General features: G+C 72.8%; 104 protein-coding genes (2 of these 104 only partly in view). 53 read left to right on the top strand and 51 right to left on the bottom strand.

From position 1 onward, the window contains the following. The 6 genes in view from HTZ77_RS39040 to HTZ77_RS39065 are tightly spaced (at most 5 nt apart) and all read right to left on the bottom strand, a layout consistent with a single transcriptional unit that may run on beyond the window. A protein-coding gene (locus HTZ77_RS39040; RefSeq protein ID WP_175594803.1) for a sulfatase family protein crosses the window boundary here: on the bottom strand, window positions 1–565 show its 5' end (the start). The gene continues 851 nt to the left of window position 1, outside the view; only the first 565 of its 1,416 coding nucleotides appear in the window; the start codon lies at window positions 563–565; its stop codon lies off the left edge, out of view. A 5-nt stretch (window positions 566–570) separates the two neighbouring features. Beyond that, entirely contained in the window at window positions 571–2,040 is a 1,470-nt protein-coding gene (locus HTZ77_RS39045) for a sulfatase-like hydrolase/transferase (protein ID WP_328809032.1), read from the bottom strand. Further along, on the bottom strand, window positions 2,037–3,026 hold the full coding sequence (locus HTZ77_RS39050; RefSeq protein WP_175594805.1) for an aliphatic sulfonate ABC transporter substrate-binding protein: 990 nt from the start codon (window positions 3,024–3,026) through the stop codon (window positions 2,037–2,039). Before HTZ77_RS39050 ends, HTZ77_RS39045 begins: the two co-directional genes overlap by 4 nt. Next, window positions 3,023–3,808 carry an ABC transporter ATP-binding protein gene (locus HTZ77_RS39055; protein WP_175594806.1) on the bottom strand — a complete coding sequence of 262 codons (786 nt, stop codon included), beginning with the start codon at window positions 3,806–3,808 and terminating at the stop codon, window positions 3,023–3,025. Before HTZ77_RS39055 ends, HTZ77_RS39050 begins: the two co-directional genes overlap by 4 nt. Beyond that, entirely contained in the window at window positions 3,805–4,599 is a 795-nt protein-coding gene (locus tag HTZ77_RS39060; RefSeq protein WP_175594807.1) for an ABC transporter permease, read from the bottom strand. The genes HTZ77_RS39055 and HTZ77_RS39060 overlap by 4 nt, the downstream gene beginning before the upstream one ends. Continuing rightward, window positions 4,590–5,774 carry an ROK family transcriptional regulator gene (locus HTZ77_RS39065; RefSeq protein WP_205304518.1) on the bottom strand — a complete coding sequence of 395 codons (1,185 nt, stop codon included), beginning with the start codon at window positions 5,772–5,774 and terminating at the stop codon, window positions 4,590–4,592. Before HTZ77_RS39065 ends, HTZ77_RS39060 begins: the two co-directional genes overlap by 10 nt. A gap of 133 nt (window positions 5,775–5,907) precedes the next feature. Here HTZ77_RS39065 and HTZ77_RS39070 point away from each other — a divergent pair, with 133 nt between their 5' ends. Beyond that, the gene (locus tag HTZ77_RS39070) at window positions 5,908–6,564 is read left to right on the top strand and encodes an HAD family hydrolase (RefSeq protein WP_175594808.1); all 657 of its coding nucleotides are present in this window, start codon (window positions 5,908–5,910) and stop codon (window positions 6,562–6,564) included. A gap of 68 nt (window positions 6,565–6,632) precedes the next feature. After that, window positions 6,633–7,286 carry a YoaK family protein gene (locus HTZ77_RS39075; protein WP_205304519.1) on the top strand — a complete coding sequence of 218 codons (654 nt, stop codon included), beginning with the start codon at window positions 6,633–6,635 and terminating at the stop codon, window positions 7,284–7,286. 37 nt (window positions 7,287–7,323) lie between these two features. Here HTZ77_RS39075 and HTZ77_RS39080 read toward each other — a convergent pair whose 3' ends face one another. The 3 genes from HTZ77_RS39080 to HTZ77_RS39090 all read right to left on the bottom strand — a co-directional run bounded on the left by HTZ77_RS39080 (window position 7,324) and on the right by HTZ77_RS39090 (window position 10,784). Beyond that, on the bottom strand, window positions 7,324–7,977 hold the full coding sequence (locus HTZ77_RS39080) for a dienelactone hydrolase family protein (protein ID WP_175594809.1): 654 nt from the start codon (window positions 7,975–7,977) through the stop codon (window positions 7,324–7,326). Then, complete coding sequence (gene ppk2, locus HTZ77_RS39085) at window positions 7,974–8,789, bottom strand: polyphosphate kinase 2 (RefSeq protein WP_175594810.1); 816 nt, start codon at window positions 8,787–8,789, stop codon at window positions 7,974–7,976. Before ppk2 ends, HTZ77_RS39080 begins: the two co-directional genes overlap by 4 nt. A gap of 72 nt (window positions 8,790–8,861) precedes the next feature. After that, the gene (locus HTZ77_RS39090; protein ID WP_328809033.1) at window positions 8,862–10,784 is read right to left on the bottom strand and encodes an ABC transporter ATP-binding protein; all 1,923 of its coding nucleotides are present in this window, start codon (window positions 10,782–10,784) and stop codon (window positions 8,862–8,864) included. A gap of 714 nt (window positions 10,785–11,498) precedes the next feature. Here HTZ77_RS39090 and HTZ77_RS39095 point away from each other — a divergent pair. The 5 genes from HTZ77_RS39095 (at window position 11,499) to HTZ77_RS39115 (ending at window position 15,702) form a co-directional block, all read left to right on the top strand. Then, entirely contained in the window at window positions 11,499–12,308 is an 810-nt protein-coding gene (locus HTZ77_RS39095) for an alpha/beta fold hydrolase (protein WP_175594811.1), read from the top strand. A gap of 67 nt (window positions 12,309–12,375) precedes the next feature. Next, window positions 12,376–12,921 carry a ferritin-like domain-containing protein gene (locus tag HTZ77_RS39100; protein ID WP_175594812.1) on the top strand — a complete coding sequence of 182 codons (546 nt, stop codon included), beginning with the start codon at window positions 12,376–12,378 and terminating at the stop codon, window positions 12,919–12,921. Window positions 12,922–13,107: 186 nt separating this feature from the next. Next, the gene (locus HTZ77_RS39105; protein ID WP_175594813.1) at window positions 13,108–13,692 is read left to right on the top strand and encodes a hypothetical protein; all 585 of its coding nucleotides are present in this window, start codon (window positions 13,108–13,110) and stop codon (window positions 13,690–13,692) included. Window positions 13,693–13,795: 103 nt separating this feature from the next. Next, window positions 13,796–14,968: a sensor histidine kinase gene (locus HTZ77_RS39110; RefSeq protein ID WP_328809034.1), complete on the top strand. Its 1,173-nt coding sequence runs from the start codon at window positions 13,796–13,798 to the stop codon at window positions 14,966–14,968. A 77-nt stretch (window positions 14,969–15,045) separates the two neighbouring features. Next, window positions 15,046–15,702 (top strand): response regulator transcription factor, encoded by a 657-nt coding sequence (locus HTZ77_RS39115; protein ID WP_328809043.1) that lies wholly within the window; start codon window positions 15,046–15,048, stop codon window positions 15,700–15,702. 141 nt (window positions 15,703–15,843) lie between these two features. Here the strand turns inward: HTZ77_RS39115 and HTZ77_RS39120 are convergent, their stop codons facing one another. Further along, window positions 15,844–17,106, bottom strand: a complete 1,263-nt coding sequence (locus HTZ77_RS39120; protein WP_407940640.1) for an RNA-guided endonuclease InsQ/TnpB family protein — start codon at window positions 17,104–17,106, stop codon at window positions 15,844–15,846. Window positions 17,107–17,291: 185 nt separating this feature from the next. On the opposite strand from HTZ77_RS39120, the gene HTZ77_RS39125 reads away from it, so the two are divergent. Continuing rightward, a complete protein-coding gene (locus tag HTZ77_RS39125; protein WP_175594816.1) occupies window positions 17,292–17,504 on the top strand; it encodes a hypothetical protein in 213 nt (70 codons plus the stop codon). A gap of 93 nt (window positions 17,505–17,597) precedes the next feature. Here the strand turns inward: HTZ77_RS39125 and HTZ77_RS39130 are convergent, their stop codons facing one another. Then, window positions 17,598–18,107 carry a GNAT family N-acetyltransferase gene (locus tag HTZ77_RS39130; RefSeq protein WP_175594817.1) on the bottom strand — a complete coding sequence of 170 codons (510 nt, stop codon included), beginning with the start codon at window positions 18,105–18,107 and terminating at the stop codon, window positions 17,598–17,600. A gap of 114 nt (window positions 18,108–18,221) precedes the next feature. Here HTZ77_RS39130 and HTZ77_RS39135 point away from each other — a divergent pair, with 114 nt between their 5' ends. From HTZ77_RS39135 to HTZ77_RS39145, 3 genes are all read left to right on the top strand, one after another. Then, a complete protein-coding gene (locus tag HTZ77_RS39135; RefSeq protein WP_175594818.1) occupies window positions 18,222–18,776 on the top strand; it encodes an RNA polymerase sigma factor in 555 nt (184 codons plus the stop codon). Further along, the gene (locus tag HTZ77_RS39140; protein WP_175594819.1) at window positions 18,776–19,612 is read left to right on the top strand and encodes a hypothetical protein; all 837 of its coding nucleotides are present in this window, start codon (window positions 18,776–18,778) and stop codon (window positions 19,610–19,612) included. Before HTZ77_RS39135 ends, HTZ77_RS39140 begins: the two co-directional genes overlap by 1 nt. A 213-nt stretch (window positions 19,613–19,825) precedes the next feature. Next, window positions 19,826–21,217: a hypothetical protein gene (locus HTZ77_RS39145; RefSeq protein ID WP_175594820.1), complete on the top strand. Its 1,392-nt coding sequence runs from the start codon at window positions 19,826–19,828 to the stop codon at window positions 21,215–21,217. Here HTZ77_RS39145 and HTZ77_RS39150 read toward each other — a convergent pair. Then, window positions 21,178–21,795 carry a TetR/AcrR family transcriptional regulator gene (locus tag HTZ77_RS39150; protein ID WP_175594821.1) on the bottom strand — a complete coding sequence of 206 codons (618 nt, stop codon included), beginning with the start codon at window positions 21,793–21,795 and terminating at the stop codon, window positions 21,178–21,180. The genes HTZ77_RS39145 and HTZ77_RS39150 overlap by 40 nt on opposite strands. Window positions 21,796–21,883: 88 nt before the next feature. On the opposite strand from HTZ77_RS39150, the gene HTZ77_RS39155 reads away from it, so the two are divergent. Beyond that, window positions 21,884–22,822 carry a beta-ketoacyl-ACP synthase III gene (locus HTZ77_RS39155; RefSeq protein ID WP_175594822.1) on the top strand — a complete coding sequence of 313 codons (939 nt, stop codon included), beginning with the start codon at window positions 21,884–21,886 and terminating at the stop codon, window positions 22,820–22,822. A 4-nt stretch (window positions 22,823–22,826) separates the two neighbouring features. Here the strand turns inward: HTZ77_RS39155 and HTZ77_RS39160 are convergent, their stop codons facing one another. Beyond that, a complete protein-coding gene (locus HTZ77_RS39160; RefSeq protein ID WP_175594823.1) occupies window positions 22,827–23,447 on the bottom strand; it encodes a TetR/AcrR family transcriptional regulator in 621 nt (206 codons plus the stop codon). Between the two features lie 64 nt (window positions 23,448–23,511). Here HTZ77_RS39160 and HTZ77_RS39165 point away from each other — a divergent pair, with 64 nt between their 5' ends. After that, window positions 23,512–24,762, top strand: coding sequence for an FAD-dependent oxidoreductase (locus HTZ77_RS39165; RefSeq protein ID WP_205304521.1), 1,251 nt, complete (start codon window positions 23,512–23,514; stop codon window positions 24,760–24,762). A gap of 71 nt (window positions 24,763–24,833) precedes the next feature. Then, a complete protein-coding gene (locus tag HTZ77_RS39170; RefSeq protein WP_175594825.1) occupies window positions 24,834–27,884 on the top strand; it encodes an AfsR/SARP family transcriptional regulator in 3,051 nt (1,016 codons plus the stop codon). Here HTZ77_RS39170 and HTZ77_RS39175 read toward each other — a convergent pair. Further along, window positions 27,809–29,128: an FAD-dependent monooxygenase gene (locus tag HTZ77_RS39175; RefSeq protein ID WP_175594826.1), complete on the bottom strand. Its 1,320-nt coding sequence runs from the start codon at window positions 29,126–29,128 to the stop codon at window positions 27,809–27,811. The genes HTZ77_RS39170 and HTZ77_RS39175 overlap by 76 nt on opposite strands. A gap of 166 nt (window positions 29,129–29,294) precedes the next feature. Here HTZ77_RS39175 and HTZ77_RS39180 point away from each other — a divergent pair, with 166 nt between their 5' ends. Beyond that, on the top strand, window positions 29,295–30,326 hold the full coding sequence (locus HTZ77_RS39180) for a fatty acid desaturase family protein (RefSeq protein WP_175594827.1): 1,032 nt from the start codon (window positions 29,295–29,297) through the stop codon (window positions 30,324–30,326). Between the two features lie 69 nt (window positions 30,327–30,395). Here HTZ77_RS39180 and HTZ77_RS39185 read toward each other — a convergent pair whose 3' ends face one another. Continuing rightward, the gene (locus tag HTZ77_RS39185; RefSeq protein WP_175594828.1) at window positions 30,396–30,608 is read right to left on the bottom strand and encodes a hypothetical protein; all 213 of its coding nucleotides are present in this window, start codon (window positions 30,606–30,608) and stop codon (window positions 30,396–30,398) included. A gap of 96 nt (window positions 30,609–30,704) precedes the next feature. On the opposite strand from HTZ77_RS39185, the gene HTZ77_RS39190 reads away from it, so the two are divergent. From HTZ77_RS39190 to HTZ77_RS39205, 4 genes are all read left to right on the top strand, one after another. Continuing rightward, window positions 30,705–31,823 carry a sensor histidine kinase gene (locus tag HTZ77_RS39190; protein WP_175594829.1) on the top strand — a complete coding sequence of 373 codons (1,119 nt, stop codon included), beginning with the start codon at window positions 30,705–30,707 and terminating at the stop codon, window positions 31,821–31,823. 50 nt (window positions 31,824–31,873) lie between these two features. After that, the gene (locus HTZ77_RS39195; protein WP_175594830.1) at window positions 31,874–32,542 is read left to right on the top strand and encodes a response regulator; all 669 of its coding nucleotides are present in this window, start codon (window positions 31,874–31,876) and stop codon (window positions 32,540–32,542) included. A gap of 120 nt (window positions 32,543–32,662) precedes the next feature. After that, on the top strand, window positions 32,663–33,919 hold the full coding sequence (locus HTZ77_RS39200) for a cytochrome ubiquinol oxidase subunit I (RefSeq protein ID WP_175594831.1): 1,257 nt from the start codon (window positions 32,663–32,665) through the stop codon (window positions 33,917–33,919). Window positions 33,920–33,939: 20 nt separating this feature from the next. After that, the gene (locus HTZ77_RS39205; RefSeq protein WP_175594832.1) at window positions 33,940–34,680 is read left to right on the top strand and encodes a cytochrome d ubiquinol oxidase subunit II; all 741 of its coding nucleotides are present in this window, start codon (window positions 33,940–33,942) and stop codon (window positions 34,678–34,680) included. Window positions 34,681–34,747: 67 nt separating this feature from the next. Here HTZ77_RS39205 and HTZ77_RS39210 read toward each other — a convergent pair whose 3' ends face one another. Continuing rightward, a complete protein-coding gene (locus HTZ77_RS39210) occupies window positions 34,748–36,436 on the bottom strand; it encodes an alpha-amylase family protein (RefSeq protein WP_175594833.1) in 1,689 nt (562 codons plus the stop codon). 103 nt (window positions 36,437–36,539) lie between these two features. Between HTZ77_RS39210 and HTZ77_RS39215 the strand changes: the two genes are divergently transcribed. Next, window positions 36,540–36,740 (top strand): EF-hand domain-containing protein, encoded by a 201-nt coding sequence (locus HTZ77_RS39215; RefSeq protein ID WP_175594834.1) that lies wholly within the window; start codon window positions 36,540–36,542, stop codon window positions 36,738–36,740. A gap of 15 nt (window positions 36,741–36,755) precedes the next feature. Here HTZ77_RS39215 and HTZ77_RS39220 read toward each other — a convergent pair whose 3' ends face one another. After that, window positions 36,756–37,178 (bottom strand): hypothetical protein, encoded by a 423-nt coding sequence (locus tag HTZ77_RS39220; RefSeq protein WP_175594835.1) that lies wholly within the window; start codon window positions 37,176–37,178, stop codon window positions 36,756–36,758. A gap of 105 nt (window positions 37,179–37,283) precedes the next feature. Continuing rightward, window positions 37,284–38,585 (bottom strand): hypothetical protein, encoded by a 1,302-nt coding sequence (locus HTZ77_RS39225; RefSeq protein WP_175594836.1) that lies wholly within the window; start codon window positions 38,583–38,585, stop codon window positions 37,284–37,286. A gap of 203 nt (window positions 38,586–38,788) precedes the next feature. Here HTZ77_RS39225 and HTZ77_RS39230 point away from each other — a divergent pair, with 203 nt between their 5' ends. Further along, window positions 38,789–40,045, top strand: coding sequence for an MFS transporter (locus HTZ77_RS39230; protein ID WP_328809035.1), 1,257 nt, complete (start codon window positions 38,789–38,791; stop codon window positions 40,043–40,045). A 50-nt stretch (window positions 40,046–40,095) separates the two neighbouring features. Here HTZ77_RS39230 and HTZ77_RS39235 read toward each other — a convergent pair whose 3' ends face one another. Next, window positions 40,096–40,590, bottom strand: coding sequence for a hypothetical protein (locus HTZ77_RS39235; protein ID WP_175594838.1), 495 nt, complete (start codon window positions 40,588–40,590; stop codon window positions 40,096–40,098). 149 nt (window positions 40,591–40,739) lie between these two features. Here HTZ77_RS39235 and HTZ77_RS39240 point away from each other — a divergent pair, with 149 nt between their 5' ends. The 7 genes from HTZ77_RS39240 to HTZ77_RS39270 all read left to right on the top strand — a co-directional run bounded on the left by HTZ77_RS39240 (window position 40,740) and on the right by HTZ77_RS39270 (window position 47,441). After that, window positions 40,740–41,369, top strand: a complete 630-nt coding sequence (locus HTZ77_RS39240; RefSeq protein WP_175594839.1) for a helix-turn-helix domain-containing protein — start codon at window positions 40,740–40,742, stop codon at window positions 41,367–41,369. Between the two features lie 83 nt (window positions 41,370–41,452). Then, on the top strand, window positions 41,453–42,652 hold the full coding sequence (locus HTZ77_RS39245; RefSeq protein WP_175594840.1) for a homogentisate 1,2-dioxygenase: 1,200 nt from the start codon (window positions 41,453–41,455) through the stop codon (window positions 42,650–42,652). Then, window positions 42,649–43,425, top strand: coding sequence for a hypothetical protein (locus HTZ77_RS39250; protein WP_205304522.1), 777 nt, complete (start codon window positions 42,649–42,651; stop codon window positions 43,423–43,425). Before HTZ77_RS39245 ends, HTZ77_RS39250 begins: the two co-directional genes overlap by 4 nt. Window positions 43,426–43,459: 34 nt before the next feature. After that, the gene (gene fahA / locus HTZ77_RS39255) at window positions 43,460–44,587 is read left to right on the top strand and encodes a fumarylacetoacetase (protein ID WP_175594842.1); all 1,128 of its coding nucleotides are present in this window, start codon (window positions 43,460–43,462) and stop codon (window positions 44,585–44,587) included. A gap of 70 nt (window positions 44,588–44,657) precedes the next feature. After that, the gene (locus tag HTZ77_RS39260; protein ID WP_175594843.1) at window positions 44,658–45,839 is read left to right on the top strand and encodes a L,D-transpeptidase; all 1,182 of its coding nucleotides are present in this window, start codon (window positions 44,658–44,660) and stop codon (window positions 45,837–45,839) included. 73 nt (window positions 45,840–45,912) lie between these two features. Next, entirely contained in the window at window positions 45,913–46,344 is a 432-nt protein-coding gene (locus tag HTZ77_RS39265) for an NfeD family protein (RefSeq protein WP_175594844.1), read from the top strand. 2 nt (window positions 46,345–46,346) lie between these two features. Continuing rightward, the gene (locus HTZ77_RS39270) at window positions 46,347–47,441 is read left to right on the top strand and encodes an SPFH domain-containing protein (protein WP_175594845.1); all 1,095 of its coding nucleotides are present in this window, start codon (window positions 46,347–46,349) and stop codon (window positions 47,439–47,441) included. Between the two features lie 74 nt (window positions 47,442–47,515). Here the strand turns inward: HTZ77_RS39270 and HTZ77_RS39275 are convergent, their stop codons facing one another. The 7 genes from HTZ77_RS39275 to HTZ77_RS39305 form a co-directional block, all read right to left on the bottom strand. Further along, window positions 47,516–48,118 carry a hypothetical protein gene (locus HTZ77_RS39275; RefSeq protein WP_175594846.1) on the bottom strand — a complete coding sequence of 201 codons (603 nt, stop codon included), beginning with the start codon at window positions 48,116–48,118 and terminating at the stop codon, window positions 47,516–47,518. Continuing rightward, window positions 48,115–48,702, bottom strand: a complete 588-nt coding sequence (locus tag HTZ77_RS39280; protein ID WP_175594847.1) for an RNA polymerase sigma factor — start codon at window positions 48,700–48,702, stop codon at window positions 48,115–48,117. The genes HTZ77_RS39275 and HTZ77_RS39280 overlap by 4 nt, the downstream gene beginning before the upstream one ends. A 42-nt stretch (window positions 48,703–48,744) precedes the next feature. Then, window positions 48,745–49,923, bottom strand: a complete 1,179-nt coding sequence (locus HTZ77_RS39285; protein ID WP_175594848.1) for a Gfo/Idh/MocA family protein — start codon at window positions 49,921–49,923, stop codon at window positions 48,745–48,747. Between the two features lie 28 nt (window positions 49,924–49,951). After that, window positions 49,952–50,767: a carbohydrate ABC transporter permease gene (locus tag HTZ77_RS39290; RefSeq protein WP_175594849.1), complete on the bottom strand. Its 816-nt coding sequence runs from the start codon at window positions 50,765–50,767 to the stop codon at window positions 49,952–49,954. Further along, on the bottom strand, window positions 50,760–51,698 hold the full coding sequence (locus HTZ77_RS39295; RefSeq protein ID WP_328809037.1) for a carbohydrate ABC transporter permease: 939 nt from the start codon (window positions 51,696–51,698) through the stop codon (window positions 50,760–50,762). The genes HTZ77_RS39290 and HTZ77_RS39295 overlap by 8 nt, the downstream gene beginning before the upstream one ends. Further along, window positions 51,695–52,954 carry an ABC transporter substrate-binding protein gene (locus tag HTZ77_RS39300; protein WP_175594850.1) on the bottom strand — a complete coding sequence of 420 codons (1,260 nt, stop codon included), beginning with the start codon at window positions 52,952–52,954 and terminating at the stop codon, window positions 51,695–51,697. The genes HTZ77_RS39295 and HTZ77_RS39300 overlap by 4 nt, the downstream gene beginning before the upstream one ends. Before the next feature lie 215 nt (window positions 52,955–53,169). Then, entirely contained in the window at window positions 53,170–54,303 is a 1,134-nt protein-coding gene (locus tag HTZ77_RS39305; RefSeq protein WP_175594851.1) for an ROK family transcriptional regulator, read from the bottom strand. Between the two features lie 199 nt (window positions 54,304–54,502). Here HTZ77_RS39305 and tdh point away from each other — a divergent pair, with 199 nt between their 5' ends. From tdh to HTZ77_RS39330, 5 genes are all read left to right on the top strand, one after another. Next, window positions 54,503–55,606 carry an L-threonine 3-dehydrogenase gene (gene tdh / locus HTZ77_RS39310; RefSeq protein ID WP_175594852.1) on the top strand — a complete coding sequence of 368 codons (1,104 nt, stop codon included), beginning with the start codon at window positions 54,503–54,505 and terminating at the stop codon, window positions 55,604–55,606. Then, window positions 55,606–56,775, top strand: a complete 1,170-nt coding sequence (locus HTZ77_RS39315) for a glycine C-acetyltransferase (protein ID WP_175594911.1) — start codon at window positions 55,606–55,608, stop codon at window positions 56,773–56,775. The genes tdh and HTZ77_RS39315 overlap by 1 nt, the downstream gene beginning before the upstream one ends. Window positions 56,776–56,882: 107 nt before the next feature. Then, on the top strand, window positions 56,883–57,833 hold the full coding sequence (locus tag HTZ77_RS39320; RefSeq protein ID WP_175594853.1) for a LysR family transcriptional regulator: 951 nt from the start codon (window positions 56,883–56,885) through the stop codon (window positions 57,831–57,833). Between the two features lie 64 nt (window positions 57,834–57,897). Further along, window positions 57,898–58,479 (top strand): RNA polymerase sigma factor, encoded by a 582-nt coding sequence (locus HTZ77_RS39325; protein ID WP_328809038.1) that lies wholly within the window; start codon window positions 57,898–57,900, stop codon window positions 58,477–58,479. Beyond that, complete coding sequence (locus tag HTZ77_RS39330; protein ID WP_175594854.1) at window positions 58,476–59,345, top strand: hypothetical protein; 870 nt, start codon at window positions 58,476–58,478, stop codon at window positions 59,343–59,345. The genes HTZ77_RS39325 and HTZ77_RS39330 overlap by 4 nt, the downstream gene beginning before the upstream one ends. Window positions 59,346–59,476: 131 nt before the next feature. On the opposite strand, the gene HTZ77_RS39335 is transcribed toward HTZ77_RS39330, so the two are convergent. Next, window positions 59,477–62,728 carry a S8 family serine peptidase gene (locus tag HTZ77_RS39335; RefSeq protein ID WP_175594855.1) on the bottom strand — a complete coding sequence of 1,084 codons (3,252 nt, stop codon included), beginning with the start codon at window positions 62,726–62,728 and terminating at the stop codon, window positions 59,477–59,479. A 176-nt stretch (window positions 62,729–62,904) separates the two neighbouring features. On the opposite strand from HTZ77_RS39335, the gene HTZ77_RS39340 reads away from it, so the two are divergent. Both HTZ77_RS39340 and HTZ77_RS39345 read left to right on the top strand, forming a co-directional pair. Beyond that, complete coding sequence (locus tag HTZ77_RS39340; RefSeq protein WP_328809039.1) at window positions 62,905–63,483, top strand: RNA polymerase sigma factor; 579 nt, start codon at window positions 62,905–62,907, stop codon at window positions 63,481–63,483. Further along, window positions 63,480–64,352, top strand: coding sequence for a hypothetical protein (locus HTZ77_RS39345; RefSeq protein WP_175594856.1), 873 nt, complete (start codon window positions 63,480–63,482; stop codon window positions 64,350–64,352). Before HTZ77_RS39340 ends, HTZ77_RS39345 begins: the two co-directional genes overlap by 4 nt. A 195-nt stretch (window positions 64,353–64,547) precedes the next feature. Here the strand turns inward: HTZ77_RS39345 and HTZ77_RS39350 are convergent, their stop codons facing one another. From HTZ77_RS39350 to HTZ77_RS39360, 3 genes are read right to left on the bottom strand one after another with little or no spacing between them, the layout of a single operon-like run. Continuing rightward, window positions 64,548–65,246: an alpha/beta fold hydrolase gene (locus tag HTZ77_RS39350; protein ID WP_175594857.1), complete on the bottom strand. Its 699-nt coding sequence runs from the start codon at window positions 65,244–65,246 to the stop codon at window positions 64,548–64,550. A 56-nt stretch (window positions 65,247–65,302) separates the two neighbouring features. Continuing rightward, the gene (locus tag HTZ77_RS39355) at window positions 65,303–66,529 is read right to left on the bottom strand and encodes a sensor histidine kinase (RefSeq protein WP_205304523.1); all 1,227 of its coding nucleotides are present in this window, start codon (window positions 66,527–66,529) and stop codon (window positions 65,303–65,305) included. Next, complete coding sequence (locus HTZ77_RS39360) at window positions 66,526–67,191, bottom strand: response regulator transcription factor (protein ID WP_175594858.1); 666 nt, start codon at window positions 67,189–67,191, stop codon at window positions 66,526–66,528. The genes HTZ77_RS39355 and HTZ77_RS39360 overlap by 4 nt, the downstream gene beginning before the upstream one ends. Before the next feature lie 114 nt (window positions 67,192–67,305). Here HTZ77_RS39360 and HTZ77_RS39365 point away from each other — a divergent pair, with 114 nt between their 5' ends. From HTZ77_RS39365 to HTZ77_RS39375, 3 genes are all read left to right on the top strand, one after another. Beyond that, on the top strand, window positions 67,306–67,482 hold the full coding sequence (locus HTZ77_RS39365) for a hypothetical protein (RefSeq protein ID WP_175594859.1): 177 nt from the start codon (window positions 67,306–67,308) through the stop codon (window positions 67,480–67,482). A gap of 93 nt (window positions 67,483–67,575) precedes the next feature. After that, window positions 67,576–68,127: an RNA polymerase sigma factor gene (locus tag HTZ77_RS39370; RefSeq protein WP_175594860.1), complete on the top strand. Its 552-nt coding sequence runs from the start codon at window positions 67,576–67,578 to the stop codon at window positions 68,125–68,127. Then, window positions 68,124–69,002 carry a hypothetical protein gene (locus HTZ77_RS39375; RefSeq protein WP_175594861.1) on the top strand — a complete coding sequence of 293 codons (879 nt, stop codon included), beginning with the start codon at window positions 68,124–68,126 and terminating at the stop codon, window positions 69,000–69,002. Before HTZ77_RS39370 ends, HTZ77_RS39375 begins: the two co-directional genes overlap by 4 nt. A gap of 64 nt (window positions 69,003–69,066) precedes the next feature. Here the strand turns inward: HTZ77_RS39375 and HTZ77_RS47015 are convergent, their stop codons facing one another. From HTZ77_RS47015 to HTZ77_RS39415, 8 genes are all read right to left on the bottom strand, one after another. Next, window positions 69,067–71,256 carry a YfjP family GTPase gene (locus HTZ77_RS47015; protein ID WP_235995807.1) on the bottom strand — a complete coding sequence of 730 codons (2,190 nt, stop codon included), beginning with the start codon at window positions 71,254–71,256 and terminating at the stop codon, window positions 69,067–69,069. Next, on the bottom strand, window positions 71,253–73,097 hold the full coding sequence (locus HTZ77_RS39385; RefSeq protein WP_235995808.1) for an ABC transporter: 1,845 nt from the start codon (window positions 73,095–73,097) through the stop codon (window positions 71,253–71,255). Before HTZ77_RS39385 ends, HTZ77_RS47015 begins: the two co-directional genes overlap by 4 nt. 9 nt (window positions 73,098–73,106) lie before the next feature. After that, window positions 73,107–73,793, bottom strand: coding sequence for a response regulator transcription factor (locus tag HTZ77_RS39390; RefSeq protein WP_175594862.1), 687 nt, complete (start codon window positions 73,791–73,793; stop codon window positions 73,107–73,109). 35 nt (window positions 73,794–73,828) lie between these two features. Beyond that, complete coding sequence (locus HTZ77_RS39395) at window positions 73,829–75,250, bottom strand: sensor histidine kinase (RefSeq protein ID WP_175594863.1); 1,422 nt, start codon at window positions 75,248–75,250, stop codon at window positions 73,829–73,831. Then, a complete protein-coding gene (locus HTZ77_RS39400; RefSeq protein WP_235995810.1) occupies window positions 75,250–75,942 on the bottom strand; it encodes a response regulator transcription factor in 693 nt (230 codons plus the stop codon). The genes HTZ77_RS39395 and HTZ77_RS39400 overlap by 1 nt, the downstream gene beginning before the upstream one ends. A 17-nt stretch (window positions 75,943–75,959) precedes the next feature. Next, window positions 75,960–77,150: an L-2-hydroxyglutarate oxidase gene (gene lhgO, locus HTZ77_RS39405; RefSeq protein ID WP_328809040.1), complete on the bottom strand. Its 1,191-nt coding sequence runs from the start codon at window positions 77,148–77,150 to the stop codon at window positions 75,960–75,962. Next, entirely contained in the window at window positions 77,147–78,154 is a 1,008-nt protein-coding gene (locus HTZ77_RS39410) for an NAD-dependent epimerase/dehydratase family protein (protein WP_175594866.1), read from the bottom strand. The genes lhgO and HTZ77_RS39410 overlap by 4 nt, the downstream gene beginning before the upstream one ends. A 67-nt stretch (window positions 78,155–78,221) precedes the next feature. Continuing rightward, a complete protein-coding gene (locus HTZ77_RS39415) occupies window positions 78,222–80,687 on the bottom strand; it encodes an XRE family transcriptional regulator (RefSeq protein WP_175594867.1) in 2,466 nt (821 codons plus the stop codon). A 175-nt stretch (window positions 80,688–80,862) separates the two neighbouring features. Between HTZ77_RS39415 and HTZ77_RS39420 the strand changes: the two genes are divergently transcribed. The 4 genes from HTZ77_RS39420 (at window position 80,863) to HTZ77_RS39435 (ending at window position 83,282) form a co-directional block, all read left to right on the top strand. After that, window positions 80,863–81,318 (top strand): carboxymuconolactone decarboxylase family protein, encoded by a 456-nt coding sequence (locus HTZ77_RS39420; protein ID WP_175594868.1) that lies wholly within the window; start codon window positions 80,863–80,865, stop codon window positions 81,316–81,318. 85 nt (window positions 81,319–81,403) lie between these two features. Then, a complete protein-coding gene (locus HTZ77_RS39425) occupies window positions 81,404–81,880 on the top strand; it encodes an iron chaperone (protein ID WP_175594869.1) in 477 nt (158 codons plus the stop codon). A 65-nt stretch (window positions 81,881–81,945) separates the two neighbouring features. Next, complete coding sequence (locus HTZ77_RS39430) at window positions 81,946–82,848, top strand: phosphotransferase (RefSeq protein ID WP_175594870.1); 903 nt, start codon at window positions 81,946–81,948, stop codon at window positions 82,846–82,848. Between the two features lie 59 nt (window positions 82,849–82,907). Beyond that, the gene (locus tag HTZ77_RS39435; RefSeq protein ID WP_175594871.1) at window positions 82,908–83,282 is read left to right on the top strand and encodes a hypothetical protein; all 375 of its coding nucleotides are present in this window, start codon (window positions 82,908–82,910) and stop codon (window positions 83,280–83,282) included. Between the two features lie 15 nt (window positions 83,283–83,297). Here HTZ77_RS39435 and HTZ77_RS39440 read toward each other — a convergent pair whose 3' ends face one another. Both HTZ77_RS39440 and HTZ77_RS48545 read right to left on the bottom strand, forming a co-directional pair. Next, window positions 83,298–84,368 carry a hypothetical protein gene (locus HTZ77_RS39440; RefSeq protein ID WP_175594872.1) on the bottom strand — a complete coding sequence of 357 codons (1,071 nt, stop codon included), beginning with the start codon at window positions 84,366–84,368 and terminating at the stop codon, window positions 83,298–83,300. A gap of 7 nt (window positions 84,369–84,375) precedes the next feature. Further along, window positions 84,376–85,650: an MATE family efflux transporter gene (locus HTZ77_RS48545; protein ID WP_175594873.1), complete on the bottom strand. Its 1,275-nt coding sequence runs from the start codon at window positions 85,648–85,650 to the stop codon at window positions 84,376–84,378. 180 nt (window positions 85,651–85,830) lie between these two features. On the opposite strand from HTZ77_RS48545, the gene HTZ77_RS39450 reads away from it, so the two are divergent. Together HTZ77_RS39450 and HTZ77_RS39455 are read left to right on the top strand one after the other, a co-directional pair. Further along, window positions 85,831–86,250 (top strand): spore-associated protein A, encoded by a 420-nt coding sequence (locus HTZ77_RS39450; RefSeq protein ID WP_175594874.1) that lies wholly within the window; start codon window positions 85,831–85,833, stop codon window positions 86,248–86,250. A 54-nt stretch (window positions 86,251–86,304) separates the two neighbouring features. Then, the gene (locus tag HTZ77_RS39455; protein ID WP_175594875.1) at window positions 86,305–87,273 is read left to right on the top strand and encodes an aldo/keto reductase; all 969 of its coding nucleotides are present in this window, start codon (window positions 86,305–86,307) and stop codon (window positions 87,271–87,273) included. Between the two features lie 217 nt (window positions 87,274–87,490). Here the strand turns inward: HTZ77_RS39455 and thpR are convergent, their stop codons facing one another. From thpR to HTZ77_RS39475, 4 genes are all read right to left on the bottom strand, one after another. Beyond that, window positions 87,491–88,048 carry an RNA 2',3'-cyclic phosphodiesterase gene (thpR, locus tag HTZ77_RS39460; protein WP_175594876.1) on the bottom strand — a complete coding sequence of 186 codons (558 nt, stop codon included), beginning with the start codon at window positions 88,046–88,048 and terminating at the stop codon, window positions 87,491–87,493. A 90-nt stretch (window positions 88,049–88,138) separates the two neighbouring features. Then, a complete protein-coding gene (locus HTZ77_RS39465; RefSeq protein WP_175594877.1) occupies window positions 88,139–89,362 on the bottom strand; it encodes an MFS transporter in 1,224 nt (407 codons plus the stop codon). Between the two features lie 23 nt (window positions 89,363–89,385). Then, window positions 89,386–89,778 (bottom strand): MarR family transcriptional regulator, encoded by a 393-nt coding sequence (locus HTZ77_RS39470; RefSeq protein WP_205304542.1) that lies wholly within the window; start codon window positions 89,776–89,778, stop codon window positions 89,386–89,388. A 199-nt stretch (window positions 89,779–89,977) separates the two neighbouring features. Further along, window positions 89,978–91,420: an NCS2 family permease gene (locus HTZ77_RS39475; protein ID WP_328809041.1), complete on the bottom strand. Its 1,443-nt coding sequence runs from the start codon at window positions 91,418–91,420 to the stop codon at window positions 89,978–89,980. Between the two features lie 81 nt (window positions 91,421–91,501). On the opposite strand from HTZ77_RS39475, the gene HTZ77_RS39480 reads away from it, so the two are divergent. Together HTZ77_RS39480 and HTZ77_RS39485 are read left to right on the top strand one after the other, a co-directional pair. Beyond that, the gene (locus tag HTZ77_RS39480) at window positions 91,502–91,717 is read left to right on the top strand and encodes a DUF2530 domain-containing protein (RefSeq protein WP_175594880.1); all 216 of its coding nucleotides are present in this window, start codon (window positions 91,502–91,504) and stop codon (window positions 91,715–91,717) included. A 114-nt stretch (window positions 91,718–91,831) separates the two neighbouring features. Then, entirely contained in the window at window positions 91,832–93,370 is a 1,539-nt protein-coding gene (locus HTZ77_RS39485) for an alpha/beta hydrolase (protein WP_235995812.1), read from the top strand. A 96-nt stretch (window positions 93,371–93,466) separates the two neighbouring features. Here the strand turns inward: HTZ77_RS39485 and HTZ77_RS39490 are convergent, their stop codons facing one another. Together HTZ77_RS39490 and HTZ77_RS39495 are read right to left on the bottom strand one after the other, a co-directional pair. Further along, on the bottom strand, window positions 93,467–96,589 hold the full coding sequence (locus HTZ77_RS39490) for a sacsin N-terminal ATP-binding-like domain-containing protein (protein WP_175594881.1): 3,123 nt from the start codon (window positions 96,587–96,589) through the stop codon (window positions 93,467–93,469). A 104-nt stretch (window positions 96,590–96,693) separates the two neighbouring features. Next, window positions 96,694–97,509, bottom strand: a complete 816-nt coding sequence (locus tag HTZ77_RS39495; RefSeq protein ID WP_175594882.1) for a DUF3027 domain-containing protein — start codon at window positions 97,507–97,509, stop codon at window positions 96,694–96,696. A 235-nt stretch (window positions 97,510–97,744) separates the two neighbouring features. Between HTZ77_RS39495 and HTZ77_RS39500 the strand changes: the two genes are divergently transcribed. Then, window positions 97,745–99,445, top strand: coding sequence for an MFS transporter (locus HTZ77_RS39500; protein WP_328809042.1), 1,701 nt, complete (start codon window positions 97,745–97,747; stop codon window positions 99,443–99,445). 40 nt (window positions 99,446–99,485) lie between these two features. On the opposite strand, the gene HTZ77_RS39505 is transcribed toward HTZ77_RS39500, so the two are convergent. Both HTZ77_RS39505 and HTZ77_RS39510 read right to left on the bottom strand, forming a co-directional pair. Next, window positions 99,486–99,881, bottom strand: a complete 396-nt coding sequence (locus HTZ77_RS39505; protein WP_175594883.1) for a cold-shock protein — start codon at window positions 99,879–99,881, stop codon at window positions 99,486–99,488. Between the two features lie 91 nt (window positions 99,882–99,972). Continuing rightward, window positions 99,973–100,629: an HAD family hydrolase gene (locus tag HTZ77_RS39510; protein WP_268960236.1), complete on the bottom strand. Its 657-nt coding sequence runs from the start codon at window positions 100,627–100,629 to the stop codon at window positions 99,973–99,975. 169 nt (window positions 100,630–100,798) lie between these two features. Here HTZ77_RS39510 and HTZ77_RS39515 point away from each other — a divergent pair, with 169 nt between their 5' ends. From HTZ77_RS39515 to HTZ77_RS39535, 5 genes are all read left to right on the top strand, one after another. After that, window positions 100,799–101,476 (top strand): TetR/AcrR family transcriptional regulator, encoded by a 678-nt coding sequence (locus HTZ77_RS39515; protein WP_175594884.1) that lies wholly within the window; start codon window positions 100,799–100,801, stop codon window positions 101,474–101,476. Between the two features lie 146 nt (window positions 101,477–101,622). Beyond that, window positions 101,623–104,070, top strand: a complete 2,448-nt coding sequence (locus HTZ77_RS39520) for a helicase C-terminal domain-containing protein (protein WP_175594885.1) — start codon at window positions 101,623–101,625, stop codon at window positions 104,068–104,070. Between the two features lie 83 nt (window positions 104,071–104,153). Then, complete coding sequence (locus HTZ77_RS39525) at window positions 104,154–105,632, top strand: AMP-binding protein (protein WP_175594886.1); 1,479 nt, start codon at window positions 104,154–104,156, stop codon at window positions 105,630–105,632. Between the two features lie 60 nt (window positions 105,633–105,692). Next, entirely contained in the window at window positions 105,693–106,058 is a 366-nt protein-coding gene (locus HTZ77_RS39530; protein WP_175594887.1) for a hypothetical protein, read from the top strand. Between the two features lie 72 nt (window positions 106,059–106,130). Continuing rightward, window positions 106,131–107,783 carry a DNA repair helicase XPB gene (locus HTZ77_RS39535; protein ID WP_175594888.1) on the top strand — a complete coding sequence of 551 codons (1,653 nt, stop codon included), beginning with the start codon at window positions 106,131–106,133 and terminating at the stop codon, window positions 107,781–107,783. A 225-nt stretch (window positions 107,784–108,008) separates the two neighbouring features. On the opposite strand, the gene HTZ77_RS39540 is transcribed toward HTZ77_RS39535, so the two are convergent. Then, on the bottom strand, window positions 108,009–108,341 hold the full coding sequence (locus HTZ77_RS39540; protein ID WP_175594889.1) for a hypothetical protein: 333 nt from the start codon (window positions 108,339–108,341) through the stop codon (window positions 108,009–108,011). A gap of 143 nt (window positions 108,342–108,484) precedes the next feature. On the opposite strand from HTZ77_RS39540, the gene HTZ77_RS39545 reads away from it, so the two are divergent. Then, a complete protein-coding gene (locus HTZ77_RS39545; protein WP_175594890.1) occupies window positions 108,485–110,497 on the top strand; it encodes a HelD family protein in 2,013 nt (670 codons plus the stop codon). 78 nt (window positions 110,498–110,575) lie between these two features. On the opposite strand, the gene HTZ77_RS39550 is transcribed toward HTZ77_RS39545, so the two are convergent. Beyond that, window positions 110,576–111,262, bottom strand: coding sequence for a nucleoside/nucleotide kinase family protein (locus HTZ77_RS39550; protein ID WP_175594891.1), 687 nt, complete (start codon window positions 111,260–111,262; stop codon window positions 110,576–110,578). Continuing rightward, window positions 111,259–112,060, bottom strand: the 3' portion of a protein-coding gene (locus HTZ77_RS39555; RefSeq protein ID WP_175594892.1) for a sugar phosphate isomerase/epimerase family protein. 80 nt of this gene lie beyond the right edge of the window; 802 of the gene's 882 nt are visible here — the last part of the coding sequence; the start codon falls outside the window, past its right edge; it ends in the stop codon at window positions 111,259–111,261. Before HTZ77_RS39555 ends, HTZ77_RS39550 begins: the two co-directional genes overlap by 4 nt.

Genomic DNA, 112,060 nt, shown 5'->3' on the forward strand with positions numbered 1-112,060 from the left:
AGTACGTCCCGGCGTGCTTCTCATCGGGCTCCCACGGGCGGTGCGGCGCCTTGTGGTAGATCAGCAGGCACCACGGGTCGTCGCCGTCGAGCCCGTCCGCCCAGGCCAGCGCCATGTCCGTGATGAGGTCGGTGGCGTAGCCGGGGACGGTGCGCAGCCCGTCCTCGGACAGGAACGAGGGGTCGACGTACTCGCCCTGCTCGATCAGCACGTCCCAGTAGTCGAACCCCTGCGGGTCATGACCTGGGCCGTCGCCCATGTGCCACTTGCCGACGACCGCGGTGCGGTAGCCGGCGGCCTTGAGCCGGCTCACGAACGTCGGCTGCGCGGCGTCGATCGGCGTGACCAGCGTCGTGACCCCGTTGACGTGCGAGTACGTGCCGGTCAGGATGCTGGCCCGGCTCGGCGAGCACAGCGCGTTGGTCGCGAAGCAGTTGTCGAACCGGGCGCCGAGCGCCGCGATCTCGTCGATCCGCGGCGTCCGGTTCACCACCGACCCGTACGCGCCGACGGCGTGCGCGGCGTGGTCGTCGGTGAGGATCATGACGATGTTGGGACGTCTCATCGGTGTCACCGATAGGTGGCCTCGTCGAGCCCGCTCATCGTCGGGTCGTAGGAGACGTCTCCGACGTCGTACATCGACGTCATCCAGTGGTAGAAGTTGTCGCCCCGGTCGCGCAGCACCTGGTACAGCCGCCGCATCAGCCGCCCGCGCACCGCCTCCATCTCCGGATGGCCGTAGACGTTGAGCAGCTCGTCGGGGTCGGTGAACAGGTCGTACAGCTCGTTCGTGGAGTCCGGGTTGACGACCAGCTTGTAGCGGTCGGTCCGGATCATGCGCTGCGGGTACGGGAAGTGGTGGCCGTGGAACTCGCAGACGATGTCCTGCTCCCACGCCACCTCGCCGGCGGACGCGAGCGGCACGAGGCTGCGCGAGTCGACGGCGGGAGCGGGGTCGATCCCGGCCAGTTCGAGGATGGTGGCCGTGCAGTCGAGCAGGCTGACGAACTCCGTGCGGACGAGGCCGGGCTGCTGGCCCGGAACGCGCAGGATGCCGGGCGTGCGGTAGATGTCCTCGTACATCGCCGGGCCCTTGTCGTGCAGGCGGTGGGCGCCGGTGAACTCGCCGTGGTCGCAGGTGAAGAACACGGCCGTGTCGTCGGCCAGGCCGAGGCGCCGCATGGCGTCCATGACCCGCCCGATCTGGGCGTCGATGAGTGCGACGTATCCCCAGTAGACGGCGATGAGCTTGCGCGTCATCTCCAGCGGCATGGTGTCGAAGGTCCAGTGCGCGCTGTAGTTGGCCTGCACCGGCGGCTTGCCGGCGAAGGTCTCCGCGATCGACTTGGGCAGCTCGACCAGCTCGGGGTCGAACATGTCGAAGTACTCGTCCGGCACGATGTACGGCAGGTGCGGGCCGAAGAAGTTGAGCTGCAGGAAGAACGGCTCGGGCGCGGCCGCGTACCGTTCGAGCATCTCGATCGCCCGCGTCGCCAGGTAGTGCTCGAACGTCGCCTCGACCGGCTGGCGCAGCCGCGCGGCGAGGAGGTTGCCCGGTCCGCCGTTGGGCAGCGTCCCGCGGATGTGGTCGTGGATCTCGTACGGCGGCAGGCCGTTGGCCGCCAGGTAGTCGAGGTAGTCGGGATGGTCGACGGGGTTGTGCCAGCCCGGCAGGTCGGGCCCGTCGAACCCGAAGTCGGCCGCCCGCCGGTGGTGACCGACGTGCCACTTGCCGATGAGCCCGCAGTTGTAGCCGGCCTCGCGCAGCGCCCCGGAGAAGCTCCACTGGTCGTCGGGCAGGTCCTCCAGGTAGCCGACGTTGCGCTCGTGGTTGGCGAGCAGCTTGTGCCGGAACGGCGCCTGCCCGGTGAGCAGGCTCGCCCGCGCCGGCGTGCAGATCGCCGTGGGGGTGTACCAGCGGTCGAAGCGGGTCCCGGTCCGGGCCAGCTCGTCGAGGACCGGGGTGGCGGCCAGCCGGTTCCCGTAGGCGCCCAGGGTGTCGGCCCGGTGCTGGTCGGTCATCAGGAAGAGGATGTTCACTTGGCGGCGCCCGTGAACAGGTCGCCGGTGTAGTAGGTCTTCGGGTCGACGGCCCCCGTGAGCTTGCCGGCGCCGGTGAAGTAGTCGTTCATGCCCTTCAGCCACTTGTCGATGGTTCCGTCCTTGGTGTAGCCGTCCAGCTCGGACAGCGACAGCACCTTGGAGTTGGCCGCGTCGGCCTTCACCTGCTCGGGCGGCTGCTTGAGCATCTTGGCGGTGGCGGCGATCGTCTCGTCGAGGTGGTCGCTGCGGTACTGGATGGCGTCGCGGAGCACGGCGACGACCTTCTCGGCCTTGGCGCGGTCCTTCGTGACGACGTCGTTGCCGGCGACGAACGCGGTCGGGAACGACACCGTGTCGGCGAAGTCCTCGTTCTTGGCCAGCTCGACCAGGTCGGGGACGGTCTTCTTGATGGTGCCGACAGCCGGGTACCAGAAGCCCGCCGCGTCGATCTGCTTGGACGTGAACGCCGACACGATCGTGGACGCGTCCATGGGGACGATCTTGACGTCGTCCTTGGTCATCCCGGCCTTGCGCAGCGCGAGCGTGAGGATCATGTCGCCGGAGGTGCCCTCGGGCACACCGATGGTCTTGCCCTTCAGGGCGGCCATGCTCGTGGTGCCGGCCTGCGCGATGACGCGGTCGGCGTTGCCGAGCGTGTTCATCGCGACGACCTTGGCCTTGCCGGTGGCGGGCAGCCACATGGCGCCCGGGCCGATGTAGCCGAAGTCGAGATCGCCGGTGCCCAGCGCCTGGATCTGCAGCGGGCCGTTGGTGAAGACGCTGGTCTTGACGTCGATCCCGTGCTTCTTCCACAGGCCCTGGGCGTCGGCGACGGCGAGCAGGCTGGCGCCGTTGAAGTCGGCGATGTAGCCGAAGTCCACGTGGGCGGCGCCGTCCGCGCCGCCGGAGCCGTCCGACGAGCAGGCGGTCGCCGACAGCGCCACGACGGCGGCCGCCGCGGCGGCGGCGAAGGTCTTTCTCATTGCGCGGGCTCCTTGATCTGCCGCTGGTGGTACACGGAATGCCAGACGCGGTTGCGCAGCTCCCCGAACTCGGGGCTCAGCCTCATGTCCTCGTCACGTGGGTAGGGGAGGTCGACGTCGATGACCTCGACGATCCGGCCGGGGCGCGCGCCCATGACGACCACCCGGTTGGCGAGGAACACCGCCTCGTCGACGTCGTGGGTGATGAACATGACCGTGCGCCGGTCCTTGCTCCAGGTCTCCAGGAGCTGCTCCTGCAGCCGCACCCGGGTCAGCGCGTCCAGCGCGCCGAAGGGCTCGTCCATGAGCAGGATCGACGGGTTCACCGCGTACGCGCGGGCGATCGCGCAGCGCTGCTTCATGCCTCCCGAGAGCGTCTTGGGCAGCGCGTCGGCGAACTGCTCCAGGCCGACCAGGCGGATGAAGTGCTCGGCCCGCCGCCGCCGCTCGTCGCCGGGGACCTTCGCGGTACGCATGCCGAACTCGACGTTCTCGCGGACGGTCAGCCACGGGAACAGGGCGTACTGCTGGAAGATGACGCCGCGCTCAGGGCCCGGGCCGGAGACCGGCTTCCCGTCCACCAGCGCGGTGCCGCCGGTGGGCTTCTCCAGCCCGGCCAGGATGTTGAGCAGCGTGCTCTTGCCGCAGCCGGAGGGGCCGACGACGGTCACGAACTCGTTGTCGGCGATGTCGAGCGAGACGCCGCCGAGGGCGACGAAGTTCTCGTTCCCGACGGGGAAGATCTTCTCGACGTCGCGTACGGAGATCTTGGGAGTGCTCATCGGTTCTCCTGCCAGGCCGTCAGCTTGTTGCCGGCCAGCATGAGCAGCCGGTCCATGATCAGGCCGAGGACCCCGATCGTGATGATGCCGACGAAGATGGTCGGCAGGTCGTAGTAGAGCTGCGCGCTCTGCATCCGGTGCCCGAGCCCCGCCTGGGCGGCCAGCAGCTCGGCGGCCACCAGCGTCCCCCACGCCGAGCCGAGCCCGACCCGCATGCCGACGAGGATGAACGGTGTCGAGGCCGGCACCACGACGCGGGCGAAGATCGTCCCGTCGCCGGCGCCGAGCACCCGGCCGGCGTTGATGAGCGTCCGGTCGACGCTCACCACGCCCTGGTACGTCGAGATGACGCAGGCCAGGAACGCCGCCAGGAAGATGACGAAGATCTTCGGGCTCTCCCCGATGCCCATCAGGACCAGCACCAGGGGCAGCATCGCCAGCGGCGGGATGGTGCGGAAGAACTGGATCCACGGCTCGAACAGGCCGCGGGCGACCGTGTACCACCCCATGACGAAGCCGACCAGGACGGCGGCCACCGAGCCGAGGGCGAACCCGGCCAGCACCCGCCCGAGGGAGGCGCCGACGTCGGTGACCAGCGAGCCGTCCTGGATCATCGTCCAGCCGGCCGCGACGACCTCGGCCGGGGACGGGAACTGCAGCCCCGCCAGGGACAGCCCCCACCAGATCGCCACCCCCGCCACCACCGAGACGATGTTGAGCACCAGGAAGGTCCGGCTCTTGCGCGTCCGGGGCGTCGCGGCCCTGGTGGCGTCCGCATTGATCACGGCCACTGTCGGCCTCCGTCCGTCGTGACGTTCGCCTCGTATCCGGCGAGCAGGGGGGATTCATGGAAGAGGGCCGCGATGGCCCCGAGTGCCCCGCTCTCGTCCGAGAGCAGGGCCGGTCGGATCACCGGCGCCGCGTCGGTCAGCCACGACAGCTCGTAGGTGACCGTGGACGTGACCTGCCGGATCAGGGCGGGGGCGATCTCGACGATGTCGCCGCCGAGCACGATCTCGCTCGGGTTGAGCGTCATGGCGGCGGTGCCGAGCATCCGGCCGACCGCCGTGCCCGCCTCGCGGAGCACCTCGTCGACGACCGGGTGCGCGATGTCCACGGCGGCCTTGAGGTCGTCGAGGGACTCCATGGGCACGCCGAGCCGCCGGCACCGCCCGAGGATGGCCGGGACCGACGCCACGGTCTCGACGCAGCCGCGCTTGCCGCACCGGCACTGGTCGCCGCCCGGGACGGCGGTCACGTGGCCGAGCTCGCCCGCGTACCCGTTGGAGCCGCGCGCGAGCTGGCCGCCGACCACCAGCCCGCCGCCCACGCCGTCGGACAGGCGCAGGTAGATGAGGTCGCGCACGGAGTCGGTCTGGGCGTGCAACGCCTCGGCCAGCCCGGCGAAGCGGACGTTGTTGTCCACGATCACCGCGGCGTGGAAGCGCTCGGCGAACACCTCCGCCACGCCGTCGGCGCGCGAGCGGTCGCCCCAGCCCGGCACGCCGACCCCGATGGCCTGGAGCGCGCCGTAGTGGACGCCGGTGTCGTTGCTGAGCCGCTCGATCAGGGCCAGCCCGGCGTCGAGGCGCTCGGGCCACTGCGCCGACTCCTCGTAGCGCGACGTCCCGGACGCGATGATGTCGTGCGCCGCGTCGGCCACCAGGACGTTCACGCGGCGGTGACCGAAGTCGACGCCCATGTACTGCCCGGAGGCCGGGTCCAGCGCGAGCCGCTCGGCCGGCCGGCCGCTGCCCACGCGTTCGACGGCGTCGGTGTCGACGACCCGGATCACGCCGCGGCCGAGCAGGTCACCGGTGATCTCGGAGACCGTGGTCCGGGACAGGCCTACCCGCGCCGCGATCTCGTTGCGGCTCTGCGCGCCGTGCTGGCGCAGGACGCGCAGCACGCGCTCCTCGTGGGAGCGGCGGACGAGCGCGTGCACTCCGTTGGGCGTCGTTGACACGCAGGAAACGTAAGCTTCGTCCCTTTTTTACGTCAACCTTCCGGCAGAAAGAATCGAGGAATCCGCCAGATCCTTGACGGAAGTGTCTGATCAGCGGGAACGCTCCGCCATGAATCCCTCTAAGGTGATGATCATGCAGCGACTGGTGCTTTTCGACTTGGACAACACGCTCGTCGATCGGCTGGACGCCTTCCGGCGCTGGGTCACGGAGTTCACGGATCGCCGGGGGCTGGGCGACGGGGCCGCCGAGTGGATGGTGCGGCTGGACGATGACGGCAGCCTGCCGATGGACGTCTTCTTCGGCCGGGTACGGGAGCGGTTCTCGCTGCCGGAGCCCGTCGAGGAGCTGTGGGCGGAGTACCGGTCCGAGCTGCCGCGGCTCGTGGTGTGCCGGGAGCCGGTGCTGCGGGCGCTGGAGGGGCTGCGGGACGCCGGGTGGCGGATCGGCGTCGTGACCAACGGGATGGAGGACAACCAGCTCGGGAAGATCCGGCGGTCCGGGCTGGCCGAGCGGGTGGACGGGTGGGCGATCTCCGGGGCCGAGGGGGTGCGCAAGCCGGACGCGCGGCTGTTCGAGATCGCGGCCGAGCGGTGCGGCTTCGGTCTCGGCGGCGGGGGCTGGGTCGTGGGGGACGATCCGGTCAACGACGTCGTGGGCGGGCGGGCGGCGGGGATGCGGACCGTGTGGGTGGATCGCGGGGTCGCGGCGTGGCCCGCCGACGTGGAGGCGCCCGGTCATGTGGTCGCCGACGTCGAGGCGGCCGTGGAGGTCATCACCGCCTCGGGGTGACGAGGTTCGTGGCGTTCGCCGTGCCCGGGGGTTCCCGTCCGTACCGTGAGGGGCGGGAGGTGAGGCGGGTGGGGGGTGCGCAGCCGCGGGCCGGGCGGGCGGTGCTGCCGCTGTCGTTGACGCTGGTGAGCGGCATGCTGGACGCCGTCTCCTATCTGGGCCTCGGGCACGTCTTCGTGGCCAACATGACGGGGAACGTCGTCGTCCTCGGCATGGCCCTCGGCGGTTCGCCGGACTTCTCCACCCCGGGCTGCCTGGTGGCGCTGGCGGGGTTCGTCGGCGGGACGGTGGTGTCCGGCCGGCTGGCCAGGGCCGTGCCGCGCTGGCCGCTGCTGGCGCTGGTCGTCGAGTCCGTGCTGCTGGTGGCGGCCACCGTCGTGGCGTTCGCCGGGCTCACGTCCGGGCGCCGGTTAGCGGTGATCTGCCTGCTGGGGCTGGCGATGGGGCTGCGTACGGCGAGCATCCGGCTCGCGGGGGTGTCGGACATCACCACCACCGTGATCACCAGCACGCTGGCCGCGCTCGGCGCGCACTCGGCGCTGGCCGGGGGCGACGGCGCCGGCTGGGGGCGGCGGCTCGGGGCCGTCCTCCTGCTGCTGGCGGGCGCGGGCGGCGGCGCGTGGCTGATCCTGCGCTGGGGGCCGGGCGTCGCGCTGGCGGTGGCCGTCGGGCTCCAGGGCGTCGCGGGCGGCGCGTACGCCTACCTGTCGCGACATCGGTGACGAGGCGGGGGTGCGGTGCCCGGCGGTACGTGCGCACCTACAGGTACGTGCTGAACCACGCCGTCGCGAGGCGGGCCACCTCGTCCAGGGCGCCGGGCTCCTCGAACAGGTGCGTCGCCCCCGGCACGATCTCCAGCCGCTTCTCCCCCGCCAGCCGTTCCATCGCCTGACGGTTGAGGTCGAGGACCAGCGGGTCGGCGCCGCCGACGATCAGCAGCGTGGACTGGCGTACCCGCCCGAGGCGGTCCCCCGCGAGGTCGGGCCGGCCGCCGCGCGAGACCACCGCGTGCACCCGGTCCGGCAGGGACGCGGCGGTCACGAGGGCCGCCGCCGCGCCCGTGCTGGCCCCGAAGAGCCCGGTCGGCAGTCCCTCGGTACGGGCGTCCGTCTGCGCCCAGTCACTCAGCGCCTCCAACCGGCGCGCCAGCAGGCCGATGTCGAACCGGAGCTCGCCCGTCACCGCGTCCTCCCGCTCCTCCTCCAGTGTGAGGAGGTCGGCGAGCAGGGTGGCCAGCCCGGCCGCCTGGAGCCGCTCCGCGACGTGCCGGTTGCGCGGGCTGTGGCGGCTGCTGCCGCTGCCGTGGGCGAACAGCACCAGCCCCTTGGGGCGACCCGCCGGGCCCGACGGGAGGGCGAGGTCCGCGTCCAGCCTGACTCCTCCGCCCACGGGCACCCTGAGCGCCTCGTTCACGGCGCGCCCTGGACGGGCAGGCCGGACGCCGCGTCCGGCACGGCGATGTCCATGCGGGCCATCCGCCGGTAGCCCGTCTCCGGCGGCCGGGACGGAATGGCCAGCGACGGCCTGTCCACCTCCCGGTACGGGATCGACGACAGCAGGTGGGAGATCATGTTGATCCGGGCCCGCCGCTTGTCCTCGCTCTCCACCTCGTGCCAGGGGGCCTCCGGGATGTGGGTGTGGACGAGCATCTCGTCCTTGGCCCGGGAGTACTCCTCCCAGCGGATGAACGACTGGAGGTCCATCTCGGACAGCTTCCAGCGCCGCATCGGGTCATCCAGCCGGCTGCGGAAGCGGCGCTCCTGCTCGGCGTCGCTGACCGAGAACCAGTACTTGCGCAGCAGGATCCCGTCCTCCACCAGCAGCCGCTCGAAGATGGGGCACTGGTGGAGGAAGCGGGTGTACTCCTCCTGCGTGCAGAAGCCCATGACCCGCTCGACGCCGGCCCGGTTGTACCAACTCCGGTCGAACAGCGCAATCTGCCCGGCGGCGGGCAGGTGCTCGACGTAGCGCTGGAAGTACCACTGCGTCCGCTCGCGCTCGGTGGGCGCGGGCAGGGCGACGATGCGGGCGACGCGGGGATTGAGGTACTCGGCGACGCGCTTGATCGTGCCGCCCTTGCCGGCGGCGTCGCGCCCCTCGAAGATCACGACGACCCGCCGGCCGCCGTCGCGCACCCATTCCTGGAGCTTGACGAGCTCCCCCTGCAACCGCAGGAGCTCCTCCTCGTACGGCTTCCTTCTCAGCTTCCCGGAGGTCTTCGTCATCCGTACCACCTGCCCGCCTCATGGCTCACCTGCCCCGCCGCACCCGCGTTGATGCGGCGGGACCATGGTGGGCTAGACGCCGGCGCCGGCCGCGAGCCGGGCCCCGAGCCGCTTGAGACGGATCCGGGCCTGGGAGCGCAGCGGTTCGAGCACGATCGTGCGCGCTCCCTCCGGCACGTGCCGCAGGTCGTGCGTGATGAGGATCGTGGTGCGCCCCGTCATGAGCCGTCGCAGCGGCTCCATGACGCGGGCGGCTGTGACCTCGTCGAGCCCGGTCATCGGCTCGTCGAGCACGAGCACGGGCGCGTCGCGCACGAGGGCGCGGGCGATGGCGATGCGCTGCCGCTGGCCGCCGGAAAGCTGCCGGCCGCGCTGGCCGACCGGCGTGTCGTACCCGCGGGGCAGCGCGGTGATGAAGTCGTGCGCCCCGGCGAGGACGGCGGCCTTGACCACCTCGTCGAACGTGGCGCCGGGACGGCCGTAGGCGATGTTCTCCCGCACGCTGCCGGAGAACAGCATGCTCTCCTGGTGCAGGATCGTGATGGCCTCGCGCAGGGAGGACCGGGTCAGGTCGCGGATGTCGACGCCGTCGAGGAGGATCCGGCCCTGGTCGGGGTCGTAGAACCTCAGCAGCAGCTTGGCCAGCGTGGACTTGCCCGCCCCGCTGGGCCCGGTGCAGACGATCAGTTCGCCCGGCTGGGCGGTGAGCGACAGGTGCCGCAGCGTCGGCCGGTGGCGGCCCGGGTAGGTGAAGCCGACGTCCTCGAACTCGATCCGTCCGTGGCTGCGCGACACCAGGGTCAGGGCGGTGGCGCGGTCGTTCACGCTGGGCCGGGCGTCGAGGATCTCCATGACGCGGTCGGATCCGGCCGCCGCCTCGGACACGGTCAGGGCGATCTCCCCCAGGCTCTGCACGGCCGGGTAGAGCAGCCCCAGGTACGCGGCGAAGGCGAGCAGCCCGCCGATCGTCAGCCGGCCCTCGGCGATCTCCCAGGCGCCGACGCCGAGGATGACGACCATGCAGATGGTCTGCAGGACCTGCACCATCGGCCCGTACAGGCCGGACAGCCGGGCCTGCCACATGTTGGCGCGCAGCCAGCCGCGACCCTCGCGGTGCAGCCGGCGCGACTCGGTGGTCTGCCGGTTGTAGGCCTGGACGAGCGACTGGTTGGCCAGGCTCTCCTCGATGACGCTGTTCATGGCGCCGTTGCTGAGCCGCTCGTTGGCGGCGGCCACGCGGAACCGCGCGGCGAACAGCTTCGACACCAGCAGGAACGCGGGGACCAGCGCCAGGGTGACGAGCGCGAGGTCCCATCGGATGAAGAACGCCGCACCGGCGAAGAAGACCACGCTGACGACCGTGGTGAGCACCTTGACCATGCCCGAGCCGACGAGCTGCTCGATGGCCTCGATGTCGTCGGTGAGCCGGGCCATCAGGTCGCCGAGGCGCCGGTTCTCGAAGAAGTCCGGTGACAGGGTCTGCACGTGGGCGAACACCCGGTCGCGCAGGCTCAGCAGGAAGCGTTCGGCGCCGAGCGCGGTGACGTACGCCCCTCCGAACGACATGACTCCGGCCACCACCGCAAGGGCCAGCCAAGCGAGCGCCGGCGCCCAGAAGGCGGACAGCACGCGGGTGGTGAGCACCTTGTCGGTGATGTGGCCGAACAGCGCGATCGCGGCGACCTCGCAGACCGCCGCCAGGATGGCGAGGACCGTGCCGGCGACGAAGAGCCGGCGCAGTCCCCGCGTACCCGGCCAGAACTCGCGGAACGTCCGGCGGATGGTCACCGCCGGCGCGAGCGTGGGACGGTCCGCCCGGTCCCCGGGCGTGAAGGAGAGCCGGCGGGAGACCCGCCGGCTCTGAGGTGGATTTACCACCACCATCCTCCGCCGCCGCCCCAGCCGCCGCCGCCGCAGCCTCCCCAGCCGCAGCCGCCCCAGCGCCGGCGCCATCCACAGCCGCCGCCCCAACCGCAGCGGCGACGCCTCCAGCACGGTCCCCAGCCCTGCCGGAATCCATTTGTGGTGCCCATAGTCCCCTCCCCCGAGTCGGACTTTCACTGTCAAACCGGACCGTACCACCCATAAGCCGATAAATCACCACTTATCATGGAGAGCAAATCAGACTTGACCGGGAGGCCCGGTGAAAAAGCCGGTTGCTTGGCGGCGGTAAATCGCCAGCAAAGATCAGGGCGCCATTCCATACGTCGACCCCGGTTTAGCCGCGAGACCCGTCGCCACCTGGGGTTTCACGGCTCCGCCGGCCCTCCGGGGAGGCGATTAGGCGCGACTTGAAGAATGTTTTTGCGCACCAATGGTGTTCGTTATACGCGGCCGCGCGGCTATCGCCCCCGAGCGCCCCTCGGGGAACGGCCGGACATGCGCGAGAGAGGGCGTCCCGCGACGCCTCCCCCGGCCGCACAGGACTTGCCGGATACGCCCGCGTCCCCCCGCCGCTCCACCCCCTCGCCGCCCGACCGCCCGGCGCCCGCCCCCCTCGACCACCTCGCGCCCGCACCGCTCGACCACCCCCACTCCCCCTCGGCCCCCCGACCACCTGGCGTCCGCCCCCTCGACGACCTCGCGCCCGACCTCCTCGACCGCCCGGCCCCACCCACTCCGCCCGCCGGCCGCGACCGACGCCTCCCAGCTCAAGCCTTGACAAATCTTTTTGTCGGTGAAACGCTCGACTCACCTGAGGAGGTAGACATGAACAAGGTCGTTTCCAGTGACGGCACCACCATCGCCTACAGCCGCGTCGGCCAGGGCCCGTCCGTCGTGCTCGTGGACGGTGCGATGTGCCACCGCGCCTTCGGCCCCAACCCCGCGCTGGCCGAGGCGCTCGCCCGCGACTTCACCGTCTACACCTACGACCGCCGGGGCCGCGGCGACAGCGGCGACGCTCCCCCGGCCGCCGGGGCGGCGATCGACCCGCGACGCGAGATCGACGACCTGGCCGCGCTGGTGGAGGAGGCGGGCGGCGACGTGCGCCTGTACGGCGTCTCGTCCGGAGCGGCCCTGGCCCTGGCCGCGGCCGACGCGGGCGTGCCGGTGGCGAAGCTCGCGGTGTACGAGCCGCCGTTCATCGTGGACCGCTCGCGGCCGCCGATCCCGGCCGACTACCAGGAGCGCCTGCGGGAGCTCGTCGCCGCCGGCCGCCGCTCCGAGGCCGTCCGTTACTTCATGCGCTCCGGCGTCGGCATGCCGGCCGTCATGGTGGCGATGATGCGGCTCATGCCGGCCTGGTCGGGGCTGAAGGCCGTGGCCCACACGCTGGCCTACGACGCCGCGTTCGTGACCGCCTACGAGCGGGGCGAGCCGCTCCCGGCGGGATCCTGGGCGGGCGTCACCGTGCCGACCCTGGTGATCGACGGCGGCAAGAGCCCCGCGTGGATGCGCAACGGCGTCCGGTCGCTGGCCGAGACGCTGCCCGCGGCCCGCCACCGCACCCTTGAGGGGCAGACCCACATGGTCAAGCCGGCGGCCCTCGCCCCCGTCCTCACCGAGTTCTTCCGCTGATCGGCCGCACCCCCGCCCGACCTGCGGCCGGGCGAGTCTTCATCCGTCCTGTGGGCATAGGGAGCCCATGGCTGAGTTCCTGACCGACATCACCACCATCCGCGAACGGGCCCGCGCCGAGATCGGCAAGGGTCCCATCACCGACGCGTACGGCGCCGACCTGGAGCGCGTGATCCAGGTGTGCAACGAGGCCCTGGCCACCGAGCTGGTGTGCGTGCTGCGCTACAAGCGCCACTACTACACCGCCTCCGGGATCCAGTCGGAGTCCGTCGCGCAGGAGTTCCTGGAGCACGCGGGCGAGGAGCAGGAGCACGCGGACAAGCTCGCGGCCCGGATCGTCCAGCTCGGCGGCGAGCCCGACTTCAACCCCGACACGCTCACCAAGCGCTCCCACTCCCAGTACGACGCCAGCCGCGGGCTCATCGACATGATCAAGGAAGACCTCGTGGCCGAGCGGGTCGCCGTCGCCACGTACACGGAGATCATCCAGTGGCTGGGCGAGCGCGACATCACGACGCGGCGGGTGTTCGAGGAGCTGCTCGCCAAGGAGGAGGAGCACGCCGACGACATGCAGAGCCTGCTCGAACGCATCCCCCAGAACCCGCCCGCCTGAAGGACCGCGAAGGACCGCCCTCGCCCGCCGGCCGCGCCCACGCGGACCGGCGGGGGCGGACCCGTCGTACGGGCGATCGACTCCCTCCCAGGAGTGAGACCGAGGATCGCTCCTCGCGGCGATCCGCCCTGACCAGCGAAATCGGAGGATTACCGGGGTAAGCACAACGCCCCCTGGAGGTCCTCCGTGAACGTCCGCACCGCTTTCGTCGCCGCCCCCCTGCTGATCATGGCGTACGGGGTGATCCGCATCGTCGACGGGTTCGACGGCGAGAGGGGGCCCGGTCTGGCCTGGACGACCGGGCATCTGGCCTTCATGGCGGCCCTCGTGTTGTTCCTCCCGATCTTCTGGGAGCTGAGGCGCCGGCTGGACCGGAACGCGCTCGCCACGGCCGCCGTGGCGATGGGCGTGGCCGGCGTCGCCTGCGCGTTCACCCAGTTCGCCATCGACATCGTCGTGGGCTTCACGGCCGCTGACCACGCGGCGATGGGGCCGCTGTTCGACCAGGTCAAGGCCGTGCCGGGAGTGTCGCTGGCCGTCTACGACGCCGGACCGTTCCTGTTCTACGTCGCGCAGTTCGTGCTCGTCACCCAGCTCGCCGTTCGGCGGCAGGCGCGCATGTGGACGCCCGTCCTCGTGTTCCTCGACTTCACCCTGCCGACCATCGACCGCGACCTGATCCCGGTCGGCGCCCTCCTGCTGCTGGTCTCGTTCGTGCAGCTCTCCCGTCGCGGCGCGGCGACCCCGCGTCACGCCCTCGCCCATGCCTGACGCCGTACGCGAGAAGGAGCGGGTCGTCCGCGCGAGGGAACGGGGCGTCCGCGACGTAGGGCGGCCGAGGCGACCTGCCGGACATGCGGCAGACTGGGACGCCGTGTCCTCCCCACCGTCCTATCCGCCCTTCGTCGAGGCCGCGCGCCGGCGGTTGGACGAGCTGCCCCACCTCTGGGTCGACGCGGCGCTGGCCGCGGTGATCCTCCTGGCGCAGCTCTGGCCGCTCCTGACCGGTCACAACTCGACCGGGCAGCCGTGGGACTGGTGGGGGTACGCGGTCGCGACCGGCGCCTCGCTGCCCCTGGTGTGGCGGCGGCGGGCGCCCGTTGCGGTCCTGATCACGAGCCTGTGCGTCGGCGCCCTGTACGACCTGGCCGACGAGGTCGCCCGGCAGCCCATCTGGTACGGCGCGACCGTCGCCTTCTACACCGTCGCCGCCTTGTCGCCCCGCTGGAAGCGGCTGGTCATGCTGGTCGTGACGCTCACCGGCGGCCTGCTGGTGGTCGGCTCGTCGGAGACGGCGCTGCGCGGGGTCGTCGTGTTCGTCGCCGCGTACGCGGTCGGCCGGGCGAGCGCCACGTCCCGCGCGCACGCCGCGGCCCTGGAGGAACGGGCCGCCCGACTGGAGAGGGAGCGTCAGGTGGAGGCCGAAAGAGCCGCCGAGCGCGAGCGGGCCCGGATCGCCCGCGACATGCACGACATCCTCGCCCACGCGGTCAGCATCATGGTGGTGCAGGCCGAGGCGGGCCCCGTGGTGGTGCGGACGAACCCGGCGCGTGCCGAGGCCGCGTTCGACGCGATCGCCGCGGCCGGGCGTGACGCGATGACGCAGCTCAGGCGGATGCTCGGCGTCCTGAAGGAGGGCGAGGCGCCCAGGGTGCCGCAGCCGACCGTCGAGGACCTGCCCGCGCTGGCCGGCCAGGTCACCGGCGCCGGCCTGGACGTGAGGTTCTCCGCGACCGGAGAGCCGCGGCCGCTCGCGCCCGACTGCGCGGTGGCCGCCTACCGGATCACGCAGGAGGCCCTGACCAACACCGTCAAGCACGCCGGGGCGCGTCACGCCGACATCCGGCTCACCTGGGAGGACGACAGCCTCATGATCGACGTCACGGACGACGGGCGGGGTGCCGGCCGCGGGCTGCCCTCGGGCGGCAACGGCCTGATCGGGATGCGCGAACGCGCCGCCGCGTGCGGCGGGGTCGCCACGGCCGGCCCTCGCCAGGACGGGCCGGGCTACCGGGTGTCGGTACGGCTTCCGGTGGCGGGCTCGTGAGCGACCGGAGCAGCCGGGACGCGAGCGACGGCAAGGGCCGGACCGTGAGCGACCGGAGCGACGAGAAGGGCGGGACCGTGAGCGAGCGCATCAGGATCGTGGTGGCCGACGACCAGGAGCTGGTCCGGGGCGGCTTCGCGATGATCCTCGACGCCCAGCCGGACATCGACGTGGTCGCCGAGGCTGGCGACGGCGCCGAGGCCGTCGCGGCGGTGCGCGAGCACGACCCCGACGTGCTCCTGCTCGACATCCGCATGCCCCGCATGGACGGCATCGAGGCGGCCCGCGTCATCTGCGCGGAGACTCGCTGCCGGGTGCTCATGCTGACGACGTTCGACCACGACGACTACGTCTACGACGCGCTGCGGGCCGGGGCCAGCGGGTTCCTGCTCAAGGACGTCCGCCGCGACGACCTGGTCAAGGCCGTGCGGGTGGTCGCCGGGGGCGAGTCGCTGCTGGCGCCCCAGGTCACCACGCGGCTGATCTCGGCGTTCACGTCTCGCCCGGCCGCCCGGCCCGCCGAGGCGCTGGGCGTCCTGACCGCGAGGGAGCGCGAGACGCTGCAGCTCATCGCCCGCGGGTTGTCCAACGCGGAGATCGCGGAGGCGATGGTGGTGAGCGAGCACACCGTGAAGACGCACGTCAGCAACGTGCTGTCCAAGCTCGGCCTGCGCGACCGGGTCCAGGCCGTCATCGCCGCCTACGAGTCGGGGCTCGCCGTGCCGGGCGCGTAATGACGGGCCGGGGTCGGGGAGTGGATGGGCCAGCGAGCAGGCAGACGCGTATGTGGTGTCCCCGAGAGATACGACGCCGACCGACCTGGAGTTCCACGGAGTGTTGACTGCTCCCCTGCTTGTTGGCGGGGGATTCCTGGCTCACGCTGCCTGACTGTCCGGCGGACGGTCGGGTCTTAGGCGATCAGCACCAGCCGGGGCCAGACCAGCCCGGACGAGCATCACATGGGCGGAGTTCTTGTCCCTGGGGGACACGGCTCCGCACGTGGTGCAGGTGTAGGTGCGTTCGGACAGCGACAGTGCGTGCTTGGTTCTCGCTCCGCACCGCGCGCAGTCCATCGTGGTGTGCGCGGGATGCACCAGGCGCAGGCCGCGGCCGTGCTTGCGCGCCATGGCGATCAGTTCGCCCTTGGTCGCGCCGATGGCGGCGTCTGCGGCCTTGCGCGCCATGGTGGTCTTGGCCAGGAACTTCGGCCGGAAGTCCTCCACCGCCAGCACGTCATGGTCGCGCACGACCTTCTTGGCCCACTTGCGTGCCGCGTCCTGCCGCTGCCGGGCCACCTTCCGGTGCGCCTTGGCGGCCTGCCGTCTGGCCTCGCGGTAGCCCTTGGACGCCGACTGACCGGGCTGAGGTTTGCGGCGGGCCATCATCCGCTGGTATCGCGCGAGCCGATCGGCCGCCTTGCGGCCGTGCCCGGCGTGCGCGAGATCATGCTCGTCGCTGGTGGTGGTCGCGATCTGGGCCACGCCCCAGTCGATCCCGATCACCCGGCCGGTCGCGGGTAACGGCTCGACCGGCGCCGGCACGACGAAGGAGGCGTACCAGTGCCCGAGAGCGTCGCGGTAGACGCGCACCGACGAGGGGTCGGCGGGCAGCTCACGCGACCACACCACCGTGAACACTATGCCGCCCGCCAGATGCAGGCGGCCGTCCTTGAGCCGGAAGCCGCGCCGGGTGTAGTTCAAGCTCGGGCCGGCCAGGTCCTTCTTCTTGAACCGCGGCATCCCCGCCCGCCGCTTGACCGGCAGCCGGGCCTTGATGTCGGCGATCGCTTTGGCGCGGGAGCGGGCGAAGTCACGGATGATCTGCTGCTCCGGCACCGACGCCCCACCGGCCAGCCACCCGTACTCGGCCCGCCAGCCGGTCAGCAGCTTGTCCAGCCTCGCCGGACCACACTCCAGCTTTGCTTTGTGCGCGGCGCGGGAGGTGGCCACGCACTGGTTCCACACCCAGCGACACCGATCCCACTCCGCCAGCAACCCGGCACACGCCGCGGACGACACGCGCAACCGGTAGGCGTACCGGCCACGCCCGCCATCTCCGCCCGCAGTCGCTGCCACCGCCACGGCGCCAACATACACAGCAGACCCGACAAAATTCTCCGCGTTCCAGCACGCGGTCATCGCGAACCAGGACGCCGAACCGCCCGGCGACGATCCGGCGCGGCGGGCGGGCATTGAGTCACGCTGCCTGACGCGGACCCCGGCCGTCGGCGCCATCGACGGCGAGGAGCTGCGAGCTCGGTCGTTTACGGCCGAGAAGCTGACATGGTGCAATGGGCCGTGTTGTATGCAACCGAGGAGGCCCGTTGACAGACAACCTCGACCTCGCCGCGAGCGCCCAGGAACTGGCCGACGCCGCGCCCGCAGGGTCGCTGGACCGTACCGCCGCGACGTCCGTGGCCATCACGCTGGCCACGACGCGCGACGCGGACCACGCCCGGCAGACACTGGACGGGCTGTCGCCCGACGACGTGCGGCAGGCGGCGCTCCAGCTCTTCGACCGGCTCCGAGCCGGCTGACGGCCTCAGGAGCCGGGGGCCGGTCTCGATGCTCGTCCGGTTCCGGTTCCGGTTCCGGTTCCGGTCCCGCTCCCGGGCTCGGGCTCGGGCCGGTCAGAGCGTGATCTCGTACTCGACCTGGTCGATCGGGTTGCCGTCGCCGAAGTCGTGGCCTCGCGTGGCGCCCGACTCGGTGAAGCCGCTCTTGGCGTAGAAGCGGCGTGACTGCGCGGTGTCGCGCAGCGTCCACAGGTGCGCGCGGCCGACATCCCGCGCGCGCAGGGCGTCGAGCGTGGCCGCCATCAGCGTGCCGGCCACGCCGCTGCCCCATGCCTCCGGGTGGTTGTAGAAGCCGAAGATCTCCACGTCGCCGGGCCGCTCCGGCGAGGCGCCGAAGTACGAGTACGCCAGGGGCCGCTCACCGGGACGGGCGGCGAGCAGCATCGTGTCCTTCGTCTCGGCGAGCACCGCGCCCCACTTGCCGCGCCGGTGCGCGACCGCCTGCTCGAAGAACTCGGGGGCGAAGAACGGCCGGTACGCGACGGCCCAGGCTTCCGCGTGGATCTCCCCCACCGCGGCGCCGTGCTCGGGAGTCGCGGGGAAGACGATGAAATCAGAGGACATGTTCGAATCCTAGGCCGTGTCTGACAATGAAGATTCGCCAGAAATCGGGGTGAAACTATCCGGCGGGTCCGGACAGGTACGGGATGTCGGACCCACCGGATGAGAGAAGGCAGCGTGACCCACCATGACCGCAAGGAGCGCTTCGAGGTGATCTACGTTGCCAACTACGCCGACATCCTCGCCTACATCCGGCGGCGTACCGACTCCCACGAGGACGCCGCCGACGCCCTCGCGGAGACGTTCACCACGGCCTGGCGCCGCCTGGACGACGTCCCCGAGGGGCGGGACGCGCGCCTGTGGCTGTTCGGCGTGGCCCGCCGCGTGCTGGCCAACGGCCGCCGCGCCGACTCGCGCCGCGGCGAGCTGGTGGAGCGGCTCGGTCAGCAGCTCGCCGTGTGGGCGGAGCACGCGGAGGCCGGCGGCGGCCTGGCGGGCGTCCAGGAGGCGTTCGCGCGGCTGAGCCCCGACGACCGGGAGATCCTCGCGCTGGCCGGCTGGGAGGGGCTGGGCTCCGACGAGATCGCCACCGTCCTCGGCTGCTCGCGCGCCAACACCCGGCTGCGGCTGCACCGGGCCCGCAAACGCCTGGCCAAGCACCTGGACACGGCCGGCGTCGACATGGCCCGCATCGGCCTGCGCGCCGTCGCTATGACGAAGGGGGCCATGTGATGCACGACATCGACCGCCTGGTGGCCGGCATCGCGCCCGATCCCGGCCCCGGCAGGACGCCGATCGCCCGGGAACTGCTGGAGGAGATCACCTCCGTCCCCGTCCCCGAGCGCCGCCGCCGCAGTTGGCTCGCCGTTCCCCGCCCGCGCAGGTGGGCGGCCGTGCCGGTCCTGGCCACGCTGGCGGCCCTGCTGTCCTTCGGCATCGCCCAGGCGCCCGCCTCCGCCGCGCTCGACATCGAACTGGTCGACGACCACTACGTGATCACGGTGAAGGACCTGCTGGCCGAGCCCGAGGTGTACCAGCGCGAGCTCAGGGCCAGGGGCCTGGACATCACGCTCGACGTGGTGCCGACCTCCGCGAGCCTGACGGGCCAGCTCATCGTGATCAACGACATGGACCGGTTGAGAGCCGGCAAGCTGGTGCCCCGGGAAGGTCCGATCACCACGATCGACGCCCCGGGGCCGTGCGAGCGGTTCGCCGGCTGCCCCATCGGCGTGAAGGTGCCGGTCGACTTCGCCAAGAAGGCCGAGATCACGCTCGGCAGGCGCGCCCTGCCGGGCGAGAGGTACAAGATGCCGCCCGGCATCGCCATACCCGGCGAGCCTCTGCACTGCGTGGATCACGTCAACAAGAGCGTCGCCGAGGTCTCGGCCCTGCTGCGCGCGCGGGGCGTCACACCGTCGTACATCCAGGCCGGCAAGGCCGCGGCCCCCTCGGCGCCCGGCGGCTGGTACGTGCACGACGGCGTCATGACCGCCGACGGCCAGGCCCTCCTGCTGGTCGGCGCCGAGCCCACCGCCCAGCCCGGCCCGGCGCCGGACGCCCGCTGCTGATCCCGGCCCGGCACTGAGAGTTCCCTCCCGGGGCGCGCGCCGCTGAGCGCGCGCCCCCTGTCACCGCGCGGCTGAGCGCGGCGCCCCCGTCTCCGCGCGCGGCCGAGCGCGCGCCCCCACCACCGCGCGCGGCCGAGCGCGCGCCTCCCCTCACCGCCATGCGTCGTCTTCGGCATGCGCGGAGCCCGTCATGCCCCCACGATCGGATCTCGCGTGCTCACCGACACCCGCGTGGCGCTGCCCCCGCAGCGCCGCCTCGCCGCCCTCGCCACCCTCGCCGACCACCGCGGCTTCGCCGTGCTCCTGCTCCTGGCCGCCGCGCTGCGGGTGGTGACGATGCTCGCCTACCGCCCCGCCACGCTCTACTGGTACGACTCCTTCACCTACCTCGACACCGCTGTGCACCCGGCCCCGTCGGCGACGTTCCACCCGATCGGCTACCCGTTGCTGCTGCGGGGGCTGCTGCCGTTCCACAGCGTGGAGCTGGTCGCGGCCGTCCAGCACGTCATCGGCCTGGGCACCGGGATGCTGCTCTACGCGGTGCTGCGCCGCAGGTCGGCGCCCGGCTGGGTGGCGGCCTCGGCGACGGTGCCGCTGCTGTTCGACGCCTCCTTCCTGCGCCTGGAGCAGGCCGTCCTGTCCGACACGCAGTTCGTCTTCCTGGTCGTGGCCGGGCTGGCCGTGCTGATGTGGTCGCCCCGGCTGTCCGTGCGCGCCGCCGCCGGAGCGGGCCTGCTGTTCGCCTTGGCCGCGCTGACCAGGACGATCGCGCTGCCGCTGCTGCTGCTCGTCGTGCTCGTGCTGGCCGTGCGGCGCGTGGGCTGGCGGCCGCTGGTGGCGCTGGTCCTGGCCGGTTCGCTGCCTCTGGCGGGCTACGCCGCCTGGTACGCCCGGCACCACGGCCGTTTCGCCATCAGCGGCGCCGACGGCGTCGCCCTGTGGGCCCGCACGATGACCTTCGCCGACTGCGCCCGCATCCAGCCGCCGCCCGATCTGGCGCGCCTGTGCCCCAACGGGACGAAGGTGGACGCGGCCTCCGAGTACGTGTGGTCCCCCGGGGCCTCGCTCAACCGGCTGCCCGGCGACCGGTTCACGCACAACGACCTCGCCCGCGCGTTCGCGATCGACGCGATCCTCGCCCAGCCGCTGGACTACCTGGGCGACGTCGCGCGCGACACCGCCATCGCCTTCTCCTGGACCCCGATCCCGCACCCCGAACGCGTCACCCCGGCGTTCGGCTTCAGGAGCGGGCGCTGGGAGCTGCCCGACCAGCCGCTGGTCGACAAGGTCAGACGGGAGTACGACCCGGACATCCGCGGCCTGTCGTCGGTCTCGCCGTACGCGGACTTCCTCATCGCCTACCAGTACGCCGCCTACCTGCGCGGCCCGTTCCTGGGCCTCATCCTCCTGCTGGGCGGGATCGCCGCGGTGCGGCGGCCCGGCGTGGCGCTGCTGCCGTGGGCCGTGGCGACGGGCCTGCTGATCGGCCCGGTCGCGGTCCTGGACTTCGACCACCGGTACGTGCTGCCCGTGATCCCCGTCGCCTGCCTGGCCGCCGCCCTCGTTCAGGCGCCCGCCGTACGCACCGGGCCCAGGCGGGCGTGAACGGCGCGGCGGGCGCGGCCGGCGGCGCGCGGGTCGCGGTGCAACTGGAGGGCGTGGTTGAGCGCCATGACCAGGCCGGTCAGCTCGAACGCCAGGTCGGCGGGGTCCGTGTCGCCCGGCAGGTCGCCGGCCTCCACCGCGCGCCCGGCCTCCTTGCGCAGCCGCGCGGACCAGGCGTCGAAGCGGGCCTCGATCGCGTCCCGCACCGCGCCCTCCCTGCCGTCGAACTCGTGGGCGGCGGCCACGAAGAAGCAGCCGCCGGGGAACACTTCGCGTTCCAGATAGGAGATCCACGCCTCGCAGAGGGCGGCGAGACGCGGCAGCCCCGGCGCGGCCGGCACGACCGGCTCCCACACCTCGGCGCGGAACACCTCCCCCGCCCGCTCCAGCACCGCGAGCTGGAGCGCCTCCTTGGAACCGAAGTGCCCGAGCACGCCCGACTTGCTCATGCCGAGCTCGGTCGCGAGCCGGCCGATGGTCAGACCTTCCAGCCCTTCGACGGAGGCGATGGCCACGGAGCGGTCGAGGATGGCGCAGCGGGTGGTGAGCGCTTCGGCGACGGACCTGCGGGGGCTCATGGGCCCATCATGCGGGCTCGGGGGCGCGGGACGAAATCCATGGCGGCCACTTTAGCGTCCGAACGTTCGGTTGCTATAGTCGCCGGGCATGAACGGATCGCGCATCGTCGCCACCGGCCACTACCAGCCCGCCAGGGTGCTGACCAACGACGACCTCGCCGCCATGGTGGACACCAGCGACGAGTGGATCACCCAGCGGGTGGGCATCCGCACCCGCCACGTCTGCGCCCCCGGCGAGGGCGTGCCGGAGCTGGCCGCGAACGCCGCGGCCAAGGCGCTGGCCGGCAGCGGCCTGGACGCCGCCGACATCGACCTCGTGCTGGTGGCGACCTGCACCCAGCTCGACCGCGCGCCGAACGTGGCCGCCATCGTCGCGGGCCGCCTCGGCGTGCCGGGCGCGGCGGTCATGGACGTGGGCGTGTCGTGCTCGGGGTTCACGCACGCGCTGGCCACGGCCGACCACACGATCCGCGCGGGCGCGGCCAGGAACGCGCTGGTCATCGGCGCCGACACGATGACGGCGGTCACCGACTGGACCGACCGCACCACGTGCGTGCTGACCGGCGACGGAGCCGGTGCGGCCGTGGTGAGCGCGGCGCCCGCGCCGGAGATCGGCCCGGTCGTCTGGGGCTCGTTCCCCGAGCTGGGCGACGCGGTGCGCATCGGGGGCACGCCCACCCGGTTCGCCCAGGAGGGGCAGACCGTCTACCGCTGGGCCACCACCAGGCTGCCCGCCATCGCCCGGCAGGCGTGCGAGCGCGGCGGGGTGGCGCCCGAGGAGCTGGCCGCCGTGGTCCTGCACCAGGCGAACCTGCGCATGATCGAGCCCATCGCCGAGCGCATCGGGGCGGTCAACGCGGTCGTGGCCCGCGACGTGGTCGACTCGGGCAACACCTCGGCGGCGAGCGTGCCGCTGGCGCTGTCCAAGCTGGTGGAGCGCGGGGAGGTGCGGCGCGGCGCGCCGATGCTGCTGTTCGGCTTCGGCGGCAACCTGTCGTACGCGGGGATGGTCGTCCGCTGCCCCTGACCCGCTAGCCCTCCTCCGCCGCCGCCGCGCCGGGGCGGTCGCCCAGGTGGCCGACCAGGCGCGCGACCTGCTCCGCGTAGTACGCGGCGAACTCGGGCGAGGCCGGGTCCAGCCCCGTGACCGCCCGCGCGAGCTGCGGGAACGACACCCCGGCCGCGGTCATGGCGAACAGGGCGAGCAGCACGGCCGGCGGATCGACGTCGGCCGGCAGCTCGCCCGCCTCCTGCCGGCGGCGCAGGTGCTCGGCCTCGCGCCGGAAGTCCTCCTCCATGGCCGGGGCGGGCGGCCCGTCGTCGGTGAGGCCCTGCCAGACCATGAGCCGGCCGTAGTCGCGATGGGCGGAGTTGGCCCGGACGTATCCGGCGACGAGGCCGGCCAGCGTGGCGCCGGGATCGGCGAACATCCCCTCCTCGCGCTGCCAGCTCCCGGTCAGGGCTTGGTAGAGGCCCTCCTTGCCGCCGAAGTAGTACGAGATGAGCTGCTTGTTGACCCCGGCGCCGGCCGCGATCTCGCTCACCCGGGCCCCCGCGAACCCCTTGGCCGCGAACTCCCGCAACGCCGCCTCCAGGATGCGCGCCTTGGTGCGCTCGGGGTCGCGCTGCTTCTCCTCTGGTGCTCGTCTCACCGTCGAAGACTATCATCCATCCGGATGGTTGACAGAATCATCCGTATGGTTGATAGTCGTTCCCATGAGCAACGACATCGCGATCATCGGTGGCGGCATCGGCGGGCTCTGCCTGGCCCAGGGGCTGCGCAAGGCGGGCAGGGAGGTGACCGTCTACGAGCGGGACCGCACCCCCGGCGACCGGGTGCAGGGCTACCGCGTCCACATCGACCCGAACGGCGCCCGCGCGCTCCACGACTGCCTGCCGCCCGAGCTGTGGCAGGCGTTCCTGGCCACCACCGGCCGAGGCGGCCAGGACTTCGGCTTCCTCACCGAGCAGCTCGGCCTCCTCGCCCTGATCGAGACGCCCCCGGCGGCCGACCCGGCCGGCGACCACCACTCCGTCAGCCGCATCACGCTCCGCCAGGTGCTGCTGTCGGGGCTGGAGGACGTGGTGCACTACGGCAAGACCTTCGAGCGCTACGAGCGGCTGCCCGACGGGCGGATCGAGTTGTTCTTCGCCGACGGCTCCACCGCGCGGGCCGACGTGGTGATCGCCGCCGACGGCGGCAACTCCCGGGTGCGGGCGCAGTACCTCCCGCACGCCCGGCGCGTGGACACGGGCATCACCACCGTGGCCGGCAAGTTCCCGCTGACGGACGAGACCCGGCGGCTCATCGCGCCCCGGCTGTCCGACGGGCCGAACAGCATCATCCCGCCGAAGGGCATGGGCATGTTCGTGGCCCCGCACGACGTGACCGGGCTCGCCCCGGTGGACGGCATCGGCGTGACCGAGCAGGGCGGCGCGCTGATGGACAACACCAGCGCCTACATCCTCTGGGCCGTCGGCGCGGCGGAGGGCCGCTTCCCCAGCGACCTCTCCGGGATGTCCGGCGAGCGGCTGCGGGCCACGGTGGAGCGGATGATCGGCTCCTGGCACCCGGACCTGCGCCGGATGGTCTCCATGTCGGACCCGGAGACCGTCTCGCTGCTGCCGATCCGCACCTCGATCCCGATCGACCCGTGGCCGGCCTCCACCATCACCCTGCTCGGCGACGCCATCCACAGCATGACGCCGATGCGCGGCATCGGCGCCAACACCGCGCTGCGCGACGCCCGCCTGCTGTTCCAGGCGCTGACCGGCGGGCGCGAGACCGTCGAGGCCATCGCCGGGTACGAGGAGCAGATGCGGGAGTACGGCTTCGCGGCCGTGCGCGACTCGCTCGACGCCGCCCGCCAGTTCGTGGGCGAGAGCCTGCTGGGGCGGCTCGGGTTCAAGACGTTCCTGCGCACGGCGCAGCGTTTCCCCCGGCTGAAGGACAAGGCGTTCTCCTAGGGTCTCCCCGGCCCGCGGGCGGCGGGGAGAATGGGGACCCGACGACGGAAACCGCCTGGGTGGAGGACTGGATGCGGATCGGGATCCTGGGGCCGCTCCACGTGGCGGGGGCCGCGGTCAAGGGCGCCCGGGTGCGGGCGCTGCTGGCGCGGCTGGCGCTGGACCCCGGCCGCGTGGTGACGGCCGACCGGCTGATCGGCGACCTGTGGCCGGAGGAGGCGCCGGAGCACCCGACGGCGGCGTTGCAGTCGCTGGTGTCCCGGGCGCGGCGCGAGGCGCCGGGGATCGTGGTCTCGCATCCCGCCGGGTACGCGCTCGACGTGCCTGCCGCCGAGGTGGACGCGTGGGAGTTCGAGCGGCTCGTACGAGCGGGCGAGGCGCGGGCGGCGCTGCGGCTGTGGCGGGGGGCGGCGCTGGCGGACGTGGCGGCGATGCCGTTCGCGGCCGGAGCGGCGGCGCGGCTGGAGGAGCTGCGGCTGACGGCCCTGGCGACGCGCATCGCCACCGACCTGGCACGGCACGACGACGCGGCGGGCGAGGGTGGTGGAGTCGAGGAGGCGGTGGCCGAGCTGCGGGCGCTGGTGGCCGAGCATCCGCTGCGGGAGCCGTTCCACGCCCTGCTCGTACGGGCGCTGGTGACGGCCGGGCGGCGGGGTGAGGCGCTGGAGGCGTTCGAGCGGGCACGGGCCTGCCTCGCCGACGAGCTGGGCGCCGATCCCGGGCCCGCGCTGCGCGAGGCGCACCTGGCGGCACTGCGCGAGGAGCCCGCCGCCACCCGCACCACCCCGCGGAGGCCCGCCCCGGCCCGCACCACTCCAGAGAGGCCCGCCCCGGCCCGCGCCCCGCAGGAAGCGCACGCTGAGGAGTCGCGGGGCGGGCGGATGCCGGCTCGCATGACGAGCTTCGTGGGCAGGTCGCACGACCTCTCCCGGCTCCGCGCCCTGCTCACGGCCCCGACGCCCGGCGACGGCGCGCGGCTCGTGACGCTCGTGGGCCCCGGCGGGGCGGGCAAGACGCGGCTGGCCGTCGAGACCGCCGACGCGCTCGACGGCGCGGTGTGGCTGGTCGAGCTGGCCGCCGCCGGAGGGGTGCGCGCCGCGGTGGAGGGCGCGCTGCGCACCACCGACGCCGTGGCGGCGCTGCGCGGCACCCCGCGGCCGGTGCTCGTGCTCGACAACTGCGAGCACCTGGTCGAGGAGGCCGCCCGGGTGGCGCATTCGCTGCTCGGCGCGGTACCCGAGCTGAGGATCCTGGCCACCAGCCGGGAGCCGCTGGACATCCCCGGCGAGACGCTCCACCGGGTGCTCCCGCTGGAGGAGGCGGCGGCCGTGGAGCTGTTCCGCGACCGCGCCGCCGCGGCGCGGCCCGACGCGCGGGTCGAGCCCGGCGACGCGGCCTGGATCTGCCGCGAGCTCGACGGCGTGCCGCTGGCCATCGAGCTGGCCGCGGCCCGGCTGCGGACCATGCCCGTCGCCCGGCTCCTGCGCGGGCTCGGCGACCGGCTCGCCTTCCGCGGCGGCAGGACCGCCGAGCCGCGGCACCGCACGCTGCGCGCGGTCATCGACTGGAGCTGGGAGCTGCTGTCGGACGCGGAGCGGGAGCTGCTGCGCGCGTTCACGGTGTTCGCGGGCGGCGCGAGCGCGGACGCGGTCGCACAGGTCTGCGGGCCCCGAGTCGAGTCACAGGGCAGGGGGGACGGCGAGACGTCCGGCACCGCGAGCGAGGTCGGCGAAGACGACGTGCTCGACGTGCTGGACGTGCTGGCTTCGCTGGTGGACAAGTCGCTCATCGGCCTGTCCGGCGACCGCTACACGATGCTGGAGACCATCAGGCAGTACGCCGCCGCCGACCTGCCCGACGTGCGCCGCGCCCACGCGCGGTACTACACGCTGCTGGCCGAGGAGGCCGGTCCCGGGCTGCGGACCGGCGGGCAGCTCCACTGGCTGGCCCTGCTGGACGCCGAGCAGGGCAACCTCGACGCCGCCCTCGAACGCACCGATGACCCGCTCCGGCTCTTCCTGGCCCGGCTGTGGCCGTGGAGCATCCGGGGACGGCGCGTGGAGGCGGCCGAGCGGGCGGCGGAGGTGCTGCGGCGGGTGGGCGGCACACCGCCGGAGGGCCGGGAGCTGGCCCACGGGCTCTGCCGGCTGATCACGGGTGACCGGCCGGACGACGCCGTCCGCCTCTCGGACCATCCGGCGGCGGTGGCCTCGTTCGCGCTGATGCCGGTCCCGCCGTCCGACGTCGTGGAGATCGCCGAGGCGGCCGCCGAACGGCTGCGCGACCATCCCGACCCGTGGACCAGGGCCGCGGCGCAGCTCATGCGCGGGCTCACGCGGTTCGAGTTCGGCGCGGCGGCCGAGGCCGGCGAGCCGCTGCGGGCGGCGCTGGCCGGGTTCCGGGAGACCGGCGACCGGTGGGGGCTGTCGTACGCGCTGCACTGGCTGTCGCTGGACGCCGAGAACGAGGGCGACGACGCGCGGGCCATCGCCCTGGCCATGGAGGGCGCGCGGCTGGCCGGTGAGATCGCCGGGCTGGAGGCGCCCGAGGGGCCGATCCTCTTCCTCGCCCGGCTGGGCCGTCTCCAGGCCCGTACGGGTGACGTCGCCGGCGCCGCCGCCACCCTGGCCGGAGCCGAGGAGGCCGCGGCCCGCGCCGACGGCGATCCCCTGGCGGTGGCGCGGGTGCTGCACGCGCGGGCGGAGCTGGCCCGCCGGTCGGGCGATCCGGAGGAGGCCGCCCGGCTGCTGCATCGTGCCCTGGCGCTGCTGGACGGCGCGCCCCCGCAGTTCGAGGCTCTGGTGAACGTCGAGCTCGCCCGCGTGTCGGCCGACCCCTGGCCGCCGCTGCGCCGCGCCCTGGAGCTCATGGACGCCTCGCCGGACCGCACGGTCCGCGCGACCGTGCTGGAGGGCGCGGCCGAGCACTGCGGCCCGCCGCTGGCCGCCGAGCTGGCCGGGGCGGCGCGGGCGCTGCGCGGCGGGGCCGTGACCGGGGACGCCGCGCTGCTCGCCCGCTGCCGTGACGCCCTGGGCGAGGACGCCCTTCAACGGGCGCTGGCCAGGGGCGCCGCGATCCCCCACCCCGAGAGGTACGCGCTGAGCCCGCTCTCGTCGCCGTGATAGCCGATGTACCCGTCGGGCCGGACGAGGATGACGCCCTGCCGGCCGTCGAGCGGCGGGTGCACGCGCACCGCGTCCCCGTAGTCGCGGCCGGTGGCGGCGAGCAGCGTGAAGTGCGTGCCGCGCTGCGCGTCGAACGGACCGCCGAGGCGTTCGCCGCCCCGCTCGCCCACCGACAGGGGGCTGTCGGTGTAGCCGATCGCGAGCTGGTCGGTCTCGCCGCCGCGCTTGTGCTCGCGCTCGCGGTACAGGCGGGTGCTGAGGCCGAGCACGTCCGCGGCGACCTCCATGCGCTCGTGCTCGTAGGTGTCGAGCAGCCGCTCCCCGCCGAGGGCGAGCTTCCAGCCGAGGTTGTACGCGTCCTGCACGCCGGTGTTGAGGCCCTGCCCGCCCGCCGGCGAGTGGACGTGCGCGGCGTCGCCCGCCAGGAAGACGCGGCCGACCCGGAACCGCTCGGCCATCCGGACGTTGACCCGGTACTCCGAGCGCCAGATCACCTCGTCCAGCGTGACGTGCGGCGCGTGCTCGGCCAGGATCCGGCGCGGGTCGTCCTCGCCGGTGTAGGGCGCGACGAGCTGGAACACGTCGGTGCCGGGCAGCGGGCACAGGCTCACGTGGAGCACCTTGGCGGCCATGTCGCCCCACAGGTGCCAGTGGTCCCGGTCGAGGTCGCGGGTCCTGACGTCCGCCAGCACCGCCCGGTCGCTCTCGTAGGTGTCGCCGAGGAAGCCGACGCCGAGCAGCTTGCGCACGGTGCTGCGTCCGCCGTCGGCGGCCACGAGGTGGGAGCAGCGGACGCGCTCGCCGGTGGCCAGCGTGGCCGTGACGCTCTCGGCGTCCTGCTCGACGGCGGTGACGCCCGCGCCGTACTCGACGTGGCCGCCCAGCTCGGCGAGGCGGTCGCGGAGGATCCGCTCGGTGCGCCACTGCGGCTGCATGACGAGGTTCGGGTACGGCACGCCGGGGGACGGCTCGCGCGGCTCGTCCATCCGCCCCTCCCAGACGACCTGCTCGCCCTGGTAGCTCCGGAGCGGCGGGTAGGCGCTGCCGGTGGCGAGGATCTCGTCGATGACGCCGAGGTCGTCGAACACCTCAAGCGTCCGCGGCTGGAGTCCCTTGCCGCGCACTCCCTCGGCGGGCCCGGACGAGCGCTCCACGATCCGGAAGGCGACGCCGCGGCGGGCCAGCTCGATCCCCAGGGTCAGTCCCGTCGGCCCGGAGCCGACGATCAGCACGTTTGTCATGTCCCCCACCTTGCAAGGGGGCTCTGCCACGGCCCTGCCATACCGCTGTCACGGCGCCGGGCCGCTGCCGCGGCGCTGCCCGGCGAAGCACGACCTTCCGTCTTCCGTACCGGGCCGTAATACGGGAATGTGGGGGTCACCTTTCCACGGCTAAGTGAGGAGACCAGTGGCCGACCCAGTCACGCTCGACACGCGGGGCAGCGACTTCGCGCGCCTCTCCAGGAGGATCGCGGAGGCCGGCCTGCTCGACCGGCGCCCGGTCTACTACGCCGTACGGTTCTGCCTGGCCGTGGCCGCCTACGCCGGGGGGTGGGCCCTGTTCTGGTGGGCCGGCGACTCATGGCTGCAGCTCCTCGTCGCCGCGGTGCTCGCCGTGGTGTTCGCGCAGTTCGGCTTCCTCGCCCACGACCTCGGGCACCGCCAGGTGTTCCGGACCCGCCGGCCGGGCGACGTCGTGGGGCTCCTGGCCGGCAACCTGTGCATCGGCCTCGGCTGGGGCTGGTGGAACGCCAAGCACAACCGCCACCACGCCAACCCGAACCACGACGACCACGACCCCGACGTGTCGCCGGCGGTCATCGTCTGGTCGAACGACCAGGTCAGGCAGAGCCGGGGGCTGCCGCGGTTCGTGGCCCGATGGCAGGCGTTCCTGTTCTTCCCGCTGCTCACGCTGGAGGCGTGGCACCTGCACGTGGCCAGCTTCCGCGCGCTCGGCAACCCGGCGCTCAAGCGGCGCTGGGTGGAGCTGGTCCTGTTGACGGCGCACTTCGCGGTCTACTTCGGCGTGGTGTTCGCGACGCTGTCGCCGGGCAGGGCCGTGGCCTTCCTGCTCGTCCACCAAGGGCTGTTCGGTCTCTATCTGGGCTCGACGTTCGCGCCGAACCACAAGGGCATGCCGATGTTCACCAAGGCCGACAAGCTCGACTTCCTGCGCAAGCAGGTGCTGACCTCGCGCAACGTCAAGGGCGGCCCGTTCCGCGACGTGCTGTTCGGCCAGCTCAACTACCAGATCGAGCACCACCTGTTCCCGAACATGCCGGCGCCCAACCTGCGCCACGCCCAGCCGATCGTGCGCGACTACTGCGCGTCCATCGGCGTGGACTACCTGGAGACGGGTGTGCTGGAGTCGTACGGCCAGGCGCTGCGGCACCTGCACGACGTCGGCGCGCCCCTGCGCGCGGCGCCCGCGAGGGCCTGAGCCCGGCGGCCGGCTCCCGCGGCACGAGCAGTCCGGCGGCCGGCTCCCGCGGCACGAGCGGCCCGGCCGTCAGTTCTGGCCGAGGCGGCGGCGCAGCTCGTCACGCCGCCGCTCCAGGTCGGCGATCAGCTGCTCCTGGTCGTCCGCCATGGCGATCATGGAGCCGATCTCGATCGGGTCGGTCGCCCCGAGCTCGCCGATCTGCTGGCGGACTTCCTTGTTCTCCGTGCGCAGCCGCACCAGGTCCTCCTCGACCTGCCGCAGCTCATCCTCAGTGCTCATCCTCCTGATCTACCCAGCCGAAGGCCGCCCGCACGTCGCCGTCACGCTCTCACCCGTCGCGGCGGGCCCGCGTGGCCCCCGTGGACAATGGGGGCCATGCGCGCATCCCGGACTGGCACGGCCGTCTCGGTCGTCGTGGTCGCCGTCGTGCTCGGCGCCACGCTCGTCACGGCGCTGCTCAGGCCGCACCTGCGGCTGAACGCGCTCGACGTGCTCCTCCCCCTGGCCGCCGGGGCCGCCACGCTCGCCCGGCTGCGCCACCCGGTGGCGGCGCTGGTCGTCGTGACCGCGGCCGTCGTCGCCTACTACCCGTTCGCCCGGCTCGACGGCCCGCTGCTGATCCTCATGTTCGTCGTGCTCTACACCACCGCCGACCGGGGTCACCTGGTCGCGGCGGGCACGGTGGGCGCCGCCGCGCTGCTGGCCCTCGGCTACGGCGAGAGCGGGGACGTCCGGCACATCGACGACAGCATGTTCCTGTCCATCATGGGCTGGGTGGTGGCCTGCATCGCGTTCGGCGGCGTCACCCGCAACCGCCGCGCCTACCTCCAGGAGGCCGAGCGGCGCGCACGGGAGGCCGAGCACGGCAGGGAGGCGGAGGCCAGGCGGCGGGCCGGCGAGGAGCGGCTGCGCATCGCCCGTGAGCTGCACGACGTGCTCGGCCACAACATCTCCATGATCAATGTGCAGGCCGCGGCGGCGCTGCACGGGCTGAAGAAGCGGCCCGAGGAGGCCGAGACGGCCCTGCGCACGATCAAGGAGACGAGCAAGGAGACGCTGCGCGAGCTGCGGACCACGCTCGGCGTGCTGCGGCAGGTGGACGAGGAGGCGCCGACCGGGCCGGCCGACAGCCTGGCCCGCGTGGACGCGCTGGTCGCCGCCACGGGGCTGTCGGTGCGCACCGAGCTGTCGGGGCCGCTCGGGGACGTGCCCACGGAGATCGACCTGGCGGCGACGCGCATCGTCCGGGAGGCGCTGACGAACGTCTCCCGGCACTCCGGGACGACCGAAGCCACGCTCACCATCACCAACAAGTCCGGACATCTCGTGATTCGGGTGGAGGATGATGGGCCCGGGGCGACGTACACCGAGGGCAGCGGCTTCGGCGTGCTGGGCATGCGCGAGCGCGCCACCGCGCTGGGAGGCACCCTGGAGGCGGGCCCGCGCCCCGGGGGCGGCTTCCGCGTGGTCGCGGACCTGCCCCTGCGGAGCTGACCCCGGCTCCGCCCATCCCCTGTGAACAGCACCACCCCGAACGGAGCCCGATGATCCGCGTACTGCTCGCCGACGACCAGACCCTCGTGCGCGCCGGATTCCGCTCCATCCTGAGCGACGAGGACGACATCGACGTGGTCGCCGAGGCCCCCGACGGCGCGGAGGCCGTGGAGCAGGCCGGGCGGCACCGCCCCGACGTGGTGCTCATGGACATCCGCATGCCGCGCCTCGACGGCCTGGAGGCGACCCGCCGCATCGTCGCCGACCCCCGCCTGGCCGGCGTCCGGGTGATCATCCTGACCACGTTCGACCTCGACGACTACGTGTACGGGGCGCTGCGGTCGGGCGCGAGCGGCTTCCTGGTCAAGGACACCGAGCCGGCCGAGCTGATCCACGCCGTGCGGGTCGTGGCCCGCGGCGACGCGCTGATCGCCCCGTCCATCACCCGCCGGCTGATCGCCGAGTTCGCCGGCCGGGTGCAGCGGCCCGAGCCGGGGCCGCAGCTCAACGCCCTGACCGAGCGGGAGCGCGAGGTCATGACGCTGGTGGCGGCCGGCCTGTCCAACGACGAGATCGCGGCCCGGCTCGTGCTCAGCCCCGCCACGGCCAAGACCCACGTCAGCCGCATCATGACCAAGCTGGGCGCGCGCGACCGGGCCCAGCTCGTGGTCATGGCCTACGAGGCGGGCATGATCACCCCGGGCTGGCTCACGCCCTGACACCCGGGCGCGTACCTCCCTGGTGGTACGTCCCGCGCTCCCTGTCACCCGGCGGAGTACGCCAGGTGCCCGCCCGGGCATGACGCCGCGCGCGGAACCGTCACCGCAGGATCGTGAGCCATGGACACCGTGGACCTCGCCCGCCTGCAGTTCGCCCTCACCGCCGGGGCGCACTTCCTGTTCGTCGCGCTGACGCTCGGCCTCGCGACGCTGGTGGCCGTCGTGCAGACCTGGGCGACGCTCACCCGCGACCCGGTCCACCTGCGGATGACCCGGTTCTGGGGGCAGCTCTACATCATCAACTACGCCATGGGCATCGCCACCGGCCTCGTGATGGAGTTCCAGCTCGGCCTGACGTGGAGCGGGCTGACGGAGTTCGCGGGCAACACCTTCGGCGCCTCGCTGGCGATCGAGACGCTGGTGGCGTTCTTCCTGGAGTCCACGTTCCTGGGCCTGTGGATCTTCGGCTGGAACAAGCTGAACCGGTGGGCCCACCTGGCGGCGATCTGGGTCGTGACGCTCACCGCGTACGCCTCGGCGTTCTGGATCCTCGTCTCCAACGGCTTCCTGCAACACCCGGTCGGCTACGAGCTCGCGGACGGCGTGCTGCGGCTGACCGACTTCGGCGCGATGGTCGCCAACCCCACCGCCCAGGTCGCGTTCTTCCACGTGCTCGGCGGCGCCATGGTCACGGGCGGCTTCTTCGTGGCCGGGGTCAGCGCGTACCACCTGCGCAGGCGCACCGCCGAGCAGGACCTGTTCCGCAAGTCGCTGCGGATCGGGATCGGCGTGGCGCTGCCCGCGACGCTGTTCACCGCCACGTTCGGCGGGCTCGGCTTCGAGACGCTCCAGCCCACCAAGGCCGCCGTGTGGAGCGGCAGCGCCTCGCGCATCGCCGCCGCGCAGGCCGAGCTGGCCGCCGCCCACGGCCCCGGCGACTACCTGCCGCCGGCCGGCTGGGTGCACGCCGGCGCCATGACGATGCTGATCGCCTTCGCGGTGATGTTCTTCTTCGCCGGGTTGAGCGCCGTGCTCATGCTCATCCGGCCCGCCGTGCGGAGCCTGCGGGTGTGGCACTGGCTGCTGACCCTGATGATCCCGGTGCCGTTCGTCGCCATGCTGGGCGGCTGGGTGTTCCGCGAGATGGGCCGCCAGCCCTGGGCGGTGTACGGCCTGCTGACCACGGCGGAGGCGATGTCGCCGCTGACGCAGACGCAGATGCGGGTCTCGCTGACCGCGTTCGTGACCGTGTTCGCCGCGCTGATCGTGACCAACTACGTCCTGCTGGCCAGGGCCGCCCGGCGTGGCCCGGACGCCGTGACGCTGGGCGACCGGCCGATCGACACCCCTTCCACCGAGCCCGCCCTGTCCCTCTGAGGACCTCTGAGGAGCCCGTCATGGAGATCTTCGTTCTGGCCTTCTTCGCGCTCGGCTACCTCGTCCTGGGCGGCGCCGACATCGGCGTCGGCATGGCGCTGCCGTACCTCGGCCGCGGGGCGGGTGAGCGGCGCGAGGTGATCGCCGCCATCGCGCCGTTCTTCCTCGGCAACGAGGTGTGGCTGGTGTCCGCGGCGGGCGTGCTCGCGGGGCTCTTCCCCGAGCTGGAGGGCGAGCTGCTGAGCGGCAACGTCGCGGTGGTGGTGCCGCTGCTGCTGTCCTGGGTGGTGCGCGACATGGGGCTGTGGCTGCGGGGACGGGTGCCCGGCGTCCGCTGGCAGGGCTTCTGGGACGGCGCGATCGTCGCCGGGAGCTGGGGGCTGGCGCTGAGCTGGGGGGTGCTGCTCAGCGACGTGCTGCTCGGCCTGCACGGGCCGGTCGCCCTGGCGCCCGCCCTGCTGGTGGCGGTGGTGTTCGGCGCGCACGGGCTGGCCTTCGCCGCGCTGCGGCTGCGCGGCGAGCTGCGGCGGCGGGCCGCCGTGCTGTCCGGTGGCTCCGGCGAGGCGCGCACGTACGCGCTGACCGCCGCCGCGCTCGTGGTGGTCGGGGTGCTGGCCGGGCTGCGGCTGCCGCTGACGGCCGGTCCCACGGCGTCGCTGCTCACCCCGGTGATCCTCGTGGTGACACCCCTGCTGGTCGCCGCGCAGGCGTGGGTCTGGTGGATCTTCCGGCACCGGGTGAGCGGCCCGTCCTACCTGTGAGTGCTCTCCCGCGGCCGACGAGTGCTCACCTGCCGCCCGTGAGTGCTCACCCGCCGCCCGTGCGTGCTCACCTGCGGCGTGGGTGGGTGAAGGAGTCGTCCGACTTCACCGAGGCGTCCTCCGGCGCCACCTCGGCCGGCGAGGCGCGCAGCCACCGGCATCCGTGCGGGCCGAGCGGCAGGCGCACGACCCCCTTGTCCGAGACCTCGGTGGTGCCGTCCACGAGCAGGTCGGTGAGCCGGTAGTTCTCCAGGCCCTCCAGCTTCAGCTCCACGTCCTCGGCCGTCCTGCCCAGGTTGTGCAGGGCGATCACCGACGCGCCGTCGGCGTCGCAACGGTGCGCCAGCACGCGCGGGGTGCCAGGGTCGAGCACCGTGTGCGTGCCCCAGGCCAGCTCCGGGGACTCGCGGTAGCGCTCGATGAGGAGCTGGATCCAGCGCAGCAGGGAGTCGGTCTCGCGCTTCTGGTCCGCCACGTTGACCCGGTCCGGCCCGAAGGGCCCGTCCGGCATGCTCCGCACGGGCTCGGCCATGGTGAAGCCGCCCTCGCCCGACCACTGCATGGGGGTGCGCACCGCCATCCGGCCCTCCGCGTCCAGGTTCTCCCCCATGCCGATCTCCTCTCCGTAGAACAGCACCGGTGTGCCAGGCAGCGAGAAGAGCAGGCTGTAGGCCATCTTGATCCGCCGCAGGTCGCCGCCGAGCATGGTGGGCAGCCGGCGGCGCAGCCCCCGGCCGAAGATCTGCATGTCCTTCTCGGGGCCGAACGCCTGGAAGATCTCCTGACGCTCCTCGTCGGTGAGCTTGTCCAGCGTCAGCTCGTCGTGGTTGCGGAGGAACGTCGCCCACTGGCAGTCCTTGGGCGGCTTGGGCCGCGACTTGAGCGCCGCGGCCAGCGGCCCGGCGTCTCCCCTGGCCAGCGCGAGCCAGGTGTTCTGCATGCCGATGAAGTCGAAGCACATGGTGACCTGGTCGCCGAGCCCGTCGCCGAAGTAGCCCATCAGCTCCTTGTACGGCACGTTGACCTCGCCGAGCAGCACCGAGTCGCCCTTGCGCCGGGTCATGAAGGCCCGCAGGTCGGCCAGGAAGTCGTGCGGGTCGGCGAGCTTCGGCTCGACGTTCTCGATGAGGAACGGCACCGCGTCGACCCGGAAGCCCGACAGCCCGAGCTCCATCCAGAAGCCGAGGATCCGCGCGATCTCGTCACGAACCTCCGGGTTGGCCACGTTCAGGTCGGGCTGGTGCTTGTAGAAGCTGTGCAGGTAGTACTGGCCCGACCCCTTGTCGTACTGCCAGATGCTGTTCTCCTTGTCGGGGAAGACCACCATGCTCGGGTCGTCCGGCTCGGGCTTGTCGGACCAGACGTACCAGTCGCGGCGCGGCGCGTCCTTGCTCCTGCGCGCCTCCTTGAACCACGGGTGCTGGTCGGAGGTGTGGTTGACGACCAGGTCCGCGATGACCCGCAGCCCCCGGTCGTGGGCGGTTCGCATGAACTCCACGAAGTCGCCGAGCGTGCCGAGCCGGGGGTCGATGGCGTAGAAGTCCGTGATGTCGTAGCCGTCGTCCTTGTTGGGGGTGGGGTAGAACGGCATGAGCCACAGGCACGTCACCCCCAGGCCCGCCAGGTAGTCGATCTGCTGCGTCAGCCCGCGGAAGTCGCCGATGCCGTCACCGTTGCCGTCCTTGTACGTCTCCACGTCCAGGCAGTAGATGACGGCGTTCTTCCACCACAGATCCGAGGTGTACGTCAGTCGCATGGGCCGCCTGCTACCCAGAGGATCGCCCGGAATGCCGGACGTCTCCCGGGGAAGCAGACAACGCCACTAAGGTCTGACCCAGACGATCCCCCAGGAGGGCACCATGAGCGACCACGCGATCACCTTCGACCTGATCGACGTCGACAAGGACGGCCGCATCTCGGCCGAGGAGCTGGTCCGGCTGATGGAGGTCCTGGGGCAGCCGATCAGCATGGAGCGGGCCCAGGCCGGCGTGGCCCGGCTCGACCAGGACGGCGACGGGCTGATCGACCTGGAGGAGTTCGGCGCGTTCCTCAAGGACTGACGCGGGTCCCGGCGGTCAGAGGCCGGGGAACATGTAGTCGGCGGCAACCCGGCCGCGCTCGTCCAGGACGAGCACCTCGACGCCGCCGCCCACGCGCTCGCCGCTCTCGGCCGCCACCGTCTCCCAGGTCATCTTGACGACCTCGTTGAGCCGGATGGCGCCGGGCGCGGGCCGGAAGACGTACATGCCGGATCCGACGAACCTGTCGTAGGAACGGGCCACGCGCACCTCGATGGCGTCGTGGCCGTGGGCCTCCAGGGTGGAGGCGGGGAAGCCCAGCCCCGCGGCGATCTCGCGGATCTCCTGGGGCGGCTGCAGGACGTGCGCGGCGTTCTCGGCGAACACGTCCTCGATGGCCTGGCGGCGCAGGGCCGGGTCCGGCTCGTTCCACAGCGCGATGTACCGGGCGGCGATATCCTGCGGGTCGGGGTACGACATGGGGTCTTCCTTCGTACGGTGAGGGCTTCTGCGGGCTCCCACTGTGCGAGGAGCCCCGCCCGCCCGGCAATTCCCCGCGGGGAATCGCCGGGCCCGCACGATCGTTCAGTCCCCCTGGACGTACACCTGCCCGAAGACCTCAGCCAGGGCCTTCAGGTCGGTCGCGGCGTCCACCTCGGGCTTGGCCGCGTCGTAGAGCGTGGCCAGGCGGGGGCGGACCTCGGCGAGTTTCTTGAGCTGGTCCCAGGTGGCGTTGGCCGCCCACTTCTCGCCGTACAGGCGGGTGACCTGGCCCTGCTCGTTCTCGGAGCGGCTCGGCAGCGTGACGGTCTCGGCGGCGTCGTCCTGGATCGGGCTCGCCACGTGCTCGGTGACGGCCTTGGTGACCTGCTCGCCGGTGAGCTGGGGCGCTCCGACCGTGGTCAGCGTGGTGTCCTCGCTGGCGATCTGCGCGTACGCGTCCCACGCCCGGGCCCGGACCTGGACCCACTGGTTGCGCTGGGCGGTGGCGGCGTCGATCTTCCAGGTGGCGTACTCGCTGCCGAGGTGGGCGCCGTCCAGGGCGAGCTGGTCGATCCTGCCCTTGGCGAGCCAGGCGCCGATCCGCTCCGGGTCGAGCAGCGGGTACTTCTGCGTCATCGCGGTCTTGCAGGCGTCGTCGGCGCCGCAGCCGAACAGCGGCACCGCCGTGCGCGCGGCCAGCTTCCGGCCCGGGGCGAGCTTGCGCAGCCGCGCGGTCGCCTCGGTGACGAAGGTGTCCATCTCGTCGGCGCTCTGGAACGTCTGCCCGGTCCCGAGCTGCCGGGTGAAGCGGATGCCCACGACGCCCGGCTGCGCGGCCAGCGCGGCGACCCGCTGGGCGGCCTCGTCGAGCTTGCCGGCCTTCCAGTCGTCGGCCAGCTCGGCGTCCACCCACACCCGCAGGCCCGCCGCGACCGCGGTCTTGACGGCCTGGCCGGTCGTGCTCTCCATCGCCGTGGAGATCTGCTCGGCCGACAGGCCCTCCGGCGAGACGAAGCACTCCTCGCCGGCCTTGCACTCGGGCGTCCCGCCGTCCTCGGCGCCCTCGACGTCCGGGTCGCCGCCGTCGTGGGCCTCGCCGTCGCCCACCCCGTCGTTCTCCAGCGGCGGGCAGACGTTGCCGGGGTCCTTGCAGTTGACGCCGATGCCGTCGACCGGACCGGCCGACTCCAGGCGCTCGCCGTCGTTGGCCAGCCACCACCGGGCGATGTCCAGCGCCTCGTCCGGCGTGGCCATCCACCGGCACACCACGTACGCGGGGGTGTCGCCGGACATCAGGTCGTTGCAGCTACGGGGATCGTCCTCCGACCACGCGGGGACGCCGATGCCGAGCAGGGAGAGGGCGAGTCCTAGGACGAAGATCTGCCGCAGTCGTCGACGTCGCATCGAGGCGCCTTACGTGAGGGGTGATCGTCGGGCATTCAGCACGATATCTGGATGATCAATAACGTTCAATGAGATCAGGCCCTCTTGACCGCTTTTCTGACCGATGTCGTGACCTTTCTGACCGATTCCCCCCGCCGATAAGCAGAAGACACCTTGCTGGAAACCCGGCAGAATGGCTCCGTTTGTCAAAAGGGGGCATCACGGTGCGCGGACACTTCCAGGATCTCGGCCTGCTGCGCGACCGGCGGTTCACGTTACTGCTGGCCGCGCGGACCATCTCGGTGCTCGGCAGCGCGTTCGCCCCCGTGGCCCTCGCCTTCGGCGTCCTCGACCTGCCCGGGGCCGACGCGACCACGCTGTCGGTGGTGCTCACCGCCGAGGCGCTGCCGATGGTCCTGTTCATGCTGGTCGGCGGGGTGATCGCGGACCGCTTCCCCCGGCACCTGGTGATGACGGCCGGCGAGGCCGCCAACGCGCTGGCGTTCTTCTCCCTGGCCGCGATGATGCTCACCGGCTGGACCCCGCTGCCCGCGCTGGCCGCCGCCGCCGCGCTCAGCGGCGTGTCGATGGCGGTGCTGTTCCCCGCGCTGACCGGCATCATCCCGGAGGTGGTGCCGGCCGAACGGCTGCAGACGGGCAACGCCCTGCTCGGGCTGGGCGCCAATGTCTCCCGGGTGGCCGGAGCCGTCTTCGGCGGCGGCACGGTGGTACTGGTCGGCGGCGGCTGGGCGCTGGCGGTGAGCGGGTTGATGTTCGCGGTGGCGGGCGCGCTGATCGCGGCCCTGCGGCTGACTCCGTCCGAGCGGCCCGCCGGCCCGCGCCACTCGGTGCTGGCCGACCTGCGCGACGGCTGGCGGGAGTTCAGCTCGCGGCAGTGGATCTGGGTGGTGGTCGCGCAGTTCTCGGTCATGGTGATGGCGCTCCAGGCCGGTCACGGCGTGCTGGGGCCGCTGCTGGCCAAGGAGAGCCTGGGCGGGCCGCTGGTCTGGTCGGCGTTCCTGACGGGCGAGGCGGTCGGCACGATCGCCGGGGTGCTCGTGTCGCTGCGGCTGCGGCCGTCGCGGCCGATCCTGCTCGGCACCCTGCTGTGCCTGCCCACCGCCGCGCCGTACCTGCTGCTCGGGCTGGGCGCCCCGGTGTGGGCGATCGTGGCCGCCTCGTTCGCGCTGGGCGTCTGCTTCGACGTCTTCGGCGTGCTGTGGCAGACCACCATGCAGCGGGAGGTCCCGGCGGAGGCGCTGTCGCGGGTCAGCGCGTACGACGCGCTGGGGTCGCTGATGTTCGGCCCGCTCGGGCTGATGCTGGCCGGGCCGCTGGCGGCGCTGGTCGGCACCCGGGAGGCGCTGCTCGGCTGCGCCGCGCTGGTCGTGCTCTCGACGCTGGCGGCGCTGCTGTCCCCGGGGGTACGCAACCTGCGCGCCCCGGCACCGGCCCCCGCCGCGGAGGGCGTCTCGGGCTGACCGGCCGCGCCGGGCTCAGGCAGGGCTCAGGCTGACCGGCCGCGCAGGGCTCAGGCAGGCCGGCCGCGGAAGAAGGCGTTGGCCCGGGGCTGGAACATGAGCGTCACGGCCCCCAGCACGGCCAGCAGGTGCAGGATCCGGCTGCCCGCGAAGGCGAAGTCCATCGGGGCCCAGGCGGCGAGCGCGTCCCCGATCGAGCCGCCGCCCAGCAGCCACCGCGCCGGCTCGATCACCAGCGACAGCGTGCCGAAGATGCCGAGACCGACGGCCAGCGTGAGCCGCGCCCAGTTCCGCCCCGCCCGCAGCCGCAGGGCGAGGAACACGGCCGCCGCGAACACCCCCAGCCGGAAGGCGATCTGCGGCAGCAGCTCGCCGAACGCCGTGCCGGACGACAGCATCTGAGTGACGATCAGCACGGCCTCGAAGACACCGGCCGCGACGGCGAACAACCACAGCGACGTCGCCGCGAGCACGACCGGCGGCGCCTGGTCCGCCGGAGCGGTCCGGGGCGCGGGCGGCTGGGCGAGGGCGGACATGCGACTCATGGGATCCTCCTTGGGGGCTTTCCTGAAGTCTGCGCCGATCACCCGTCCCGATCAGGCCCGTCGTCCCCCGAATCCGGGGTGAGGCCCGCCCTACCGGCGTCCGCGCTCACCCGGTGTGACGGCGATATCCGGACGGCGATAATCGACCCATGGCCGCTGAATCCGCCCAGACGCTGGAGCGCGGGCTCCGCCTGCTGAGGCTGCTCGCCGACGGCAAGGGCGGGCGCACCCCCACCGAGCTGAGCCACGAGCTGCAGCTCAGCCGCCCGGTCGTCTACCGCCTGCTCACCACGCTGTCGAGCGAGGGCTTCGTGCGCCGCGACGCCGAGGGGCGGGCGCACCTGGGGTTCGGGGTGCTGGTGCTGGCGCAGGCGGTGCAGCCGCTGCTGCGCGCGGCGGCGCTGCCCGCGCTGCGGCGGCTGGCCGAGCGGGTGGGCGCGACCGCGCACCTGACGGTGGCGGAGGGCGACGACGGGCTGGCCGTGGCCGTGGTGGAGCCGTCGTGGACGCACATGCACGTGGCCTACCGGGAGGGCTCGCGCCATCCGCTCACCAAGGGCGCCGCGGGGCGGGCGATCCTCGCGCTGCGCGAGGGCCGTTCGGACTACTTGGTGACGGAGGGGCAGTTGCAGGAGGGGGCCCGCGGCATCGCCGCCCCGGTGACCGGGCTGCCGTGGCTGGAGGCGTCGGTGGGGGTGGTGACGTTCGGGCCGCTGGAGGAGTCGGCGGGTCCGCTCGTGGTCGAGGCCGCGGCGGAGCTGGCCGGCGCCCTGGGTTGACATCTTCAGGACGATGGACGACGGTAATTACATATAGAGGACACTAACGTCCGATAAGCGGACACCAGCTCTGGGGAGGGCGGATGCCGTACTACCGCGTCGTGGGCGAGATCCCCCGCAAGCGCCACGTGCAGTTCAGAAGGCCCGACGGCGGTCTTTACGCCGAGGAGCTGATGGGCGAGGAGGGCTTCTCCTCCGACTCCTCGCTGCTCTACCACCGCCACCTGCCTACGGCCATCGTCAAGGCGGAGGCTGTCGCCCAGACCACCGGCGCCCAGACCACCGGCGCCCAGACGGGCGGCGCCCGCCTGGAGCCCAACCTGCCGCTCTCCCCGCGGCACTTCCGCACCCAGGAGCTCGGCAGCGCCGGCGACCTGGTCACCGGCCGGATCGTGCTGGCCGGCAACGGCGACGTCCGGTTGTCGTACGCCACCAGCGACCAGCCGAGCGAGCTGTACCGCAACTCGATGGGCGACGAGTGCGTGTACGTCCAGCGCGGCCGGGTCCGGTTCGAGTCCACGTACGGCGCCATCGACGCCCGCGAGGGCGACTACGTGGTCGTGCCCACCGGCACGATCCACCGCTGGGTGCCCGAGGGCCAGGTCAACGTGCTGGCCATCGAGGCCGCCGGGCACATCAGGCCGCCCAGGCGCTACCTGTCGCAGTACGGCCAGTTCCTGGAGCACGCCCCCTACTGCGAGCGCGACCTGCGCGCCCCGGCCGAGCCGCTGCTCGCCGAGGGCGAGGAGGTGCCGGTGCTGGTGCGCACCCGGGGCGGGCTGACCCGGCTGTTCTACCGCAACCACCCGTTCGACGTGGTGGGCTGGGACGGCTGCCTCTACCCGTACGCCTTCAACATCGAGGACTTCGAGCCGGTCGTGAAGAAGACGCACGCGCCGCCGCCGGTCCACCAGACGTTCGAGGGGCCGGGGTTCGTGGTCTGCTCGTTCTGCCCGCGCCCGCTGGACTTCCACCCCGAGTCGGTGCCGATCCCGTACAACCACCACAACGTCGACTCCGACGAGTTCATGTTCTACGTCGGCGGCGACTACTCCGCGCGCAGGGGCTCCGGCATCGACGTCGGCTCGGTGTCGCTGCACCCGGCCGGGTTCACCCACGGGCCGCAGCCCGGCGCGGTCGAGGCGGTCATCGACGCGGTCTCCCGCGGTGTCACGACCACCAGCGAGATGGCCGTCATGGTCGACACCTTCCGCCCGCTCGACCTCGGGCCGGGCGCGCTGGCCTGCGAGGACACCGACTACGCCTGGACGTGGGCGCGATGAGCACCGCCGCCCTGTTCACCGCCCTGGTGGACGACGCGGGGCTGTTCCCGCCGACGTCCCTGCACATGTCCGAGGCGCTGGCCCGCCACCGCCGCGACCAGGAGCACGGCGGGCCGGTGCTGACCCACCGGTTCCTGTGCCCGGCCGACCGGATCGACGCGCTGCGCCGCGAGGAGTTCACGCCCCGGCGCATCGGCCTGATCCTGCACACGCCCGAGCCGCCGCCGTTCGACGATCTGCCGGTCGACATCATCGAGGCGGTCCTGCCGTCCGACACGTCCGTGGGCGCGTTCGCCCGGCAACTGGCGAGCCGGGTGCCCCACGGCGTGCGGCTGTTCGTGGAGGTGCCGCCGCACCGGGTCGGCGGCGACGTGCCGGAGGGGGTCGGGCTCAAGGTACGCTGCGGCGGCGCGACCGCCGAGGCGTTCCCGCCGGTCGAGCATCTGGCCGCGTTCATCCGCTCGTGCGCCGAGCAGGAGATCCCGTTCAAGGCCACGGCCGGGCTGCACCACGCGGTACGCCACTTCGACCCCGCGCTGGGCACCGACCGGCACGGGTTCCTCAACCTGGTGCTGGCCGTCTGCGAGGCCGTCGAGCGGCGCGACCCCGCGCAGGTGCTGCGCACCACCGACGCCACCCGGCTGGTGGCGCTGGCCCGGACGGTGCCGCCGGAGACCGCCAAGCACGCCCGCGAGCTGCTGGTGAGCTACGGCTCGTGCAACACCGCCGCGCCGCTGGCCGACCTGCGCGAGCTCGGCCTGATCCCGGAGTGACCCGCCGGCGCGTGGGCAGGACGATCCGCGCGCGATGCCGATCGAACAAGGAGGACGTGTGAGCTGGGGAGTGGACCACCTGCCCTACGGGGTGTTCTCCCGGCCGGGCCAGGCGCCGCGGGTGGGGGTGCGCTACGGCGACCGGGTGCTCGACCTGGCCGCCGCGCTGCACGACGAGGTGTTCGCGGCGCCCTCGCTCAACCCGTTCATGGTCCGGGGGCGGGCCGCCTGGCAGGCCACGCGGGCGCTGCTGCGGGAGAAGCTGACCAACGACATGGCCGTCACCGAGGCCCACCTGGTCCCGCTGGAGCAGGTCCGGTTGCACCTGCCGTTCGAGGTGGCCGACTACGTCGACTTCTACTGCTCGCTCGACCACGCCTCCAACATCGGCCGGATCTTCCGGCCCGACGCCGAGCCGCTGCTGCCCAACTGGCGGCACCTGCCGGTCGGCTACCACGGCCGCTCCGGCACCGTCGTCGTCTCGGGCACCCCGATCACCCGGCCGCACGGACAGCTCAAGGCCGGCGTGTTCGGGCCGTGCGTCAAGCTGGACATCGAGGCCGAGCTGGGGTTCGTGGTCGGCACGCCGTCCGAGATGGGCGCGCCGGCCGGCGCGTTCGAGGACCACGTCTTCGGGGTGACGCTGCTCAACGACTGGAGCGCGCGCGACATCCAGGCGTGGGAGTACGTGCCGCTCGGGCCGTTCCTCGGCAAGTCGTTCGCCACGTCGATCTCGCCGTGGATCACCCCGCTGGACGCGCTGCCCAGGATCCCCGGGCCGCCGCAGGACCCGGAGCCGCTGGACCACCTGCGGCGACGGGCCGACTGGGGGCTCGACATCGTCGTCGAGGTGGCGATCAACGGGGAGGTCGTGTCCCGCCCGCCGTACGCGTCGATGTACTGGACGCCGGACCAGATGCTCGCCCACATGACCTCCAACGGCGCGTCGCTGCGCGTCGGCGACCTGTTCGCCAGCGGCACCATCTCCGGGCCGCGGCGCGAGGAGCGCGGCTCCCTCATCGAGCTCACCTGGAACGGGAATGATCCGATCAAACTGGCCGACGGCCAGACCCGAACATTCCTGGAGGACGGCGACACCGTGACCCTGCGCGCCACAGCCGGGAGCATCACTTTGGGCGAGGTGTCGGGAACCATCCGTTAAGTCACTCAGCGTGCTCCTGCCATGACTCCCCGCTAACCTGGAACGTCCCTTCCCGGAAAGCAGGAGTCAGATGCGGCGCGCCGCGGTCATCTCTCTGGTCATCCTCTGCCTCACGGCCCCGCTCACCGCGGGATGCGGCTCGGGGACCTCCGACACCCCGCCGCCCGCGGCCCCGGCCGTACGCGTGAAGCCGGCGTTCGACACCAAGCGGGCCCGCACCGACCGCGGCCTCGTCGTGCGGGCGCGCGGCGGCCGGCTGGGCGAGGTGCGCGCGCACGCCGCCGGGGTGCCGGTGCCGGGACGGCTCGACGCGTCCGGCACCGTCTGGCGCTCCGACTGGGCGCTCAGGCCCGGCGCCGAGTACACCGTGACGGCCAGGGCGGCCGGGCCGGGCGGCCCGCCGGCCGTCGCGCGGGGCCGCTTCCGCACCCGCGTGCCCGAGCAGACCTTCGGCGTGGCCTCGGCCGTGCCGCTGCCCGGCGAGACCGTGGGCGTCGGCATGCCGATCATCCTCGACTTCGACACCGCCGTGCGCGACCGGGCCGCCGTCGAGCGCTCCCTCCAGGTGACCTCCGAGGTGCCGGTCGAGGGGGCCTGGCGGTGGGTGAGCGACACACGGGCGGTCTACCGCACCCGTTCCTATTGGGCCCCCCGGCAGCAGGTCACGGTCACCGCCCATCTGTCGGGGGTCCGGGCCGCGCCCGGCGTGTACGGCACGGCCGACCGCACCTTCGAGTTCACCGTGGGCCGCGACCAGTCCAGCGTGGTCGACGCGCGTACCCACCAGATGACGGTCAGCCGCGACGGCGCGGTCGTGCAGCGCATGGCGATCAGCGCCGGCATGGGCACCACCCGCGAGTACACCACGACCAGCGGCGTCCACCTCACCATGGACAAGGGCGACCCCGTGCGCATGGTCTCCCCCGGCCGCGAGAAGGGCGAGCCCGGCTACTACGACAAGCTCATCGACCACGCCGTCCGCATCTCCGACAGCGGCGAGTACGTCCACGCCCTGGACAACGTGTGGGCGCAGGGCCGGGCCAACGTCAGCCACGGCTGCATCAACGCCCGCCCCGACCAGGCGGCCTGGTTCTTCGCCGCCTCCCGGCGCGGCGACCCGGTGACGATCACCGGCACCGACCGCGAACTGGAATGGGACAACGGCTGGGGATTCTGGCAGTTGTCCTGGGACGAATGGCTGCTCGGCAGCGCGCTCAACAGCCCCGCCCCGACACCTCTGTCGCAACGCTGAAACGGCGATACCGTAGGAAAAAGGGGAACCGGTGGCGGCCCCTGGCCCGTTGTCCTTACAGGAGGGCCGGAGCATGGACGAATGGATCGTCTGGGTGATCCTCGCGGTGGTCCTCGGCGTCGCCGAGATCTTCACGCTCACCGCGGCGCTCGGGTTGCTGGGGGTGGCGGCGCTGCTGACGGCGGCGGGAGCCGCGATCGGGCTGCCGGTGCCTCTGCAGTTGCTCGTCTTCGCCCTGTCCTCGACCGCGGGGCTGTTCGTCGTCCGTCCGATGGCCGTGCGCCACATCCGTCAGCCGCAGGTGCAGCGGTTCGGCGTGGAGGCGCTCGTCGGCAAGCCCGCCTACGCGATCACCCAGGTGACCGGGCGTGACGGCAGGATCCGCGTCGGCGGGGAGGAATGGTCGGCACGCGCCTACGACGAGACCCTGGTGATCCCCGAAGGGGCGTCCGTCGACATCATCGAGATCGAAGGGGCCACCGCCCTCGTATATCCCAGGGAGTGAGCATGGATCCGCTGTTGATCGCCGGACTTCTCGTCATACTGTTCGCTGTTTTCACCGTGCTCAAGGCTGTGCGCATCATCCCGCAGGCCCGGGCGCGCAACGTCGAGCGGCTCGGCCGTTACCACCGCACTCTCAAGCCCGGCCTGAACTTCGTCATCCCCTACGTCGACCGCGTCTACCCCATGATCGACCTGCGGGAGCAGGTGGTGTCGTTCCGGCCGCAGCCGGTCATCACCGAGGACAACCTGGTCGTCGAGATCGACACCGTGCTCTACTTCCAGGTCACCGACCCCCGGGCGGCCGCCTACGAGATCGCCAACTACATCCAGGCGGTCGAGCAGCTCACGGTCACCACGCTGCGCAACGTGGTCGGCTCCATGGACCTGGAGAAGACGCTGACCTCCCGCGACACGATCAACAGCCAGCTGCGCGGCGTCCTCGACGAGGCCACCGGCAAGTGGGGCATCCGCGTCAACCGCGTCGAGATCAAGGCGATCGACCCGCCCAAGACCATCAAGGACGCGATGGAGAAGCAGATGCGGGCCGAGCGCGACAAGCGGGCCGCCATCCTCAACGCCGAGGGCCAGCGGCAGTCGCAGATCCTGACGGCCGAGGGCGACAAGCAGAGCAGCATCCTGCGCGCCGAGGGCCAGCGCGCCGCCGCGATCCTGGAGGCCGAGGGCCAGTCGCGGGCCATCGACCAGGTCTTCCAGGCCGTCCACCGCAACGACCCCGACCCGAAGCTGCTGGCCTACCAGTACCTCCAGGTGCTGCCGCAGCTCGCCCAGGGCTCGGGCAACACGTTCTGGGTCATCCCGAGCGAGGTGACCTCGGCGCTCCAGGGCGTGTCCAAGGCGTTCACCGAGGCCCTGCCCAAGTCTGCGGCCACCCGCGAGGAGCTGCCGCCGAGCGCGGAGATGGACGAGGAGGTGGCCAAGGCCGCGGAGGCGGCGGCCGAGGCGGTGGCGGACGCGCAGGAGGCCGAGAGCCCCAACGGCCCGCGGCAGCTCACGCAGGCCGTCCCGGAGCCGGCCCCGTTCCCGGGCCTCGACGCCGAGCGCGCCCCGGCCACCGAGCACAACCACCAGGAGCACTGAGGCGCACCTGCCGGTCGAGGACGGCCGGCGCCCCGAGGCCGACGTCCTCGGGGCGTACCGGTGGGAGTGGGCGGTCAGTGCGCCAGCGGGGGCTCCGTGGTGTCCACCAGGGTGCAGTCGGCCACGGCGCCCTCGGCCACCCGGGCCCAGACGGCCGCCACCACCGCCGGTCCGTCCGGGGCCTCGAAGACGCTGAACTCCAGCACGCCCGTCTGGCCGTCCTTGATGACGCGGGGGTCGACGACGAAGCCCGGCTGGTGGTCCTTCCCGGTGGGGAGGACCACGAGCGGGGCCTCCTCGGGCGACAGGAAGCGCTCGGCGCGCGGCTGCGGGCCGCACTTCTTGCCCTGCGGGATGTAGTCCACCACCACGTGCATCCCCTTGGCCCGCAGGTCGGCCTCCAGCTTGTCGGCGTCCCGGACCTCGTTGATCTGGATGCGGACGGTGCCGTCCGGGTTGTCGGTGACGGCGTACGCCGGGCTGCCGCCGCCCACGAACAGCGGGACCGCCACGGCCGCCGCGGCGGCGAGCCCGAGCACGGGCGCCAGGACGGCGGGACGCAGCAGGCGGCGGCGCGGAAGGGTCTTCCCGGCCTTGCGGTCGATCTCGGTCATCACGAACTCCTTGAGCAGCCGGTGACGGCCCTCGGGAAGATCGCGCTCGTCGTGCCAGCTCATCGGATCTCCTCCTTCACGGGGCCTCGGTCACCTTCTACCTGTCGGGGCGCGGGCGGCGGTTCCACGAACTTCCCGAGTTTCCGCCGCGCCCTCGACAACCGCGACCGCACGGTGCCCACCGGGATGCCCAGCGCCTCACCCGCCTCCGCGTAGTCGAGCCCCGCCCACACGCACAGCGCGAACACGTCGCGTTCCTGGCGGCGGAGCCCGCCGAACGCCGCGCGCACGGCGGCGAGCCGCTCGGCGTCGTCGATCCGGCCCACCACCTCGTCGGCGAAGTCCGGCACCGGCTCGCCCCTGGGCAGCCGGGCCAGCGCGTCGTCGTGGCGGCGCGAGGCCCGGCGGGTGTTGCGGGCCACGTTGGTGGCGATCCCGAGCAGCCACGGCCGCAGCGAGCCGCCCTCGGGGTCCACCCGGGCGCGTAACCGCCACGCCTCCAGGAACGTCAGCGCCATCACGTCCTCGGCCGCCGACCAGTCGCCGGTCAGGCGGTAGGCGTGGTTGTAGACGGCCTTCGAGCACTCGTCGAAGAGCTGCTCGAAGGCCGCCGGGTCTCCGGTGCGTAATCCGGCACGTAGCGACATGTCCACATACAGGACTGTCCGCGGCGGGAGAGGAGTTCCCGCTCAGCTCTCCAGCGTCTGGCCCGCCTCGAAGTAGGCCACCAGCTCCGGGTCCAGCGCCGGCACGTCGTACGGCGTGCCGCCGTCGCGCAGCGACATCGTGGCCTGGTAGCCCGCCGCCACGCTCATCCGGGCCGCGACCGGCGAGGTGTCCGTTGTCCCGCCCTCCCGGACGAACCGCAGGAACTCCGTGACGATCTCGGTGTCCGCGCCCCCGTGACCGCCGTGGGCGTCGGGCACCCGGTAGGTGACGTCGGCGTCGCCGCGGTAGCCGGTGGGGCCGGTGTTCCACACCTTGACCGTGTCGCCGGGGCCGTCGCCGAAGTTCTCCAGCCGGCCCTCGGTGCCGATGACCGTGTAGTTGCGCACGTAGTCGGGGGTGAAGTGGCACTGCTGGTAGGCGGCGATGACGCCGTTGTCCAGGCGCATGTTCATCACGGACACGTCCTCCACGTCCACGACGTCGTGCAGGTCGCGGCGGGCCGTCGGCGGCCAGTCGTACTCGCGCAGCCACCCCTCGGGGCGCGGGGTGCCGGGCTCGCGGCGCGGCAGGTCGCCGTACACCATGAGGTCGCCGAACGCGCTGACCCGGGTGGTGTAGCCGCCCGCCAGCCAGTGGATGACGTCGAGGTCGTGGGCGGCCTTCTGCAGCAGCAGGCCGGTGGTGCGGGTGCGGTCGGCGTGCCAGTCCTTGAAGTAGTAGTCGCCGCCGTACGAGACGAAGTGCCGCACCCACACCGTCTTCGGCTCGCCGATGTCGCCGCGGCGGATGGCCTCGCGCATCAGCCGCACGACGCCCATGTGCCGCATGTTGTGACCCACGTACAGCCGCGTGCCGGTGCGGCGGGCGGCGCGCAGGATCGCGTCGCAGCCCTCCACGGTGATCGCCAGCGGCTTCTCCACGTAGACGGCCTTGCCCGCCTCCAGGCAGTCGATCGCGATGCGCTCGTGGGTGTCGTCGGGCGTCAACAGGATCACGGCGTCGAGGTCGTCGCGGTCGAGCAGGCGACGGTGGTCCTCGGTCATGTAGGCGGCGTCGAACACCCCGGCCTGGTGCTTGAGCACGGCCGGGTCGGTGTCGCACAGCGCGGTGACCGCCGCGCCCGCGCCTGGCCGGTGCGCCGCGCGGGCGAGGCTGGAGCGCAGGCCGAGGCCGATGACGCCGATCCGCAGGTCTTCCACATGGGTCCTTTCTCGGGGGTACGGCACGCTACTTGGAGCCGGTGAACGCGATGCCCTGAATGAGCTGCTTCTGCATGATGATGAACAGTACGATGATCGGCGCGCTGGCCATCAACGACCCCGCCATGAGCACCGGGTAGTCGGTCATGTGCTCGCCCTGGAGCGCCGACAGGCCCGCCGAGAGCGGCATGCTCTCGGGATCGGTGTTGACGATGAGCGGCCACATGAGGTCGTTCCACGACCACAGCACGGTCAGCACGCCGAGCGCGAGCAGCCCGGGCCTGGCCAGCGGCAGCATCACGCTCCAGAAGATGCGCAGCGGGTTGGCGCCGTCCAGCCGGGCCGCCTCCTCCACCTCGGCGGGCAGCGTCATGAAGAACTGCCGCATCATGAACGTGCCGAACGCGCTGAACATGCCGGGCGCGATCAGCCCGGGCAGGGTGTTGAGCCAGCCGAGGCTCTGGACGATCTGGTACTGCGGGATGAGGAAGAGCTGTCCCGGCACCATTAGCACCGACAGCAGAGCGACGAAGATGACGTCGCGGCCGGGGAAGCGCAGCCGGGCGAAGGCGTAGGCCGCCAGCGAGCAGAACAGGAGCTGAGCCAGCGTGCGCCCGGTCGTCATCACCACGGTGTTGCCGAGCTGCTGCAGGAACGGCGTCTCGTCGAGGACCTTGGCGAAGTTGCCCCACTCGAACGAGGGAATCCAGACCGGCGGCGTCCTGGTCGCCTCGGTGAACGTCTTCAGCGAGGTGAGCACCTGCCAGAAGAACGGCATCACCATGGCCGCCGCGCCGATGGCGAGCACCAGGTGGACCGGCCAGAGACGGCCGCCGTTACGCATAGTGGACCCACCTCTTCTGCACGCGGAACTGGATGACGGTCAGCACGAGCGTGATCAGCATGAGGACCACGGCCATGGCCGCCGCGTACCCCTTGGCGCCCTCCTCGAAGGCCCGGGAGAAGAACAGCGACACGACGGTCTGCGTCTCCTCGCGGGCGGGGTTGCCGCGGCGCAGCATGAGATAGACGAGGTCGAACATCTGCAGGCCGTTGATCACGCTGAGCACCGAGACGAAGAAGATGCTCGGCGACAGCAGCGGCAGCGTGATGCGGAAGAACTGCCGGGCGCGCCCGGCCCCGTCGATCGAGGCGGCCTCGTACAGGTGAGACGGGATCGACTGGAGGCCCGCCATGAAGATGACCGCGTTGTAGCCGATCTGCGTCCAGATGCCCACGGCGACGAGCGCGTACAGGGCGGTGGACGGCTCGGCGATCCAGGAGGTGCCGTGGATGCCGACGAGCGAGAGCAGGTAGTTGACCAGGCCGTAGTCGCCGTTGTAGAGCCAGGTCCAGATCATCGCGACGGCCGCCGGCATGGTGACCACGGGCAGGAAGTACAGGGTGCGGTAGAGCGACACCAGCCGCAGCCCACGGGTGCCGAGCAGGGCCGCGACCGCGATGGACAGCGGGATGCCGAGCAGGCTCAGCCCGCCGTACACGAACGTGTTGCGCAGCGCCCTGCCGTTGGCCGGGTCGGTGAAGAGCTGCTCGTAGTTGCGCAGGCCCACCCAGGTCGCGTCGCCGAACAGCGTCCACTCGGTGAAGCTGTAGTAGACCGACTGCACGACCGGCCACAGGTAGAAGACGCCGAGGCCGAGCACGAGCGGCGCGATCATCGCGTAGCCCCAGACCCAGTCGCGGTCGCGCAGCCGGCGACGGGTGGCGGGGCGGGCGGCCGCCTTGACGGCGACCGCCCTTCCGGCGGTGCTCACTTCTCCTGCGACAGGGCCGCGTTCATGGCCGTGGCGAGCTGCTTGGCCGTCGCCTCGACGTCCTGGCCGTCGGTGAACGCCTTGGTGATCGCGTCGGTCTCCAGACGCGCCCAGGCGGCGGTGTTCTTCGAGACCGGGTACGGCCGGGCGTCCGGGAGCTGGTCGATGAACGCCTGGAGGTCCAGGCCGGGCATCGACTTGACCCAGGACTCCTGGAGCCCCTCGTAGGCCGGGATGACGGCGCCCGACTCGGCCTGGATGCGGTTGGCCTGCTCGGAGCCGAGGAACTTGACGAACTCCCAGGCCTCCTGCGGGTGCTTGGTCTTGGCGTAGACGACGTTGGCCAGGCCGTGGATGACGGTCGCCTTGCCCTTGGGCCCGGCGGGGAGCGGGGCGACGCCGGCCTTGAGGCCCTCGGTCTTGAAGTACTGGGAGGCGTCGTAGGAGCCGTCGTACCACATGGCGAGCTTGCCGCTCTTGAACATCTCGATGGGGTCGTTGTCGGTCATCTGCTGGACCGTCGGCGAGAGCTTCTGGTCGAGGAGGTCCTTCCAGAACTTGAGGCCCTCGATGGTGGCGGGGTCGTCGAAGCCCGACTTCTTCTTGTCGTCGGAGATCACGTAGCCGCCGGCCTGGAAGATCGTGTTGTAGTAGGCCTCCTGGGACCAGGCCATCGCGCCGATGCCGTGGACGCCCTTGGCCGGGTCGGTCAGCTTCTTGGCCGCCGCGCGGACGTCGTCCCAGGTCCAGGAGGCGTCGGGGTACTTGACCTTGGCGGCGTCGAACAGGGCCTTGTTGTACCAGAGGCCGATGGTGTCGAAGTCCTTGGGAATGCCGTACTGCTTGCCGTCGAGGGTGTAGAGATCGACCAGCGACTTGGGGTACTTGCCGAGGTCCATCTTGTCGGCGGCGATCTTGTCGGAGAGCGGCAGGAGCGCGCCCTGGGAGGCGTACAGGCCGATGCGCGGGCCGTTCATCCAGAACACGTCGGGGGCCGTGCCGCCGGCGGCAGCGGTCTGGAGCTTGGTCCAGTACTCCTTGTTCGGGGTGAACTGGAGCTTGACCTCGATGTTCGGGTGGCTCTTCGTGAACTCCTGGGCGATCTTGGTCATCGCCGGGCCCTGGTTCTCGTTGTCCCAGTAGGCGTAGGTCAGCGTGACCTTGCCGCCGGAGTCGCCCCCGTCAGACGAGGAGCATCCCGCGAGTCCGGCAACGAGCGCGCCGGCGCACACCAGCGCCCTGATCTTCCCTGTCATGTCGTCCCCATCCGTCCGGGTCTGTGCGTGACTGGAAGATAGCGCTCATTTATGAAAAGAACTATAGATAATCACGCACGATCAAGCAGAAGATGCGCGCAAGCGACCTCAGCGTGACAGCTTCGTGACAGAATTATCGAAGATCTCTACGAAAAGGCCGTTACGAGCAGGCGGCTACGAGCAGGCGGCTACGAGCAGGTCGCTGCGAGAGGTCGCTACGAGAAGAGCAGGTCGTCGGCGCGGTCCAGCGCCCACCTGACGGCGCCCAACGTGACGCAGTCGCTGCCCAGGCCGGAGGCCACGACCTTCGGCGGGTAGTAGCACACCTGGTCGAAGTAGTGCTGGATCGGCTCGACCAGCAGATCACCGGCCCTGGCCAGCCGTCCGCCGACCACCACCATCTCCGGGTCGAGCGGGTTGACCAGGGTGAGCAGGCCCTCGCCCAGGTGCCGGGCGAACGCGGTGACGGCCGCCAGCGCCCGCTCGTCGCCGCCGCGCGCCCGCGCGATGGCGAAGTCGGCCGCCTGCTGGTGCGAGCGCAGCTCGCCCGGCTCGGACTCCAACGCGTAGTCGAAGACGTGCCTGAAGGCCGACCAGTGGTCGCGGGCCTGCCGGCCGATCTCGCCGGCGGCGGCGTGGGCGCCCCGGTGCGGCCGGCCGCCGATCAGCAGGGCGAGGCCCAGCCGGTGGCCGGTGAAGAGGTAGACCACGTCGTCATGGCCGCGCGCCACGCCCCGCCAGTGCTCGGCGAGCACCGCGAGGCGCATGTCGTTCTCGACCAGCACGGGCGGCGCGAGCCGCCGCCCCAGCTCGCCCCGCAGGTCGAGGCCGGTCCAGCCGGGCAGGACGGTGCTCTTGACCACGCGGCCCGCGTTGTCCACCACGCCGGTGGTGCCCACGCCGACGGCCGCCAGGCCGGCCATGGACAGCCCGGCCCCGTCGGCGACGGCGGAGACCAGGCCGGCGACGACGTCGAGGCGCTCGGCCGCGGTCATCGTCTCGTGGGTGGGCGCCTTGTGGGAGGCGACGACCTCGCCGTTGAGGTCGGCCACCATGGCGCGGACGTGGGAGGCGCCGATGCCGACCCCCGCCACGTGACCCGCCGACGCGCGGAAGCGGAAGCGGCGGGCCGGCCGGCCGCGCTGGCGGTCGCCCTGCTCCTCACCGCACTCCTCGGCCCAGCCCTCGGCGATCAGGTCCTCGACGATCACCTCGGCCGTCGGCCTGGAGACGCGGGCGGCCCGGGCCAGCTCGCTCAGCGTGGCGACCCCGGCCTCCCGCAGGATGCGCAGCACCGCGGCGGAGTTGAGCTTACGCAGCAGGGAGGCGTCGCCGCTCTGCTCTCGCACCGAACCTCCAGGGAAACCGTCAGATCGACATCCTACTTAACAAACTTGGTTACGTAATCACGGGGCGGCGGGCCGCCCCGGGAACACGCCGGGCAGCGGCGTGAAGCGAAGCTGTGGGGGCACTTAAGAATCCCTCGATGGACAGGTCCGGAGCCGGGGCGGCACAGTGCGTTAGGTTCGGGATGAGGGGGAATGTGCGATGAAAGCGCTGGTCAAGGAGAGGCCGGAGGCCGGACTCCGGCTGGTCGACGTACCGGAGCCGACGCCGGGGCCCGGCGAGGTGCTGATCAAGGTGCTGCGTACCGGCATCTGCGGAACCGACCTCCATATCCGGAAATTTGATGACTGGGCGCGTAACACCCTGAAGCTCCCCCTCATCGTCGGGCACGAGTTCAGCGGCGAGGTCGTCGAGACCGGCCCCGGGGTGGAGAACGTCGCCGTCGGCGACCTGGTCAGCGGCGAGGGCCACATCGTGTGCGGCCGGTGCCGCAACTGCATGGCCGGGCGCCGCCACCTGTGCCGCAACACCGTCGGCCTCGGCGTCCACCGCGACGGCGCGTTCGCCGAGTACGTCACGCTCCCCGCCGAGAACGCCTGGGTGCACCGCACCCCCGTCGACCCCGACGTGGCGGCCATCTTCGACCCGTTCGGCAACGCCGTCCACACGGCCCTGTCGTTCCCCCTGGTCGGCGAGGACGTGCTGATCACCGGCGCGGGCCCGATCGGGCTGATGGCGGCGGCCGTGGCCACCCATGTCGGCGCCCGCAACGTCGTCATCACCGACGTCAGCGACGAGCGCCTCGACCTGGCCGGCAAGCTCGGCGTCTCCCTCGCGCTGAACGTCGCGCGCGACTCCATCGCCGACGGCATGCGCCGCCTCGACATGCGCGAGGGCTTCGACGTGGGTCTGGAGATGTCCGGCAATCCGCGGGCCATGCGCGACATGATCGCGAGCATGACCCACGGTGGCAAGATCGCCATGCTCGGCCTGCCCGCGGAGGAGTTCGCGGTCGACTGGGCCACGGTCGTCACCTCGATGATCACCATCAAGGGCATCTACGGCCGTGAGATGTTCGAGACCTGGTACAACATGTCGGTCCTGCTGGAGAAGGGCCTCGACCTGACCCCGGTGATCACCGACCGGTTCCCGTACCACGAGTTCGACGCCGCCTTCGACACGGCCGCCAGCGGCCGCACGGGCAAGGTCATCATGGACTGGAGCGGAGGAGCTCGGCCGGAGAGCGCGAGGGACGAGCCAACGGAGGCCGAAGCGGCCGCGACCATGGACAGGAGTTGTGCTTGATGTTCACGAACGTGCGCGAGCAGTTGCGGACGACGCTCGACGAGATCACCGAGGCCGGGCTGCTCAAGCCCGAGCGCGTCATCAGCACCCCGCAGAGCTCCAACGTGCGCGTCGCCGGCAAGGAGGTGCTCAACTTCTGCGCCAACAACTACCTCGGCCTGGCCGACCACCCCGAGGTGGTCGCGGCGGCCAAGGAGGCGCTCGACCGGTGGGGCTTCGGCATGGCCTCGGTCCGGTTCATCTGCGGCACCCAGGAGGTGCACAAGGAGCTCGAAGGACGCCTGTCCGCCTTCCTCGGCATGGAGGACACCGTCCTGTACAGCTCGTGCTTCGACGCCAACGGCGGCGTGTTCGAGACGCTGCTCGACGCGCAGGACGCGGTGATCTCCGACGCGCTCAACCACGCGAGCATCATCGACGGCATCCGCCTGTCCAAGGCCCGCCGCCTGCGCTACGCCAACCGCGACATGGCCGAGCTGGAGTCCCGCCTCAAGGAGGCGGCCGACGCCCGGCGGCGGCTGATCGTCACCGACGGTGTGTTCTCCATGGACGGCTATCTCGCCCCGCTGCGGGAGATCTGCGACCTGGCCGAACGGTACGACGCCATGGTCATGGTGGACGACTCCCACGCCGTCGGCTTCGTCGGCCCGACCGGACGCGGCACGCCCGAGCTGCACGGCGTGACCGACCGGGTCGACATCATCACCGGCACCCTCGGCAAGGCGCTCGGCGGGGCCAGCGGCGGCTACGTCGCGGCCCGCAAGGAGATCTGCGAGCTGCTGCGCCAGCGGTCCCGGCCGTACCTGTTCTCCAACTCCCTGGCCCCCGTCATCGCCTCCGCCTCGCTGCGGATCCTCGACCTGCTGGAGACCACCGGCGAGGCACGCGAACAGCTGCGCGCCAACACGGCCCGTTTCCGGAGCGAGATGACCCGCAACGGGTTCGACATCCTGCCCGGCGACCACCCGATCGTCCCCGTCATGATCGGTGACGCGGCGAAGGCCGGCGCCATGGCGGAGCGGCTCCTGGAGCTGGGCGTGTACGTCATCGGGTTCTCGTACCCGGTGGTGCCGCACGGGCAGGCGCGCATCCGGGTCCAGCTCTCGGCCGCGCACTCGGCCGAGGACGTGGAGCGCGCCGTGGAGGCGTTCGTCCAGGCCCGCGGCTGACCGTCCCGGCCCCCCTTGCCCCGGAGCGGCCCCGCGGCTGACCGTCCCGGCCCTCGCCGCCGGAGCGGGCCCGCGGCCGGGCGGGCGTCGTAGGTATCCTCACCAGCGTGATAGACACGCGCCGGCTGCGCACGCTGCGCGCGGTGGCCGACCACGGCACGGTCACCGCCGCGGCGGCCACCCTGCACCTCACCCCCTCGGCCGTGTCGCAGCAGCTCGTCGCCCTGGAGCACGAGGTGGGGCACCGGCTGTTCACCCGCGACGGCCGCGGCGTGCGGCTCACCGCCGTGGGCACGATCATGCTCAGGCACGCGGACGAGGTGCTCGCCCAGCTCGAACGCGCCGAGGCGGAGGTGGCCGCCTACGCCAGCGGCGAGGCGGGCGAGGTCACCGTGGCCTGCTTCGCCACCGCGATCAGCGCCGTCCTCGCGCCCGCGGTGGCGGCGCTCCGGCTCAAGGCCCCGGCACTACAGGTCCGCGTCCGGGACGTGGAGGGCGACCAGGGGCTCGCCATGCTGCTCGACGAACGGGCCGACCTGGCCGTCGTCGTGGAGTACCGCGGCTGGCCGGACGCGGCGGACGGCCGCCTGTCCCGGGTCCCCCTGTACGCCGAGCCGTTCGACCTCGTCCTGCCCGACGACCATTCCCTGGCCACGCATCCCTCGACCGCCCGTCCCTCGACCGCGCATCCCTCGATCGCGGGACCGTCCGACGAGCCCGTGGCGCTCTCCGAGCTGGAGGGCGAGACCTGGATCGGCCCCCACCCCGGCAACCCGATCCGCGACGTGATCGCCTTCGCCTGCGAGCAGGCCGGTTTCACCCCCGAGTTCGCCCACTGCTCCGACGACTTCCGGGCCGTGGTGGCGCTGGTGGGCGCGGGCGCGGGGATCGCGCTCGTGCCCCGGCTGGCGCTGCGCGACATGACGCTGTCGGGAGTCACGGTACGGCCGGCGCCCGGACCGGAGCGGCGCGTCTTCGCCGCCGTACGCCGCGGCGCCGCCGCCCACCCGCTCCTCCGGCAGGTACTCGACACCCTGCGCGCCATCGCCCCGGCCTGAGGCCGCCTCCTCGCCATGTTGTTCCGATCTCCGTGAAATTCCGTGCCCGCCCGCGGACACGTACGTGATCGAGACCAACCAGCAGCACACCGACGAGGACGAAGTGGACGAAACCGATGAGCAGTCCCGGTTCGAGGCCGTGTACCGGCGCACGTACGAGCAGATCCTCGGCTACGTCATGCGGCGCTGCTCCTCTCCCGAGGATGCCGCCGACATCGTGGCCGAGACGTACGTGATCGCCTGGCGGCGCGTGAGCGAGCTCCCGCAGGGCGACACCGCCAAGCTGTGGCTCTACGGGGTGGCCCGGCGCGTCCTGGCCAACCACCGCCGCGGCGAGCGGCGCAGGGAGACGGGGCACGCTGAGCTGACCGCCGAGACCCGGCGCCGCTACGCCATGGCCGCCCCCAGCAGGTACGACCACGTGGACCAGGCCATGAACGCGATCTCCGACGACGACCGCGAGCTGCTGGCCCTGTCCGTCTGGGAGGAGCTGGACCCCGGCCAGATCGCCGCGGTGCTCGGCTGCTCGCGCAACGCCGTCCGCATCCGGCTGCACCGCGCCCGCAAGCGTTTCGCCCGGGCTCTGAAGGATGCCCGCCCGGCGGCCTTCCACCCGCGACCACTGACCAACGAGGAGTCACGATGAGCAAGGACCAGGTGTTCAGGGAACGGGCCAGAGTGCTGGACACGGACCTGTCCGGCAGCGCGACCACCGCGGGGGCGGACGCGCTGCTGACCGAGATCTTTCAGGTGGAGCGGACCCCGGCCCCGGTGGTCCGGCGGACCCGCCGCGTGCCGGCTCCGAGCCGCCTCCTGCTGGGCCTGGCGGCCTCGGTCGTCCTGGCCGGCGCCTTCGTCGTCGGGCCGTCCCTGTTCAAGGAGTCGGGACAGGTGTACGCGAGCCAGGCCGTCACGATCGACCGCGACGGCGACGAGTACGTCTTCTACATCACCGACGGCGATCCCGACCCGGCCGAGCTGCAGAAGGCCTTCCAGAAGGTCGGCCTGGACAACGTGAAGGTGGAGCTGATTCCCGTGTCGCCGCGGCAGCGAGAGCCCGTCGTCGGCTGGGAGGCCTCGGATCCGGGCAGCCGGATGAGCTCCACCACGTCCGACTGCAAGGTGCGGGTCGAGGGGTGCCTGACGGCCTTCAACGTCACGGCCGACCTCAAGGGACCGGCGAAGCTGCAGTTGGGCCGGCCGGCCAAGCCCGGTGAGAAGTACGCCTACCCCATCGACGCGACCGTGTCGGGCGAGGCCATGGCCGGGACCACGATCGGGGGACTCACGGTGGCCGAGGCGGTGCGCGTCGTGCGCGAGCACGACCTGAAGGTGACCTACCAGCTCCGCTGGCCGCTGCACGAGGGAGTCGGTTATCGGGCGGAGGAGCAGGTCCCGGCCTCCCGGGTCGATCCGGGCTGGAAGGTGGCGGAGGCGGAGAGCTACAACGACGGGGCGATCGTCCTGAGCGTCGAGCCCGGCCCGGGCGCCACCCCGCCGCCCGGCTACTGACCGTCCGGCCGCCCGGGCGCGATCGCGCGCCCGGGCGGCTGCGGCCCGGGCGAGATCCCATGCCCGGGCCGCGGGAGGCCCGGCCGCGCGAGGGGAGCCCTTTCCCCGCGCGGCCGGACGTGCGGACGGTGTCACCCGATGGCGTACGCCCGGGTGATGGTCTGCGTCACCTGGTCACCCGCCGCGTCCGTGACCTTGGCGCGCAGCGAGACGAACCCGGGCGCGGCCGGGTTCGCGACCCTGGCCGTCCATCCGGAGCCGGAGCGGACCAGCCGGACCGGCCGCCAGCTCGCCCCGTCGTCGAAGGACGTCTCCACCGTGATCGACGTAGCACGCGCCGCGGGGGCGCCGGGGTTGCGCTGGAGGCTGACCGGGATCACGGTCGTGGACCCCGGCTTGGCGCGGTTGTGGTCGTCGAGGCCCTCGGGGAGGTAGCGGACCGCGGTGAGGGGCAGCGGCCGGGCCTTGTCCGTCCGCTCCGACCGGAACGTCCAGGCCGCCTCGACCTTCGTGGACAGGGCCGACGGCCGCTGCGCCGACGCGGTCAGCGTGTAGGTCGCCGCCTCGGCGGGCAGCCGGGCCTTCAGCAGGCACTTCTCGGGCTCCATGGGCACGCAGCCCGCCAGGTCCGCCTCGGCCAGCGCCTCGGCGCCGCGGGTCAGAGCGAGTTTCCCGGTGGTGGTGGAGTCACCGCCGTTCAGTCCTGCCCTCCCGGCGGTGAGAAGGCCGTCGGCGGTGAAGCGCAGCCGGTCGCCGTCGCGGTCGCCGGCCGGCGTGCCGAACGCGGGACCGGTCACGGCGTCGTTCCACACCTCGGCGACCGGCCGCCGCCCGAGCACCTCACTGTGACCGGCCACCGTGTGGGTGCCGGTCTCGATCTGCGTGGTCCAGGCGAAGCCGGGAGTGCGGTAGTGCGTCATGGTCGCCGGCAGGTCCGTCTCGGGGCTGCTGGAGATCCACACATCCGTCCAGGGGGCGCCAGGGAACTGCGGCCCCACCGACGTCCTGGCCTTGGCGGCGCCGCCCGGTGCACGGTAGGCCGCGCTCACCTTGACCAGCTCGCGGGTCCGCGCCCTGTAGGTGGGGTCGTCCGGGATCCCGCCGACCTCGTAGTCGACGAGGTCGTAGCGGTACGGGCTCGGCTTGGCGTCCTTCTTGTGCCAAACGGTGGTGGACATGTATCGCAGGCCGGGCTGACGTACGGGGAACACGTAGTAGCCCCGGCTCTGGCCGAAGGAGATCCAGGCCGTGTTCCAGGCCCCGTTGGCCAGCGTGAAGGCGATGAGACGGTCGCGCTCGGCCGTCGGCTCGTCCACCGTGAACTCGACCTTCTTGGCCTCACGCACGTCGAACGTCAGTTCACGGTCCGCGCTGTCGATGGTCACGGATCGGTGCCCGAAGGCGGCGTAACCACCCCAGAGGTCGACGTAGAGATTCCACTCACCCTTCGGCAGCCGGACCGTGGCCTTGCCCTGACCATCGAAGGCCAGCAGACGCCGGTCGCCGGTCTTGTCGTAGGCCTCACCCGAGACGCGGACGTCGGGCGGGTTGCCCTCCGGGTCGACGGTCTTGACGGTGAGGTTGTAGGACTCCGGCTCGACATAGGCGCCGGCCAGGGTGCGGATGACGGTGTCGCCGGACCGGGCGGTCACGACGCCGGGATAGTCGCCGGGCGCCCTGCCCTCCCCCCGGATCGTGAGCTTGACCGACGCCTCTCCCTTCGCGGGCACCACCAGGCTCTGGGCTCCGAGCTCCAGCACCTCGCTGTCCTCGCCGAGGTCCAGCGTGACCGGGGTGTCACCGGCGTTGGCGTACGTGATGTCCTTGGTCACCACCCGCTCACCGGTGCCGTCCCAGGGGAAGGCGGCCCAGACGTTCGGCGTCGCCGCCGTCACCTGCTGGGCCAGCGTGCGGACCAGGTCGACCCGCCCGGCTCCCTCCTGGTACGGCGTGGCGCCCTCCTGGGGCGCGGCGCTGCCGATGAGCGCCGCCTTCAGGCGCTGACCACTCCAGTCCGGGTGCCGCTGGGCGAGGATCGCGGCGGCTCCCGCCACGTGCGGGGCGGCCATCGACGTGCCGCTGTGGGCGACGTACGGGCCGTCGGCCGTGCCCGCGGCGGCCGCGGCCGTGATCTCGACACCGGGAGCGGTGAGATCCGGCTTGATGGCATGGTCACCGCTGCGAGGGCCCGCGCTGGAGAAGGGCGCCATCCGGTCGTCCCGGTCGACGGCGCCGACGGTGAGGGCGGCGTCGGCGCTGCCGGGGCTGTTCACCGTGCCGGGCAACCCGTCGTTACCGGCGGCGATGACGAACAGCACGCCGGTCCGCTCCGACAGCGTGGCGACCGCCTGCTCCAGGGGGTCGAGCTCCGGCGTGTCCGGCGCGCCGATGCTGAGGTTGACCACCTTGGCCTTCACCTCAAGGGCGGCCCACTCCATGCCCGCCAGGATGGCCGAATCGGCCGGACCGCGGACGCCGCCCACCTTGCCGAGCGCGATCTTCGCATCCGGCGCCACTCCCCGGTACTTCTCCCCCGCGCCCGCGACGATCGACGCCACGTGTGTTCCGTGGCCGAGGTTGTCACGGATGTCAGGCTCCTCGCTGAAGTTCCGCGACTGCGTGACCACGTCCTTCAGATCCGGATGGTCCGGGTCATAGCCGGAGTCCAGGACGGCCACCGTGACGCCCTTGCCGGTGAAGCCCTGCTTCCACGCCTCCGTCGCGCCGATCTGCTTGACGCTCCGGTCGAGGGTGAAGGGACGCCGCCCGTCCAGCCACAGTTTCGTCCGCCCCGCGGACAGGGTCCGGGCGCCGGACGCCAGGCTCTTCCACGTCTCGGCCGCGTTCGCCTTGGGCACCTGCACCGCGGCCATGCCGAGGGCGGACATACGCCGGGTCTGACGGGCGCTCCGGAGCGCGGGCACGTCCCCCTGGGCCGACTGCGTGATCAGCGGGATGTCGCCCCGCTGCGCGTCGCCGTACTCCCATTCCAGAAGCTGCGTGACGTCGAACAGCCGCTCGTCCAGGACGCCCTGGGCCACCAGCGGACGGGCGTCGGACGGGTAGACGTACAGGTGTCCGTCGCGGCGCTGGCTGGCGTAGGACGCCTGTCTGCCCGGTCCCGGCTCCACCCGGTGCCCGGCGGCGGTGACGACGACCTTGTCGCCGGTGATCAGCGTCACCGTGCCGGTCCGCTCGTTCACCGGCCGATCGGCCGCAGCGGCGGCGGGCGTCGGGGACGTCGCAGGTGTTGCGGGCGTCGCGGCGATGGACGTCGCGGGCGTCGGGGACGTCGCGGGCGTCGCGGCGGCGGGCGCCTGGGCGGCCGTGACACCGGCCGATCCGGCCAGAACGGCGGCCACCAGGCCCTTGCCTAACCTCATGCGCTTCCTCTCCATCGGCTGCATGAAACGGTCGCCGCCGACGACGCTCGGGCGCGTACGGCGGCAACGCATGAGCAAATGTCCGGATACGGGGAGCTGTTACAGGAGCTGCCGTGAAGGCAGAGACGATGTGCTTCCTGTGAAACAGAGCCGCCGAGCCGGACATCTGCTGTGATGTGTCCAAACAACGGAAAGAAGGCGACATCGGGCCTCCTGCGCCGGAGCAACGCTTCGAGCGGCTCTACCTGGCGCACTATCCCGCCATCGCCGCCTACGTCACGCGACGTACCGAGTCCACGGACGACATCGCCGACGTGATCGCCGAGACGTTCACGACCGCCTGGCGCCGGCTGGACGACGTCCCCCAGGGGGACGAGGCCCGGCTGTGGCTGTACGCGGTCGCCCGGCGTGTCCTCGCCAACCACTTTCGCGCCGAGGAGCGCCGCTCGGCGCTGGCCGCGCGGCTGCGCGAGGAGCTGGCCACCTGGTCCCGGCCCGCGGCGGACCGGGACGGCGACGCCACCTACCAGGCGTTCCGGCGCCTGTCACCCGACGACCGGGAGCTGCTCACCCTCGTCGGCTGGGAAGGACTGAGCAGCGCCGAGATCGCCAAGGTGCTGGGCTGCTCGCGCGGAGCCGCGCGCCTGCGCCTGCACCGCGCCCGCAAGCGGCTGGCCAAGGAACTGGCCGCCGCCGACCTCGACCTCACCACTTACGGCCTGCGCGCCGTCGCACTCGCGGAAGGAAGATCGTGAACGACGTGGACCGCGTCATCGCCCACCTGTCCCCCGGCGCCGGGCCCGGCATGACCGAGGGAGCCCACGCGCTGATGCGCGACATCATGGCCGCCGAGCCCACCACCGCCAGGGCCGCCGCACCGGCCGGGCGGCGCGGGCGCCGGTCACTGGTCCTGCGCGCCGCGGTGCCGGGCGTGGCGCTGCTGGCCGCCGCGTTCATCGGGCTGAGCTGGATGCTGCCCGCCGGGCTCGGCCTCGGTCCGGGGACGGCCGCGGCGCTCGACATCAAGAAGGAGGACGGCTACTACGTCATCGAGATCAAGGACCTGTACGCCGACTCCGCCACCTACGAGGCGCAGCTCCGTGACGCCGGCCTGGACGTGACCCTCGACGTCATCCCCTCGACCCCGTCCTGGGTGGGCTCCATCTTCCCCACCTCGCCCACCGAGAACCGGTATCTCGACGAGATCAAGACCATCGACCAGCCGGGGGGCTGCGACAAGATGGGCGGCTGCCCGCTCGGGGTGAAGATCCCGGAGAACTTCCAGGGGCCCGCCGAGATCACGATCGGGCGCGAGGCCAAGCCCGGTGAGCCATTCGAGAACGGCACCACGATCGACGGTCTGGGCGAGCCGCTGCACTGCATGCCCTACGTCGGCCGCACCGTGGCCGAGGTGCGCGGCATGCTGCAGGAGCGCGGCGTGACCATCCAGAACTTCACGGACATGGACCCGGAGACCGGAGGGACGAAGGAGTCGGTGCCGGACTCGTGGCTGGTGGAGAGCGGCAGCATGACGGAGCCGGGCAAGGCGACCCTGGACGTGTACGAGGGATCCGCGCCGCAGGAGCCGGGGGGCCGCCGCGGCGAGAACTGCCCGACCTCCTAGGACCGCCGGGTCACCGACCGACCTCTCGGGTACGCGAGATGGCCTTGAGCAGGCGAGGTCGCCGATCGGGCTTCCGACCACACGACGGTCGCCGATCGTCTTCCTTCCCGGCGTACGAGTGCCGCCGCCCGCACGGGGCCCAGGCGGCGGCACTCACCACGCGGCACTCACCACGCGACGCTCAGCTCGCGACGCTCAGCTCGCGGCCGCGGCGAGCAGGACGCGGGCCAGCTCGCGCGGCTGCGAGAACATCGGCCAGTGGCCCGTGTCCATCTCGACCAGCCGCCACCGGTCACCGGTCAGCAGCAGCGCGACGTCGGGGCTCGGCTCGTCGCCGTCGAGCAGGCACTTGACGTACGTGGCGGGCAGCTCGCCGAGGGGCTTGGCCAGCGTGGCCGGCTCGGTGAGCGTGGCGCCCGGATGGGGCGTCGAGGCGGTCACGATCCGGTCGATCTGCTCGTCGGTCAGGCCATGGCCCGCGTAGTCGGGCGCGGTCAGCGGCGCCCAGAAGCCGTCGTTGGCGGCGATGGAAGCCTCCATCATCGCGCGGCCCTCCTTCCAGGGGGACACGAACGACTCGCCGTGGGCCGGCACGTTGGAGTCGACGAAGACCACGTGCGACAGCCGGTCGCCGATGCGCTCGGCGGCCTGGCCGACCGGGATTCCGGAGTAGCTGTGGCCGACCAGGACGACCTCGCGCAGGTCGAGCCGCTCGACCTCGGCGACGATGTCCTCGACGTGGGTCTGTTGACCGGCCGGCACGCCCCGCTTGTCGGCGAGCCCGGACAGCGTCAACGGGTGGGCGCCGTGACCCGCCGCGCGCAGCTCGGGCACCACGTCGTCCCATGCCCACGCTCCGAGCCAGGCCCCCGGCACTAATACGAATTCCGCCATGGGCGGCACGGTATCGGACCCCTCCGACAGTTTCCCGGCACGCCCACGACGCCCCGTCACCGCGGCAGGGTCACGGTGACCTCCAGGCCGCCGTCCGGCAGGGCGCTCAGGTGCAGCGTGCCGTGGTGGGCCTCGGCGATGGCGGCGACGATCGACAGGCCGAGGCCCAGGCCGTCGCCCATGGCCCGGCGGCCGGTCTCCAGGCGCTGGAACGGCTGCAGGAGCGTGTCCACCCGGTCCGGCGGGATCACGGGACCGCTGTTGGAGACCCGGAGCACGGCCCGGCCGGCCTCCACGCCGGTGGTCACCCTGATCCAGCCGCCCGGGACGTTGTGCCGGGCGGCGTTGCCGAGCAGATTCGCCACCAGCCGCTCGACCAGGGCCCGGTCACCGGCCGCCGGCGCGGCCCGCAGGTCCGCCTCCACACGCGGCCCGTGACCGGCGTCGCCCAGACCCGCCTCCACACGCGGCCCATGTCCGGCGTCGCGCAGGGCCGCCTCCACACGCGGGTCAGGATCGGTGGCACGTGGTTCGGCCTCTGCGTCCGGGCGGGGATCGGCGGTGCCGCCCGGGCCGTCGAGGGCCTGCCGGGTGATCTCCGCCAGGTCCAGGGGCCTGCGCCGTTCCGGCCCCTGGCGGCTGCGGGCCAGCGTCAGCAACGCCTCGATCAGCCGTTCCTGGTGCTTTCCCGCGGCGAGCAGCCGTTCCACGACGGTACGCAGCGCCGCGGCGCCGGCGTCCGGGTCGGCGAGCGCCACCTCGGCCATGGCCCGCTGCAACGTCAGCGGCGTGCGCAGCTCGTGGGAGGCGTTGGCGACGAACGCCCGCTGCGCCGTGAACGCCGACTCCAGCCGGTCCAGCAACGCGTCGAACGTGTCGGCCAGCTCCTTGAGCTCGTCGTCGGGCCCGGTCGCGGACAGCCGCCGGTCGAGCCGGTCGGCCGTGATGTGCCGGACGGTGGCCGTCATGCGGGCCAGCGGGCGCAGCACCCGCCCCGCCACGTACCACCCGAGCGCCGTGGACGCGAGCGCCATGACCGGCAGCGCCACGAGCGAGTTGACCAGGAGCCGGCGCAGCTCGGCGTCCCGCGGCACGTCGGCGACCACCGCCGGCGGCACGGGGGCCGTCCCGCCCGGTGGCGCGGGGGCGGCGGGCGGGACCGGGAACGGCGAGTACTCGACCAGCACGTACAGGAGGGTGATCAGCGCCGTCCCGGCCAGCAGGAACAGCCCGGCGTACAGCAGCGTCAACCGCAGCCGGACGGACCACCGGGGCGGTCTCACGCCCCCGCCCGGATGCGGTAGCCGGCCTGCTGCACCGTCTCGATCAGGGGCGGGTCGCCGAGCTTGCGCCGCAGCCGGCTGACCGTGACCTTGACGGTCTGCGTGAACGGGTCGGCGAACTCGTCCCACGCCCGCTCCAGGAGCTGCTCGGCCGACACGACCGCGCCCCGCGCCGACAGCAGCAGCTCCAGCACCGCGAACTCCTTGGGGCTGAGCGCCAGCCGCCGCCCGTCGCGGGTGGCGATCCGGGCTGCCGGGTCGAGACGCAGGCCCTCGTGGACGAGCACCGGCGGCAGCGCGGGCTGCGACCGCCGGGCCAGCGCCCTGATCCGGGCGACCAGCTCGGCGAACGCGAACGGCTTCGGCAGGTAGTCGTCGGCGCCGAGCGCCAGCCCGGTCACCCTGTCGTCGATCGTGCCGGCCGCGGTGAGCATGAGCACCCGCGCCGGGTGGCCCGCGCGGGCCAGGGACGCGCACACCTCGTCGCCGTGGACGCCCGGCAGGTCGCGGTCGAGGACGACGACGTCGTAGTGGTTCGCGGCGGTGCGCTCCAGCGCCGCCGCGCCGTCGAGCGCCACGTCCACCGCCATGCCCTCCCGGCGCAGCCCGGCGGCGACCGTCCGGGCCAGTTCCTCGTGGTCTTCGACGATCAGCACCCTCATGGTGCAGCCAGCATGCCGCGCCATCGGTTACAGCGGGGTAACCGCCGCCGTTCCGGTCCGGCAACCGGGTCCCGTCTTCACTGGGCTCCACCGGTCGAGACAGGAGGAACCATCATGATCAGCAACACCACGCTCAGGGTCGGGATCGTCGCCGCCGCCGTCTCCGTCGTGGCGGCGGTGACGGCCACGGCGGCGCCGACGGGCGGGGACGGCAACGCGTTCACCGCCCACATGCGCACCCACGGGCCGCCGGACGCCCCCGCCGCTCCGCCCGCCCTCGTGCGACCCTGATCCCCTTCGCCAGGAAGTCACCAGAGATGTCACACATGACCCGGTACGGACACTGACCATCACGTGACACTCCCGAACCGGAAGGACGACGACGTGGGACCACCCGAGCCCCGCCGCCGTTTCGAGCAGATCTACACGGAGCACTACGCGGCCGTCGCCGCCTACGTGCGGCGGCGCGCCGACTCGCCGGACGACATCGCGGACCTGCTGTCGGAGACCTTCACCACCGCCTGGAGGCGGCTCGGCGAGGTGCCGGCCGGCGACCGTGCCCTGTTCTGGCTGTACGGCGTGGCCCGGCGCACCCTCGCCAACCACCGCCGCGGCGAGACCCGCAGGACGGCGCTGACCCGGCGGCTGGGCGAGGAGCTGGCCACCTGGGCCGGGTCCCCGGCGGACCGGGCGCCCCGGGCGGCGCGCGCGGCTTTCCTGCGCCTGTCGGACGACGACAGGGAACTGCTGGCGCTGGCCGGCTGGGAGGGCCTGGGCAGCGCCGAGATCGCCAAGGTGCTGGGCTGCTCCCGCATCGCGGCCCGCCAGCGCCTGCACCGCGCACGCAAACGGCTCGCCGCCGAGCTGGCCGCCGCCGACGAGGACCTCACCGAATACGGCCCGCGGGCCGTCCGTCTCGCCAAGGAGAGCGCGTGACCACCCACCTGGACGACGTCGTCGAGCGGCTGGCGCCCGCCCCCGTGCCCGCGGCGCCGCTCACTCCGCTCGCGCGGGACCTGATGAACGAGATCATGGACGCCGCCCCGGAGCCGGCCGCCCAGCCTCGGCGGAGGTGGCGCCCGCTCGTCGCGCTGCCGGTGGCCGCGGCCGTCGCGGCGGCGGCCTGGATCATCCCGTCGGCCCTGAACAGCACGCCCGCCGCCGCACTGGACATCCAGGAGGAGGGCGGCTACTACGTCATCGAGGTCAAGGACCTGTACGCCTCCCCGAAGGTGTACGAGACCCAGCTCAAGAACCTCCACCTGAACGTGGACCTGCGCGTCGTGCCGGCCACGCCGAGCTTCGAGGGCGAGCTGAGCATGGACACGCCCGACTGGAAGCCGATGACGCCCTTCCCGTACCCGGACAAGATCATGAGCATCGACCGGCCCGAGGGCTGCGTCGGCGTGGGCCGCACCTGCCCGATCGGCCTCAAGATCGCCAAGGACTTCACCGGCTCGGCCGGCGTGCGACTCGGCCGCGCGGCCCGCCCCGGCGAGAAGTACGAGATCATCGGCTCCCTCACCTCCGTCCGCGAGCCGATGAACTGCGCGCCCTTCTACGGCCGGCCCGTCAGGGAGGTGCGCGCCGAGCTCAGGAAGCGGGGCGTGACCGTCGACGAGTACGCCATCCGCAAGCCAGGCCAGCGGGGCAAGGACGCGCAGGTCACGACGAGCGTGCCGGACTCCATGTACGTGCGCTGGGGCGGCCTGAGCAGCTACGGCCACGCCCTCCTGGTGGTCAGTGCGGAGCCGATGCCCGACGCCCTGGTGAAGGAGCTGCTCGTGAAGGACGGATGCCCGACGTCATGAACCGGGCGGGGGGCTCATCGCGCTCCTGTCGCTGGGGTGCGGGGCCGTGTGGCGGCCGCCCGGGTCAGGCCCGGGCCCGCTCGACGGCGTCACGGAAGCGGGTGTACGCGTCGAGCTCCGCCTCCACGGGCCGGAGGACGTACTCGGCGCCCACCTCGCCGATGGCGGCGCGCATCGCCTTGGCCGTACGGCGGGCACGACGCCGGCCACCCGCCCACGCCGCCAGCCGGGACAGCAGCGCCACCAGAATCCCGGCCAGCGCTCCCCCGGCGAGCAGGACGGTCGGCCACGGCACCACCCCGAGCGTGGGCACCGGCAGCTCCGGCAGCCGCAGGTAGTCCAGCCCGAACAGCACACCGAGCCAGAGCGCCCCCACCAGCATCGTGGCGAACACCAGCCACTGCACCGCCCCGACGGCCTTCCACCAGCGGGGCGGCCGGGCCGCCTGGACGGACGTCCGCCCCACGGCCCGGTCCACGGCGTCGGCCAGCTCGCCGGAGCGCGCCCGCGCCGCCCGCCGCACCGCTGCCTCCCAGGGAACGGGCAGCCCGGTCCCGGCGGCCTCGCCGACGTCGCGGACCGCGGTCTCGACCCGCGCCTTCTGCACGGCGGAGGCGGCGGGCAGGGACGTACGGCCCACGATCTCCTGACCCTCGCCGCGCAGGGCGGGCGTTGCGGCGGCGGGCGTCCCGCCTTGCGCCACGATCGCGCCTCCAGCGCCCGTGGTACCGCCAGGAGTGCCTCCTGCAGCCGTGGTGCCGCCGCCTCTGCCGTTCCGTGTGCTCGTGCCGTTCCGTGTGCCGGTGCCCACGCCGGTGCCGAGGCGGAGGCGGCGCAGGGGGTCGGGTCTGAGGCGGCGGATCCACCGGGTGACCGGCCAGCCGGTGGCGACCACCGCCCGGTGCCGGTGCCCCTTCGCCACGGCCTCCAGCACGAGCGGCACCCCGGCCGCCTCCTCCAGCGCCACCGTCAGCCGTCGCCCCAGCCGCGCCGAGACGTCCTCGCCCGCGGGCGCCTCCGGCAGCTCGGCCGAACGCGTGATCTCCCTGCCCGCCGCCAGGACCCCGCCCCACTCACCAGGCTCCTCCGCCCGGGCCCGCCCCGCTGACGTCTCCCCTCCAGAGGGCTCACCCTCCGGTTCCTCCCCCGCCGCACGCGTCGCGCCGGACACGCCCGTCGAGGTGCTCGCCGCCCCGGCGCCCGAGAGACCCGCCGATGAAGCAGCGAAGCCCCCCTCGTCCCCGCTCGTACGCCCCAGGCCCTCGCCGGAAGCCGGGGTGGCCGGCGCCCCGGACGCTCCATGTGCGCCAGTCGTCCCCGTGCCCCGCGCGCCCGGCGTCCCCGGTACGTCCGCGGAGGCGAGCGCCGGGGCGGCAGGGGCGTGCCGGTTCTCCCCCGCGAAGGCGGGGACCTCCGGAGGGTTGACCGAAGCCGCCGCCAGCAGGTCGGCGGCGGTGGTGACGTCGGCCGCCAGGCGGGACGCCCAGGCGCGCCGGTCGGCGACGCGCCGCGCCAGGAGCGCGCGCAGCTCCGCGAGGCCCCGACCCGTACGGGCCGAGGTGGCGAGCACGGGCACGCCCTTCAGACCGTCCTCGTCCAGCAGGCGCCGCACGTCGCCGAGGCAGCGGTCCACGGCGTCGGGCGGCAGCCGGTCGGCCTGGTTGAGCGCCACGACCATCACGTCGCGGTGCCCCGACAGCGGGCGCAGGTAGCGCTCGTGGAGTGCCGCGTCGGCGTACTTCTGCGGGTCCACGACCCACACCAGCAGGTCGACCAGCTCGACGAGGCGGTCCACCTCCAGGCGGTGGCCGAGCTGGATGGAGTCGTGGTCGGGAAGGTCGAGGAGGATGAGTCCGGACAGATCGGGCTCCGTCGGGGACCCCGAAGGGACGCCCGCCTGGTAGCGGGTGAAGACGTCCAGCCAGTCCAGGAGCGGGCCCGCGGCGCCCGCGGCGCCGTCCCACACCGCCGCCTGCACCGCCGACGTCGTCGGACGCGTGACGCCCACCGTCGCCACCTCGGCCCCCGCCAGGGCGTTGAACAGCGACGACTTCCCGCTCCCCGTGGCCCCGGCCAGGGCGACGACCGTGTGCTCGGCCGACAGGCTGCGGCGCGCCCCGGCCCGCTCGGCCACGACGCGCGCTGCCCCCACCACGCCGCCCGGCAGCCGTCCCTCGGCCAGCGTGGCCGCCTCCAGCAGGGCGTCCAGCCGGGAGTCCAGCGACGGCCCCTCCTTACGGCGCAGCAGCCTCATCCCCCGCCTCCCGACGAACCCGGCCGCGAAGCCCCCGGCGCATCCGGCCGCCAAGCCGCCGGTGAAGCACCCGGCGCGTCCGGCTGCCAAGTCCCCGGTGCGTCCGGCCGTGCAGCATCCGGCGCGTCCGGGAGTTCCGCGCGGTGCGCGCGCACCGCGCCCGCCGCCTCCAGCAGGGCGTCCGCCGTGCCCGGCGGCGGCTCGATCGGCTCCAGCAGCGCCGTGTACCGGGCCGCCTCCTCGTCCATCAGCCCTCGCACCCGTTCCCGCAGGTCCTCCCGCGCCCGGACCGTCAGCGTCCGCACCGCCTGGTCACCGAAGATCGCCTCCAGCAGCTTCTGCGACAGCACGCTGGTGCCGCCCGCGATGCCCACCTCGATGCCGGTCAGCCCGCCCGTCGAGGCGAACACCGCCAGCATGATCAGCAAGCCCGCCCCGTTCACCCCGAACGACGCCAGCCGCGCCGTCGTACGCCTCTCACCGCCTTCCTGTCGTACGAGGTCCATCACGAACTCCTGCCACCCCCGCACCGCCGCCTCGGCCCGCTTGCCCAGGTCCGGCGAGGCGCGGCCGAGCCGGGCGGCCTCGACGGCGCCGATCCGCTCGATGATCCCGGGCCCGCCGGGCGCGGCGGACCAGCCGTCCAGCGCCCGCTCGGCGGCGGCGTCGGCGGCGCCCCTGATCAGCGTCTCCACCCCGCTCTCCAGCGCGTCGCGCAGCTCGACGGCGGGCACGCGGCCGGTGAAGAACGCCACGAGCCGGTCGCGCAGCCAGCCCACCCGGCTCTCCAGCGACCGCATGAGGTCGCCGGTGCCGATGAAGTCCTGCCAGCGGGCCAGCACCTCGCCGCGCAGCAGCGAGCCGTCGCGCATGCCCTCGTCGAAGTCGGCCATCGCGCCCGCGTACGCCCCGGACACGATGGAGCGCAGCCCGTCGAAGCCCGCCTGCTGCCGCCGCACGGCCTCGGCCAGCTCGGGCACCCGTGCCGCCAGGCTGTCGAGCGCCCCGGACAGCGTCTGCCGCACGACCCGGGCCCGTTCGGCGGCGTCGTCGGCCAGCCCGGCCAGCCAGGCGGCGATCGGCTCGACGAGCGCGGCGGGCAGCCGCGCCTTCTCCGACGGCAGCGCCGCCTCCGGCACGGTGAACAGCCGGGTGCCGTCGAGCCCGTTGGCGACGAGGAGGCGTTCGAGGTCGCGGGTGACCGGCTCGGCGGCCTCCGGGGGCACCCGGTCGAGGACGACGGCCAGCGCGGTGCTCCGCTCCCGGGCCAGGCGCAGGAAGCTCCACGGCACCTCGTCGGCGTAACGGGCGGCGGTCGTGACGAACAGCCACAGGTCGGCGGCGGCGAGGAGCTGCGCGGCCAGCTCCCGGTTGGCGGTCACCACGGAGTCGATGTCGGGCGCGTCCAGCAGGGCCAGCCCGGCCCCGAGCGCGCCGGAGGTGACGACGCGCAGCGCGCCCGCCGGGCCGCCGCTCCCGTGGCCGGGGCCGCCGGCCCGCGACAGCCCGGGCAGCACGTTCGGCCCCATGAACCAGTCGTGGTCGGCCGGGCTGGCCACGAGCGTCGGCACGAGCGTGGTGGGGCGCAGCACGCCGGGCTCGGCCACGTCGGCCCCGACCAGCGAGTTGACCAGCGTGGACTTGCCCGCCCCGGTGGAGCCGCCCACGACGGCGAGCAGCGGCGCGTCGATGGCGCGCAGGCGCGGCAGGAGGTAGTCGTCGAGCTGCCCGCTCATCTCCCTGAGCAGCCGGCGGTCCTCCTCGGCACGGCCGATGGCCAGCGGGAACAGCTCGCCGTCGAGCCGGCGCCGCAGCGCCTCCAGCGCACCAGGCAGGTCCATGTCCTGAAACTAGCCCGCAGGCGGCTCCCTAAGCACATATCCGACACTCCGCAGCGTGTGGATCAGCCGCGGCTCGACGGCGTCGACCTTGCGCCGCAGGTAGGAGACGTAGGACTCGACCACGCCGGCGTCGCCGCCGAAGTCGTAGTTCCACACGTGGTCGAGGATCTGCGCCTTGGACAGCACGCGCCCGGCGTTGGACATGAAGTAGTGCAGCAGCTTGTACTCGGTCGGCGACAGCCGCACCGGCTCCCCGCCGCGCCACACCTCGCGCGCGTGCTCGTCCAGTTCGAGGTCGGCGACCTTCAGCCGGGTGGCGGGCGCGTTCTCGCCGCGCGTGCGGCGCAGCACCGCGCGGATGCGGGCCTGCACCTCCTCCAGGCTGAACGGCTTGGTGACGTAGTCGTCGCCCACGCCGAGCCCGGCGATCTTGTCCTCGGTGGCGTCGCGGGCGGTGAGGAACAGCACGGGAGCGGTGATCCGCCTGGCCACCTCGAACCCGTCGAGGTCGGGCAGCATCACGTCGAGCACGACGAGGTCGGGCGAGGCGCGTTCGGCCACCTCGACGGCCTCGTAGCCGTCGGCGGCGGTCAGCACCTCGAACCCGGAGAAGCGCAGGCTGGCGGACAGCAGATCCCTGATGCTGGGCTCGTCGTCCACCACCATGATCAACGCTTCGGGTGTGGTCACCTCCATAGCGTTACCCAGGGAGCTGAGGAATAGCTGAAGGGTCACTCCAAGGCGAGTGGGAGTTCGACGCGGAAGGTGCAGCCCGCGCCGACCGCGGTGGTCAGCGTGACGGTTCCGTCGTGGGCCTGGACGAGGGCCTGCACGATGGCGAGGCCGAGGCCGCTGCCCCGGTCGTCGCCGGCCCGCCGCCGCGAGCGGGCGCTGTCGGCCCGGTAGAAGCGCTCGAAGACCCTCTCGGCCTGCTCGGGCGGGAGTCCGGGGCCCTTGTCGGCGACCTCCAGGAACAGGGTCTCCGCGCCGGCGCCGACGCGGATGGCGACCGGGGCCCCCTGGTCGGTGTGGACGAGCGCGTTGGTGACCAGGTTGCCGATCACCTGGCGCAGGCGCACCTCGTCGCCGGAGACGATGAGGGCGGCGCCGCCGACGACGTCGAGGGTGATCAGCCGGTCGGGCTGCAGGATGCGGGCGTCGTGGACGGCGTCGGCGGCCAGTGCCAGCATGTCCACCGGCCGCATGCTGAGCGGCCGCTGCTGGTCGACGCGGGCGAGCAGCAGCAGGTCGTCCACGAGCAGGCTCATCCGGCCGGCCGCCTTCTCCACGCGCTGCATGAGCTCGGCGGGGTCGGCGCCGGGGTTCTGCCGGGCGTACTCGGCGAAGCCGCGGATGGAGGTGAGGGGTGTGCGCAGCTCGTGGGAGGCGTCACCGACGAACTGGCGCATGCGGTCCTCGGAGCGGCGCGCCGCCGCCTCGGAGGCGGAGCGGGCGGCGAACGCGGCCTCGATCTGCGCCAGCATGCCGTTCAGCGAACGGGCCAGGCGGCCGACCTCGGTACGCGGGTCGCCGTCGGGCACGCGCCGGCCCAGCTCGCCGTCGGCGATGGCCTCGGCGGTGCGCTCGATCTGGATCAGCGGCCGCATGCTGGCCCGCACGCTGGTCACGCCGACGACGGTGAGGATGAGCAGGATGCCGCCGCCGCCGAGCAGCTCGATGAGGCCGAGCCGGCGGGTGATCTCGTCCACCTCGGTCAGGTCGGCGGCCACGACGAACGCGCCGTACGGGGTCTCGGTGTGCAGCACCCGCCACTCGCCCTCGCCGTTGGCGGCCTTCGCGGTGTAGATGCCGCTGCCGGGCGAGGGCGACAGCACCGGCTTGGACTTGAAGTCCACGTCGCGGTCGATCTGGAGCGGCTGGTAGCGGCCGCTCTTGTCGCGGATCAGGACGATCGTGTCGGACTCGATGAGGATCGGCTTGTCGCCGACCTTGCGCCCCTTCTCGCGCCGCTGGTGGTCGAACGCGAGCTTCTTCTGCATGCGGACGGCGACCAGGTTGACCTGGCCGTCCACCCGGTCGAGCAGGTAGCCGTGCAGGACCGAGACGCTGACCAGGCCGATGAAGGTGAGGCCGAGCGCCAGCAGCGCCAGCATCGCGGCGATCAGCTTGATCCTGAGCGGCAACCGCGCCATCAGGGACTCGGTGGCAGGCGCAGCACGTAGCCGACGCCCCGCAGCGTGTGGATGAGCCGCGGGCTCCGGTTGTCGATCTTGCGGCGCAGCACCGACACGTACGACTCGACGATGCCGACCTCGCCCCTGAAGTCGTAGTCCCAGACGTGGTCGAGGATCTGCGGCTTGGACAGGACCCGGCCCGCGTTGGTCATGAAGTAGCGCAGCAGCTTGAACTCGGTGGGTGAGAGGGGGACCGCGGTGCCGCCGCGCCACACCTCGTGGCTCTCCTCGTCGAGCTCGATGTCGGCGAAGGTGAGCCGTGGCGGCGGCGCGGGGCCGTCGCCGGTCGTGCGGCGCAGCACCGCGTGGATGCGGGCCACCACCTCTTCGAGGCTGAACGGCTTGGTCACGTAGTCGTCGCCGCCGAGGGTGAGCCCGCGGATCTTGTCCTCGGTCTCGTCGCGGGCGGTGAGGAACACGACCGGGGTGTGCGTCCCGCCTCCGCGCAGCCGCTGCACGATCTCGAATCCGTCGAGGTCGGGCAGCATGACGTCGAGCACGATGAGGTCCGGCCGGTGCCGTTGCACGGCGGCTACGGCGTCGTGGCCGCTCTTGGCCGTGGTCACGTCGAACCCCGCGAACCTCAGGCTCGCGGCGAGGAGTTCGAGGATGTTGGGGTCGTCCTCGACGATCAGCAGGCGCGCTTCCATCACACCCAAGGATGCACTCATCGGACGAGTGCTGGAACAAGTGCGGCGATATGCCGGGCGATCGCCAGGCTGGACGTGGCCGCCGGAGAGGGCGCGTTGCGGACGAGCACCACCCTCCCGTCCATGTCCACGGCGAAGTCGTCGACCAGGCGGCCGTCCCTGCTCACGGCCTGGGCGCGCACGCCGCCCTCGGTCCGGCGCAGGTCCTCGGCGGTCAGCTCGGGCACGTAGCGCCGGGCCGCCTTGAGGAAGGCGCGCTTGGCGAGCGAGCCGTAGATCTCCTTCAGGCCGGTGCGCCAGTGCCGCCCCGCCATCCGGACCGTGCCCGGCCAGCCGACGATCCGCCGCAGGTCGCGCACGTCGCGCCGGCGGTAGCCCTCGTAGGCGAGGGCCAGCACGGCGTTCGGCCCGACGAGCACCTCGCCGTCGATGTGCCGGGTCAGGTGGACCCCGAGGAACGGGTAGCGCGGGTCGGGCACCGGGTAGATCAGGCCGCGCACCAGGTCACGGGCGGGGCCGGCGAGCTCGTAGTACTCGCCGCGGAACGGCACGATCCTGAGGTCGCCCCGGCGGCCGGTCATCGCGGCGACCGCGTCGGTGCCGAGCCCGGCGCAGACCACCAGCCGGTCGAAGGCGAAGCGCCGCCTGCCCGCGATCACCTCCACGCCCGAGGCGGTCTCCCGGATCGCGCGGACCGGGTGCTCCAGCCGTACGGACCCGCCCTGCTCCTCCACGTCGAGCGCGAGGCGGCGGGCGATCGCCGGGAAGTCGGTGATCGCCGTGTGCGGCGAGTGGACGGCGCCGACGCCGACGGCGTGCGGCTCGATCTCGCGCAGGCCGAGCGCGTCGAGCTCGGCGACGCCGGGCACGCCGTTGGCCCGCGCCCGCTCGGCCAGCGCCTTCAGCAGCGGCCGCTCGGCGCGGGTGCTCGCCACGACGAGCTTGCCGACCTCCTCGTACGGCAGCGCGTGCCGGGCGCAGTAGTCCTTGAGCAGCGCCACGCCCTCGCGGCACAGCCGGGCCTTGAGCGAGCCGGGCGGGTAGTAGATGCCGGCGTGGACCACGCCGCTGTTGTGTCCCGTCTGGTGGGCCGCGACCCGGCTCTCCTTCTCCAGCACGGTCACCTCGGCGCCCCGGACCGTGGCCAGCTCGCGGGCGACCGCCAGGCCGACGATGCCGGCGCCGACGATGCCAATCTTCTCCGTCACGGCGACAGTCTGCCGATTTCCCGCCGATCCAGGTGGCCTTCCGCACACAGCCACCGCAATGTATCCGAAACGGTGTCTTCTAGCGGACGCAAGGTGACGCCGAGCGCTTCCAGCGCGGGGCTGTCGTCGGTGGGGACCATGGTGAGCATGATGTCGGCGGCGTCGCGGGTCAGCGGGTAGGCGACGGGGACGCCGAGGGCCTTGGCGCCGTCGAGGGCGGTCGCGACCGCGCGCAGCAGGCCGGGGTGCAGCCGGTACGCGCGGGACGGGCGGCCGGTCAGGCCGGCGCAGAGCGCCGCCAGCTCGCCCCAGGTCCTGAAATGTCCGCCGATGAGGTAGCGGCGTGCGCCCTGCCCGGGCGTGAAGCAGCGCGCCAGCGCCACGGCGAGGTCGCGCACGTCCAGGACGCCCACCCCGCCCGGGATCACCAGCCAGCCCGAGCGCGTGCCCGCCCGGAAGCCCTCGTTGAGCGCGTCCAGCCGGGGCTGGCCGGGCCCGAGGAGGCCGCCGGGGTAGACGATGGTCACGCCGTCGAGGTCGCGCGCGTGGCGCTCGCCCTCGACCTTCGAGCGGCCGTACGCGTTGCGCGGGCTGGCCAGGAGGCTGTCGGGGGTGATGCGCGGCCCGGCCGGCGGGACGAACACCGCCACCGTCGACACGTGCACGACCGGGTCGAGCCCCAGCTCCACGGCCTGGCCGAGGACGTTGCGCAGGCCGACGACGTTCGAGCCGCGCAGGTCGGCGCCGTGCCCGGTGACGCCCATGTCGGCGGCGGCGTGCAGCACGGCGTCACAGCCCTTGAGCGCGTCGCGGACGGCGGCGGCGTCGCGGATGTCGGCGCGATGGAGCGGCCAGGGGGCGCCGGGGGCTCCCGCGCCCGTGAGGGACCGCGTGGCCTTGGCCGGGTCCCTGACGAGGAGGTGCGGCTCGTGCCCGGCCTCGGCCAGGGCGACGGCGGCGTGCGCTCCGACGAACCCGGAGGCACCAGTGACCAGCACGCGCATGCTCGCCAACCTAGCGCTCACTTGGTTCACGGGCAACGGCCCGCACAGAGCAGTGCGCGCCGCCGGGTTACCGGCTCTGGAGGGCGGCCTCCGCGATGCCGAGCTCCTTCAGGATGACCGTCCGCGCCTCGCGATGCCGGGCGGCCGTGGCCGGGTCCCGCTCGTCGAGCACGATCGCGATCCCTTCGTGGGCCTGCGCCTTCTCGTACCGGTAGCCCAGCCTCGGGGCCAGCTCCAGCGCCTCCCGGTGCAGCCGCAGGGCCTCCTCGGGCAGGCCCGCGAGCCGGCAGGTCTCGCCGTACCCGTTGAGGAAGCGGAGCTTCCAGTGCTCCTCGAACAGCTCGTCCAGCAGCGCGAAAGCCTCCCGGTGGCTGGCCAGCGCCTCCTCGTAGCGGCCCATCTGCCGCAGCGCGACGCCGAGGCAGTTGAGGCACCACGCCTGGTTGTTCAGGTGCCCGTCCTCGCGGGCCAGCGCGAGCGCCTGGTGCAGGTGCTCGGTCGCCTCGTCCGGCTTCTCGCGGGCGATGGCCACGCCGAGGATGATCCGGGCCGTCAGGGTGGGCGGCCACGCGGGGTCGGTGTGCGGGATGTCCAGCACCTGCCGGGCCAGCCGCGCCGCCTCCTCGCGGTGTCCGAGCTGGAGCATCGCCCAGCCCTCCGCCGCCGCCGCGTGGGCGGCGCCGGTCGCGCTGCCGGCCTCGTCGTACAGCCTGCCCGCCAGCCGGAAGAGGTCGAGCGGCTCCTCGGCGTGCCCTTCGTCCCAGCTCAGGTAGCCGCGGCGCATGGCCAGCTCGGCCTCCGCGCGGACGTCCCGCGCCTGGGACAGCAGGTGTCCGGCCGCATCGTACGCGGCGGCGGCCTCCGCCATCCGGCCCGCGTTGTAGCGGGCGAAGCCCAGGTCGCTGTGCGCCTCGGCCAGTCGCAGCGGATCACCCAGGCGCTCGGCGGCGGCCAGCGACCGCTCGAACAGGACGTTGAGATGCGTCGTGCCGCAGCGCCGCGCGAAGTACGCCCGCAGGAAGCGCGGCAGCTCGGACACGTGGGCGTCGGCCCCGATCGCCGCGGCCGTCTCGAAGGCGCCGATCAGGTTGCCGTATTCCGCGACGAACCAGGCCAGGGCCGCGTTCTTGTCGGCGAACCGCGGCAGCTCGCCCGGGGCCCGGCCCGCGCAGGCCGCCCGGCCGGCCGAGACGAACGGCATCGCGGCGTCGGCGGCGGCCGCCGCGTGCACGTAGTAGTCGAGCACCCGGCCCAGCGCCCGCTCGCGCTCGGCGGGCGAGTCCTGCTGCGCGGTGGCCTGGCGCGCGTGCTGGTGCACCAGGTCGTGCAGCCGGTAGCGGTCGGGGGTCGGCTGCTGGACGAGGTGCGCGTCGAGAAGGTCCTCCAGCATCGCCCGGGCGGTGCGCAGCGGTATGTCGGCCAGCGCCGCCGCCAGGTACTCGTCGAAGGACGCCCCGGGCAGCAGGCCGAGCAACCGGAACAGGCGGGCCTGGGCCCGGTCCAGTTGCCGTACGGACATGGCGAGCGCGGTGTCGAACTCGCTCGCCCCCTCCGCCATGCGCTCGACGAGGATGCCCACGGTCCAGCCCGGCCGGTGCCGCAGCCGGGCCGCGGCCAGGCGCAGGGCCAGCGGCAGGTGGCCGCACAGCCGCAGCACCTCGGCGGTGGCCTCCGGGTCGCGGGACAGCCGGCCGTCGGGGCCGCTGGGGTCGCCGCTGGCGCGGGCCAGCAGCTCCGCGCTCTCCTGCGGGGTCAGCACGTCCAGCGACACCGGGGGGACCTCCTCCAGGCCCAGCAGCCGGTTGCGGCTCGTGATCAGGGCGACGGAGGGGCCGGCGCCGGGCAGCAGCGGGCGGAGCTGGTCGGCGTCGGCGGCGTTGTCGAGGACCACGACGACCCGGCGGCGGGCCAGCTCCGACCGCCAGCAGGCGGCGAGCTGTTCGAGGCCGTCCTGCGGGACCCTCTCGGACGGGACGCCGAGCGCGCCGAGCAGCATCCGCAGCGCGGAGTCGGGATCGAGCGGCGGCCGGCCCTCGGTGAATCCGTGCAGGTCCACGTAGAGCTGGGCGTCCGGGTAGCGGTCGGCGAGCCGGTGCGCGGCGTGCACCGCCAGGCAGCTCTTGCCCACGCCCGCCATGCCGTCGATCGCGACGATCCGATGGCTGTCCACCGCGGCGAGCACGGCGGCGAGCTGGGCCTCGCGTCCGGTGAAGTCCGGCACGTCGCGCGGCAGGTCGTTGCGGGGCTGCGGCGGGACCAGGCGGCTGGCCTTCGGGGGCGCCGGCAAGGGGTTGGAGGACCGCTCCCACAGGGGGCGCAGCGGGCGGGGGTCGCGCTTGACGAGGCGGCAGAGCGCGACGACCGCGGACCAGGGCGGCACGGTCTGGCCGTTGAGGTAGCGCGACAGCGACGAGGAGCTGAGGCCGGTGTCCTTCGCCAGGGCCCGGACGCCGAGCCCGGACAGTTCCTGGAGCCGGCGCAGCTGGGCGGCCAGCTCGTCCTGCGGATCGGCCTTCGCCGTCCCCTGTCCCATGAGTTCCCCCGTCTTCCCGTCCCATCCCGGCAGAAGTTTCTCGGGCAGGGTCACCGCTGGTCAATGCTGTGCCAAGTGTCCCACGGTGTCCCATCGGCGTGGTCGCGGCAAGCCCGTTCGGCTGTGATGGTGTCACGCCCCGAACGGGGAACGAGCCGAAGAGGAGCAGATCGAGATGCAGTCCCGCATGCAGAACCCCGCTTTCGTCCTTCCCGGCGCGATGCAGCCCATCCAGGAGATCTTCAAGGCCGTGCACTCCGGCGGGGTGGACGGGCAGACGCTGGAGCTGGTGCACCTGCGAGTGAGCCAGATCAACGGCTGCAGCGCCTGCGTCGACGCCGGCGCCAAGACGGCCCGCAAGGCCGGAGTGAGCGACGAGCGGCTGGCCACGGTCGCCGCCTGGCGCGAGGCCCCCTACTTCACCGAGCCGGAGCGGGCGGCCCTCGCGCTGGCCGAGGCCGCGACGCGGCTGGCCGACCGGCCGGACCCGGTCAACGACGAGGTGTGGGACAGGGCCGCCACCTACTTCGACGAGAAGCAGCTCGCCGCGATCGTCATGATGATCGGCGTCACCAACCTGTTCAACCGGCTCAACGCCACCACCCGCCAGATCGCCGGCGCGTGGGGCTGACGGGGCTCCGCCCCTCGGCCTCACCACCGCCACTCCCTAGCATGACGTTGTCCACCGTCCAGCCACGCCCCAGGAGGAACCCGCGATGACGAAGAAGCCCGCCGAGACCACCACCGCGACCGCGACGCCCGACAACTTCACCGACGAGGAGCGGGCCGCGATGAAGGAGCGCGCCAAGGAGCTGCGGACGTCCTCGCGCAGTCGCGCTTCGAAGGCCGACAAGGCGGCGGAGGAGGAGGCCGCCGTGGTCGCGAAGATCGCCGAGATGGAGGATCCGGACGACCGGATCATGGCCGAGCGGATCCACGCCGTGATCAAGGAGAACGCGCCGGGCCTCGCGCCGAAGCTCTGGTACGGGATGCCCGCGTACGCCAGGGACGGCAAGATCGTCTGCTTCTTCCAGCCCGCGCAGAAGTTCAAGACGCGCTACGCCACGCTCGGCTTCAACGACCCGGCGCGCCTCGACGACGGCACCATGTGGCCGACCGCCTTCGCCCTGACCGAGCTGACCGCCGCCGACGAGGCGCGGATCGGCGAGCTCGTGAAGCGGGCGGCGGGCTGAAGAGAGCCGGCCGCCCCGCGAAAAGGGGAGGTGCGACCGCAGCGGGGTCGCCTACCGTGCCGTGGATGAAGGACCGACTCCCTCCAGCGGTGCTGGATGAGCTGCTGGGCCGTCCCGGAGGCTCCCTCGTGTCGTGCGAGAGCGAACCGATCACCGGCAGCTCGGGCGCCGCCACCGGCGCCGTGACGAGGCTGTCGGGCACGGCTCGACTCGACGACCGGCACGTCCGCTTCGCCGTGATCCACAAGTCCTGCGAGCCGCCGACCGGCGGGCGGCACGCGGCCGGCGCCGCCGATCCGCGGCACTGGGCCAACTGGCGGCGCGAACCGCTCGCCTATTCCAGCGGGCTGCTGCCCTCAGGGCCGGGCTTGGCCGCACCCCGCTGCTACGGCGTCATCGGCGACAGCGTCTACCTCGCCGACGTGGGCGCCACGCCGGAATCACCGTCCACGGCCGCGTACCGGCTGGGCCGCTGGCAGGCCGGCACCGCGACGCCGGACCTGCCATGGTTGTCCGGACACCAACTTGCCCAGCGCATCGCGGTCAGCGACCTGAACTGGACCGGTCTGGACGTGCACCCACGAATCCCGGCGCTGTGGGAACGACGCGGCGAACTGCTGGAGCGCCTGTCCCGACTCCCCCACGTCCTCGTGCACGGCGACTTCTCCCGCGGCAACCTCAGAGCCTCCGAGGACGGCCTCACCACCCTCGTACTGGACTGGGCGACCCTCGGGACCGGCCCGGTCGGCGCCGACCTGGCATCTCTGGCGCTCACCGCTCCCGGACACCATCTCCACCACTACGTGGACGGTCTGAACGGCCGGTTCACGACCATCGATGTCGCCCTCGGATACCGGGCGACGCTTGCGCTGACCGGAGCCGGCCGCATCCACTGGATGCTCACCCAGGGGATCACCCCCTCCGACGGCTACACCGACTTCGTTCTCACCGAGACGAGCTCTCTGTGATCACCACAGGCGCCGGTCTGCCCTCACCTCCCAAAATCGAACGTGAGTACGATGGCCTCATGTACCTGCCGCCGGAGTGGCCGGCCGAGGTCCGCCCGCCCAGCGTGCCCGACTGGGAGACCTCGGCCGTGGCCTGGCTCCTTGACGCCGTCCCGCCCGACTACCGCGCGTACGAGGTGCTCAAGCGCCATCCGATCGCCCTGGCCAGGATGGCGATCCACCACGTCAACGCCGACGTCGAAGCCGCCCGGGCGGGATACCGCAGCGCGGCGGTGGATCTCAAGGGCCGCCTCCCTCCGCACGCCGTCGAGGCGGTGCTCGACGTCTACCGCCAGGAAGGGCCGCGCCTGGTCCGTCTGGCGCGCTCCATCGCCGTCGTCGAGCAGGCCCTGCGCGGCGACATGTTCACCGCCACGATGCGCCACCACCGCTGACGCCCCTCCGACGGCTCAGCGGGTGCGGCGGGCGATGTAGGTGATCAACCCGGTCGCCCCCGCGGCGGCCGCCAGCCAGATGAGCACGTCACGGACCGTTAAGCCGCGCTCCGCACCGCCGCCCGACGCCTCCGGCCGGGCGGAGGCCGTGCCGGCAGCCCGCCGGGACGCGCGGGCGCTCGGGGTCGCGGACGGCCGCGCCGACGCTTTGACGCCACGCAGCGCCTCCGCCGGGAGCGGCACCCGGTAGACCGGGCTCGACGCCCCCTCGCTGCCCACCAGCACGGACCGGCCGTCGGCCGTGTACGTGATCGACTCGGCCTGGTCGAGCTCCGGCATCGACATCTTGGCGATCATGTCGCCGTTCGGCCGGTACACGGTGGCCGAGAAGTAGGTGCGGATCACGTACGAGGAGCCGTCGGGCGCGTACGCGGCGTCGGTGGCCATCAACGGCGCGGCGGCCACCTTGCGCAGCACGTTCACCCGGCCGGTGCGCAGCTTGGCCGGGGCGGCGTACACCGATCCGGCGAACTCCTTGGACACCACGTACAGCCGCCCGGTGACCGGGTGGACCATGAGGCCCTCGGCGTTGCGCGCGCCGTCCTGGTAGCGGAACCGGTAGCGGACCGCGGGCAGCGTGGCGTCCCGCAGGGTCTCCGGCTCCGTCACCTTGTAGACCGACACGTCGGGCCACGCGCCGTCGAGGTTGTCGCCGATGTCGGCGAACCAGAGCACCCCGCGGCCGGTCGCCGGATCCTTGGTGGCGGCCATCGCCTCCCAGTCGCGCGCCTGCGCCCCGCTCACGTGGAACGTGGCCCGGGTCCGCCCGTCGCCGCCCACCGCGTAGAAGACCGGCGCGGCGGAGCTGTCGTTGTGCGTGTAGTAGACGCCGTCGTGCGTCGGCGACACCGCCAGGCCGCTCGACTCGGTGATCCTCTTGTCCTTGAACCGGAACAGCCGCTCCCCCACGTCGTCGGCCGCCGCGCGCGACCGCCCCGTCTCCCCGGCCGCCGCGGGCGCCGCGAGGCCGCCCAGCACCGTACATGTCACCGCGGCCGTCATGACCGCGCGTTTCAGGTCCCCCACGCCGCCATCATGCCTCAACCGCCACCTTTCCGACCTGAGCGCTGTGCCGGTGGAAACCCGTGCCCTGCAGGACGACCAGGACGAGGTTCGTCACGGCCAGCGCCGTCCACAGCCCGGTGATGCCCCAGGTCGCGGCCACCGGAACGGCGGCGAGCACCATGAGCCCGTAGCCGGCGGCGAAGTAGAGCATGCTGGCCGCCGACTTCTTCAGCGCGGTCAGCCCGAAGCCCTGCACGGCCTGCGCGCCGTCGGCGGCCGAGGCGAGCAGCATGAGCGGCAGCAGCTCGCCCGCCCGCTCCCGTACGGCGGGGTCGTCGGTGAACGCCGCCAGCACCGGGTCGCGGAGGACGAGCAGCACGAGCGCGCCCACGGCCGTGCCGCCGAGCGCGACCAGCGCCGCGATCCGGTTGGCCCGCCGTGCCCCGGCGGGGTCCTCCGCGCGGGCCACCTCCGGCACCGACGCCTGCGCCACGGACAGCGAGGCCAGCATGATGAGGCCGGTGAGCGTGCTCAGCACGGCGTGGGCGGCGGCGTCCCGGGCGCTGGTCGTGCTCGCGGCGAAGGTGACGACGCCGAGCCCGCCGAACTTGATCAGCACCGTGGCGGCCAGCGGCAGGCTCACCCGGCCCAACTCGGCGATCCGGGCGGGCCGCGGCCTGGCCTGGCCCACCCGCACGCCGATGGCGCGCCGCAGGCAGACGTTGGCGACCACCACACCGACGATCCCCCACAGCAGCCAGGCGACGCCCACGCCGGCGAGCCCGAGGCGCGGCACCAGGACGAGCGCGCAACCGGCCATCACCGAGGTGCCCGCCAGGCTGGACCAGAGCACCTGGCGGCTGTGGCCGAGCGCTACGAGCACGGTGGTGGCGCCGCCGCTGGAGGCGTACACCAGCAGGTAGAGCGCGAGCAGCCAGGGCAGCGGCCCCAGCTCGGCGACCACCTCCGGCGGCACGCCGGTGAGCCGGGCGAGCGGGGGCACCGCGAGGACGGCCAGCGCGCCGGCCGCGCCGACGAGGAGGGTGAGCCAGCGGGCGTCACGCAGGACGGGGACGGCACGGGCGGGCTCGTCGCGGTGAGGCGCGACGAACGGGGCGAGGCCGCGCAGCGCGCCCGTCACGGCTGCGGTGGCGGGGTTGAGCACGGCGGTCATGACCGCGAAGGCCGCCAGCGTGATCGTGGCGTGCCGGCCGAGGACCGAGGTGACGACGAGGGTGCCGATCATTCCGGTCACCATCGAGAGGAAGAGGGGCACCGCCGATTTGATGATCTGCGCGCCCACCCGCATCACCCTAGCAGTCGGGCGTTTCGGCCGTTTCGGCCGTTCCCGCGCCGTTGGACGCCCGGAAACCCGGCGGACGGCCGGGCGTTCCCCGCGGTTGATTACGATCTTCCGTCCTGCCCGGCTCGCGCTCACGCGATCCGTGACCGCGAACACCACGATTCTGGAGCGTCTCTCCTCATGCGCACGCGTAGCGGTGTCGCCACCCTGGCCGGTGTGGCGCTGGCCTCCACCTGCTTCCTCGCCTCCCCGACGCCGGCGAGCGCCGCCGGACCGTGCGGGAGCGGCTACAACCGCATCGGCGTCTACGCCATCCCGCAGAGCGGCCCGAAGGTCGGCTCCCTCGAGGTCTACTACAACGCCGGCAACGGGAAGAACTGCGCCCTCGCCTACGGAATCGGCCCCGACTACTACGGAAAGAGCACCTACAAGGACGTGGCCATCCGCCGGGCGGGGGGCAGCGGCGGATGGGTCTCCAACCAGGGATACTTCACGTACTACGCGGGCCCGGTCTACCTCTCGGCCCAGGGCACCTGCATCGATCTCGCCGGCTACATGGGGGGAACCGAGCGCTACGTGTGGAACGTCCACTGCGGTTGACATCGTGGCAGGCATCTAGCCTGGAGTGCGCTCCAGGTATTTAGCCTGGGAGGTATGGATTATGTGAACCTCGGACGTAGTGGGCTCAAGGTCAGCCCGCTCTGCCTCGGCACCATGAACTTCGGTCCCGTGACCAGCGAGGAGGACTCCTTCGCGATCATGGACCGGGCTCACGAGCTGGGCATCAACTTCTTCGACACGGCCAACGTGTACGGGTGGAAGAAGGGCGAGGGGGTCACCGAGCGGATCATCGGCAACTGGTTCGCCAAGGGCGACGGGCGCCGGGAGAAGACGGTCATCGCGACCAAGCTCTACGGCTCGATGGGCGACTGGCCCAACGACGACAAGCTCTCCGCGCTCAACATCCGCCGCGCCTGCGACGCCTCGCTCAAGCGCATGCAGACCGACTACATCGACGTCTACCAGGCCCACCACGTCGACCGGGACACCCCGTTCGAGGAGTTCTGGGAGGCCATGGAGATCCTGCGCCAGCAGGGCAAGATCCTCTACGTCGGGTCGTCCAACTTCGCGGGCTGGCACATCGCCAAGGCCCAGGAGACCGCGGCCCGCCGCAACACGCTCGGCCTGGTCAGCGAGCAGAGCCACTACAACCTCCTCACCCGCACGGTCGAGCTGGAGGTACTGCCGGCCTGCGAGGACTACGGCCTCGGCGTCATCCCGTGGAGCCCGCTCGGCGGCGGGCTGCTCGGCGGTGTGCTCCGCAAGATCGACAAGGGCCGCTCGGCCAGCGACCACATGGTCAAGCAGCTGGAGAAGCACCGCGACGCGATCGAGCAGTACGAGAAGTTCTGCGACGAGCTGGGCGAGGAGCCGGCGAACGTGGCGCTGGCCTGGCTGCTGACCCGGCCCGCGGTCACCGCGCCGATCATCGGCCCGCGCACGATCGAGCAGCTCGACGGCAGCCTGCGGACCCTGGAGATCAAGCTGGACGAGCAGGCGCTGGCGCGGCTCGACGAGCTGTTCCCCGGTCACCGCACCGCGCCGGAGGACTACGCCTGGTAGACCGGACGGCCCGCGGCGGTCCACCCGCTGCGGGCCGCTCCCCGCGCACGGTCCGCACGAAGACACCGGTCAGCACCAAGACTCCGGTCCGCACGAAGACACCGGCCCCCACGGAGGCGCGCGTCAGCGGAGCAGGGCGCCGATGACGACGATCAGCAGCAGGAGGCCGAGCACGGTCGGCAGCAGCCAGGAACGAGGACGGTCCACGCTCTGGAGCCTAATCGGGCCTGGAGGGTGCCAGCGCCCACTCCCCCAGTGACTCGTACCTCACCTGGGGCCCCGTGTGGCTGCGCACCAGGCGGACCGCCTCGGCCCGCCAGGGCGAGCCGCTGAAGCCCGACAGCGACTCGACGAGCGGGCGGAGATCCGTCTCGGCCCGCGACCGGGCCAGCGTGAGGTGCGGGTGGAAGCGCTTGTCGTCCACCTGCCCCGCCCCGGCACGGCGGGCGCCGGCCCGGACCGAGTCGGCCAGCCGGTGCATGGGGTCGCCGGAGACGGCCGCCCAGAACACCCGGCCCCGCCGTACGGACGAGAACGCCCCGAACCCGGTGAAGGTCAGGTCCAGGGCGTGGTGGCGGTGGACGGCGCGGGCGAGGCGCGTCTCCAGCTCGGGCAGGACCGCCTCGGGCACCTCGCCGAAGAAGCCCAGCGTGATGTGCCAGGTGGCGCGGTCCGGCCAGCGCAGCCCGGGCACCTCGCCGACGTGCGGCGCGATGGCGCGTTCGAGCTCGTCGAGCGCCTCGGCGGGCGGCACCACGGCCGCGAAGAGCCTCATGCCATCCGATTCTGCCCCGAGCCGGTTCTCCCCGAGCCCATCGTCCCCCGAGCCGGCTCCGCCCCGGAGCCGGCTCGATACGGGGGGCGCTCAGGCGGTGGCCGGCACCGTCCGGCGCACCCGGGCCCCGATCAGCCGCGTCGCCAGCAGCGCCAGGCCGGTGCCCGCGAGCGCGAGCACACCGGAGAGCATCACGCCGGCCCGGGGGCCGCCGAGGTCGGACAGCCAGCCGACCAGCGTGGCGCCGAGCGGCGCGCCGCCGGTGAAGACCAGCATGTAGATGCCCATGACCCGGCCGCGCATCTCGGGCGAGGAGGCGAGCTGGACGCTGGCGTTGGCGGCCGTGTTGACCGTGATGAGCGCGACGCCCGTCGGGACGAGCAGCAGCAGGTACAGCGGGTAGAACGGCGCGAGCCCGGTGGCGACCTGGAACAGGCCGAACCCGATCGCGCCCGCCATCAGCACCTTGCGCGACGGCCGTGACCGCCGGGCCGCGAGCAGCGCGCCGCCGAGCGCGCCGACCGCGAACATGCTGGACGCCAGGCCGAACGAGGACGCCCCCGCCGAGAAGACCTCGCGCGCCATGAGCGCGATCGACATCGAGAACGCCTGCGAGAACATCGACACGAACCCGATCAGCAGCACCGGCATGAGGAGCTCCTCGCGCTCCATCACGTACCGCAGCCCCTCGCGGAGCTGGCCCTTGGCCCTCGGCACCGGCTCGGACAGGTGCAGCTCCGACTTGCGCATGAAGACCAGGCTGGAGATCACGCCGGCGAAGGTCAGCCCGTTGATGAGGAACAGCGGACCCGTGCCGCCCAGCACGAAGATCAGCACACCGGCGATGGCCGGGCCGACCACGCGGGCCAGGTTGAAGGATGAGCTGTTGAGCGCGATCGCGTTGGACAGGTCGCGCCGGCCGACCATCTCGACGACGAACGCCTGCCGGGTCGGCACCTCCACGCAGGAGATCACGCCGAGCGTGAACGCCATCACGTACACGTGCCACACCTCGGCGGAGCCCGTCACCGTGAGCAGGCCGAGGGTGAGCGCGAGCAGGGCCATCAGCGACTGCGCGACGATGAGGATGGGCCGCTTGGGGTAGCGGTCGGCCAGCACGCCGCCGAAGAGGCCGAAGAAGAGCATGGGGAGGAACTGCAGGGCGGTCGCCGTTCCCAGCGCCGCCGCGCTGCCGTGGGTGAGCTCCAGGACCAGCCAGTCCTGGGCCGTGCGCTGCAGCCAGCCGCCGACGTTGGAGACGGCGCCACCGGCCACGAACATGCGGTAGTTGCGAATCCTGAGCGACCGGAACATCCCGGTCCCGGGTTGTTCAGGCTCTATATCCTGCTGAGCTTCTCCAGGATCGGCGCCGCCTGCCGGAGAATCGACCGCTCCTCGGGGGTCAGCTCCTTCAGCCGCTGCGTCAGCCACGCCTCCTTGCGGCGTCGCTCCTCCTTCAGCAGCTTCTGGGCGGGTTCGGTCACGGTCACGGTCACCTGGCGCCGGTCGGTCGGGTGCGGCGTGCGCGAGACCAGCCCGCGTTCCTCTAGCGCGGCGATCACGCGCGTCATCGAGGGCGGCTGGACCTTCTCCAGCTCGGCGAGCTCGCCGGGCGTGATCCCAGAGTGTCGCTCCACGGCGGCGAGGGTCGCGAACTGGGTGGGTGTCAGGGTGTGCGCCGCCGCTTGCCGGCGCAGTCGTCGGGTCAGTCGAGCGAGCGACACGCGCAGGGCCGATGCCAAGCCCGCGTCGCTGCGTAGATCTGCTTGCTGCTGGGTTTTGGTTACCACGTCTCATTACCTTTGCTAACTATAGGGCAAACCAAGATATTTCCCCAACTCACGAGTCGTCTCACCCCTTGATACACCGAGGCCGCCCCCCTTGCGAGGGGCGGCCTCATGGCTGGTCAGCTCGGCAAATGGTACGTGCTCAGACTCCGAGCAGCGCCCGGATCGGGCCGAGCGCGAAGTAGAGCACGAACATGCCCGACACGACCCACATGAGGGGGTGGATCTCCCCGGCCTTGCCCCGCACGACCTTGATCAGCACGTAGCTGATGAAGCCCGCGCCGACGCCGTTCGAGATCGAGTACGTGAACGGCATGACGACGATCGTGAGGAAGGCGGGGATGGCCACCTCGTAGTCGGAGAAGTCGATCTCGCGCACCGACGTCATCATGAGGAAGCCCACCACGACCAGGGCGGGGGTGGCGGCCTCGTAGGGGACGACCTCGACGAGCGGGGCGAAGAAGATCGCCACCAGGAACAGCAGTCCGGTGACGACGCTGGCCAGGCCGGTCCGGGCGCCCTCGCCGACGCCCGCGGCCGACTCGATGTAGGTGGTGTTGGACGACACCGAGCCGGCGCCGCCCGCCGCCGCGCCGAGCGAGTCGACGAGCAGGATCTCGCGGGTGCGGGGCAGCACGCCGTCCTCGCCGACCAGGCCGGCCTGCCGGCCCACGCCGACCATCGTGCCCATCGTGTCGAAGAAGTCGGTGATGAGCAGGGTGAAGACGAGCAGCGCCACGAGCAGCGCCGAGACGCGGCTGAACGCGCCGAACGGGTCGAACTCGGTGAAGAGCGTGAGCGGGTTGTGGAAGTCGAAGATCTGCTTGGGCATGGCGGGCACGTTGAGCTGCCAGCCGCCCGGGTTCTCGGCCGACGCCGGCCCTGTCTTGGCCAGCGCCTCCACGATCACGGCCAGCACGGTGGTGCCGACGATGCCGATGAGGATCGCGCCCTTGACCTTGCGGGCCACCAGCGCCGCCGTCGCGAGCAGGCCCACCACGAACACGAGGATCGGCCACGACGTGAGCGCGCCGCCGATGCCCATCTCCAGCGGCGGTCCGGCGGCGACCCGGCGCACGAAGCCCGCGTCCACGAAGCCGATCAACGCGATGAACAGGCCGATGCCCACACTGATGGCCGTCTTGAGCTGGGCCGGGATCGCGTTGAAGACGGCCACCCGGAAGCCGGTCAGCACGAGCACGGCGATGATGACGCCTTCGAGGAAGACCAGGCCCATGGCCTCCTCCCAGCTCATCACCTTGGCGATGTTGAAGGTGACGAAGGTGTTCAGCCCGAGCCCGGCCGCCATGGCGAACGGCACGCGGCCCACGACGCCCATGAGGATCGTCATGATGCCCGCGACGAACGCCGTCCCGGCCGCGACGAGCGCCACGTTCGGCGCCGACCCGTCGCCGATGAACTGCTTCTCGACGTCCTGGCCGTTGGCGATGATGATCGGGTTCAGTACGACGATGTAGGCCATCGTGAAGAAGGTGGCCAGGCCGCCGCGGATCTCCCGGGAGACCGTCGAGCCCCGTGCGGAGATTGCGAAGAATCTGTCAATAGCGGTAGTTCTGTCACTCACGCGCGAAGAGTGACAGCAGTCGCGTTCCGGTAAAAGTGCTGGTGATCGGATCGAGACCGGATTGGAAGCTAGGCTGGACACGTGAAGCAGGAGTGGCACCCCGACCCCGAGCCGATCGAGACCAACGACACCGCGACCGTCGCCGTGGGCACCGGCCTGTGGGCGCTGGCGCTCGTCGTCCTCCTCGTGCTGCGACCCGACCCGGCCCACATGTGGTGGGTCTGGACGTGCGTCGCCGGCGTCGTCCTCGGCCTGATGGGGCTCTGGTACGTCCACCGGCGGGCCTCCCGGAGCTGACATCCGCGGCTGTCGGGGCTGACATTCGTCATGTCCCGGCCGTCTCCGAAGTCACCCCGAAGAGCTGTTTCTGGGCACTACCTGGGCGAGATCGACAAGACCATGCTGATGGGCATGAAGAAGACCGCCCTCGTTTCCGCCCTCTGCCTGACCGCCCTCGCCGGATGCGCGGGCCCGACCGGCGCCGCCACCGGCTCGACCACCGCGAAGACCGACGCGCGGACCACCGCGCGGACCAACGCCGCGACGGGCGCGGCAGGGACCGCGGGGGCCGCGCTGGGAAGCGCTGCGATCGCCTGGAAGACCTGCACCGGCCTCACGGGCCCCGACGGCAAGCCCGCCGCCCCCGACCCGACCCTCCAGTGCGGCACGCTCGCCGTGCCCCTCGACTACTCCAGGCCCGGCGGCCGGCGGATCGACCTCGCGCTGATCAGGGTCAAGGCCACCGGCGACCGGCTCGGCTCCCTCGTCTTCAACTTCGGCGGCCCCGGCGGCTCCGGCGTCGACACGCTGGCCATGGCCGCCCGCGCGTTCGCCGCCCTCGGCACCCGCTACGACCTGGTCAGCTTCGACCCGCGCGGCGTCGAGCGCAGCGCCGGCGTCCGCTGCGGCGGCGACGTCGAGGCCATCCTCAACGCCACCGACGGCGCGGGCGGCGACAAGGCGGTCCGGAGGTTCGTGGCCGCGTGCCGGAAGGACTCGGGCAAGGTGCTGCCGCACGTCGGCACGGTCGACGCCGCCCGGGACATGGACCGGATCCGCGCCGCGCTCGGCGACGCCAAGCTCAACTACTTCGGCCTGTCGTACGGCACGCAGCTCGGCGCCGTCTACGCCACCCACTTCCCCAAGAACACCGGCCGGATCGTCCTGGACGCCGCCTACGACCCCAGCGGCACCTTCGCCGACCGGGCCGTCATCCAGGCGACCGGGTTCGCGACGTCCTTCGCCGCCTTCGCCGAGGACTGCGTCGCCAAGGGCTGCGACCTCGGCCAGGACCCCGCGGCGGTGAAGAAGACCGTCGAGACGTTCGTGGACGGCCTGCGGGACAAGCCGCTCAAGGTCGGCAAGCGCACGCTCACGCACGCGCTGGGCCAGCTCGGCGTCATCACCCCGCTGTACGCCAAGGCCACGTGGCCGGCGCTGGAGCAGGCCGTCGCCGCCGCCGTGAAGGGCGACGGCGCCATGCTCCTCGCCCTGGCCGACACCTACACCGGACGCCGCGCCGACGGCACGTACGCCACGATGCTCACCAGCATGCAGGCGATCACCTGCGCGGACACGTCCGAGCGGCCCACCCCCGCCCAGGCCGCCGCGATCAACCGCAAGATCAAGAAGATCTTCCCCGTCCTGGCCACGAACGGCACGGTCCCGCCGTGCGCCCACTGGCCGGTGCCGGGGGACAACGCGGCCAAGCGGATCGACGCCACGGGCTCGGCGCCCATCATGGTGGTGGGCGCCAAGGGCGACCCGGCCACGCCGTACCGGTGGGCGGTGAGCCTGACGGCGCGGCTCAGGACGGGCTCGCTGCTCACGTACGAGGGCGAGGGGCACGGCGCCTACCTCAGCGGCAGCGCCTGCGTCGCGCAGCACGTCAACACGTACCTGCTGACGGGCAAGCTCCCGCCCCGCGACACGAGCTGCCCCGCCGCCTGACCTCCTTGGTCCACGCATCGGCCGGTGAGCGCGCATGCCGCGACTCGCCGGCCGATGCTCGTCGACGCCGCTGGTGTACAGCGCCGGCTTCCACACTCAGGACAGGTCGGCCTCGGCGAGCAGGAGGGGGACGGCGGACGGGTCGCGCAGGAGGGCGGCGACCGCGAGCCGGTCGTTCCACTGCCCCGTCGCCCAGGCCAGCCCGCGCGCGAGCCCCTCGACCCCGGTGCAGTGGACCATGCCCTCGTAGTAGCGCCACGTGCAGGCCATCCCGTCGACCAGCAGCTTCTCGTGCTCGACGTACGTGCCGGGCGCCGTGGGCAGCAGGGAGCGCACCTCGGGCGGCACCGGGCGGATCTCGCCCTCGGAGGTGACCTCCCCGCTGGTGAGCTCGCCCGCGAGCGGCAGGTCGAGCAGCTCCGACAGCGACTCGGCCAGGTCGTACGGGGCCAGCACCAGGGGACGGTCGGTGACGAGCTGGAGCAGGTCGGGCGCCTCCACCACCACGGCGTCGTCAGCGGCGGCCACCACGATGTCGCCGCGCAGCACCGCCCGCACCCGCGACGGCGGCGCGACCCGCGCCGGGTCGACCGTCGCCAGGGCCATCCACAGCGCCCGCAACTGGGCCCGGTCGACCTCGACGGACGCGTCGGCCATCAGGTCGAGCAGCTCCTCCGGGCCGCCGTGGGAGGCGAGCAGCTCGGCGAGCGTGGTGCGCACCCCGAGCATGGCCAGCGCGCCCTCGTCGAGCCCGGCCGGCGCGTCGGCGTACAGGCCCTGGAGCAGCGGGTCGGCACCGGGCAGCCGCAGCTCGCGCGGCCGCCGCCCGTCCAGTACGGGATGGTGGGACAGCCACCACGCCGTGTAGGACGGCACCTCGACGCCCTCGACGCGCAGCGGGTGGAGCGCGGCCCGCAGCGGCGGCCTGGCCAGCAGCGCCAGCGCGGCCTGCCAGTCGGCGACCAGCTCCAGGTCGCGCACCGCCGTGAACTCCGGCACGACCGGCGGCACGTCGAGGTCGGGCAGCAGGTCGAGGACGTGGTCGAGCCAGTCGTCCTCGCCGTCGAGGTCGTGGTCGCAGTCGTCGTGGTCGAGCAGCACGTCGGCGTCGTGGACCACGGCGAACCCGTCGAGCACCCCGGCGGCGGCCAGCACGCGCGCGCCGTAGGTCTCCTCCAGCTCGGCGGCGGCCACGCCGAGGTGCCCGCCGGGCTCGACGAGCCGGGCCAGCGCCCCGTCGGCCAGCATGAGCTCGCCCGCGGGGTACAGCTCGCCGTCGGTGGCGGGCAGCGCCAGCTCGGCCAGCCACGGGGCCTCGCCGGGCGCCAGGCCGCCCGCCTCGACGAGCGACAGCACCGCCCGGGCCACGGGCTCGGGGTCGGGGCTGTCGAGCGACTGGGAGACGGCCTCCCTGGTGAGCGGGTCGTCCAGGATCGTGCGCGGCGTGGCCTCGGCCGCGCCGAGCCGCAGCAGCGCGGGGTGCGCGGCGTCGGGGTGGACGATGCGCAGGCCCAGCGGCGTCAGGTCCAGCCCCGCGCCCGAACCGCCGAGGTCGAGGACGAGGGTGCCGCGCGGGCCGCGCACCAGGCGGCCGTCGGCCAGCGGCACCGGCAGCGCGCCGAGCGACTCGGGGTCGTCGGCGGGCAGCACGTCGTACAGCGAGCGCCACCACGACGGCTCGCGCCCCTCCACGGCCTCGCCCGACAGCAGGTCGACCACCTCGGCCAGCTCCACCCGGCGCACGCCGAGCGAGGCCATGGCCGGGTGCCGGGCGGGCCAGCCCGCGGGCAGCAGGCCGGGCACGAAGTCGGCGACGGCCGCCAGCAGCTCGCCGGAGCCCGCGACCACGGCCGCCTCGCGGCCGGCGACCACCCAGCCGTCGCCCTGGCGCTCCGGCGCCGGGTGCTCGACCCGCCACTCGGCGTCGGGCTCGTAGACCTCGGCGTCGGCGAACGACGGCGTCTGCACGGCGGGCGCGGGCGCGGACAGGGCGGGCAGCAGCGGCGTGCCGGGCAGCCTGCGCAGGATGGCCCGGCGGATGCGGGCGTCGAGCTCGCCCTTGCCCATGAGCGCGGGCACGAGGTCGAGCAGCGCGGGCGTGCGCGGCAGCTCCCGCAGCAGCCGGACGTAGGCGTCGGCGGCCCGCTCGACCAGGAAGTCGGTCAGCGGCCCCTTGGCGACGTGGCGCCGGTCGGTGGCCATCGGGAACGAGGCGATGAGCAGCGCCGGCAGGTCGAGCGGCTCGTCGCTGGGCGTCGGCGCGTGGACCACGGGCGGCACGCTGCCGGGCAGCGGCCTCGGCTCCCCGACGCCACCCGGCCCGGTCTCGGCCACCGAACCGCCGCCGGCACCCGACCCGGCCTCCGAAGCACCCGACCCGGCCTCCGCGCCGTCCGGGGCCGCCACGGGCACGGCCCAGCGGACCGACCAGTACGGCCGGGCGCGCTCCTCGGTGGGCCGGTCGGCGAACAGCTCGGCCACCTGCTCGGGCCCGAAGTCGCCCGCGTCGGACACCACGTGCCATCCGCCGGCGGCCACCGTACGGGTCACGCCCTCGACGTCGATCTCGATGGCGGTCAGCGCGGGCATGCCCAGCGGCAGCGCCGGGCTGGTCTCCTCCAGCATGCGCCGTACGGCCGCCACGGCCGCCTCGTCGCGCAGCGGGAGGCGGACGAGCGTGTCGAACCCCTCCGGCACCTCCAGCGGATCGGCGGCGAACGGCAGGCGCAGCAGGGGCACGTGGCCGGAGCGCGAGGCCAGCTCGCCGGCCAGCGCGGGCGTGCCGGACACCAGAGCGGCCGTCTCCGCCCGCGACCAGCGGACGGAGTCCGCCCCGCGGGAGCCGACGGACGGCTCGTCGCACACCGACACCACCGCGGCGAACCCGACGCCGAACCGGCCCGCGGTGCCCGTCTCGCCCCGCTTGCCGGAGACCCGCAGCGTGGACAGGCTCTCCACGCCGGTCGCGTCGAGCGGGGCGCCGGTGTTGGCGGCGGTCAGCACGCCGTCGCGCAGGGTCAGCCGGAGCACCCCCGGCACGCCGGCGCGCAGGGCCGCGTCGGCGGCGTTCTGGGCGAGCTCGACGATCAGCCGGTCGCGGTAGCCGCCGAGGGCGAAGTCCTCCTCGGCGTTGGCGTCCTCGCGGAAGCGGGCGGGCGAGGCCGTCCAGGCGGCGAGCACGGCGGCCCGCATCCGGTCGGTGCCGAAGGTGTCGGTCATGGATCACGATCCTGGTTGGGAGTAGGGGGCCACCGTAGGTTAGCGGCCCTCACCGACACTCCCGGTCCCGTGGACGATCACGGGACCGGAGCCGCCGCGGCGGCTCAGGAGTGTTCCGGCTCCTCGGCGACCGGCTCGTCCACCGAGCCGTCGTCCTCCTCGCCCTGCTCCTCCTCGATCAGGTCGTACCCGAGGTCGTCGAGGATCGGGGTGGCCTGCTCGACCGGCGGCGGCATGACCGCCGCCTCGGAGTGGGCCCCGCACCCGTGGTCGGCGGCCACCACCTTGCCGTCGTCGGGGGCGTACTCATTCGCGCAGACCCCGAACATGTGCCGGAGCCCACCCGCGAGCAGCCAGTAGAAGCCGCAGGTGGAGCACTGCGCGGGAGCGGCGTGTGCGATCGGAGTGTGCGGCCCGTGCTCGCCCGAGTGCCAGCGCCTGGCAGCCCGGTCCCTGCCGATGGCCGAGAGCACACGTGCCCGGCCCAGGCCGTACTCGAAAACCATCTGGCGGTCGACGTCGTCATCGGTCTCGGCGAAACCCGGCTCCAGCCGGTCGTCGTCCTCGGGGGTCGGCAGCAGGTCGCCCACGCCGAGGTCGCCGGGGAGCAGGCGCTCGTTCCACGGCAGCCAGTCGGGCGCCAGCAGGGCCCCGGAGCCGGGCAGCAGGACGGCCTCGCTCACCGTGACCTTCTTCGCGCGGGAGGCGCGGGTGACGGTGACCGCCCAGCGCCAGCCGCGATAGGCGCGGTCGAGGCAGGCGAAGTAGTGAGTGACGACCCGGTCGCCCTCGGCCTCGAAGCCGAGGTGCTCGCCCGGCTCGCCGGGTCGCGCGAGTTCCTCCGCTGCGGCGCGAGCCAGGTCGACCGCGGCGACGCAGGCCTGGTCGGGGGCGGAGACGCGAGTCCGGGTGCGGCTCATCGGACCGCCTCCGCCGAAAGGTGCTGTTCGCTCACACCTCATTCTCACCCATGACCGGACCTGAAGGTGCCGACTGTGCGGATCTCCCCCGCGTCAGCCCGCCTCACGGCGGGCCGACCCGGCTCCTGTACGGGCCATGCGCGCAATTCGGCAAAAGATGTCGATACATCCGGAAGACCCAACGGTGAACCGTGATCGCCCGGCAGCCGACGTCCATCGGGTATGACTGGTAACCGTGGAGGGTGGCTGGGACAGGGCGCGGCGGGTCTCGCGGCGCGTCGGCCGCGGGCTGGCCGGCGCGGGCCGCGCTACCGCGCGCGCCGGTCGGGCCACCGCCTCCGGCACCGCCAGAGCCGCCCGGGCCACCGGACGCGGCGTCAGGTTCACCGGCCTGGCCGCCGCCGGCGGCGTGCGCGGGGCCGGACGGGCCACGAGGCGCCTGACCCACGCGGGCGGCGCGGGCCGCACGGGGCTCGGCCGGCTGATCGAGCTGACCGCCGGGCACGGCGCGGGCGACGCGCTGGTCACGGTGGCGCTGGCCAGCACGGTGTTCTTCGGGGTGCCGGTGGGCGAGGCGCGCGGGCCCGTGGCGCTGTACCTGCTCATCACGATGCTGCCGTTCGCCCTGCTCGCGCCGTTCGTGGGGCCCATCCTCGACCGGTTCCGGTCGGGCCGCCGCTACGTCATGGCCGGCACGCTGTTCGGCCGGGGGCTGCTGTGCTTCGCGATGGCGGCCGCCGTGGGGCCGGGCGACGTGGTGACGCTGTTCGGCGGGGCGCTCGGGGTCCTCGTGCTGTCCAAGGCGTACAACGTGTCCCGGGCGGCGATCATGCCGAGCGTGCTGCCCGCCGACATCACGCTGGTGTCGGCCAACGCCCGGGTCGCGCTGTTCTCGCTGGTCTCGGCGGGCGCGGTGGTGCCCGTCGCCGCGGGGCTGTCCGCCTGGCTGGGCAGCGCGGCCGTGCTGCGCGTGGCGATGGTGGTGTTCCTGCTCGCGGGCGTCTCGGCCGTACGGCTGCCGCGCCACGTCGACTCGCCGGACCTGGAGGAGGCGGACGGCGAGCCGGGCGGCCCGCCGAAGTGGCGCACGCTGCTCCAGGTCGGACCGGCCGTGGCCGAGGCGGTCTGGGCGAACGTGGCGATCCGCCTGTTCTCCGGCTTCCTGCTGTTCTTCCTGCTCTTCCTCGTCCAGGACGGCGGCGTGCCGTGGCTGGCCGAGCGTCAGCCGTTCTTCGACGTGCCGAAGACGATCGCGCTGCTCGCGCTGGCGGCCGGGCTCGGCGGCCTGCTCGGCGCGGTGGCCGCGAACTGGGCGCGGCGGCGGGCGCCGCAGGTCATCGTGCTCATCACGCTGGCCGTCACCTGCGTCACCACGATCGTGAGCGCCGCCCTGTTCGGGCTGTGGACCGCCGTGGCGATCTCGCTGGTCACCGGGTTCGCCCAGGAGCTGGGCAAGCTGGCGCTCGACGCGATCGTGCAGCGGGAGATCGGCGAGGAGGTGCGCTCGTCCACGTTCGGCGTGGTCGAGGCGCTGCTCCAGCTCGCGTGGGTGTTCGGCGGGCTGGTCGGGCTGCTGCTGTCGCTGTCGGAGAGCAGCGTGGCGGGGTTCGCCACGCTGGGGGCGGCGCTGACCGCCACGCTCGTCTGGCTGGCCGTACGGCGGCGCCGCCGGATCCGCGCCGTGGACGAGCGGTTCGAGGCTCGCGCCGGCGGGCCGGACGACCACGCCGATCCGGCCCACGAGCCCGGCGACCACGCCGCAACGGTCCACGAGCCCGATCCGGCGTACGAGCCCGATGGCCACGCCGGACCGGTCCACGAGCACAGCGGCACGCCGGAGGAGCGCCGCCGACCGCGGTCGGCGAACGGCCGGCACTCCGACGACCTGGACACGACCCTGGAGCGCACCAAACCGCTGACCAACCCCCACGGATGACGCCCGGGCGAGGGCGCCGCCCCGGGAAGCCCTTCCGGGATCAGGCGTCGAGGTCGTCGGCCACCGCGCGCAGCACCTGCGCGATCTTCTTGGCGTGGGCCGCGTCGGGGTGCTTGCCCCGCTGGTACGACGTCGAGACGCCGTCGAGGAGCTTGATCAGGTCCTCGACGATGACCACCATCTCGTCCGGCTTCTTCCGCTTGCCCTTGGGCTTGACCTTCGCGAGCGTCGGTGGCTGTTCGAGGATCCTGACGGACAGTGCCTGTTGACCGCGCCGGCCCTCCGCCACGCCGAACTCCACCTTCTGGCCGGGCTTGAGCGGCCCGGCGCCGGGGGGCAGCGCGGAGGAATGCACGAACACCTCACCGCCGTCGTCACGGGTGAGGAAGCCGAACCCCTTGTCGGCGTCGTACCACTTGACCTTGCCACTCGGCACAGGAGGGACCTCGTTCGAACCGTCGTAAAGGATGAATGGATGTAGGTTATGCCCCGGAGCGCGCCAGAGCGACCGGGTAATTACGGAGCAATTACACGAGTTCGTCGTGGGGACGCCAGCCCGCGAACCAGGCGGCGAATTCGGTCAGGTCTCCGAGCGCCACATCGGCTCCGTGATCACGCAGCTCCTCCACCGTGTAGGGGCCGGTCGCCACCGTCACGCTGACGGCGCCGCCCGCCCGCGCCGCCTCGATGTCGGCGACATGGTCACCAACATAGGCGGCGGCGCCGAAGCGCGCGAGAGCCGTTCCCTTGGCCGCTCCGAACAACGATCCGACGACCTCGTCCACCTCGAACCCGAGGGAGTTCACCGTGCGCACCGCGTCGTGGACGTTCTTGCCGGTCACGACGATGACCCGGCCGCCACGGGCCCGTACGGCCGCGATCGCCTCCCGCGCACCGGCCATCGACGTGGTCATGGGGACGGCCACCCGCGGATAGATCTCCCGGAACAACGCCACCACCGCCGGGATCTCCTCGGCCGGGAACCAGTTGGCCAGCTCCGTCTCCAGCGGCGGCCCGAGCCGGGTGACGACGGCGCCGCTGTCGATGGGCACGCCCACCCGCGCCGACACCTCGTCGTAGACGGCCGCGATACCGGAACGCGTATCCGCCAAAGTCAGATCCAGATCGAAACCTACGGAAGTCATCACACGCTGCAGGATGTCAAACACCGCAGAGTTACCCATAACCGGCCTTGTTGTGCCACGGTGGGAATGGGCGGAAACGCCATTGACTTATCGGGCGACAACCGCGTACGGACGCCGGGGGAACCGCCTCGCGGCCCGCGACCGCACGACCACTCCGGCCGCGACAGGCTGTGACGGCTACGCTCCTCACGGAGGTGTCACCGAGGACATGACCAGATCGCCAGCCGCCGCGGCCGGGAGCGGGCCCGCCAGGACCGGCGGGGGGCGCCCCGCCGTGAGCACGCGCGAGCGGATCATCGACGAGGCGCTGCGCCTGTTCGCCGAACGCGGTTACGCCGCCACGTCGGTGGCCGAGATCGAGGCCGCCTCGGGGCTGTCCCCCGGCGCGGGCGGGCTCTACCGCCACTTCAGGTCCAAGTACGAGGTGCTGGCCGCGGCCATCAACGAGCACGCCGCGCGCACCCGCACCCAGGTCGCCGACAGCCTGGCCGAGCTGGGCGACATGGAGGGCTCCGTCGAGCTGGAGGCGCGGCTGACCCGGCTGTGCCGCGCCGGTCTGGCGAAGGTGCGCGAGGAGTCCGAGCTGACCCGGGTGTTCTTCCGCGACCTCAGCCAGTTCCCGGAGCTGGTGGCGGTGGTGCGGGAGGGGCTGCTCCAGCCCATGTTCGACGCCATCACCACGTGGTTCTCCACGCAGCCGGAGTACCGCGACGCCGACGTCGACTGGAGCGGCATCGCGGCCGTGCTCGGCGGCGCCGTGGTCCACTACCGGATGTTCCAGGAGACGGTCGGCGACGCGCCGGGGCACGCCGACAAGGACCGGTTCGTCGCGGCCTGGGTGCGCCTCGCGCTCGGCCTGCTGCCCACCCCGGCACGGCGCCGCTGACCCGCGCGGCCCCTCGGACTCCCCGGCACGCCGGCCCCACGGAGGCACGCGGCCACCCGGCTCCCCTGACCCGCCGACCCCGCTGGACCCGCGCGGCCACGTGCGCGGCCGTGGTGACGCGATCTGGTGGACATACCATGGCATCGATGGAGTTCACCGAGTGGATCAGGGCCCGCAGCGACGAGCAGCTACGGGCGCTCGTGTCCGCGCGCCCCGAGCTGATCACTCCGGTCCCCGCGCACCTGGAGGGCCTGGCCGCGCGGGCCGGCAGCCCGTCGGCGATCGGCAGGGCCCTCGACCGGCTCGACCGCTTCACCCTGGCCGTCGTCGAGACGCTGGCCGTACAGGACGGTCCCGCGCCGCGCGAGACGCTGGCCGACCTGGTCGCACGCGCGCTCGCCGCCGGTGAGCCCGAGCCGGCGCTCGGCGCCGCGCTCGACCGGCTGCGCGACCTCGCCCTCGTGTACGGCCCCGACGACGCGCTCGACCTGGCCCCCGGGGTGCGCAAGGCGCTCGACGACCCGGCCGGGCTCGGACCGCCCGTCGCCGAGGTCTTCCGGCACCACCCGCCCGAGCAGCTCGACGAGATGGCCGACGACATCGCGCCCGGCACCACCGGCACGGGCAAGGAGCGGCTGGCCGCGGCCCTCGCCGAGCCCGCCAAGCTCCTGGAGGAGGTCTCCGGCGAGGCCAGGGCGGCGCTCGACCAGCTCGCCTGGGGCCCGGCGACGGGCCGGGTGCCCAACGCCCGCCGCGAGGTGCGCGTCGGATCGGCCCGCTCCCCCATCGAGCAACTGCTCGCCCGCGGTCTGCTGGCCGCCACCGGCGAGGAGAGCGTGACGCTGCCCCGCGAGGTCGGCCTGCACCTGCGCGGCGGCCGCGTCCACCGCGACCTGCTGGCCGCGCCGCCCGCCCTGGAGGGGACGGCACGCGAACAGGAGCTGGCCGACCGCACCGCGGCCGGCCAGGCGTTCGCGTTCGTGCGGGTGGTCGAGGAGCTGTGCGAGCGCTGGAGCTTCGAGCCGCCCGGCGTCCTGCGCACCGGCGGGCTCGGCGTGCGCGACATGAAGCGCGTCACGACCGAGCTGGACGTGCCCGAGTGGGCGGCGGCGCTGGCCGTGGAGGTGGCGCACGCGGCCGGGCTCGTCGCCCAGGGCGGCGGCGTGGACGGCGAGTGGCTGCCGACCACCGGTTACGACCTGTGGCGGGTCCGCTCGACGGCCGACCGGTGGGTGACGCTCGCGCTCACCTGGCTGCACATGGACCGGGTCCCCGGCCTGGTCGGTGAGCGGGATGAACGAGACCGGCCGCTCAACGCGCTGCACCCCGACCTGCGCAGGACGGCCGCGCCGGTGGTGCGGACGGCGGCGCTGGGCGTGCTCGCCTCGGCGCCCGGCCTCGCGCCGTCCCGCGCGTCGGTGCTCGACCGGATGGCCTGGGAGCAGCCGCGCCGCAGGGGGCCGCTGCGGGAGCAGCTCGTGGAGTTCGCGCTGCGTGAGGCCGAGCAGGTGGGTGTGACCGGTCTCGGCGTGCTGTCCGGACACGGGCGCGCCCTGATGATGGGCGCGGGGATCGGCCCGGGACCCGCGGAGGGCGCGGGGACCGCCACGGGGTCCCGCGCGGGGAAGGCGTCGGGCGCGAAGGGGACGAAGGGCGCGGCGGCGAAGGCCGCGGCGGCCGGCGATCCCGCGGCCGTGCTCGCGCCGCTGCTGCCCGAGCCCGTCGACCACGTCCTGCTCCAGGCCGACCTCACCGCCGTCGCCCCTGGCCCGCTGACCAGCGAGCTCAACCGCTGGATGACGCTCGCCGCCGACGTCGAGTCCAAGGGTGGGGCGACCGTCTACCGGTTCAGCGACGCGTCGGTCCGGCGCGCACTCGACGCCGGGCAGGGCGCCGACGAGCTGCTGGCCGCCCTGGAGCACCACTCCGCGACACCGATGCCGCAGGCGCTGTCGTACCTGGTCGCCGACGTGGCGCGGCGCCACGGCCGCATCCGGGTCGGCTCGGCCAGCGCGTACGTCCGCTGCGACGACCCGGCGCTGCTCGACCAGATCATCGCCGACCGCCGCTCCGCCTCGCTGCGACTTCGCCGGCTCGCGCCGACCGTCATCGCCTCGCGCACCTCGCGGGCCGCGCTGATCGACTCGCTGCGCGCCATGGGGTACGCGCCCGTCGCCGAGTCGCTCGACGGCGACGTGATCGTCTCCCGGCTGGACGGGCGGCGCTCGGAGGGCCCGGCGCAGACCCGGTCCGTGCCCGCCTCCAACGGGCTGGACGCCGAGGTGGCGGCGGCGGCCGTCCGCGCGCTGCGGGCCGGCGACGCCGCGCACCTGACCCGCCGCGAACCGGTCGCCGCGCCGGGCGGCACGATCCCGCGCGGGCCGGCGACGAGCACCATCACCGCCCTCCAGGACGCCATCAAGCAGGGCGAGCGGGTGTGGATCGGCTACCTCGACTCCCAGGGCAACGCCACCTCCCGCATCCTCGAACCCGCCCGGATGGAGGGCGGGTACCTGACCGCGTACGACGAGACCAGGGCGGCCGTGCACCGCTTCGCCCTGCACCGCATCACGGGAGTGGCCGGACTGTCCTGACGACCCCGGCAGCGGGTCACAGGAGTGGCCCGGTTGTCCTGACAACCCTTGACTGCGGGTCATGATCGCGCGAGGTTGGACCCGTGGGAGAGCTGACGCTGGGCAGGCTGGCCGAGGAGGCGTGGGAGCGGTTCGACGACCATGACGCGGTCTTCTACGACGGCGTCTGGCACCGCGGTCACGCGCTGGCCGAGCGCGCGCGCCGGGTCTGCGGCGGGCTCGTCGAGGCGGGCGTCCGGCCGGGCGACCGGGTCGCGGTGATGATGGCCAACTCGCCCGACGTGGGCGTCGTCTACCAGGCGCTCTGGGCGGCGGGCGCGGTCGTGACGCCCGTGGTGTTCCTCGTGGGCGCCGCCGAGCTGCGGCACATCCTGACCGACAGCGGCGCCTCGGCCATCGTGACCTCACCCGAGCTGCTGCCGGTCGTGGAGGAGGCGGGCGCCGGGATCCGCGTGTTCGTCGACACCGCCGAGCTGGAACGGGCGGCCGAGCACGGCCCGGTGCCGCGTGACCCCGGCGACCTGGCCGCGCTCATGTACACGGGCGGCACCACCGGCACGGCCAAGGGCGTCATGCTCAGCCACCGCGGGCTGTGGCAGGTGGGCAAGGACGCCTTCGAGATGTCCCACCAGGAGGGGCTGGACCGGGCCATCGTGCCGGTGCCGCTCTCCCACGCGTACGGGCTGATCGTCACCGTCGCCGGGATGCACGCGACGACGCCGCAGCAGGCGGTGCTGATGCGCTGGTTCGACCCCAAGGCGTTCCTGTCGCTGGCGGCGGAGCAGCGCGTCCGGTACGGCACGGTCGTGCCCGCGATGCTGCACATGCTGCTCGCCGAGCCGCTGGAGGAGCACCCGCTGCCCGACCTCGCGTTCCTCACCTGCGGGGCGGCTCCGCTGGGCCGCGACGCGCTGGAGGAGTTCGAGCGCCGGATGCCCGGCACGCAGATCCTGGAGGGCTACGGGCTGACCGAGACCAGCGCGGTCACCACGTTCAATCCGCCGGGCCGACGCCGGGCGGGCAGCGTGGGCCTGCCGCTGGCCGGCTACCGGATCACGATCCGCGAGTCCTCCGGCGAGGAGGCGGAGTGCGGCGACGTGGGCGAGATCTGCGTGCGCGGCGAGTCGCTGATGCTGGGCTACTGGGGCGAGCAGGAGCCCGACCCGGGCGGCACGGCGCTGGTGGACGGCGAGCTGCGCACGGGCGACATCGGCTGCGTGGACGACGACGGCTACCTCTACGTCGTGGACCGGAAGAAGGACCTGATCATCCGGGGCGGCTTCAACGTCTTCCCGCGCGACGTGGAGGACGCGCTGAACGAGCACCCCGACGTGGTGATGTCCGGCGTGGTGGGCCGGCCCGACCCGCGGCTGGGCGAGGAGGTCGTGGCGTTCGTGCAGCTCATGCCGGGCCGTACGGTGACGGCCGACGAGCTGATCGCGTGGGCGCGGGAGCGGGTCGGACGGGTGAAGTACCCGCGCGAGGTGGTGTTCGTGGACGCGATCCCGGTGACGAGCGTGCTGAAGCTCGACCGCAAGGCCCTGCGCGCCCGCCTTTCCTGATCGCGCCGTCGCCGGCGCGACCGACATGTCGTGATAAGTGTTGACCTTCCGGAGGTGAACATGAGTCACACGAACCCCGGCGGCGACTACCCCTACGAGCCGTACGGCGCCCCGTACGGCGAGCGGCCCCCGCCCGGCCACGGCCACGGCTACGGACCTTCCTACGGCCCTCCCCAGCCCCCGCGCGGCGGCGTGAGCGCCGCCGCGCTCGTCGCGCTCGTCCTGAACCTCCTCGCGATCGTCGGCTGCTGCAACGTCCTCGCCATCCCGGGCTCGATCCTGGCCGGGCTCGCGCTGCGCGCCGAGACCCTGCCGAAGACCAGGCGCGACCTGCTCACCTGGAGCTGGGTCCTGTACGGGCTCGGCTTCGCGCTCACGATCAGCGTCTTCTTCTCCCTCGGCGCCAACGGCTATCTGGACGACTGAGCGAGGCGTTTTCGCCGTTCGGGGACTGTTCTCGGCTCCGGATGTGTTGGATAAGGGTCACCCGGAGGAAGGATGTCCGTGAACGACGGCCCGCTCATCGTCCAGTCGGACAAGACGCTGCTGCTCGAAGTCGACCACGACAAGGCCGACGAGTGCCGTAAGGCCATCGCGCCGTTCGCCGAGCTGGAGCGCGCTCCCGAGCACGTCCACACCTACCGCGTCACCCCGCTCGCGCTGTGGAACGCCCGTGCTGCGGGCCACGACGCCGAGCAGGTCGTGGACGCCCTCATCAGTCACAGCCGCTACCCCGTCCCCCACGCGCTGCTGGTCGACGTCGCCGAGACCATGGCCAGGTACGGCCGGCTGCGCCTGGAGAAGGACCCGGTCCACGGCCTGATCCTCACCTCCAGCGACCGGGCCGTGCTGGAGGAGGTGCTGCGCTCGAAGAAGATCCAGCCGATGCTGGGCGAGCGCCTCGGCGCCGACTCGGTGGTCGTCCACCCGAGCGATCGCGGCAACGTCAAGCAGGCGCTGCTCAAGCTCGGCTGGCCGGCCGAGGACCTGGCCGGCTACGTGGACGGCGAGCACCACCCGATCGACCTGGCCCAGGACGGCTGGAACCTGCGGCCCTACCAGCAGGAGGCCGCCGACGCGTTCTGGCACGGCGGCTCCGGCGTCGTCGTGCTGCCCTGCGGCGCCGGCAAGACGATCGTCGGCGCGGCGGCCATGGCCCACGCCCGCGCCACCACGCTGATCCTGGTCACCAACACGGTGAGCGCCCACCAGTGGAAGCAGGAGCTGATCAAGCGGACCTCGCTCACCGAGGACGAGATCGGCGAGTACTCCGGCTCGAAGAAGGAGATCCGCCCGGTCACCATCGCCACCTACCAGGTGATGACGACCCGCCGGAAGGGCGTCTACAGCCACCTGGAGCTGTTCGACGCGCGCGACTGGGGCCTGATCGTCTACGACGAGGTCCACCTCTTGCCCGCGCCGATCTTCCGCATGACGGCCGACCTGCAGGCCCGCCGCCGCATCGGGCTGACCGCGACGCTCGTGCGCGAGGACGGCCGCGAGGGCGACGTCTTCTCCCTCATCGGCCCCAAGCGCTACGACGCGCCGTGGAAGGAGATGGAGAACCAGGGCTGGATCGCGCCCGCCGACTGCGTCGAGGTGCGGGTGACGCTCACCGACGAGGAGCGGCTCGCGTACGCGATGGCCGAGTCGGAGGAGCGCTACCGCTTCTGCGCCACGACGCCGTCGAAGACGCGGGTCACCGAGGCGCTGGTCCACCGCCACCTGGGCGACCAGGTGCTGGTCATCGGCCAGTACATCGACCAGCTCGACGAGCTGGGCGAGCACCTCAACGCGCCGGTCATCAAGGGCGAGACCCGGATCAAGGAGCGCGAGCGCCTCTACCAGGCGTTCCGCGACAAGGAGATCCAGGTGCTGGTGGTGTCCAAGGTCGCCAACTTCTCGATCGACCTGCCGGAGGCCGCGGTGGCGATCCAGGTGTCGGGCACGTTCGGCTCGCGCCAGGAGGAGGCGCAGCGGCTCGGCCGGGTGCTGCGGCCCAAGGCCGACGGCGGCGGGGCGCGCTTCTACACGGTGGTCAGCCGCGACACGGTCGACCAGGAGTTCGCGGCGCACCGCCAGCGGTTCCTGGCCGAGCAGGGGTACGCGTACCAGATCATCGACGCCGACGACGTGCTCGGCGGGGTCTGAGCCGCGACCGCGAGGGGCTCAGCCGCTGATGACCCGGCCGCGGCGCGGCCGGGCACCGGCGTTCGTCACGTCCACGAGACTCCGCGGGCCGTCGACAATCGAACCACCCCCCTCTGCGTGCAATCCGCCGCCGTAACTGAACCGCTGGCGACATACCCCCATGATCGGGCAAACCCACCTGATATGCCCGAATTTCTTGGTTTTGCCAGTCATCTTCCAGGTTGGTTACCTGGCCAGCATGCCGCCGAGGAACAGCACGCCCTCGGCGGTGATCCAGGCCGCCACACCCGCCCCCAGCAGCCAGGTGAACGCGTGCGCGTCGCGTCTGGCCGTCGGCACCAGCCAGGCCCCCGCCGTGCAGCACGCCGCCAGGACCGCGAACAGGCCCGACACCGTGGAGACCATGCCGAGCCGCTCCGGGCAGTCCTCCGGGCCGCCTCCCGGGCAGAACGCCTCCACGCCCCAACCGGCGAACACCGACAGCCCCCACAACGCGGCCAGCAGAAAGCTCGCGATGGTCGGAATGATCGGCGAGAAGCGAAGCCGTACGCGTCCCACGCCCTGTGCCTACCCCGGGTAAATCCCTTGGAAGCATCCCGGAGCTCCCACTAAACTGTCCGGCTCGCTACCTTGCACCAACGTCGCCTCCGGCGACAGCGCACCACCACCTCCGCCGACACTCCTCAGGGAGGCGCTTTCGCATGCCCGCACACAAGCTGGCCCCCGACATACCCGACGCTCCCACCGACGTGCTCGCCGCCGAGCAGGCCCATCTGGCCGACTCACGCGAGGCGCTGCGCGCGATGCGCGCCCACGCCCAGTCCCTGTCGGCCGACGCCGCCGGCGACTGGGTGTCCCAGCAGATCCTCCAGGGCCTGCTCGACCAGCGCGTGGCCGCCCTCGCCGACCACCCCGACACGCCCCTGTTCTTCGGCCGCCTCGACCGCGCCGACGGCGACGACCTGCCCTCCACGATCTACGTCGGCCGCCGCCACGTCCACGACGGCACCAGCCGTCCCCTCGTCATCGACTGGCGCGCGCCGGTGTCCCGCGCGTTCTACCAGGCCAGTCCCGCCGAACCCATGAGCGTCGTACGGCGGCGCCGCTTCGGCTACCACGGCGGCGCGCTCACCGCGTACGAGGACGAGCCGCTGGCCGAGGGCGGCCGGATCGGCCCCTCCCGAATCCTCACCGAGGAGATCGAGCGGCCCCGCACCGGCCCCATGCGCGACATCGTCGCCACCATCCAGCCCGACCAGGACGAGATCGTCCGCTCCACGCTGGCCCAGACCGTGTGCGTGCAGGGGGCGCCCGGCACCGGGAAGACGGCCGTGGGCCTGCACCGGGCCGCCTACCTGCTGTTCACCCACCGCGAGCGGCTGGCCCGCTCCGGCGTGATGATCGTCGGGCCCAACCGCGCGTTCCTGTCCTACATCTCCTCCGTGCTGCCCGCGCTCGGCGAGGTCAAGGTCGACCAGACGACGGTCGCCGGGCTGCTCGGCGAGCACGCCGCACCCGAGGACCCCGAGGTCGCCGCGGTCAAGGGCGACGCCCGCATGGCGAAGGTCCTCGACCGCGCCCTGTGGCTGCACGTCGTCAAGCCGGAGGAGGGCGTCGTCTTCACCAAGGGCGCCTACCGCTTCCGGGTGGCCGACTACGAGGTCCGCGAGATCGTCGCGTCCCTGCGCGGCACGACCCGCTACGCCCCCGGCCGCGCCGCGCTGGCGCAGCGGCTGGCCCACCAGGTGCTGGTCCGCATGGAGCAGCGCGGCGAGTCGCCCGACGACCGGGTGCAGGACGCCGTGGCCCGCTCCAAGCCGGTGCGCCGACTCGTCGACGCGGTCTGGCCCAAGCTCACGCCCGAGCAGGTGCTCTTCCGGCTGCTGGCCGAGCCGGAGTTCCTGGCCCGCGCAGCCAAGACCGACCTGTCGCCCGAGGAGCAGGAGCGGCTGCTCTGGGCGAAGCCGTACCGGAGCTGGAAGTCGGCGAAGTGGTCGGCGGCCGACGCGGCGCTGCTCGACGAGCTGGCCGACCTCATGGAGCGCACGCCCTCGCTCGGGCACCTGGTGGTGGACGAGGCGCAGGACCTGTCGGAGATGCAGCTTCGCGCGCTCGGCCGGCGCTGCCGCAACGGCTCGGCCACCGTGCTCGGCGATCTCGCCCAGGGCACCACGCCGTGGTCTGCGACCACGTGGGAGGCCGTGCTGGCGCACCTCGGGCAGGAGGGCGAGGTCACGGAGCTGACGCTGGGCTTCCGCGTGCCGCGCGAGGTCCTCGACTACGCCGCCCGCCTGCTGCCGTCCATCGCCCCGGGCCTGGCCGCGCCCCGCTCGCTGCGTCCGGGCGCCGGGTCGCTGACCGTGCGGGAGGGCGGCGAGGTCCTGGCCGCCGTGCGGGAGGCGCTCGGCCGCGAGGGGTCCATCGGCGTCATCGCGCCGGACGCCCTGGTGGCCGAGGTGGCCGGGACGCTGGCCGGGGACGGTCTCGCCCACGCGGTGCTGGGGCCCGACTCGGCCGAGGAGCACCGGCTGCTCGTGGTGCCCGCGACGCTGGCCAAGGGTCTGGAGTACGACCACGTGATCGTGGTGGAGCCGGCCGACATCGTGGATGCGGAGCCCCGGGGGCTGGCGCGGCTCTACGTGGTGCTCACCCGCGCCGTCACCACCCTCACGGTCGTCCACCGCAAGCCGCTCCCGGCCCAGCTCACGGCCTGAGGTCGCCGCACGACCCGCTTCACGACCGGCCCGCTGCACGGCCCGACGCACGCCCGATACGCGGCCCCCTGGCCCGGCTCACGGGCCGGGCGGGTCGTCCGGGTCGTGGCCGAGCGAGCGCAGGAGCAGGTCGGGCACGACGAGGTCGGCCCGGTCCCGGGTGGTGGCGATCAGATCGGCGTTGCGCTGGTCGGTCCCCATCACCCAGGCCACGGCCGCGTCGGGCTCCTTGCCGAACCGCGTGTGCCGGGAGACGAGCCGGCGCACCCGCTCCACCGAGTCGAGCGAGCAGTACCACACCTCGTCCAGGAAGGGCCGCACGCGCGCCCAGTCGCCCTGGTCGAGCAGCAGGTAGTTGCCCTCGGTGATGACGAGGCGGGCGGCCCGGGGCACCGGGATGCTGCCCGCGATCGGCTGCTCCAGGACGCGCTCGAACGCGGGCGCGTACACGACGTCCTCCTCGTCCTCGCGCAGCCGGCGCAGCAGCGCCGCGTACCCGGCCGCGTCGAACGTGTCGGGAGCGCCCTTGCGCTCGCGCCGCCCGAGCCGGTGGAGCTCCACGTCGGCCAGGTGGAAGCCGTCCATCGGCACGTGCGCCACCCACTCGGCCGGCTGCCCGGGGGGCGGCGCCTGCCGCAGCGCGCGCACCAGGTGCTCGGCGAGCGTCGACTTGCCCGCACCGGGCCCGCCGGTGATGCCGAGCAGCGCCCGGTGCCCGCCGGTGACCAGCGCGCGGGCCCGGGCCGCCAGGTCGTCGAGCGTCATCGGGCGCGGCTCGCGTGGAGCTGGCCGGCGATGAAAGCGCGGGCGTGGCGGGCCAGGTCCTCGCCGTCGGTCCACAGGTTGCGCCAGATGGCCAGGTCGTTGGACAGCCCTCGCATCACGACCGCCGAGGAGAACGACTCGAACGTGATCGGCCCCTGGTAGCCGATGTCGCCGAGCGCGTGGAAGAACGCGGTGAAGTCGATGTGCCCTGATCCGAGGTAGCCGCGATGGTTCTCACCCACATGGACGTAACCTAGCCGGTCCCCGACCTCGTGCACGGGCCGGACGAGATCCTCCTCCTCGATGTTCATGTGGTACGTGTCGAGGTGGATGAGCACGTTGTCCTCGCCGATGTCGTCGGCGAGCCGGAGCGCGTCGCGGGCGGTGTTGACCACGTTGGTCTCGTACCGGTTGCAGATCTCCAGCCCGAGCGTCATGCCGTCGCCGGCGGCCTCCTGGGCCAGGCGGCGCAGCACGGTCACCACGTTGCGGCGGCCCCCCTCGGTGAGCGGGTGGCCGTACTTGCCGAGCGCGCTGTAGAGGGCGCCGGTGAAGTGGGTGCCGCCCAGCCCGCGCGTGACGGCAAGGGAGTCGTGCAGGAGCTTCTCGCCGCGTTCGACCACGGCGAGGTCGTCGCTGGAGACGTCGGCGTCGAAGGCGAGGCCGCGCGAGCAGGCGACGCCCAGACCGGCGGACGCGAGCGCGTCGCGGGCCGCCGCGACGTCGAGGTTCGCCGAGTCGTGCAGAGAGATCTCCAGCAGGTCGAACCCGGCGGCCTTCGTCTTGCCGATCGCCTGC

It is taken from the genome of Nonomuraea montanisoli (genome assembly GCF_013363975.1).
Classification (GTDB): domain Bacteria; phylum Actinomycetota; class Actinomycetes; order Streptosporangiales; family Streptosporangiaceae; genus Nonomuraea; species Nonomuraea montanisoli.

Excerpts from the sequence above, each read along its gene's own strand:
- HTZ77_RS39050 (WP_175594805.1), bottom strand. The coding sequence starts at position 3,026 with ATGAGAAAGACCTTCGCCGCCGCCGCGGCGGCCGCCGTCGTGGCGCTG.
- HTZ77_RS39055 (WP_175594806.1), bottom strand. The coding sequence starts at position 3,808 with ATGAGCACTCCCAAGATCTCCGTACGCGACGTCGAGAAGATCTTCCCC.
- HTZ77_RS39070 (WP_175594808.1), top strand. The coding sequence starts at position 5,908 with ATGCAGCGACTGGTGCTTTTCGACTTGGACAACACGCTCGTCGATCGG.
- ppk2 (WP_175594810.1), bottom strand. The coding sequence starts at position 8,789 with ATGACGAAGACCTCCGGGAAGCTGAGAAGGAAGCCGTACGAGGAGGAG.
- HTZ77_RS39095 (WP_175594811.1), top strand. The coding sequence starts at position 11,499 with ATGAACAAGGTCGTTTCCAGTGACGGCACCACCATCGCCTACAGCCGC.
- HTZ77_RS39100 (WP_175594812.1), top strand. The coding sequence starts at position 12,376 with ATGGCTGAGTTCCTGACCGACATCACCACCATCCGCGAACGGGCCCGC.
- HTZ77_RS39120 (WP_407940640.1), bottom strand. The coding sequence starts at position 17,106 with ATGACCGCGTGCTGGAACGCGGAGAATTTTGTCGGGTCTGCTGTGTAT.
- HTZ77_RS39130 (WP_175594817.1), bottom strand. The coding sequence starts at position 18,107 with ATGTCCTCTGATTTCATCGTCTTCCCCGCGACTCCCGAGCACGGCGCC.
- HTZ77_RS39140 (WP_175594819.1), top strand. The coding sequence starts at position 18,776 with ATGCACGACATCGACCGCCTGGTGGCCGGCATCGCGCCCGATCCCGGC.
- HTZ77_RS39150 (WP_175594821.1), bottom strand. The coding sequence starts at position 21,795 with ATGAGCCCCCGCAGGTCCGTCGCCGAAGCGCTCACCACCCGCTGCGCC.
- HTZ77_RS39155 (WP_175594822.1), top strand. The coding sequence starts at position 21,884 with ATGAACGGATCGCGCATCGTCGCCACCGGCCACTACCAGCCCGCCAGG.
- HTZ77_RS39165 (WP_205304521.1), top strand. The coding sequence starts at position 23,512 with ATGAGCAACGACATCGCGATCATCGGTGGCGGCATCGGCGGGCTCTGC.
- HTZ77_RS39170 (WP_175594825.1), top strand. The coding sequence starts at position 24,834 with ATGCGGATCGGGATCCTGGGGCCGCTCCACGTGGCGGGGGCCGCGGTC.
- HTZ77_RS39175 (WP_175594826.1), bottom strand. The coding sequence starts at position 29,128 with ATGACAAACGTGCTGATCGTCGGCTCCGGGCCGACGGGACTGACCCTG.
- HTZ77_RS39185 (WP_175594828.1), bottom strand. The coding sequence starts at position 30,608 with ATGAGCACTGAGGATGAGCTGCGGCAGGTCGAGGAGGACCTGGTGCGG.
- HTZ77_RS39190 (WP_175594829.1), top strand. The coding sequence starts at position 30,705 with ATGCGCGCATCCCGGACTGGCACGGCCGTCTCGGTCGTCGTGGTCGCC.
- HTZ77_RS39195 (WP_175594830.1), top strand. The coding sequence starts at position 31,874 with ATGATCCGCGTACTGCTCGCCGACGACCAGACCCTCGTGCGCGCCGGA.
- HTZ77_RS39200 (WP_175594831.1), top strand. The coding sequence starts at position 32,663 with ATGGACACCGTGGACCTCGCCCGCCTGCAGTTCGCCCTCACCGCCGGG.
- HTZ77_RS39205 (WP_175594832.1), top strand. The coding sequence starts at position 33,940 with ATGGAGATCTTCGTTCTGGCCTTCTTCGCGCTCGGCTACCTCGTCCTG.
- HTZ77_RS39210 (WP_175594833.1), bottom strand. The coding sequence starts at position 36,436 with ATGCGACTGACGTACACCTCGGATCTGTGGTGGAAGAACGCCGTCATC.
- HTZ77_RS39215 (WP_175594834.1), top strand. The coding sequence starts at position 36,540 with ATGAGCGACCACGCGATCACCTTCGACCTGATCGACGTCGACAAGGAC.
- HTZ77_RS39220 (WP_175594835.1), bottom strand. The coding sequence starts at position 37,178 with ATGTCGTACCCCGACCCGCAGGATATCGCCGCCCGGTACATCGCGCTG.
- HTZ77_RS39225 (WP_175594836.1), bottom strand. The coding sequence starts at position 38,585 with ATGCGACGTCGACGACTGCGGCAGATCTTCGTCCTAGGACTCGCCCTC.
- HTZ77_RS39235 (WP_175594838.1), bottom strand. The coding sequence starts at position 40,590 with ATGAGTCGCATGTCCGCCCTCGCCCAGCCGCCCGCGCCCCGGACCGCT.
- HTZ77_RS39240 (WP_175594839.1), top strand. The coding sequence starts at position 40,740 with ATGGCCGCTGAATCCGCCCAGACGCTGGAGCGCGGGCTCCGCCTGCTG.
- HTZ77_RS39245 (WP_175594840.1), top strand. The coding sequence starts at position 41,453 with ATGCCGTACTACCGCGTCGTGGGCGAGATCCCCCGCAAGCGCCACGTG.
- HTZ77_RS39250 (WP_205304522.1), top strand. The coding sequence starts at position 42,649 with ATGAGCACCGCCGCCCTGTTCACCGCCCTGGTGGACGACGCGGGGCTG.
- fahA (WP_175594842.1), top strand. The coding sequence starts at position 43,460 with ATGCCGATCGAACAAGGAGGACGTGTGAGCTGGGGAGTGGACCACCTG.
- HTZ77_RS39260 (WP_175594843.1), top strand. The coding sequence starts at position 44,658 with ATGCGGCGCGCCGCGGTCATCTCTCTGGTCATCCTCTGCCTCACGGCC.
- HTZ77_RS39265 (WP_175594844.1), top strand. The coding sequence starts at position 45,913 with ATGGACGAATGGATCGTCTGGGTGATCCTCGCGGTGGTCCTCGGCGTC.
- HTZ77_RS39270 (WP_175594845.1), top strand. The coding sequence starts at position 46,347 with ATGGATCCGCTGTTGATCGCCGGACTTCTCGTCATACTGTTCGCTGTT.
- HTZ77_RS39275 (WP_175594846.1), bottom strand. The coding sequence starts at position 48,118 with ATGAGCTGGCACGACGAGCGCGATCTTCCCGAGGGCCGTCACCGGCTG.
- HTZ77_RS39280 (WP_175594847.1), bottom strand. The coding sequence starts at position 48,702 with ATGTCGCTACGTGCCGGATTACGCACCGGAGACCCGGCGGCCTTCGAG.
- HTZ77_RS39290 (WP_175594849.1), bottom strand. The coding sequence starts at position 50,767 with ATGCGTAACGGCGGCCGTCTCTGGCCGGTCCACCTGGTGCTCGCCATC.
- HTZ77_RS39300 (WP_175594850.1), bottom strand. The coding sequence starts at position 52,954 with ATGACAGGGAAGATCAGGGCGCTGGTGTGCGCCGGCGCGCTCGTTGCC.
- tdh (WP_175594852.1), top strand. The coding sequence starts at position 54,503 with ATGAAAGCGCTGGTCAAGGAGAGGCCGGAGGCCGGACTCCGGCTGGTC.
- HTZ77_RS39315 (WP_175594911.1), top strand. The coding sequence starts at position 55,606 with ATGTTCACGAACGTGCGCGAGCAGTTGCGGACGACGCTCGACGAGATC.
- HTZ77_RS39330 (WP_175594854.1), top strand. The coding sequence starts at position 58,476 with ATGAGCAAGGACCAGGTGTTCAGGGAACGGGCCAGAGTGCTGGACACG.
- HTZ77_RS39335 (WP_175594855.1), bottom strand. The coding sequence starts at position 62,728 with ATGAGGTTAGGCAAGGGCCTGGTGGCCGCCGTTCTGGCCGGATCGGCC.
- HTZ77_RS39350 (WP_175594857.1), bottom strand. The coding sequence starts at position 65,246 with ATGGCGGAATTCGTATTAGTGCCGGGGGCCTGGCTCGGAGCGTGGGCA.
- HTZ77_RS39360 (WP_175594858.1), bottom strand. The coding sequence starts at position 67,191 with ATGAGGGTGCTGATCGTCGAAGACCACGAGGAACTGGCCCGGACGGTC.
- HTZ77_RS39365 (WP_175594859.1), top strand. The coding sequence starts at position 67,306 with ATGATCAGCAACACCACGCTCAGGGTCGGGATCGTCGCCGCCGCCGTC.
- HTZ77_RS47015 (WP_235995807.1), bottom strand. The coding sequence starts at position 71,256 with ATGAGGCTGCTGCGCCGTAAGGAGGGGCCGTCGCTGGACTCCCGGCTG.
- HTZ77_RS39385 (WP_235995808.1), bottom strand. The coding sequence starts at position 73,097 with ATGGACCTGCCTGGTGCGCTGGAGGCGCTGCGGCGCCGGCTCGACGGC.
- HTZ77_RS39390 (WP_175594862.1), bottom strand. The coding sequence starts at position 73,793 with ATGGAGGTGACCACACCCGAAGCGTTGATCATGGTGGTGGACGACGAG.
- HTZ77_RS39395 (WP_175594863.1), bottom strand. The coding sequence starts at position 75,250 with ATGGCGCGGTTGCCGCTCAGGATCAAGCTGATCGCCGCGATGCTGGCG.
- HTZ77_RS39400 (WP_235995810.1), bottom strand. The coding sequence starts at position 75,942 with ATGGAAGCGCGCCTGCTGATCGTCGAGGACGACCCCAACATCCTCGAA.
- HTZ77_RS39410 (WP_175594866.1), bottom strand. The coding sequence starts at position 78,154 with ATGCGCGTGCTGGTCACTGGTGCCTCCGGGTTCGTCGGAGCGCACGCC.
- HTZ77_RS39415 (WP_175594867.1), bottom strand. The coding sequence starts at position 80,687 with ATGGGACAGGGGACGGCGAAGGCCGATCCGCAGGACGAGCTGGCCGCC.
- HTZ77_RS39420 (WP_175594868.1), top strand. The coding sequence starts at position 80,863 with ATGCAGTCCCGCATGCAGAACCCCGCTTTCGTCCTTCCCGGCGCGATG.
- HTZ77_RS39425 (WP_175594869.1), top strand. The coding sequence starts at position 81,404 with ATGACGAAGAAGCCCGCCGAGACCACCACCGCGACCGCGACGCCCGAC.
- HTZ77_RS39430 (WP_175594870.1), top strand. The coding sequence starts at position 81,946 with ATGAAGGACCGACTCCCTCCAGCGGTGCTGGATGAGCTGCTGGGCCGT.
- HTZ77_RS39435 (WP_175594871.1), top strand. The coding sequence starts at position 82,908 with ATGTACCTGCCGCCGGAGTGGCCGGCCGAGGTCCGCCCGCCCAGCGTG.
- HTZ77_RS39450 (WP_175594874.1), top strand. The coding sequence starts at position 85,831 with ATGCGCACGCGTAGCGGTGTCGCCACCCTGGCCGGTGTGGCGCTGGCC.
- HTZ77_RS39455 (WP_175594875.1), top strand. The coding sequence starts at position 86,305 with ATGGATTATGTGAACCTCGGACGTAGTGGGCTCAAGGTCAGCCCGCTC.
- thpR (WP_175594876.1), bottom strand. The coding sequence starts at position 88,048 with ATGAGGCTCTTCGCGGCCGTGGTGCCGCCCGCCGAGGCGCTCGACGAG.
- HTZ77_RS39465 (WP_175594877.1), bottom strand. The coding sequence starts at position 89,362 with ATGTTCCGGTCGCTCAGGATTCGCAACTACCGCATGTTCGTGGCCGGT.
- HTZ77_RS39485 (WP_235995812.1), top strand. The coding sequence starts at position 91,832 with ATGAAGAAGACCGCCCTCGTTTCCGCCCTCTGCCTGACCGCCCTCGCC.
- HTZ77_RS39490 (WP_175594881.1), bottom strand. The coding sequence starts at position 96,589 with ATGACCGACACCTTCGGCACCGACCGGATGCGGGCCGCCGTGCTCGCC.
- HTZ77_RS39495 (WP_175594882.1), bottom strand. The coding sequence starts at position 97,509 with ATGAGCCGCACCCGGACTCGCGTCTCCGCCCCCGACCAGGCCTGCGTC.
- HTZ77_RS39510 (WP_268960236.1), bottom strand. The coding sequence starts at position 100,629 with ATGGGTAACTCTGCGGTGTTTGACATCCTGCAGCGTGTGATGACTTCC.
- HTZ77_RS39515 (WP_175594884.1), top strand. The coding sequence starts at position 100,799 with ATGACCAGATCGCCAGCCGCCGCGGCCGGGAGCGGGCCCGCCAGGACC.
- HTZ77_RS39520 (WP_175594885.1), top strand. The coding sequence starts at position 101,623 with ATGGAGTTCACCGAGTGGATCAGGGCCCGCAGCGACGAGCAGCTACGG.
- HTZ77_RS39530 (WP_175594887.1), top strand. The coding sequence starts at position 105,693 with ATGAGTCACACGAACCCCGGCGGCGACTACCCCTACGAGCCGTACGGC.
- HTZ77_RS39535 (WP_175594888.1), top strand. The coding sequence starts at position 106,131 with ATGTCCGTGAACGACGGCCCGCTCATCGTCCAGTCGGACAAGACGCTG.
- HTZ77_RS39545 (WP_175594890.1), top strand. The coding sequence starts at position 108,485 with ATGCCCGCACACAAGCTGGCCCCCGACATACCCGACGCTCCCACCGAC.
- HTZ77_RS39550 (WP_175594891.1), bottom strand. The coding sequence starts at position 111,262 with ATGACGCTCGACGACCTGGCGGCCCGGGCCCGCGCGCTGGTCACCGGC.